Raw genomic sequence first — 115,343 nt, 5'->3', positions numbered from 1 at the left:
TGGTCAGCAGCCTTCTTCCGGTGCTTAATCTTAACGTTACGCTTTTGAATATTAGGGCGGTGTTGGGCAACGCCGGCGTTACGCTGGCGGGAGAGGCCGATCTGACAGCCGGAGACGTCATCGGATTATATTACGCGGCCAACGGCTTGACGCTTACGCTGAGTATCGGCTTGGGAGCCGTTAACGGAGTGATGTGGGTCGTTCAGCGATTGACGTAGTCATTCTTTTGAGAGCGGCTGCAAGGACATGATTGGCGGTAGATGGTGTAAAAAAAACGAAAGCTTGTCGTTAGACAAACCTTCGGCTTTAAAGGAATATATAGGTTAGGCTCCAGCGGCAAGCTCCGACTTTGCTTTCTCCAGCATGGATGGCCAGTCCGCGAACTTCGTCTCGCGCGCCACATGGCGATTAAGCAGCTCCTCGGGGATCAACGACATATCTTCCGTCGACCAAGCCTGAAAGTTGCCTTTCTCCAGAAACTCTTGTATCGTTTTGCAATTCGAATATTGACTCATGAATGCTTCATTGAACAGCTTCCCCAGCGAGGCTTGTTCCTCCGGGTTTGCACGCTGGTCTTGCAGTTCCTTCAGCAGATCGTCGAACGACATAGGGGCTTTTCTTCTCAAATATGACCACTCCAATCTTCAATTATTTTCCGTCCGTATTGTCGGTTTTTTTTGTGCCTTTACTCTTGTAAGGCTTGGGGGCGCCTGCGGCTCTACGCTCGCCTGCCTGCCACCTGTTCCAGCCCTTCTTGCCGGTGCCTCGTCCGGTACCGCCTTTTCCCTTAGCTTTGCTCAGACCAATCACTCCGTATTCTGGCTGCCTTGACCAATCATTCGCTTCATTATATGTTATTGCTTCGAAATTAGCTATGTATACGTTGAGATCCTTCCTATCGGCGCCTAATATCAAAAAACTCGCAGCCTGCCCGTTCATGATACATAAGATCGCTGACGCTGGATTGCGTTACGACGGTTGTATCGTCAAACCGGACAATGACAGAGCTTCCGTCGACGATAAGATTGTCGCGGAAGACGCGAATGCGAGTGCCCTTCTCCAGTGCCTCCTCGAAGTCGGCATCGGTCAACAATTTGCGGTTTAGCGACATGTTATCTACTCCTCCAATCACCGTCAATGTTCCGTTGTCCGCCGTGATCCGTTACACAGCTCCGTTCTGCCTCTAGTTTAATAGTGTACATGATCCGGCTTGATGGAACAACCTGTTTGTCATCATAGGTTCTGTCATTGCTTCTTTTCGTTTCGCTGGTGTTGGGATGAGACGCCATAAGGGCGGGTAAGGGACAATCCGTTTCTTTTTTGGGTGGGTTTTGCATAAGCTTGGGTATGGAGAAGGACAGGACGGGGGGATGGCGATGGCAAGATGGGGAAGACGGAGTTGGTGGCGGCGATTCGGTGACGGGCTGTCAGGGCTTGGTTCGGGCAGTTCATTCCGGCGCACGAAGACGGTAAGCTGGGGAAACGGGAAGGGCAGGATCGGGACGACCAAGTCGGGCCCAGGGAGCGGCGGCATCAAGTGGGGAGCAAGACCCGCAGCAGGGAAGCCGGCTGCAAGCTGGAAGCGGCGGAGACCAATCTTTACATTCAGCTTGGGCGGTGCTGCAGGATCCAAGCGCCCCTCGCAGCCAACCGTATGGGGGACAAGGCCAAAAGAACCGCGGAGTCGCCCGCGTCTTCGCAAACGGATGATTCTGTTATGGCTCCTTCTGTTCATGATCGTCTTCTCGATACCCTCGTTCGTGTTCATAGAACGCAATCTGCGGCCTCCGCTTATGAACATTGCGAAGGTCAGGGTGAAGCAGGTAGCCACACAGGCGATTAACAAAGCAATCACGGACCAGGTGGCGCACAAGTCAGAGGCCGATAAACTTATCGATTGGAAGATGAACGCGGACGGCAAAGTATCCGGCTTCATGCTGAATTATGCGGAGCATATCAGCATTACGTCGGAGACGGTGAAGACGGTCCAGGCGGCGCTCAGCGAGATCAAGCATATTCCGGAGCATATCCCGATCGGCCATGCCCTCGGCAGTGCGATCATCTCGTCGTTCGGTCCTACGGTCCCCGTTAAATTCGAGCCGGTCGGAGCGACGAAGGTGGAGCTAAATACCCGCGAACGGGGCGCCGGCATCAATATGGTTTTGGTGGAAGTGTATATTAGAGTCGTCGCTGAGGTATCCATTATTATTCCGTTCGATACGGAACCCGAGGTGGTCGAAACCGAAATTCCGATCTCGTATCTGCTCGTCGTTGGCGATGTGCCGATGTATTATTACGACGGTACGGGCAAGCCGGTTGGCGATTCCGCCGCCCAAGCGCCCAACATATCTGTCCCTCTGCAGCAAGGAGCGGGGGGCGTTACAGCCAAGCCGGGTGAAAGTGAAGGCGGTGCGGCAGACGAAGGAGCATTGCCAGGAGAACCTTCGGCTCCGGGAGGCCATAGCAACGGCGACTCTTCCCAAGGAAGTTCGTCGATTCAGCTGCAGTCGGAATAAGGGCGCTACCCGAAGGCATTGAACGCGAAAAGGCTTCCCGTCAAATCATTATTGACTTTGATGGGAAGCCTGTTTTGTGTGTGAAATATGAGCGACGTGAAGCCACTGTTGCTGCTTTTTGAGGTTTAAGACGGTATCACCGCTCTAAAAGCTGCGAGAAGCTCGCTTTGTTGGAGTTAGGTCGACGAGACCGACCTAAATGCCGCATCACTGTTTCGGCAATCCGGCTTATAAACATTATCGTCAATCTGTAATGCCAGCGAGCAGTTACTTCCCGCTCCGACGCCGTTGCCATTCCGCTTGTTCCCAGCGCTTAAGCATGGGATAAGGGTCGAAAGCCCATTCCAGAAGGCCGCGATCGCTGTAGACGCCGTAATGGAGATGGGGCGGGAACTTGCCGGATGTGCCTGGCTTGCCATAGCCGGAGCTGCCGACCCAGCCAACCACTTGACCGGCTTCGACGATGTCGCCGACGTTAAGCTTTTTATCGAAGCCGGAGAGATGCGCGTAATAATGGTAATGGTTGTTCAGATCACGAATGCCGATTCGCCAGCCGCCGTACTTGTTCCAGCCCTTGATCTCGATAATGCCGTAGCAGGTGCTTCGCACCGGGGTGCCGTGGCCCGCGAACAAGTCTGTTCCTTCATGGCTCCGTCTGCCGCCCCAGCCTCTGCGATCGCCCCATGTATCCCTGTAAGAATACGAAGTTCCGAGCGGAAGAGGGAAGGCGTGCTCGAATAGATCAAGCTTGCCGTAATGCTTGTAGATGGCAGCGAATTGCTCCACCCGTTGAACGGCGCGGTTATTATGGTAATAATCCCATACGCCAGCCGGAAATCGCATATCGACCGTGCCTTTTGCTCCCATAAAGGTAATGAGCGAATACAGCAGGTCGATGTCGCTCGTCCGTTCCGCGAGACCGTTGCCGTCTCCGTCCTTGCCGATCCCTTCGAAGAAACGAATGGAAGCAGGGGAGCTGTCATCGGAGTCAGGATTAAGCGGTCCTGCCCATCGCTCGGGCTCCACAAAAACTCCGGCTATTTGTCCTAACAGGGGGCGTGCCTTTGGCTTCGCTTTGGACATGGAGCGTTCGTATTGATCAACCGCAGCAATCCAATACCATTCGACGCCGGTAACGTTGCTTAGTTGATCGTAGAGCTCCCTGCGCTGGTCGAAGAGATTGGCAGCGAGTTGTCCTTCCTCCGCCGCGCCTGCTGCCTGAGATTGGATGACAGCAGTGCCGGAGGGTTGTGTTTGTTTTACTGGGGCTGCCGCCGCGGCTCCCGTCGCGGGCACAGCCTGCAGCAATGCGGCCGCAATCAGCGCTGAGAGCGGGATGATGGCTTTCAATTGCGTCTCACCCTTTCGATAAGCATGAGGTCATAACGATAGTTTTTGCAGAACTGCCGTTTTTATCCCCAACCCCCAGCCTTCCGCATGGTTTGTTGCTGGAAATTACGAACATATGTGTGGTATAATGGCGGAAAATGACTTGGGAGGCTGATGGATCATGTATGGCGAGCCGAAGGATAAACCGCTGCTCTGGAAGGAATCCGGCTGGACGGTCGAGGATTATTACAAGCTGCCGGAGGACGGCAATCAGTACGAAATCGTCGGGGGCATTTTAGAGCTTAAGCCTTCCCCAACAACGACCCATCAGCGGATCAGTCATCAATTAGAGCGTGTCATAACAGACTCTTGCGAACTAGAGTATATCATATTGGACTCCCCTATCGACGTTATTTTATCGGAGAGCGAGACCAGACAGCCGGATATTCTTATGATTCACAGAAGCAGGGAACATATTATTGAAGAACACGCCATTGTAGGTCCGCCAGACCTTGTGGTCGAGATTCTGTCGCCGAACAGCGCGAAGCGCGACCGGACGATGAAGAAGGAATCCTACGCAAGATTCGGCGTCCCGGAATACTGGATTGCCGATCCAGCCAATTTGACGATCGAGCAATACGTACTGAAAGAGCCGGGCAAGCCTTACGTTCTGCTGCAAGTATTCGGACACGATGATACCGTGACTTCGGAGCGGATCCCATGCGTGTCGTTTTCTGTAGATCATGTGCTGAAGCTGGACAAGGGCAGACCTTAACGATATACAAAGCGGAAGGAATCGCCGCCGACTTATATCGTTTTGCGATGGATCGCATTCGTATTAACTATGGATCAACGATCAATCTTGGAGAGCTTGTCATTACTTTTTGCCAGCAGAGCGTGTTATAATAATGGCAATGCCGTAAACTTATAACGTAACGTGAAAGCAGGGAATGGATATGAGCGAACGCAACAAACGCGAGAAATTGCCAAAGCCGGACTGGCTTCGCATAAAATTAACGACCGATGGCAACTATGCCGAAATTAAAAATATGATGCGGAACAAGACGCTGCATACCGTTTGCGAAGAAGCGCGTTGCCCGAATATTTACGAGTGCTGGTCGAACAGGACCGCTACGTTTATGATTCTTGGCGATATTTGCACGCGTGCATGCCGATTCTGCGCGGTCAAGACGGGGATGCCGACTGAGCTGGATCTGCAAGAGCCTGAGCGCGTTGCGGAAGCGGCGGAGCAGATGGGGCTAATGCACTGTGTCGTAACATCCGTAGCACGCGACGATCTAGCCGATGGCGGCGCGTCCATCTTTGCGGCCACAATTTCGGCTATCCGCAAGCGGCTGCCGTTCTGCCGGGTTGAAGTGCTTATTCCGGATTTTATGGGCAATTGGGATGCTCTGCAAGTTGTTATGGATGCCAATCCGGATATCTTGAATCATAATATCGAAACCGTAGCAAGGCTGTCGGATCGCGTCCGCGCGAAGGCGAAGTACAAACGTTCTCTGGAGTTGCTGCGCCGGGCCAAAGAGATGAAGCCGAAGATTCCGACGAAGTCCAGCATCATGCTGGGCGTTGGAGAGCAGTATGACGAGATTATTCAGGCGATGGACGATCTCCGCGCCGTGGATTGCAATATTCTGACGCTGGGCCAATACCTGCAGCCTACGCCTAAGCATATGCCAATCGAACGTTATGTTCATCCAGACGAATTCGCCCAGCTTAAGATCGAGGGCAAAAATCGCGGTTTCCGCCATGTCGAATCGGGACCGCTCGTACGCAGCTCGTATCATGCGCACGAACAGACGGATTCCGCTCATGCGGCAATCGCCGCAGAAGAGAAGGGCCAGGCTTTGGAAGACAATAGGGGACTGGGTCTGGAGTCCTCATCGGGTTCCTGCGCAAGCGCCGCTTCGGGAGCGCTGGCCTGAGCCAATTAATCGTTAATCGACGCTGAAGCGGGGGGTAACAATGGCATTGATTCATATCGGGGGCAAATCGTACGAGCTCATGCACGAAAATCGCAATGGGTGGAATCCCGAAGCGTTCCGTAACAGGTATAGCGAAGTATTAGAGCGTTACGATTATATTATCGGCGACTGGGGTTACAACCAGCTCCGATTAAAGGGTTTCTTCCGCGATGGCCATCAGAAGGCGGCCAAGGAGAGCAGCTTTTCGGGCGTATCCGATTACATTAATGAATATTGCAATTTCGGCTGCGCGTATTTCGTTCTGGAGAAGAAGCAAGGGGGTAATCACGAGCCGGATGCGGATGATCTGGATCTTAACGTGGATCCCGAGGCTCCAAGGCTGGCGGGCTACGATCTTCGTGCAGCGGTGGAATCCGCAGCTGCTTCTTCTACTTCGGAGGCCGATCAGAGTCATGAGATGGACAGACAGGTCCCTGCGAGAAAGGATCAGCATGGCGGAGCCCGGCATCGGAGTCATAATGGCCACAACAATCACCATGGCCACGGCGGCAAGGGACAGCCTTCATCCCGTGGAGGACAAGGGCAGGAGAAGGATTCTACTACCGAGCCGGGAGAGAACAAGCGCCGTGACCGCGATCAGTCCTTTAGGAAAAACAATCGCAATCGGCCTAACGATCACCGCGGCAAGAAGCCGGTTAAGGTTGCAGGGAGCGAATCAGCCGTTATATCGGAAGGCCAGAACCACAAGCCGCAGCAGCCATAGAATAAAAAGATAAAAAGACGCCGGGTATCTCCTCGAAGGAGAGTACGCGGCGTCTTTTTAAGTCATGTCTATAAACGCTTCGCGTACGCGGTTCCAGAAGGTGAAGGCGCGGTATCGCGGGAACGTCACCTTGCGAGTCGATACGCTGCAGCGGATGGAGCGAATGTCGCTGTGCATCATGTTGACGTGGTCCACGCTGAGTTGAATTCGCTGCTCCTTCTTGGATATGATGTCGCAATGGTGGTGCTTGGGCAGCATGACGGAGGAGCCGAGCGTCCGGAATACCCGATTATTGATGGAAGCAATCTCCGCAATCTGAAGCGATTCGATGGACGGATGGACGATGGCGCCGCCCAAGCTCTTGTTATAAGCAGTGCTGCCGGATGGGGTTGAGATGACGATGCCATCGCCCCGGAACATCTCGAACAGCTCGTCGTTAATATTGATTTGCGCGACGAGGGTGCCGTCTACGCCCTTCAAGGTAAATTCGTTAAGCGCTACGTAATGAAGCGTCTCGGTGTTTGTTTCCACCTCGATCTGAGCAAGGGGATAACGAACGAGCCTGGGAGTCTCCTCCGCCATTAATCTTACGAGCTCCTCGATTTCGTCCGCGTTCCAGTCTGCGTAGAAGCCGAGGTGCCCTGTATGTATGCCGATGAAGGCGACGTCCGCGATATGATCCACGTGCTTGTGGAAAGCCTGGAGCAGAGTGCCGTCTCCGCCGATGGAGATGACGAATTCGGGTCTCTCTTCATCCAGGACGAACCCTCTTGCGGCGGCAAGTGCATGGAATTGTTGGACCAGCGATTTGGATAAAGGGTCCCCTCTGTCGATTACGGCGTATTTCAAGTCGCGTTCTCCTTCCGAACTGTCAGTACTTTGATGATAGCGGAAATCGCCCTTTATTTCAACGATATGACAGGTTATTCGAGATGATTCGCCGCGTTAAAGCGAGGGGCCGAGGAAACCCCAAAGCAGATAGACCATAATGGCCGCCAGGAATGCATGGAGCAATCGCGCTATAAGGAACGGCCGGTACCTCATCGTTGTCCGGCTGACGAGGCTGGCAACCTGTGCATGAACCGATAGTCCCGCCCAGGATAACACCCAGGCCGCGATCGCGACCTGATGCAGCAGACCGGTTCCGGCCATGCCTGCCGCACGCGCGCCGAGCGTCACTTCGAATAAACCGTAGACGACTGCGTCTGCGAGGGCGGGAGGCAGACCTGCCAGTCCCAGGACAAGTCGGAGCCCTTCGGACAGCGCGGAGACAAGTCCCGCATGCGTAAGCATCTCCATCACAACCGAAAAAAACACGACGAGTCCGCCTACGACGATCATCAGCTTGAGCGCGGATTGCACGGCATCCTGCAGCAGTCTGCCCATGTCGCGGCCGTCGAGCAGACGAGCCTCATGCATAGCGTGAAGGGCAGAATAGAATCGGCTTCTTTGCCTTGTCTTCCCTCCCGCGACAGGAACAGAGGGCGTCGGATCTGAATCTCCCCTTGCGGATGAAGAGGACGTAGAAGCGGAGACGATGGGTTTCTCGGCGGAGGGCTCGGATGCCCCATGGCGCTTGCTGCCGATCTCCTCGCTCCTGCCGTGAAGGCGCATGAGCAAGCCGACCGCGAAGCCGCTGCCGTAATGCGCGGCCGCAAGCACCGGCGCCAAGGCGACATTATGGAAGAAGCCGACCGATACGGCCCCTATGAGGAAGATGGGATCCGAGGTCGTCGTGAATGCGACAAGACGCTCGCCTTCGATGCGCGTAATAAGTCTCTGTTCCCAAAGCTGGGAGGTTAATCTTGCGCCGACCGGGTAACCTGACATATACCCCATCGCAACGACGAATCCCCCAATGCCGGGAAGTCGGAACAAAGGGCGCATCAGCGGATCCAGCAGCTTGCCAAGAAAGTGAACGATACCCAGTCCAAGCAGCACCTCGGAAATCACGAAGAAGGGGAAAAGGGCAGGGAACAGCACTTGCCACCAAATCGACAAGCCACGCAGGGAGGCATATATGGTTTCGTTGGGAAAGACGGCCATGAGCAACGTGACGAACAAGGCTGACATCGCGGTCAAGGACAGCGGGTGGATCATTGAGCGCAGCATCGTGTGTCTCCTTCCGACGGGAGGGCCTGTACGGACTCCATACCTACATATATGTTAGGAGTGGGACATCCATAACTATTGCAGAATGTTACAGGAATATTACAGTTTGTAAACGCTTGCGATTTTGGTTTTAAACAGCGTTTTTTATGGTACAATAGAATCATCCTGACACGCTTGGAGTGATGATCATGAGTATTATCGCCGGCATTCTCGTCTGCGCTTTTGTCTACGTCATCAGGGAGTCCATTGCGGCACCGGCAGAAGAAGAGTACGAATCGTATCAATGAGATGCTGACCCACATAAGTCTTAAGTCCCGCGGACGCGGGCTTTTTTTTGTCCTTTTTTATTTTCGATGTGTTATAATACTAATTACCTACAGTTTGGAGATGGTTTTGACGATGAAAAGGAATATTAGCCTCTATGAGGCGGTAGGCGAAGCAGAAGGTATTAGGACTATAGTCGAGTTATTTTACCCCAAGGTGCAGGCCCATCCATTGATAGGACCGCTATTTCCGGAGGATATTAATCCCGTCATAGACAAGCAGTATATGTTTTTATCCCAATTTCTCGGGGGGCCAAGCCTGTATTCCGATGAGCACGGCCATCCCATGATGCGAGCAAGGCATATGCCATTTCCCATTACACGTCGCCATGCGGAAGCGTGGCTGAGCTGCATGCGCAGCGCGCTGGAAGAAGCCGGACATACGCCAGAGCTGCGGGATTTATTGATCGAGAGACTGTCGGGACCCGCGTATCATTTTGTAAACACATCAGAAGAGGAGACGTGAATTCTCATGGAACCGCTATATGAATCCAAGGTAACTTGCATTTGCTGTGAAACGACTTATACAACATCCAGAGTTCGACCGAGTTTCAAGAGGGCATCTCGCATGGATTCAGATTTCTGCGGTTATTACGAGAAGGGCGTCAACCCGGACTTTTATGTCGTAAAAGTATGTCCGGGCTGTGGTTATGCATCGACGGATAATGGCTTTGAGCGTCTAAGCGACAAGCAGAAGAAAAGCTATTACGATGTAATCGGATCGAACTGGAAGGGACTTCAATACAGCGGTGAACGGACCGCCAGACAAGCGATGGAGACGTACAAGCTGGCTTTGCTGGCTGCGCAGGCTACAGGAGCTCCTGACCGTATTCTGTCGGGCTTGCTGCATCACATCGCGTGGTTATACCGTTACGAGGGGAACGTCGCGCAGGAGAAGAGGTTCCTCGCATTCGCGCTGGAATCCTACATCAAGGTGTACGAGCTGGAAGGCAACAGCTTGAACAATGCCAGACTGATGTTTCTAATCGGCGAGCTGAACCGGAGAATCGGGGAGTGGAACGAAGCGGTTAAGTGGTTCTCGCGCGTCGTCAGCGACAAACGAATTATGGACGCTGCCATGATTCGGGCATGCCGGGAGCAATGGCAGCTTATTCGCGAGGAGATGGGGCAGCATGACGGCATCAAATCCGAGGCGGTTGTATAGACAAGCACGGCTGCGGCTTCATCGCCTTAGCTGCGGAGACAGCCTTGCGCCGTCAGGAGCCTGATCGGCGCAAGGGACTGTCCGCGAGCAAGTAGTCTCTGTCCGCGTCAATAATGGTCATTCTGCCATGGCAGCAAGGAAGGATCATCAGCCTTTTTTTGCCGTCGCGTATGAGCGGCAGCTCGCTTGGCTTAAGCAGCAGCAGCACGTTCTCGGCGTCGCAGAACGGACATTCGGCAACATACAGGTCGCCCATCATGTTCTCGTACGGCCATGTGTTCTCAAACGGAATCATCACTGCGGCTTGCTCTCTCCTTTGTCCGCTTCGGACTTGGCCAGCTCGGCAAGCTTCTGCAGCAAGATATGCCTTGGCATATGCATCAGATTCTCGATCGGGACATTTAGCTCCTTGGATAGCTTTATCGCCGTGTCAGGTGATATTTGCAATGGTTTAGACATAGGTTATCCTCCAATTTAAAAACCGAACTTTTTGAACTCGCACTATTACTGTTATACACCGACGGGCATGCTTCTAGCAAATGAATTGCAGAGGCCGCCCGTTTTTTTTGTGTTCAATAGGATGATCCTGCGAACGGGGTGTCATCGTTTTTGTCATACCTGTCATGGAATGTTGGAATCCTCTATACGATTTCCCATGTGTTTGCTACACTTTTGAGAAAAGCATTGAACAAGGAAACGATAAGAGGTGACTGAGCCCGTGATATCCATTATGATCGTCGACGACCAGCGTTTGCTGAGAGAAGGGCTGCAGACGATACTTCAATCGGAAGAGGATTTGGACATCGTCGGCTTATGCGAGAACGGATTGCAAGCAGTGGAGCTGGCGTCGCGGCAGCAGCCGGATGTTGTGCTTATGGATATTAAGATGCCCGTCATGGACGGCATCGAAGCAATGAAAAGATTGAAGCGCGAACATCCTTCCATAGTGGTGCTTATGCTGACCACCTTCGCCGAAGACCGCTTCATCATCGACGCGATGGCCGGCGGAGCGGATGGCTTTCTCCTCAAGGACATGCCGTCCAAAAAAATCGTGCAGACGATACACGAGGCAATGAGCGGCGCTGTTATGCTTCCGGCGCCTATCGCCTCGAAGCTGGCCGCCAAGCTGTCCGTCTTGTCAGACAGCAGAGCGGATTCATTCGACGAAGACAAGCTCAAAGCGAGCGGATATTCGTTCACGGAGCGAGAACGCAAGATCATTATGCTTATGATCGACGGGTACAGCAATAAGCAGATATCCTCCGGCTTGTTCATGAGCGAAGGAACCGTAAGAAACTATATTAGCGTCATCTACAACAAACTCGGTACAAGCGATCGCCAGGCAGCCGTTGCGCTGCTGAGGAAAATGCTGCTCGAGGATTCGTACTGAATGTTGACGCAAAGCGACAACCGACCCGTTATTGCGGCTGCGCGCCCAATCGCAACTTGCTCAGGTCAAGACGGCGGCGGAAAACGCCGCATAAGGAGCTAACCATGCATGCGAATACTAAGGCAACGTCTATCCTTTCTGCCATGGCTGCTTGTATGCGCCGTTGTCATAGGCACATTCCTGCCCATGGTGCTATTGAGCCAGTCGAGCCGGATTGATGGAGAAAGAGAACCTTTCACTGTACTGTCTCTGCACTGGGAGGTCGCTTTCGGGGCGTCATCGCCGGAGAAGGCTGAGTGGGTGCCATTTGATGAAGCCGCCAAAGCCAAGCTCGACAATTATGAAGGCACGGTGCTGTTGCAGCGGCCCTTGCCCGATCTGCATTGGAACAATCCCTATCTGTACTTCTCGATGATGAATAGATTCGAAGCGTTTCTGGATGGCGAATCTATCTACCGGTTCAATATGGATGACAAACTTCGTTATATGAGTCCAACGCGAATGATACATGCGGCAAGCATACCATCCGATACTGCCGGCAGGCATCTGCTTATTCGGGCGGAATGGGAAAAGGCAGGGTTGCTGGGACACGACCTCGTCATGATGGGCGAGCTGGATCAAATTTTATTTATCTCCATTGTGTCGGAGCTAGCATTCATCGTATATTCCACACTGGGAACTGCGGCCGGAGTCACGGGACTCGTGCTGTTTCTCAGAAGGAGGGAGCGTATCTACGGGTGGTTCTCGCTCTTCTGCCTGGCTTCCAGCTGGGGGCTGCTGCTAACTTGCCGTACTCTGCAATGGTTCATTCCGATGAGCAGTGCCTACCATTGGGGGCTGCTGCTCACTCCATTTGCGATTTGGGCGTGCATGGGTTTTTATGCGAATGCGCTTAACGCTGGAAGCTTCCGTTATGTTAAGTTCGCGCATTATGCGATGGGCTTTTATTCGGCTGCGGCCATTTTGTTTGCGGCTGTTGCACCAAGCATCTTCCACCAATGGGTCGGGATGGGCGAACTCTTTATTGCGCTCGTCGGCTTCAGCACGGTGACTTATGCACTGGCGCGTCATGCTTACGGATCGCGAGGGGAAACGACACGGCTGGAGAAACGTTGGCTGCTGCGCGGGTATTGGACGTTTACGATGGGGTCGATCGTCAGTATTATTGCGTTTATCTTCCCCCTGCCGCTAACGAGACTTATGATGGAGATCCCCTATCTGTACCGGGTGGTGGAGGGCATGCTGCCCAATGTATTCTTTTTGTTCCTGATCTGTACGGTCATGGTCATCGTGGTCCGCGTTCGTCAGGTGCATTTGGAGTCGGAGCGCAACGCGGCCGAGCTGCTGGTGAAGAACAGGGAGTTGGAGCAATTCCATCGTAATCTGGAGAAGCTGGTGGATACCCGAACCTCCGAGCTGGAGCGGGCGAACCGGACGCTTGCCGTTACATTGCGGGAGAAGGCGGAGACGCTCGCGGAGATCTCGGTGCTTGAGGAGCGCAATCGTATCGCTTATGAAATGCACGACGTCGTCGGTCATACGTTAACCGCTGCAATCGTTCAGTTGGAGGCGACCCGCAAGCTGACCGATCGGCAAGGCGGAGTTCCGCAAGAAAAGCTGGATTTGCTTGATGAGTTGGTGCGCAAAGGGTTAAACGATATCCGCAAGACGGTTCGGCTGATGAAATCGGACGAAGAACAGCCGCTGTCGCTGGAGGCATCTCTTCGCGAACTCATTCAGTATGCGGAGGACACGATGGAGGTTAAGGTAGAGAGCGATATTTTGCTTCCTCGCGAGCTGTCATTGGGCACAGTGACGGAAGGAGTCTTATGCCATGCGCTGCAAGAGGGGCTGACGAACGGCATTCGCCATGGCCGAAGCTATCGCTTCCGTTTCCGTATCGCTTGCGAGGAGAACGAGCTTCGGTTCAGCCTATCCAACGATGGCGAGCCTTACGAACAGAGCGCCCCGGGCTTCGGGCTCAGCTCCATGATGGAACGGGTGGAACTGCTCGGGGGCAGCGTGTCTGTGCGAGCATCCGCTGGTGCGGACCGCTTGCCTGCAGGGTGCGAACTCGTCATTACCATTCCTCTGAGCTGATTTTGGGCTGGTTGGAGCATGTTAAATAATGCTTGATGTTGACGACAGCCGCTGGCTGGCTTCCCGGGACGGGATGCCGACCGGCGGCTGTTGCGCGTTTAGGAGAGTGATCGAGACTCGGCATAGCAAGCCACTTCGTGACACGTATGACAAAAACGATGACGGATTGTAACTACTGGGATTCTGGCGATTCTTTTACACTGTGATTGATCAATCCAAGACTTGCCAGTGAAAAGGAGAATGAACATGGAAAGAGGCATAAGAACCAGAGGGATCAGGGCCATCGCGCTTGCGTTAATGGCGGCGCTGCTGCTGGCGCAGATGGCTATACCGGGAAGTCGAACCTTCGGCTCGGGTACGGCGTTGACCGTATTTGACGATCGTTTGGGAGAGGGATTTAGCAATAACAGCTGGTCTGGCGTCAATCTGGAAGAGACGGGAACGGTACGGGAAGGGTCTAGATCGATCCGGTTTTCGGCTGGCCATGGAGAGGCGGTCTACCTTTACAAGGATCGAATCATGAACGCCAGCGAATTCGAGGAATTTAGTTTCTGGGTGCATGGCGGCGGAAGCGAGGGTGCGGCGTTCAAGCTCGTATTTACTCTGGGCGGCGGAAGCATCGCCGAGATGGATTCCGCCAATTTGCTGCCGGAAGGTGTGCCAGGGAACGAATGGGCCAAGGTTACTGTGCCGCTCGCGGCTTCGGGCGTAACAGGCTGGATGGACGGCATTTTGATCTGGGGCGGGGGAGCGCAGAGCCCGATTTACTTGGACAGCATGGCTTTCACCGGCATGGGCACTGGCGGCGGAGGACAACAGTCGGGTCAAGAGCCCGGCGGCGGAACTGGAGGAGGAGAACCTGGCGGGGAAGAGCCGGGAGGCGGGGAGCCGGGGCCGGTGGAGCCTGTCGAGCCCATCCAGGGGGTCTATCTCTATGATGATAGGCTGGCCGGCTTCATGGTGAACTACAGCTGGGGCGAGGTTGTATTGGAGCAGCAGAAGGTCAGACGCACGGGAGAAAACGCAATTCGATATGTCCCGGACGGAGATCGGGCGCTGTACCTGTACAGCGGCAATTTGCTGACGGTCAACGAATATGAGAAGCTGCGATTCTATGTTAACGGCGGCGCGGAGGGCGGCCAGTCCGTTAAGCTGGCGCTAACGGCAGGAGGAGTGGCGGCGGCCGAATATCCGCTGGAACGCTGGATTCCGGAGGGCATTCCGGCGAATGCCTGGACAGCGGTGGAGATTGATCTGGCGGAATTGCAGCTGGAGCACCGCCTGTTCGACGGCTTCCGCCTGACAGGAGGAATTGCAGGGGGACAACCGGCCGTGTACATCGACGACATTGGCGTCACGTCAAGGCAAGCGGCGCAGGCCGTTGTGGCCGAACTGCGGCTGAGTCATCCTCAAGTCGTGATGATGCCTGGCGAAGAACGCCAAATCCATGCCGAGACCTTCTCCATTTCCGGCGACACGTCGATCGTGACGGATGACGCGGAATGGTCCGTTGATCGACCGGATCTCATGACAATCGACAATGGCAAGCTAACGGCGCTGGGTGAAGGCATTGTAAAGGTGAGCGCAAACTATCGGACTTTTACGGCCGAAGGTTATGTGCAGATTACCGAAGTCGAGTCTCAGCCCCTGTATACGGATGGATTGGCAGAGGGATACCGCAACTACAGCTGGCATGAAAAGGACTTCGCCAATACGGAGCAAACGCATAGCGGCAGCCGTTCGATCAAGTTCGAGCCGGACGGCTGGGACGGCGTCTGGATCAATCGCGAGCAGAAGCTGAACTTGGAACAGTATTACGGCTTCGAATTTTGGCTGCATGGCGGCGAAGAAGGCGGACAGGCGCTTATGTTCCATGTATACGACGGCGGACAGTCGCGAGGCGTCGTACATCTGGGAGAATTGCTGCCGGACGGCGTTCTGACAGCGGGGCAATGGACGAAGGTGACGGTGAACCTGGCAGATCTGGGACTGGATTCCGGCACGTTCGACGGTCTTATCCTGCAAGCGGCCACCGAAGCCAACCAAGGAACGGTTTATATCGATGATATCGCGCTGCTGGCCAATCCGAATCCGGGACAATTGCCGGAGCCGGAATTGCCGCGCATCTCGGTGGACATCGACCAGTCCTCGGAGCGCAAGCCGATCAGCAACGATATCTACGGCATTAATTTTGATGATAATTATCCAACGGACTCGGCGCTGTCCTTCCCGATCGAACGGTGGGGCGGCAACCAAACGACGCGATACAACTGGCAGCTTGATACGGCTAACCGCGCGGACGACTGGTTCTATATCAACTACCCTTATGACAACGACGAACCCGAACTGCTGCCTCATGGCTCGACCTCGGACAAATTTATCGATCGGGTGCTGGGACGAGGCGATAATGTGCTCATTACCGTACCTACCATCGGCTGGACGCCGAAGGACAGGACGGTGAGCTATGGGTTCTCGCAGCATCTGTACGGCAATCAGATTCGCTGGTCTCCCGATCTGCGGGATGCGGGCAATGGCGTGCTGGCAAGCGGAGAGCATGTCACGGGCAACGATCCCGGCGATACGTCCGTTCAGGTAGGACCGGAATTCGCGACAGGCTGGATTAACCACATCGCGGGCCGCACGGATGACAAAGTGCGCATGTATGCCCTCGACAACGAACCGGAAATTTGGCATGTGACGCATCGCGACGTGCATCCCGAGGCTCCGACCTATGACGAGCTGTGGGACAAAACGGTGCAATACGGCTCGGCGATCAAGGCAGCCGATCCCGATTCGTTGTTGTTCGGCCCGGTAGCATGGGGCTGGTGCGGCTACTTCTATTCCTCCGCGGATATGTGCGCGGACGGTCCGGACCGCCAGGCTCACGGCGGCAAGCCGTTCCTGGAGTGGTATCTCGATCAGGTTAAGCAGCACGAAACGGATACAGGGACAAGATTGATCGATTATCTCGACATTCACTACTATTCGCAGGAGCAGGCCGTGCCTTCCGAGGACGAAAGCCCTCTTGCGGCCAAACGGCGCTTCCAGGCGCTAAAGACGCTGTACGACGATAATTTCGTGGATCAATCCTGGATCCAGCAGCCCGTTCGCCTTATACCGCGGATGAAGGAGATTATTGCGGGAAGCATGCCGGACTTGAAGCTGGCGATTACGGAATACAACTTCGGCAATGGAGTGGGCATCACGGCCGGTCTCGCACAGGCAGAGGCGCTTGCCATCTTCGGCAGGGAAGGCGTTGATCTGGCTACGCGATTTGGCAACTTCCGCGCAGGCACGCCGATCGAAGATGCGTTCAAGCTGTATTTGGACTACGACGGCAAAGGCTCCTCCATTCAAGGCAGCAGCGTAAAGACAGGCTCTTCTTTGTACGATGCCGTAGGCGCGTACACGATTGAAGGGGAGGAAGGCAAAACCTATATGCTGCTGTTTAACAAAGACACCTTGTCGAGAGATATCGAGCTGAATACCGGCATCAGCACAGGAGCTCAGGGCGAAATCTATTCCTTCAGCGCTTCTCGGCGGCTCGGCAAAACGGGAGATATTGTGATCGGCGGAGAAGGCATGCTGTCTCTGAAGCTGCCAAAGCGGTCCGCCACGCTGATTGTCATTGATCCATCCTGATCAGAAGGAGAGCGATATCATGCAAGCATACGATGTCATTATTGCGGGGGCCCGGGTAGCGGGCTCCACGCTCGCTTACGAGCTGTCCAAGTCAGGTTATAGCGTCCTGTTGCTCGACAAGGCGACGTTTCCGAGCGATACGTTGTCCACGCATAATTTTCTGACGCACGGCATGGCGATGCTGGAGGAGATGGGGGTGCTGGATTCGTTGCTCGCATCGGGCACGCCGACCTACAGCCGAGCTGTCATTCAGTTCGATGATGCCGTTATCGACGGCCAGTTCCCGGAGGTGAAGGGACGTCACGACTGTCTTTGCATCAGGAGGACGGTACTGGACGGTGTGTTGTTCCGCCATGCTTCGAACAGGCCGCGAGTATCCACGCTGGAGGGTTTCCGAGTGACGGGGCTTCTGTGGGAAGGCGGCGCGGTTGCCGGCGTGGAAGGAGTTACTCGCGCAGGAGAGCGCATGAAGTTTCCCGCCAAGCTGGTGGTCGGAGCCGACGGCCGCAACTCCGCGGTAAGAAAGCTGGCAGGAGCCGAGACGCTGATCTCCGTGCCCACCGATTTCGCTTCATACATCGGCTATTACGAGAACTATCGGCAGGAAGGCGAAATACACACCGAGCTGTACAAGGTCGGCGACAAGCTGGGGATCGTGTTCCCGACCGGCGACGGTCTGCATGTGGTGGGGATCATGTTCCCGCTTGCCGACGAATACTGGATGTCACGATTTAGGCAAGCGCCCGGGGAAGCGATGAGCGAAATCGTTCTCGACAGCTTCCAGGGCACCGCGATAGGGGGCAGGCTTCCTAAAGCATCGCTTCACGGACACGTGAAGGGGCTGCTGGGTTATGACAATGACTGGCATCGAGGCATGGGAGAAGGATGGGCGCTTGTCGGAGATGCGCTCTCCTTTAAGGATCCCGCCGTTGGGCAAGGGATGCCGGATGCCATGCTCAGCGCGCGCTTTTTGGCTGGTGTGCTAAATAGGTATGAGGGCCGCTGGGAAGGTCATTGGGACGTTATGTCGGAAGCTTACCAGAAGCAGACGGAGGAGGCCATGATGTCCCGCTTCCGTATGGCGTGCCAATTCACCAAAAACGTGCCGTTTACGCCGGAGGAGCATTATGTGAACGGACTGATCGCTGCCAATCCCGATGCGACCGCGGCATTCCTCGGCATATATAATCATGCGGTGGAGCCGGAACAGTTCCAGGGACATGTGATGCGGTTAATAGAACAGAATCGATGAAACGCAAGTGGCGTTATATATTGAAGATAAGCTTAGACATTACGTTAGTTGAATTTGCATAAGGCTGGACGTTTACGCCTCTGGAGCTGCTCGATCGAGAGCGGAGCCGGGGGCGTTTTTTGTGTTTCAACCATAGGAAAGCAATCTCCATACTTGACCTGTCATTCTCCGATTGAAATGAGTTTATATGGATCGTTTGGCGTGATATTAAAATCTAAACGGAACTCTGCGACGTTATTCGTGATAAATCCAGGCAAATCGCGAGCTTTTGCCCTTCATAAGGGCTGTCAGTTCCATTAGATTTGCGAAGTGCCGCTTTTTGCCGAAATAACGTCTTTCATTTCCGTTGCAGTTGCTCCCGTTCATTTCTTTCCGGACGCTTGCCGCAATTTCACCTTTGCACATTTAATAGATAGCCTCTCTATGTCCTTTAGATTTTCGAAAACCTAAAAAATCGAAGAATAACGTCATTTATGTCCATTGAGCGGCGAGTGATCGGACGTTTTTGGGGTTTTTGAATCACCTTCAGGTGATTTTGTTCCTCGTATTGTGCGGTAAAAGAATATATGATATATTAATCCAAGTTAATTAAGACACAAATATAGTTAATATGACTCATAATAAGGAAGAAGGGGAGAACGATTCAGCTTACTTCCAGACAGTTGGAGCTTCTGGATCTCGTCAAAAAACATTCGCCCGTTACAGGCGAGCAGCTTGCGGAATATTTGGGCGTGAGCCGGCCGACGCTTAGATCGGACTTGTCGCTGCTTGTCATGCTGGGCATGCTGGACGCGAAGCCCAAGGTTGGTTATTTCCTCGGAAATACATTAAGGACGGCCGGGGAACCGCTGCCGAGATTTAACTCGATGAAGGTGAAGGACGTGCAAGGGGTGCCGGTAAACATTCCGGATACGTTATCCGTTCACGATGCCGTCATTATGTTGTTCACGGAGAATGCGGACACGCTTCTCGTTGTTACGGAGAACAAGCGGTTTGCGGGCATAATTACCCCCAAGGATCTGCTAAAGATCACGCTCGGCAATGCCGGTGCGGCCTCTATTCCCGTCAGCATGGTCATGACGCGTTATCCTAATATCGTGACGCTGTCACCGGACGATTCTGTGCTCGACGCCATTCGCAAAATGTCGCTTCATCAAGTGGACTGCCTGCCTGTTACCGTCGAATCGGATGATGGCGCAGGGCAGCCCGTCGTTACGGGCTGGGTGTCCAAATCGAATATTATTCGCTTGATGGCGGAACACGCGACATCTCAGGAATTGGGGGAGCCTGGTTTATGAAGCAACCATACATCTATGTCTGCTCGGACGCGGTGGGGGAGACGGCGGAAGCCGTCGCCAAGGCGACGCTTAGACAATTCTCGACCGACCAAGTCAAAATAAAACGTTACGGACATATTCGCACGGAAGACGAAATATTGCGTATTATTGCGGAAGCATCGCTGACGGGCGGCTTTATCAGCTACACGCTCGTGCAGCCGGAGCTGCGGGAGCTGATGCGGGAGGAAGCGGGTAAGCTGGGCATCCGCGCGGTCGATGTCATGGGCCCTATGATGCAGGCGTATGTCGACACGTTCAACGATCTTCCGCGCAGGCAGCCTGGGCTGCTCCACTCGATCGACGCAGAATATCATAAGCGGATGGAAGCCATTGAATTTGCAGTCAAATACGATGACGGCAAGGACGTATTCGGTCTTACGCAAGCGCAGGTTATTCTCATCGGAGTGTCTCGTACCTCGAAGACGCCGCTCAGCGTATTTCTGTCGCACAAAGGCATTAAAGTGGCAAACCTGCCCCTCATGCCTGAAGTGACGCCGCCGGAAGAGCTGAGACAGGGGCCGGGGAGAATCATTGTGGGGCTTACCATGCAGCCGGATCATCTGCTGCATATTCGCTCAGAGCGGCTTAAGGCGCTGGGCTTGCCGTCCACGGCGCAATATGCCTCGCAGGATCGGATTCGGGAGGAACTGGATTATGCGGCAGGCGTTATGGAGTCGCTGGATTGCCCGATCATCGATGTGACGAACAGAGCCATCGAAGAGACGGCCGGCATTATTTATGAATGGCTTGCGAAATAAATGTCAATACCTATGAATAAAGATGGAGGGGTAGCAATGGATCGAACATTTGTGATGGTAAAGCCGGATGGAGTTGCCCGTGGATTGACGGGTCATATTGTTTCGAGATTCGAGGAGAAAGGGTTCAAGTTGGCCGCCGCGAAGCTGATGCAACTGGATCGTATGGTGGCCGAGGAGCATTACGATCATCTGCGCTCAAAAGTATTTTTTGATGAGCTGGTAGATTTCATTACATCCGGTCCCGTATTCGCGATGGTGCTCGAAGGGAAGGACGCGGTTAAAAACGCGCGGTCGCTTATCGGCGCAACTAATCCTTCCGATGCGCTGCCAGGCACGATCCGCGGAGATTACGCTATTGATGTGGCCAGCAATATTGTCCATGGCTCCGATAGCGAGGATAACGCGGAAAGAGAGATCAACCTCTATTTTCATTAAAGTGGTTGTTCGAAAATTGAAAATAGTTGACGAATCACACTAGTATATGGTAGATTTTTAATCAAAGTTCAATACCACCAGCGGAAGCACCGCAATGTTGCAGCAATAGGCTGCATGCATTGCGGTGTTTTTTGTGTTGCAGCGGAGTTTTGGCGGTGATAGCGCTGGAGAAGAGGAGAGGATGGGATGAACAAGCTGCAATTGGCCGTTGCGGTCAAGGAGAAGGAGTATCTCAGAAGGCTCGCTGACTACATTAGAGGGAGCGTCTATGCGGCGAGATGGCAGATAACGGCATTCACGAGCGTTAACTCGTGCAAGCAGTATATGAAGCAGGGCTTCAGTATCGACATTATCGTCGCGGAGCGGGAGTTCGCGGATGAGTTGCGTCGTGCAGCGCAAGGCGTGCCGGTTGTTTTGCTGAGCGATCGACCGGCTTCTGGCGAAGGAGAACTGGAACTGTATCGTTACCAAGCGCTTCCGCAATTTATGAATGCACTGGAGAGAATATGTATCGACGGTGCGGGAATAGAGCGTTCAGTTAGTCTGGCAGCTAATGGCTTGAGGGGCTTGGCGGGAACGGAGCGAACGCTTGTCGCAGCCGTGCATTCGGCAGCAGGCGGCGTTGGCAAGACGACGGTTGCGCTCCATCTTGCGGCTGCGGCCGGAGCGGCTGGCATGCGTGCCTGTTATGTTAATCTGGAATGCTGGGACACCACACGGGTCTGGTTTGGAGACGGCAGACGGGAGGAAGCTGGCGCGGGTCTGTCTGATCTTCTTTATCTTGTAAAGTCGGGCAATGCCGTGACTCGCGAACAGTTGGAGAGCTCTCGCAGGTACAACGCCGTGCTGAAGTGCGATTATATGCCTGGTTTCGGGAACCCGGAGGACAGGTTGACGCTTGGCGGCGAGGATTATGTCGGGCTTGCTGCGGCAATATCATCGAGCGGAGGCTATGATTTGCTTGTTCTGGATATGGATGCCGGATGGTCGGAAGCGCAAGTTTCGTTGTTGCGGAAGGTCGATCTCGTCTACGAAGTCGTAAGGAATGATCGTTCTGTCATCGACAAGCAGCGGCAGGCCATGTCCTACATCCGGCAAGATTCAGAGGGACGTTGCGGAGACCTGTGGAAGAGATGTCTTCTCGTATGCAATGGGGGCTCGCGAGCAGTAGAAGCCGGCGAGTTCGGGGGGATGACAGGACTGCCTAAGGAATCTACCGCATGGCTGCCAGAGGTGCCGGAATGGCGCTCACAGGGCTGCTCGCCTCTTGCATCCTCGTCTTATCTGGCCGCAGCCAGTCTGTTGGTAAAACGATTGATGTCAGAGGGAGATCGCAGACGTGCCGCCGGATGAAAGTATTGCGGAGCTGCGCAGCCGTATTAGAGCATCGATCGACTTCACCGCTTCCATTACGGATGAAGAATTGCTTCGCAAAACCGAATGCGTCGTATTTGAGTGGCCTGAGAGCCGATTCCTTTCCGCGGCTGACAAGGTCAAGCTGGTCAAGCGGCTCTACCATTCCTTTCGCGGACTTGATCTGCTGCAGCCGCTGATGGAGGATCCGCTCGTCAACGAAATCATGATCAATGGCCATAAGGATATTTTCGTAGAGCGGCAAGGGGAGATGACGAAGCTGCGGGAGAGCTTCGAAAGCGAGGAGAGGCTGCAGGATCTCATTCAGCGTATCGTGGCAGGGGTCAATCGGATCGTAAACGAATCCTCGCCCATAGTAGACGCAAGGCTGCCCGACGGCTCGCGTGTTCATGTCGTGCTGCCGCCAGTCTCGCTCAGCGGTCCATGTGTGACGATCCGAAAGTTCCCGGAACGCCCCATGAGCATGAAGGAGCTGGTTGAAAAGGAGTCTCTTACGACGGAAGCGGCTTTTTTCCTGCAAGAGCTGGTAGAGGCCAAATACAACATCTTTATTAGCGGAGGCACCGGCACGGGCAAGACCACATTCCTTAACGCCTTGTCGCAACATATTCCTAGCGAGGAGCGGATCATCACGATCGAGGATTCCGCCGAACTGCAGATCGCTTCCGTGCCTAATCTGGTTTCGCTGGAGACAAAAAATTCGAATACGGAAGGGAAAGGAAGCGTCACGATTAGGGAGCTTATACGCGCATCGCTGCGCATGAGGCCGAACCGAATCATTGTAGGCGAGGTTCGCGGCGAGGAGGCCATCGATATGCTGCAGGCACTCAATACCGGGCATGAGGGTTCTATCTCCACCGGTCACGGTAACAGCGCGCTGGATATGATGGGCCGCTTGGAGACGATGGTGCTTGGCGCCGCCGAGCTGCCTCTTCCCGTCATTCGGGGACAAATCGCTTCCGCGATTGACATCGTCATTCATCTAAGCCGCGGCAGAGACCGCAGACGCCGCGTGATGGAAATTTGCGAGATGGGTGGCGTCGAGGAGGGCAGAATTACATTAAATCCTCTATTCGTAAGAGGGGAACCTGAGGAAGGCGCATCTGCCGGACATTTGTTGCGAACGGAAGTGCCGCTTGCGAGGACGAATAAGCTTAGGGCCGCAGGGAAGGAGGCGGGTCTGATCTGAAGATATCGGCGAGAAGCAAACCGTGGGATCTAGTTAATAAGATCATGAGCTGGTGCGGATGGAGGGATGACAGCTCGCGCGAGCGAGAACGGAATCAACACGGTGGAAGGACGATTATGACGGATTATGCGGAATACGAGATGAACAGAAGGGAGGTAGTTACGTCCGTCCTTGGAGGTTCGGCGATGCTGTTCGTCGCTTTATATTTGTTCTATCATTCCGTACTTGTATCCCTGATAGGAGCTTTGGCTGGAGCTGCGGCTCCAAAATGGCGGCGCGGCGTCTTGCTACGAAGGCGAAGAGAACGGCTGAAGATGCAATTCAAGGAGCTGCTGTTTTCCTTAACGTCATCGCTCGCCGCGGGACGTTCGGCAGAGAATGCGTTTCGTGCTGCACGGGAGGATTTAAGTCTGCTATATTCCGAGCCGAACGCGGATATTTTGAGAGAGCTGCGAGTAATCGGCCATCTGTTGGATCAATCGATTCCGCTTGACGAAGCTGTCCGAGACTTCGCGAGGCGTGCCGGCATCGACGAAATAACGATGTTCGGCGATACGCTGACCGCATGCAAACGATCTGGCGGCGATCTGCTGGAGGTTATGAGACGAACGTCGTCGATGATTGGCGAGAAGATGAGCGTCGACGGAGATATTGCCGTGCTGCTGGCTCAGAAGCGTTTCGAGGCGCGGATCATGATGGCGGTTCCTTTTGTTTTTCTCGGTTTTCTGGGATGGGCTGCTCCAGACTATATGGCCCCGCTGTACAGCGGCTTCGGGTATGTTCTCCTAACGATTGCGTTGCTGCTATTAGGCGGATGTTTCTGGCTTATACATCGTATTATGTCTATCGAAATGTAAGGAGTGGATGGCATGCTGGCAGCATCAGCGACAGGTATGGTCGCGATATGGTTATATCTGATCGGTGCGGCGGCGATAAAGGAACTTTTGAGAGCGATCCGAATGAGAAGAAATCCCTCCGGGGGGTGGCAGGAGGTCCTGCTGGCAAGACCCTTCCTTCGTGTTCTTGCAGAGGCGGAGCGTCTCGAGGTGGCGAGTCTCCGCGTAGAGACGCTCCATCGCCAGCTGATCGTGCTGAAGGGCGCATCGTGGTCGGTAGAGCAGACAAGATCAGCGGCGGCGCAGTCGCTTGGACAGGCATATGGAGCTTTGATGGCAAGTTTGATTCTGGCAGGGTTCACGGGCGAACCGGTTATGTCCATGATGGGAGCTGTCGTGGCTATTGTACTGGTGCTGCGTCGATTTGTGGAAGCGGATCGCGAAGTAGAGCGCAGGAGACGCGCCATCATAGCGGCGCTTCCGGATATGCTGGCCAAGCTGACGCTGCTCGTCGGCGCGGGGGAGACTGTGCAGGGCGCATTCGCGAAATGCCTGGATGGCAGGCCTGTATACGGGGACAGTCCGCTGCATAAGGAATGGCGGCATGCCGTCCTCTCGCTCCAGAACGGGCAGTCGTTCGGCATAGCGATCGAAAGGCTGGGCAGAAGCTGCGGCGTTCAGGAGGTTGCCATATTTACGACGGTTATCCTGCTGAATTACCGCAGAGGAGGCGATCGCTTCGTGCTGGCGCTGAAAGAATTCTCGTATTCGTTATGGGAGAAACGTAAGGCTGCGGCGCGTACAAGCGGCGAGGAGGCTTCGTCGAAGCTGGTATTTCCCCTGGTCGGCATCCTGTTCATTATGATGGTGGTGGTCGCTGCGCCTGCGTTTCTACTCATGTCCTGAGATCGAAATAGGCGTTGTTCAAAAAGTCCGCTTTTGATCACGAAGTATGCCACGAAGTGTACTCGACATCGAATATTGAATTCAGGCGAAACTTCCGGTGCTCACGTAGCTTCCACTACGCTCCGCTCCTCAGTTTCTACCTTCTTTCAATCTTCTCGGTGCTGAAAACCGAACTTTTTGAACTCGGTCTAAGGGGTTTTACATTTAATCAAGATAAGAGAGGGATGAGATCAAATGAAAAAGCTGACAGCGGGATGGAGATCGTTCTGGAGGAATGATCAGGGGCTGGGTACGCTCGAGATCATATTGATTATAGCCGTTGTCATTATTATCGCACTGTTGTTCAAGGACTGGATTATCGAGCTGATCGAGAACCTGATGGGCAAAGCGGACGATGAAGCCAATCGCATCTTCGAGAATTAACAGGCTATGGCGAACTGAGGAGGGAAGCTTCAGCTTGGAGTCGGCGATGGTGTTTCCCATGCTGTTCATTCTGATTTTCCTATTCCTCTTTATGAGCATGTTCGTCTACCAGAATGTCATTGTGAGTTATACGGCCGCGGTTACGTCTGAACGGGCTGCCTTCGCTTGGGACAACAGTCATCGGGATCCGAGATCGGGGATATTGACGGAGGCAGCCTATGACGGATTATATACCGAGCTTGGAAGCGATGGCGTAACGGGAAGCCTGTTCGGATTGATCGGTCATTCGGAGACGGCATCCGTGTCGTTGCCATCCGGGCGAACGGAGGGAGCAGGGAGTTCCCTGGCCGTAACCAAGCTGGACCTGGCTTCGGATTGGATTGCCGCTGCAGGGCTTTCGTATTCGGGCGAGGTGACGCGGGCCGACGACGGACTGTTCAGGCTGGTGCGTACGAAGTTGGAGAAGCCGATCGGTTCCGACGTATTTCGTTCATGGGGCAAAGGCGAATTTGTTGATCCGACGGGACAATCGAAAGCTCTGATTACGGCTCCTGTCGATTTCGTGCGTCATGTCGATTTGGCGCGTTATTATGCGAAAAAGTTTTCTGGCTCGTCAGCAGGCAAGGCGACTTCGAAGAAACAGGCAGGGAAGGTGCTGTCATCCTATGGGGGAGGCAGCCAGCCTTAAGAGAATAGAAAGCGGTTGGAGGATGGAAGCGGGTATGCGGCATACGATATGGCGATATTTAATTGATAGGGAAAATGGCACGATCACGATATTTGCCGTTATTGTCCTATCATCGCTGTTGTTGTTCTTCGGCACTTTGATCGATTATGCGCGAATTGCGGCAATGGGGCTTATGTCCGAGAACGCGGCCAGAACAGGCGTCCGTTCCGTTTTGTCGGCATACGATTCCTGGTTATACGAACGATATGGACTGTTCGGACGTGGCGGCAGCGAAGGCGAGGAAATATTCCGGGAGGTTCTCGAAGGCAGTCGCGGAGAGGAGGCGGCTGCTGGAGGTTTCGGCCTGGTCCGTACTCGGCTCGAGGATGCCAAGCTTCATACGTCGCATGTGCTGGGAGATCATGACGTATTCGCAAGACAAGTGCTGGAAGAGATGAAATATAAGGCGCCAGTCGATATGACGCTGGAAGTTGTGGCCAAGCTTGTTCCGCTGGGAGATTCGCTGCGGCAGAGCGGCGAGACGTTCCATAAGCTCGACGAGCTGCGCAAGCTGTACGAGAAGCGAGAAAAACTGCTGGAAGATGCACTGCTGCTGCAGGAGCAGGCGGCGGACATCGTAGCGGGAAGCGAGGCTCTACCGCTTGTGCCTGCCGGAAAGGCTGCTTTGAAGCTAGGCGGCAACTCCGCCCATAACGGAACGGTCCAGTCGCTGCTGAAGCGATTTGCCGCTTACGCCGGGCAGGTTGGACAGGATGACGGAGCTGATGAGCCGGAGAATGGGGACGGGATCGCCTCATTCGAGGAAGAGGCTGCTTCGTTGGCTGGGCGGCTTCGCTCGGCAAGCACGGCATTGGAGCAAAAGCACGCGGAGCTGTTATCCCGGGCGCGACGACAGCTGGAGCAGGCGGAGGCCGTCAACGACGAGATGATCCGCATAAATAGCCGTACTGATTCTTCAAGCGGGTATGACGGGGTTCGCGGGAAGGATGTGCCCGGTGCAGAGCCATACCCAGACGCAGGGACGGCCGCTTCCGAGCTGGAGGAGGTGCGCAGCAGCGGCGATAAGCTCATACGGAATGAAGGCTGGTGGAGTTCGTACCGGCAGGAGCTGGGTGATCAAGAGACGAGCGGCAAGGGAATCGTAAGCGAGGTCGAGCAGCTGCTGTCCAGGCTGTCCAGTGCGATGGCTTCGCCGGGATCTGCCGCAGCGACAAGGCTGCTGAATGAAGGCGTGACGGAGATACAGTTGGCCGTTAAGCACTATGAATCGGTCTATGCCGGACAAGCTTCGTTATTGGCAAAACGGAAGACGGAGCTTGCGGATGCGGATATGAAAAAGCAACTGAAGGAAACGGAAGCCAAAACCGCTGCAGCTTGGCAGAATGCAGGCAGGCTGTTGAACGGTCTGGCCGGCATGCGGGATTTGCCGGAGCATCGGGAGCTGTTCCAATCGGTGAAGTCGCGTTACGAGGACAGTCTGCTCTTTAATCAGAAGCAGCAAGAGGACGGGAATAACGCCGGAACCGGATGGTCGCAAGCCAAGGATGCCAATCAAGCGGTGGAGCGCTCGACAGGGCAAATGGAAGGATTGTTTGCAGGGATGTCTGACATGCTGGCAAAGAGCCGCGATATGTTCTACTACGGGGAATACGCTTCGGACAGATTCAGCCACTTTGCCCCTCAACTGCTGCTGGATCTAATGGAGAATGGGGACATCGAAGGGATCGCGGAAGCAGCCTCCTTCCATAATCAAGAAATGGAATATTGGCTGTATGGATTCCATGATCCTATAGGCAATCTGATTGCCGCATATGGAGAGCTGTTCGGCGTCAGACTGGCTGTTCGTACGATGGAAGGCTTGATCGTCAGCAAAAATCTGGGGCACCCGCTGTTAATATTGTCCGGGGCTATACTCTATGGGCTGGAGAAGACGGCGGAGGATATGCTGAGCTTCGCCCGCAAAGGAAGCGCGCCATTATCGAAATATGCGAAGGTAGAGCTCGGCTATCTGGATTATTTGCGATTGTTTGCTCTTCTGCATGGAGGCAAGGAGGAGGAGAGGCTGTCCCGAATGATCGCCGTCATCGAGCAAAACAGCGATCTGGTGCTGGCGCAGGTACCGTCAGGCGTTACAGGCGAAGCGTCGATCTCTATAAAGCTTTGGTTTCTCCCCGGAGCAACGAAGCTGATTGGCAGGCTTGGTTTGTTGAGGGGGAGGGTGAACGATGGTCGCTTCGAAAGCTCCGAGACGGTGGGTTGGTCGTACTGAACAGGCGAAGATATTGAAGCTGCTTCTCGAATTGAGAGGCAAAACTCATGGCTCCATCGTTGTCGAAGCGGCGATCGTGCTGCCGCTTCTGATCTTTTTATTGATGGCTTTCGTGCTGCCCATCATGCTTTGCACGGCACAGATGGCGTTACATGAGACGGCTTCGCAGACAGCCCGCAGTTTGGCTTCGCATATATATCCGGCTGAGCTTGCCGTAGATGGAATCGCCGGCAGCGTAAAGGGAGCGGAACCGTCGCAGCCGGCGCCGGCTGCTTCTAAAGATGAGCTGCCGAAGTGGAGCGAAGTCGCGGCCGAGGCGGCGGAATGGCTGCCTCGGCCGGCTGGCGAGCTGGCAAGCTCGGCGCTTCGCGGCGATTGGGGACCGCTTGTAGATCTTGCTGCGACAGAGCTGGGACGCAGCACCATCGAGCCGCTTGCCCGAAGGTTTGCGGCGGAGACGGTCCTTCGTCCGGAACGACTGAGATTGGCCAAGCTTATGCTTCCCGATCTGGTTAACAAGAATGACGCTTATCTAACCGTCGTTATTCAATATGAATTCCCTGTCAGGATGCCATTGCTGGGGAAGAAAATCGTAATAAAGGAACAAGTTCGCGAGCGGGTTTGGATTAGCGATGCGGTGGCGGCTGCCTATGGCTCGAAGATCGGTGGAGACGGTAATGAAAGCCCACATCTGCAAATCGTCTCCATTACGCCGACTCCGCTTCGCCCCGGTCAGAAGGCGACCGTGACCGTACTGACGAATCCCGGCCAACCGGTGTCATTAGGCGTTATGTACAAAAGCGGCGCCAGCAAGGCGAAGCATCTTGGAGATGCCACCGCGGATGGAGAAGGTTTTGTGTCCTGGACTTGGCATGTGTCGGGCAATACAACGCCGGGCATTTGGAAATTGACCGTGACTGCGGAAGGGGAGCATGCGGCATCCAATGTGTCGAAACATTTTCTGGTCGAGAAACGAAACCGGGGCGATTAGTTTCATTTCCATCGTTGTACGAGAAAGGAGGGCCGACATGAGCACAAGCTTTGCCTTAGCAGCCTTTTTGTTGCTGCTGCTTGCGGCGTTTATAACCGACATGAGGTGGAGAAGGATTCCGAATTGGCTCACGTTTGCCTTCTTCGTTGCAGGCTTGTTGTATCATGTTTCGATAAACGGTGTTGCAGGGCTCGCTGCCGCGAGTTGGGGGGCAACGGCGGGATTTTTGCCTTTGCTGCTGCTATATGCACTTGGAGGCATAGGAGCGGGAGACGTCAAGCTGTTCGGCGCGGCGGGCGCTTGGATTGGCGTGGGGACCGTTCTGCAGCTTATGATGGCCTCCATAGTGTGCGCAGGGATCATCGGTCTTCTGTTGCTCGCAGGACGAATGCTCCCTTCGGTTGCGATAAAAAAAGCGATCCGTTATTTGACCGAGTCGGATGCTGAATCGGCCATTGCCTTGAGTCATGAGAAGGGCTCCAGGAAAGTCCGCTCACGCCTGCGGATGCCCTTCATGCTTGCCGTTGTGCCAGCTGTTGCGCTGGTCTGGCCTTCGCTTACGTAACATCATGTTATTGAAGAAAGGGGGGATCGTGTTGAAGCCGTATCGCATTGATTTCGTCAACGGGCGAGGCCACGAGATGACGCTCGACAAGGATGGTGGCATCCGCAGATCCGAGCTGGACGAGCTGGAAATCAACATGCTGAGATCGCAAAACGTGCCGTGTCTGCTGCCAATGGAATGGATGGAGATGGACGGGAACGTCACGTTCCGTTATGCGCTGAACGGCAAGAAAATGCTGATCCATAGGCTGCAGCAGCAGCCCCTTGCGATGGATCAATTCTATGGTTTGCTGCACAAAGTCGTTTCCGGATTGTTGGAATGCAGAGATTATATGCTTCGGCCTGAAGGTTGCATGCTTGGCGATACCTTTCTATTTGTCGGGGAGAATATTGAAGACGTTTCGTTTGTTTATGTACCGCTGCATGCCCGCGAGGAAGAGAGTGCGGCTGGTGATGATTTATTAGCGATGGTAGCCAGATGGTCTGCTTACATCGAGCATGTGGACGGTGAAGGCTTGCAGGAAGTGCTGAGGATGTTCGGCGGCAATCGATGGCCGCTCGAAGAGCTTAGGGAGCTGATGATGGAGAAGCTCGGCAGCAAGCATCTGTTGCCAGAGGCGGCGTCCGGCAATGATGGGATAACAAGAGGACATGAATTTAAACAAAACTTGGATGATATGGGCGGCAGCACCCGTAACCGAATGCAAGCCTCTCGCATATTCGAGCGGAGCGCTCTTGAACGGGAGGATTCAATGCACGGGCGGGGACGCGGCTATTCATCCATTACAACTAATGAATCTATTGAATCTTGCGATCAAGGCGATGAGAGTTTTATTGAAAGCGGCGAAGCAGCCGCCAAGAAATCAGGAAGCCAGCGCTGGCTGATTGCATCGGGAGGGGTACTGGGCACGGCATGTATTTGGCGCTTCGTTTATCTTGGTTATAGCACGACGCAGACGATGCTCGTAAGCCTTGGTCTGACCGTCCTGCTATTGGCCGCCGTGCTATGGATGTGGAGAAGGGGAGCCGGCATGCTGCTGGAACCGTCTGCACCTGTGCCGGAAGGGGAGAACATGGCAGCCTCGTTTGAGCTGCATTCTGGTCCTTTGCGTACGGGAGAACGTTGGCGGACAGGCGACTCGCATAGCGAGTCATGGAGCATGCAAGACGAAAACGATCGCAAGGACGGCGTGACGACCAGCTCGCTGGGAAGCTATGCATTGCCTCCTCAAGTAAAAGAAGCGGAGGACGAACAGCGGAAAATGGACGATCTGCTTGCCCCGACGACTGTCCTGGGCGGAAAGGATGCTGACCAAGCGAATGATGGCGGTGGCCACGTTTCGGCAGATGTGCTGCTAAGGCGGCGGTGGAATGGCAAGGAAGAGTTGATTCCGATCTCGTCGGAAGTGTTTCGAATCGGGCGAGGCAGCGGAGGCGATGGCTACGAAGAGAAGGCGGACGGGGTATCGCGCTTGCATCTGGAGATTGTGAAAGAGCAAGGCTGTCATGTCGCCAAGGATTTGGGGTCAAGGAATGGGAGCCTGCTTAATGGGACGATGATGGTGCCTTACAAATCCTATCCGCTAGCTGTCGGCGATACGATACAGTTAACGGGAAACAAAGGACCTGCCTATCAATTCGGCAAGGGCTAGAAAAAACCAGCCCTGGGGAGGGCTGGCTTATTGGGATACGAGAAGCTGCGTGAGCGCCTGTTCCAGCTTGGGATACCGAAAGCGGAAGCCCAGCTTGGTCGACTTGACGGGAAGCGCGCGTTGTCCGTCAAGCAGAAGCGTAGACATCTCCCCGAGCCCGACTCGCATCAGTCCTGCCGGAAGCGGGAACCAATGCGGCCGTCCGATCGTTTTTCCGACTGCCCTGCCGAATTCGTCGTTGCTGACGGGTTCGGGAGCAGAGGCATTGACAGGACCTTTTATGTCGTCATTATCCAGGCAGAACAGGATGAGCCCGATCATGTCGTCGATATGAATCCAGGAGAGACCTTGTTTGCCTGAACCGACGCGGCCTCCAACGAACAATCGGTAAGGAAGAAGCATCAACGGGAAGGCGCCCCCCTTGCGGGCGAGAACCAACCCTATTCGCAGCTTTACGAGACGTTTCGCGGGAATGGCGTCTGCGGCCTCTTCCCAACTGCGCACGACTTCCGATAAGTAGTCGGTCACGGCCGTTGGGCTGTCTTCCTCGAAAACTAACGTTTCCGAGCTGCCGTAGGCGGATATCCCGGAAGCATTAACGACGACGGAGGGGCCATCTTGGAGCGAACGGACGAGACGTCCGACTCGGGCCGCAGCCCATTTTCGGGAATCCATGATACGGGCTTTGGCCGACTTCGTCCAACGTTGGTTAATACTCTCTCCTGCCAGGTTAACGATGGCGTCTATTCCTTCCAGGATGGAAGGATCCCGCTCCAGCATGTCCCAGGTTACGTAACTCGGTCCGGAGCCGGCGGGTTGCTTCGCGGCAGCACGCCGTGTAATAATCCAAACCGTATCGCCACGCCCAATCAGAGCATCGGTCAAACCTTGTCCGATAAACCCCGTCCCGCCCGTTATTGCAACCTTCATCCCCCGTCACTCCCCCGGCCGTTATTTGGCTTCGATCTTCGTCAGCCACAGCTGCTTGATGCCTTGTTCGCTGTCAATGACCTTCTCCGTATATTCGAATGCGACGGGCGCTTCTGTTTGGAGCGCCTCGATCGTGGATGCGAGCTCCTCCGTTATTTGGTACGTCTCGGCGCCTTCATCTGTCTTGATTTCAATGGAATTGGAATCGTTCTGGCCGGTATAAATTCCCTCGTTGCTAATAATGATATCGGCCGGAGCGTCCGGATCCGTGCCGCCCCCTGTAGTAGGAGCGGACTCTTCGGGCTGCTTCGTCTCTTCGTCGTCGCCGATAGAACCTGGATCCTGAATGCCGCTCTCCTCAGGCAATTGGTCATTAATACCGGGCTCGGGCGAGCCGTTCACGTTTTGACCTGCGTTGTTATTGTTGGCGCCGCAAGCCGATGCAGTAAGCATGACGGCCATCAATATTGCGGCTGCTCCAGCGGTCTTTGTTCTGCGTTTGTTCTTCATGGTTGAACCACCTCCTACGATAGTAAGACGAACGAGCGGGTGGCGGGGTTGCATAAATATGTCTAACCGGACATGACGGCACTGAAACAATACATCTATTGGCGGGTAGTCGCCAAGTGCGTCAGCACTATTTGTTAATCAAATGTTCGTAAGGTCTGTAGTCGATGCCTTTGCGTTCCATGAACGACATGAGGATCCGATAATCGCGCTTGGGCGTTGCGCGTATGTAGCCCTCAATACAATGCTCGCGCGTAACGGTCTTCGCTCCGTGTTCGATTGCGACTTGACCGATCTTGGCCGCGATGGAATGTTTGGCAATGTCGCGGAAGGCATTAGGCACCGGCGATACCAGCTCATCGAGGAACTGCTTCGACTCTTCGCCCCACATGCTGCGGCTGCGCTCGACCCAATAATTCTGCCAATCCAGCTTGGATTTTCCGTCCCTCATCGGGAGCACCTTCAGGAACTTCCGGAACATGAAGAAGCCGCCAACGGACATGGCTATAACCATCACGATCGCCCAGAAAACGATAAAATACATAAACCAGCTTGGCGTTCCGTTCATACCTTATGTCACCTCAATAATGAATTATAGCGTATTCTTAGATTTATTTCGACATTAGTCGAAGATACCTTGATTTATCAAGGGTTCTTGAGGGCTGATAAATAATTAGCACCTGCCTTAGCACCACTTACACCACTTACACTTTCCATGAATACGGTAACAGCTATTCGATGCACACTTGTATTTTGTTATGCAACTAATTAATAATTGCTAAAAGCATGTTCCTGACATCTGCGTCGCTGGACCTCTTTGTTGAGACTTTCTATCCTTCTAGGTTATCCTCGTCAAACCTGCTCTCAGCTGAATCTTAATACATTGTGAACCTCTTCGTCTATATAACAAATCGCCGCTCATCTTCCGAAATGGAAGAGAGCGGCGATAGTACGCAATAAATTTATGAGGATTATTCGAGAATTTCACTTGCTTCAATCATTAAATGGGGGTATTAAAAATGAGACTGTTATTTAATCTACTGAACAGAATTCAAGAAGGTATAACGCCAAATTCAAAGTACTATAAAATGGATAGTAATGAATACAATAACTTTTTAAAACTGCTTGTTAAGCAAGGGTTTATCCAATCTTCAAAAGAAATTCGACTTGGTTATATTGTTGAGTATAAAATTACCGCAAAAGGCATTGAGTTTTTAGAGGAGAACAAACATTTTAAATTTGAAATGCCGAAAGATGAATTGGAAATCCCGCACTGGGTACGTTTTGAAGGTAAAGAATATAAGCCAAGAGTAAAAGAAGTGATATCTACCTCAAATAGTAATAATTTTTATGGGAATATAGATTATTCTCATTGGACGGAAAGCATGGAAATAGCTATAGATGCTTCAATCCAGCGGAATGGAAGCGGCAATGTACAAATCGCTGGTAAATCGACGGAAGAGGAAGTTTCGAAGATTGAAGAGGAGTTGGGCATAACCATTCCTGATTCATTTAAGCGTGTATTATTGTCATATTCTAAAAGGGTTTACTTCTTTTGGTATGTTCCTGAATCAAATGCATACTTACTGAATTACGAATCGTGCATGTTAAACAATGAAGAATACTATGCTACGAGTGAATTAGAATCGGAATTGAAAATACAGGGAGGCGGATTCTTAGATGATGGCCTCTGGGATCTGGACAAATTAGTGGATTACAATAGTATGAGAGAAGACTTAGATTATTTGGACGATGAATATAAGCAACAATGGGCTTATTCACTTGTTTTTGCGCGAGATGGAATGGGAAGTTATTATGCAATTGATTTAAAATACAATGTCGGGGAAGTCATTTTTCTATCTAATGAAGGTCAGTATCACGGGTGGAGATTAGGGAAAGATTTTGAATCTTTTTTTGCTAATTGGATTAAGATTGGTTGTGCAGGATCATATGTAAAAGATTTAATTGCTTTTTCCACCTTAGAATCCCCATATGTTTCTATTGACTCTGCAAGTTCCAAAACGCTTAAAATATGGATGTCAACAAAGAGTTAAGATATTGCAGATTCCTTTAAACAGAGTTGGGAATAATCAAGGAAGTTGGAAATTTATTGAGTAGACTCTGTCTAAGGCAGAGGTTTTCATGCAACTAAACTGATAGGGGTGGAGCTATTGAACGCTATGGAGTGTCGGGTTCAAAACGCCCTCCAAATAAGTTCAGGTTTTCCGATCGTGAAAAGTGGAGGATAGAACAGCGGTCTCAGAATTATGTGAAAATAGTTAACAATGATTACAGCAAGGGTCACAGTGCTATCCACTTGTGACTCTTTTACTTATCCATTAGTATCTACCCTAGATTTTTTTTGAAAAATAGTCAGCCCCAACTCAGACCCAAGTCCTTGCTTTTGATACCAATATCTTGCGATTCACAAAAAAGCACGGTTTCCAACTTTCCGTGTAATTAAAGGGAAGTTGAATGTTAAAGTCTTTAGTTTCGCTCAAAGGTCGTTACTAGATTTATTTCGACATTCCTTGTAAAATAAGGTTTGATCAACCGAAAGGGGCGTTCAAGCCAATGTTGAAAATAGGTTCTCACGTTTCATTCTCGGACAAGGGTCTGTTGACTGCAGCCGAAGAGGCAATCTCGTATGGTTCCAGCACGTTCATGATTTACACGGGGGCGCCGCAGAATACGCGCCGCAAACCCATCGACACATTATACATCGAAGAAGGCAAGGCAAGGATGGAATCAGCCGGGATCGGCGAGATCGTCGTGCACGCGCCGTATATTATTAATCTGGGCTCCTACAAGGATGATACGTTCGAGCTCGCCGTAAACTTCCTGCAAGAAGAGATTCGCCGTACGGACGCGATCGGCGTCCGCAATATCGTCCTTCATCCAGGTGCTTATACAGACAAGGATGCGGAGTTTGGCATCAACAGGATTGCCGAGGGATTAAACGAAGTACTCGCGGGAACAAGCGGCACGGCTGTCAATATCGCGCTCGAGACCATGGCCGGCAAAGGAACGGAGATCGGCAGAAGCTTCGAGGAGATTGCCGCCATTATCGAGAAGGTAAAGGACAACCATCGTCTGACCGTCTGCATGGATACTTGCCATATGCACGACGCAGGCTACGACCTCGTCCATGATCTGGACGGCGTTCTGGAGACGTTCGATCGAATCGTGGGACTGGATCGCGTCGCAGTCGTACACGTTAACGACAGCAAAAATCCGCGGGGAGCGTCCAAAGACCGCCATGCTCCCATCGGCGCAGGCTGGCTGGGGCACGAAGCGATCTCGAACATTATCCGCCACGACGCTCTGAAGGGACGGCCGTTTATACTGGAGACGCCGTGGATTGGCAAAGTCGACAAGAAGGAACGGCCAATGTACGAAGCCGAGATTGCGCTTTTGCGCGGTGATGTGAAGGCGCGCTTTGGCGAAGGTTTTCTTGAAGACGTCGAGAAGCTTCATCATTATTTCGGCAAGCACGAGATCGATCCCAGATCGTTTATCATCGATACGTGGACGCTGCTCAAAAATGACGCAAAGGCGAAAAAAGCCGATCCGCGCGAGCCGATGGAGCGCTTGTACGACATGCTGGAAGTAGACGGTCCGTTATCTTCCGAGCTGTCGGAGGAGCAAGTGAACCAGCGCTTGACGGCATGGTTTGCAGGGAAAGATCTGCTCGTAAAGGCTTAAAGAGGTTGTTCAAAAAGTCCGATTTTTGGAACAAAATTCATTGTAGAAAAGGAAGATTTATCCGATGTCATCTCAAGTAACCAAACTATCGAAAGGACAAGGAGGACGAGCCCGGATGCTGATCTCCTGTCCGGACCGTCCGGGCATCGTCGCGGCGGTGTCTCATTTTCTCTATGAGCATGGCGCGAATATCGTCTCCTCGGACCAATATACGATGGACCCCGAAGGCGGCATGTTCTTTATCCGTTTCGAATTCGACTTAAACGACATGGACCGGGAGCTTCCCGTTCTTGTAGAAGATTTCGCGCGGGTCGCCGACCGCTTTCAGATGAAGTGGCACACGTTCCGGGCCAGTCGCAAGAAGCGGATGGCGGTTTTCGTATCCAAGGAAGATCATTGTTTGATGGAGCTGCTGTGGCAGTGGCGCGCAGGAGAGCTGGATGCCGAGATCGCCATGGTTATCAGCAACCATCCCGATTTGCGGGAGCTTGTGGAATCGTTCGGCATCCCGTACCATCATGTCCCGGTTACCGCGGAGACGAAGGCGGAAGCGGAGCGCAAGCAGATGGAGATCGTCGCGGACAAAGCGGATATTATCGTGCTTGCCCGCTATATGCAGATTATTTCGCCGAAGTTTATCGAGCAGTTCCCGAACCGCATCATAAACATCCACCACTCGTTCCTTCCTGCTTTCGTAGGGGGCAAGCCGTATGCGCAAGCCTACAACCGTGGCGTCAAAATCATCGGAGCAACGGGGCATTACGTTACGGAAGAACTGGATGGCGGTCCTATCATCGAGCAGGACGTTCAGCGCGTCACACATCGCGATAACGTCGAGGATTTAAAGCGAATCGGCCGGACGATCGAACGCGTCGTGCTTGCGCGCGCCGTGAAGTGGCATATCGAGGACAGGGTTATCGTACACGGGAACAAGACGGTTGTATTCAATTAATGCCGGGTGATACAATATTCAAAGCTTTTAACCTGGCTTTGGATAGGTACAGAGAATGACAAATTAGGAGGAACACAAATGTCTGTCACGCAAAAATCTATCGATCAGCTGTCGATCGACACGATCCGTACGCTGGCGATCGACGCCATCGAAAAAGCAAAATCCGGTCATCCGGGCATGCCTATGGGCGCGGCTCCGATGGGGTACCAATTATTCGCCAAGGACATGGTCCATAACCCATCCAATCCGGAGTGGGTCAACCGCGACCGCTTCGTATTATCCGCAGGCCACGGTTCCATGCTGCTGTACAGCTTGCTTCATCTGTCGGGTTACGCGCTTCCGCTGGAAGAGCTGCAAAACTTCCGCCAGTGGGGCTCGCTGACGCCGGGTCACCCTGAGTTCGGACATACGGCTGGCGTAGACGCGACAACGGGTCCGCTTGGCCAAGGCATCGCGATGGCGGTTGGCATGGCAATGGCAGAAGCGCATCTGGGAGCCGTTTACAATAAAGAAGGTTTCAACGTCATCGATCACTATACGTATTCCATCTGCGGCGACGGCGACCTCATGGAGGGCATCTCGCATGAAGCGGCTTCCCTGGCCGGTCACCTGCAGCTGGGCAAGCTGGTCGTGCTGTACGATTCCAACGATATTTCCCTGGACGGCGAGCTTAGCTTGTCTTACTCCGAGACGGTTCAAAAACGTTTCGAAGGTTATGGCTGGCAAGTGCTTCGCGTTTCCGACGGCAACGATCTCGGCGCACTGACGAAAGCGATCGAGGAAGCCAAAGCGGACGCCTCCAAACCAACCTTGATTGAAGTGAAAACGGTCATCGGCTTCGGCAGCCCGAACAAAGGCGGCAAAGGCGGTCATGCCGGTCCTCACGGATCGCCGCTTGGCGCAGACGAGACGAAGCTCACGAAGCAAGTATACGGCTGGGATGAGAACCATCAGTTCCACGTGCCGGACGAAGTGCGCGCGCATTTCGCAGAGGCAAAAGCCAAAGGCGAACAAGCCAACGCGGCTTGGAATGATCTGTTCGCTGCTTACAAGGACGCCTATCCGGAGCTTGCCAATCAATTCGAGCTGGCAACGGCTGGCGACCTGCCCGAGGGCTGGGACGCGGAGCTTCCAGCGTACACGACCGAGGACAAGCCTTTGTCGACGCGCGTTGCTTCCGGCAACGCCCTGAACGGTCTAGCGAATCGCGTGCCGAACCTGGCCGGCGGCTCCGCCGACCTGGAAAGTTCCACGATGACCCACCTGAAAGGCCTGACGCAATTCAAACCGGGCAGCTACGACGGACGCAACATCTACTTCGGCGTTCGCGAGTTCGGCATGGCGGCGGCGATGAACGGAATCGCGCTGCATACGGGCATCAAAGTTTTCGGCGGCACGTTCTTCGTCTTTACGGATTATCTGCGTCCGGCAATCCGTCTGGCCGCGCTGATGAATCTGCCTGTCGTCTACGTCTTGACGCATGATTCCATCGCGGTAGGCGAAGACGGTCCAACGCATGAGCCGATCGAGCAACTGGCTTCCATCCGCATTATCCCGGGCTTGACGGTTATCCGTCCTGCAGACGGCAACGAAACTTCCGCCGCATGGGCTTACGCGGCAGAGAACAAGGGCAATCCGATCGCGCTTGTGCTGACTCGCCAGAACCTGCCGATTCTCGAAGGCACCGTAACGGGCGCCCGCGAGAACTTGGGCAAAGGAGCCTACGTAGTCTCCGACGCTGCCGGCGAGCCGCAAGCGCAGCTGATTGCAACGGGCTCCGAGGTGCAGCTGGCGGTAGCCGCTCAGAAAGCGCTGGCGGAAGAAGGCATCCAGGTTCGGGTCATCAGCATGCCGAGCATGGATCTGTTCGAGCGCCAGCCTAAGGCTTACAAAGACTCCGTCATTCTGCCAGGCGTAAAAGCTCGTCTCGCGATCGAGATGGCGCATCCGTTCGGCTGGGAGCGTTACACAGGCGATCAAGGCGACATTTTGGGCATCGACCGCTTCGGCGCATCCGCTCCCGGCGACCGCGTGATCAAGGAATACGGCTTCACGGTCGAGAATGTTGTAAGCAAGGTAAAAGCGTTACTGTAATAGCCATATGAGAGGCTGGGAAGGGCTTCGTTCGTTGGAACGAATTTCTCCCCGGCCTACTTGGATTGTATGAAACGCGCTGCATCTAAGGAGAACGGCGCCGACCGCTTCGCTCTGCCATTATTCAAATACTACGCCTGCTGAGGACTAAAGGAGATTGGATCAATTATGTCGCAATTCGAGAACGTAACCGTAATCAAAAAAGCAAACGTCTATTTCGACGGCAAAGTAACAAGCCGCGCGGTTGTATTCGCAGACGGCACAAAGAAAACGCTTGGCGTCATGCTGCCCGGCGACTATGAATTCGGCACGGACTGCCTTGAAATTATGGAAATTCTGGGCGGCGATCTTAAGGTGCTCCTGCCAGGCGAAACGGAATGGATCCATATCCAAGGCGAAGGCGAATTCAAAGTTCCCGCCAACACGAAGTTCAAGCTTCAGGTTGCCGAAGTGACGGACTACTGTTGTTCGTACATTTACGAGTAATCGCGTCAGCCGATGAGGCCGCATCGTTATAGCGATGCGGCCTTTTGCCGCAATTTCACATAAACGTCAACACTCCGACATTGTATTCCCTTATGAAAATGGGCTAAAGTTAAAACAATCACTACCAACTTGCAATAGGGGGATTCCAATCCATGAAGGAAAGAAATTACACGCCGCTGGTGACGGTATTAACGGTCGTCATCGTGGCGTTGGTCGCGATCCTGTTCTTTTTGCCGGCCTACGACGGCGAAGTCGGATTCGACGTTAAAATGCTGCCGCTGCTGAACGCGATTTTCAACTGCTTCACGTTTCTGACGCTGGTCGTAGCGCTGGTAGCCATCAAGCGCAAAAATATTAAAATGCACAGGGCGTTTATCGGTCTGGCCTTCTTGTCCACAACGCTGTTCCTCGTCTCTTACGTAACCTATCACTACTTGACGGAGTCGACCAAATACGGCGGCGAAGGCATACTTCGGGGGATTTATTTCTTCGTGCTGCTTACTCATATCGTGCTTGCGGTAGTCGTTGTGCCGCTTGCGCTGATGTCGGCCGTTCGCGGCATGACGAATCAAGTGGATAAGCACCGCAGAATCGCGAAATGGACGATGCCGATCTGGCTTTATGTCAGCTTCACTGGCGTCGTCGTTTACCTCATGATTTCTCCCTACTATTAAGTCGAGAAGCGGATGGCAGGCCCCCTCCAAACAGGGGGTTATGCTTGTATTCGGGGCTTTAATCCGATATTCTAAAGGAATAGTTACATAGAGGAGGAATTAGCAAACATGAGCAAAACCGTTCAATTCGATTATAGCAAGGCACTGGCTTTTATCGGTCAACACGAGATCGACAACCTGACAGAGCAGGTCAAAGCGGCACATGGCCAATTACATAACGGCACGGGAGCCGGCTCGGACTATCTGGGCTGGATCGATCTGCCAACGAATTACGATAAGGAAGAGTTCGCTAGAATCAAAGAGGCCGCTTCCAAAATTCAATCCGATTCCGAAGTGCTGATCGTCATCGGCATCGGCGGTTCTTATCTGGGCGCGCGCGCCGCGATCGAGATGCTGTCGAATTCGTTCTACAACATCCAGTCGAAGGAACAGCGCAAGACCCCTCAAGTGTTGTTCGCGGGCAACAACATCAGCTCGACTTACGTGACTCATCTGCTGGGGCTGCTGGAAGGCAGAGACTGGTCCATCAACGTTATCTCGAAGTCCGGCACGACGACGGAACCGGCAATTGCTTTCCGTTTCTTCCGTGCGGAGCTGGAGAAAAAATACGGCAAGGAAGAAGCTCGCAAACGTATCTATGCAACGACTGATCAGGAGAAGGGCGCTCTCAAAAAGCTGTCTAACGAAGAAGGCTACGAGTCGTTTGTCATTCCGGATGATGTAGGCGGCCGATATTCCGTACTGACGGCAGTAGGCTTGCTGCCGATCGCGGTAGCGGGTATCGACATCGATGCCATGATGCAAGGCGCGGCTGACGCATCCAAGGAATATGGCAACCCGAACCTGGCGGAGAATGAGGCGTACCAATATGCTGCGGCGCGCAACGCTTTGTACCGCAAAGGTAAAGTGACGGAAATTCTCGTCAACTATGAGCCTAACCTGCACTTCGTTTCGGAATGGTGGAAGCAGCTGTTCGGCGAGAGCGAAGGCAAGGATTACAAAGGCATCTACCCGGCATCCGTCGACTTCTCGACCGATCTGCACTCCATGGGCCAATTTATCCAAGAAGGCAACCGGAACATCTTCGAGACGGTTATTCAAGTGAAGGAAGTCGCGGAGCACATCACGATCGGCCATGACGACGATAACCTCGACGGACTGAATTTCCTGACGGGCAAAACGATGGACTTCGTCAACAAAAAGGCATTCGAAGGTACGCTTCTCGCGCATACGGACGGCCAAGTGCCGAACCTGATCGTAAACATCGCGGACATGACGCCGTACACGTTCGGCTACCTGGTGTATTTCTTCGAGAAGGCTTGCGGCATCAGCGGTTACTTGCTGGGCGTGAATCCGTTTGATCAGCCGGGCGTTGAAGCCTACAAACGCAATATGTTCGCGCTGCTCGGCAAACCGGGCTTCGAGAAGGAAAAGGCCGAGCTGGAAGCGCGTCTGTAGTTCCCGGGGACGGGAGGCGAAACAAATGAACTTAACCAGCTATAAAACGGTCAGGCAAGAAGCCAGCAAAGAAATCGTCATCAAAAAATCGCGGTTCATCGGCTACGCGAAACCTGTGGAAACCGAAGAGGAAGCCGTCGCTTTCATCGATGAGATCAAGCGGCTGCATCGTCAGGCTACGCACAATTGCTCCGCCTATGTGGTCGGAGAGCGCGATCAGCACCAGAAGGCGTCCGATGACGGAGAGCCAAGCGGCACGGCAGGCAAACCAATTCTCGAGGTGATCAAAAACAAAGGCCTTAAAAACGTCGTTGTAGTGGTCACCCGCTATTTTGGCGGCATTATGCTGGGCGCTGGCGGACTCGTGCGGGCTTATACGGACGGTGCGGTAGCGGGTATCGAGGCTGCTGAGGAGATCCAACTGGCGCTACATCGGGAGGTGTTCGTTGACGTGGACTACACGTGGTACGGCAAGCTGGAGAACGAGCTGCACGGCCGCGGTACGCGAGTGGGCGGTACGGAGTTCACCGACCGCGTGACGGTGCTCTGTCTGCCGGAGGAGCCTGCGAAGGACACGTTCATCGCGTGGATGACGGATTTGACGCAAGGCCAGTCGGTCATCACGGAAGGCGAGAGCCGCTATTATATTGAAGGCGAATAGACTTGAAGCCGGCGCGTTGAGCGCCGGCTTTTTCGTCGTTTTTAGGCGTCAGTAAGTAAATCGTCCGCTTTTCGAATGTGTAAGTCGCTCACGCCGACTTAAGTCCGCTAACTACCGCTTTTCGAGCGATTATGTGCAGTGGTATCAGGGGCCGTGTCCGCCGCCGACACGCGAGAGTAATTGTTCGAGTTATCGGGTCTACGGATGAGTCGACGTACTTATATATAAGAATAGGCTATTAAACCGATCAGTTTTTCGTAATTAACCATTGACTTCCTTTAGTGGTGGATGCTAAATTTATAATACCTAGTAAGCTAATAGGAATTGTGTAATTATGAAATGGTTAACACACCTGCGGCTCGAGCCGATGGTTTGGAGGGTTATGTCACAGTGAACGAAATATTCCGGGGGAAAGCCTGGAGCTTCGGATTCAGAAGCGCCATCATGATCTACTTTTTATGTCTTATTGTACTGCCGATTGTCGGGATATATACCCAATCCTTCTCGCTCGGCTGGACGCCATTTTGGGAAAGCGTCTCGGATCCGCTGGCCTGGAAGGCCGTACTGTTGACCCTCAAGCTGGCTCTGATTGCCACAGTGCTCAATATGTTGATCGGTACGATGATAGGCTGGGTCCTGATCCGTTACCGCTTCCCGGGCCGGAGCATACTGAACAGTCTCGTCGATCTGCCTTTTGCACTGCCTACCGCGGTAGGAGGTTTACTTATCCTTCTGTTGCTGGGGCCTAACAGCCTGATTGGCATGCTGGCCGGAAAGATTGGAATCGAGATCGTGTTCCACGAGCCGGCTATCGTCATCGCGATGCTGTTCGTTACGTTCCCCTTTGTCATTCGGGCCATTCAGCCGCTGCTGGAGGAGCTGGACCGTTCGGAGGAAGAAGCGGCTTACACGCTCGGCGCCTCCAAGGCGAAGACGTTCTTTAGCGTCATCTTCCCGACGATGCTGCCCGGTATTTTGAGCGGCGCAATGCTTGCCTTCTCCCGAGGGCTGGCGGAATTCGGGGCCGTCGTGCTGGTTGCGGGCAATATTCCCGGCAAGACGCTTGTTGCTTCCGTCTTTATATTCGGAGAGATTGAGAGCAATAACCCGCAAGGCGCTGCAGCCGTATCCGTTATGTTATTGACGTTGTCCTTCCTGATTCTGTGGCTCGTGAACCAGCTGCAAGCAAGGAGGTCGACACCGTGAGAAGACTGTGGATCATCCTGACTTATGTCATATTTACGCTTCTGCTGATCGTGCCGCTGGTTAAAATTTTTACGGGTGCATGGGAGGAAGGAATTGATGGCTTCTGGGATGCGCTGTCGCGTCCGCAATCCATCCATGCATTGATGATGACGGGTATTATCGTCGTTCTCGTTACGATCATCAACACGCTGTTCGGCGTCATGCTGGCGTTGTACCTTGTAAGAGCACAATGGCTGGGACCACGGCTTAAGCGACTGCTTAATAGCATCGTAGATCTTCCGTTTGCGGTATCGCCCGTAATCGGCGGTCTCATGATCGTCCTTATACTGGGACCAAGCACCGTCATTGGAGCATTGTTCGCCGACATGGGCGTCAATATCGTCTACGCGCTGCCGGGCATGATTCTGGCGACGCTGTTTGTCACATTTCCGATTATGGTCCGCGAGGTCATGCCGGTGCTGCAGGAAATCGGAGCTCAGCAGGAAGAGGCGGCATCTACCCTGGGGGCGTACTCCTGGTACACCTTCTGGAAGGTTACCTGGCCGTCCATCCGCTGGGGCGTCATCTATGGCGTCGTACTAACGGTGGCGCGCTCCATGGGCGAATTCGGAGCGGTGCTGGTCGTCTCGGGCAACATTATGAACAAAACGCAGACAGCAACGACCCTGGTCTACCAGGACGTCGAAAACTTTAACGTTGTGGCAGCGAACGGCATCGCGCTGGTGCTGGCCGCGGTATCCGTCGGATTGCTGCTGCTGATGGAATGGTCGAAGAAAAGAAGGGAAGTGCATTAGCCATGCATATTGAGGTTCGCGGCTTAAACAAAAGCTTCGGCGATTTCAACGCCGTCAAAGACGTCAGCTTCGACATCGAGAAGGGCAAGCTGATTGGGCTCTTGGGACCGAGCGGCGGCGGCAAAACGTCCATTTTGCGCATGCTGGCGGGACTCGAGACGCCGACCAGCGGCGATATTGTGTTCCATGGCCAACGCGTTAACGATCTGCCTCCGCAAGAGCGGGGCATCGGCTTTGTCTTTCAGAACTACGCGCTGTTTAAGCATATGACGGTATACGATAACGTTGCTTTCGGTCTTAAGGTCAAGAAGCTTTCCAAAGAGAAGATCCGCGAGCGCGTCATGTATCTCATCGAGCTTACTGGGCTCAAGGGCTTCGAGCATCGTTACCCGCATCAGTTGTCAGGCGGTCAGCGTCAGAGGGTCGCGTTCGCGAGGGCGCTGGCGCCCGAGCCGCAACTGCTGCTGCTTGACGAACCGTTCGCGGCGATCGACGCCAAAATCCGGACGGAGCTGCGGACTTGGCTAAAGGAAATGATCGAGCGCGTCGGCATTACATCGATCTTCGTTACGCATGACCAAGAGGAAGCCATCGAGGTAGCCGACGAAATCATGATCATCAGCAAGGGACGTCTGGAGCAGAAGGGAAGCCCTTGGGACATCTACAAAAATCCGGAGACGCCGTTCGTTGCTAGCTTTATCGGAGAGTCCACGATCGTTGAGGATATATCCATTTTGAAGGGCTTCGAGTCATTATCCGATCAACCCGGCACCAAAGCACTCATTCGTCCTGAATATATCGAGCACGGCAAGCCGGGCGAGATCAAGCTCGCATCGGCGGCAACGACGGCAACCGTCCGTCAGTTGCACTTTCGCGGAAGCGAATGGATGGTAGAGCTTGCGATCGGCGATACGAAGCTAATTACCTACCGATCCCTGGAACGAGAGGTGCTCCAAGTGGGAGGGCAAGTACAGGTACTCGTGCATCGCGCCTATATGTTCAACGACGACGACAGCTGGATTATGGAGAATCCGCTAAAGGTTGATCCGATGCCAATTCATATCTAGCTATAAGCCGACCTAACGACTTTCACGAGAAAGAGTTGTTGCATGGATGAAACGCAAATCATCATTATACAGAAAGCTTCTGGCATCTCTTCTGATTGCCACGGCATTGCTGACCGCGGCGGGTTGCGGGGAGCAAGAGGCTGAGCCGGGCTCTCCGCAAGGCGACGTGACGCTTGTTATCGGCGCGTATTCCGTCGTGAAGGACGCTTTCGCGGAGCTGCTGCCGGCCTTCAAGGAGAAGTGGCGACAGGAAACGGGCCAGAGCCTCGTGTTCCAAGAGTCCTATGAAGCCTCGGGCACGCAGGCAAGGGCTATCGCGGGCGGCTTCGAAGCCGATGTCGCCGTACTGGCGATGGAAGGTGATCTGGACAAAATCGAAGACGCCGGCTTCATCAGTCATGATTGGCGCGGCGGCAGCGATGGCGGCATGATTACGGAATCCATCGTCGTTTTGGGAACGCGCGAAGGCAATCCGCTGGGCATTCAGGACTGGGATGATCTCGCGAAGGATGGCGTTAAGGTGCTGTATCCGAACCCCAAGACGTCCGGCGGCGCGCAGTGGGATATCAACGCGATCTACGGCGCAGGTTTGAAGCGCTCCGAAGAACTTGAAGGAGAAAAGTCGGAGACGTATGCCAAGTCATTCCTGAAATCCATTCACTCCAACGTGGAATCGCTCGACAAGAGCGGACGGGCGTCGATGGCCGCCTTCGAATACGGCGTGGGCGACGTCATCGTAACGTACGAGAACGAGCTCAAGGCGCGTATCCAGCAAGGGGTGCCGTACGAGATCGTTGTGCCGAAGGATACCATTCTCATTCAGAATCCGGCGGCTGTAGTCGATCGCAACGTCGACAAACACGGCACCAGAGAAGTGGCGGAAGCGTTTATCGCCTTTCTGCATGCCGAGGAAGCGCAGCGCGTGTTCGTGAAGCACGGCTTCCGGCCGGCTCGGGAAAACGTCAAGCAGGAGCTGAGCGGACAATTTGTCGTTCCGGAAGGATTGTTCGATATCTCTTATCTGGGCGGCTGGGATGAGGTGCGGTCCAAGCTTTATTCCAAACGAGGCATCTGGTACCAGGTGTTAGCCGATATTTGAGGAAACAATCGATGACTTCTATAATTGATTCGAAGAAAGCCGGCCGAGAGGTCGGCTTTTTGGTGTAGCAGAAACAACGTATCCTATTACAAACATTTTGTTTGAGTCGGAGACGTTAATGCTATAAAATAAATAGACGCGCGGTCCATATATGTCATATTGATGAATATGGCGACAATGTTCGCAACTTGAGATTGCATTATTAGCGAAAATCGACTACCATTAGTTTAGAATAATTCTAAATAATTGGACTGCCAGGTTAGGATTCCTCATACACACAAGGAAAGCCCATAATAACCTCTAAATAGATAACGAGCTGGAAGGGAGCAGGGCGGAATGAACGTTTCGGCTGAGATCGACAAAATTAAACGAGCATTAATGGAGAATGGCTCCAAGCTAACCACGCAGCGCGAGATCATCGTGCGCGTATTGCTTGAAAACGAGCAGGATCACTTGAGCGCGGAGGACGTGTACATGCTCGTCAAGGAGAAATTCCCGGAGATCGGTCTTGCGACTGTTTACCGGACGCTTGAGCTGCTAGCCGACCTGCAGGTTGTCGCCAAGATGAACTTCGGCGACGGGGTTGCGAGGTACGATCTTCGCGGCGAAGGCCAGGAGCATATGCATCACCATCTTATCTGCCAGAGATGCGGCGCTTTGGATGAGATCAAGGAGGATTGGCTGACGGATCTGGAGGAGCGGCTGGAGCGGGAATACGGCTTCAAGGTGCTGGATCATCGACTGGACTTTATTGGTAATTACCACGAGTGCAAGAACACGGACTGCAAACGGAATAATAAAGCCGTTTCTTGATCTCGCTCATACCAAGGGAGATATGGAACCTGACGGAAGATCGAGAGACTTCCTTCGGGTTCTTTTGCGTTCGGACGTTAGGAGAGGGTGGAAGTTCTAAAAAAAGTGCTGAAATCCCTTAAAAAAAGCCCATGCGGCCCCTGTTAACCTGTGCTAAACTACCCTTGCATCCCATCGATAGCTTAGTTCGAAGGAGTATCTTGAATTCCGCTTGGTATACTAGCTTGTATAGATGATTGAACGAGGAAGGAGTGTCGCCGAATGGCAATATCCGTAGTGCTGGCCGACGATGAACCGATCATATTGAAAGGGCTCACCAAGCTGATTCCATGGGATCAACACGGCATGGAAATTGCGGGTTATGCTTACGACGGCAAAGAGCTGTTCGAGGCCATCGAGACCTATAAGCCCGATGTGGTCATCAGCGACATTAATATGCCTTATTTCAGCGGCATTGACATCATTAAAGAAATCAAGCGACGGCAGCTGCCGATCAAAGTTGTATTTATCAGCGCGTATCAGGAATTCGCTTATGCCAGAGACGCCGTCGCATACGGCGCGGTCGATTATTTGGTCAAGCCCGTTAAAAAAACGGAATTGGAGGCCGTCATCAAGAAGACGCTGGGCCAAATTTCGGAGGAAAACGAGGAAGGGCGGATCCGGGACAAGCTGAACTTGCTGGAGCGCAAAAACAGAGACGACGAAGTGGGCGGATGGCTGGCCCAGCTTGCCGAAGGAACGTTTTCCGAGCAGTCGGAGGGTTACCCGTATTTGCTCGAGAAGCTGGATGATTCGTTATATACGATCGGTATTCTCGGCATCGACCCTTCGGGCAACGACAGCGAGCGCTGGCCGGCGCAAACGCAGAAGCTGGTGGAGTTCGCCATTCATAACATTGTGCAAGAAAGTCTAGGCTTATACGGGAAAGGATACTCCTTCATTCAGAACGGAGCCCATATTTTCGTGCTTAACCATACCTCGGAGGATGTGCCGCTTCGGTTGGCCGATGCCATCCGCCGCAATATAGCGGACTATTTGAAACTCAAGGTTTCCGTCGGCGTGGGCGAACCGGCAAGAAACCTGTTTGGGCTCAAGCAATCCGGCGATCAGGCAAAAAGAGCGTTGGAGATGACCTATTACGAAGGTCTGAACCGTGTCATCCCGTACCGCAAGCTGGAGCAACGCAAGGACAGCGAAAACGAATGGTTTACGCTCCAGTCCGGCATAATCAAGTCGCTGACCGGGGGCGACTGGTCCGGTGCGAAAGCTTCGATGCAAACGCTGCTGCGATTAATCGAAAGCGCGACGATCGGCAACCGGCAGCTTGCCGTATCCACTTGTTTTTCGTCAATGCTCTTTATCGTGCAAGAGGTCAAGAAAGCGGATGTCCCCATGTCGGACCTCGGCTTCGACATCCAGCATTTGCAGGGACGGCTGGAAACCTATGTCACTTACAAGGATTTATGCGACGGGATATACGATATGCTGCTGGAGCTGTACAATCGGATCGGCGACAAGCCGGGGATCAAGGAACAAACGTTAATAGCCCGTATAGCGGCCTATATCGATGAGCATTATAGAGAAGATATTTCCCTGGAGTCGGTGGCGGGCATCGCGTTTATGAACCCGTATTACTTCAGCAGCTTTTTCAAGAAACATATGAAACGCAATTTCAAGCAATACGTTACGGATCTGCGAATGAAGCAGGCAATGGAGCTGCTGACGCATACAGATATGATGATCTACGAAATCGCGGAGCAGGTGGGTTACAATAACGCCCGCCACTTCAGCGATATGTTCAAGAAACAGACAGGCAAGCTGCCGCAAGAGTACAAACAAGCATTAAGGCAATAAAAGGATAGGAACGTTGGATGGAAGCATGCTTCGCTTTGCGCATATGGAACATGCGCGGATGGCGGGACATGCTTTCTTGCTTATTAATCGGGGAGTGGGAGGCGTTGGCTATCTTGCGGAAGTGGTGGAACAGTATTTTTGTAAAGTTTTCGGCTGCGTTTTTGCTGGTCGGCTTGATACCGCTAATTGCGCTTAGCATCTTTTCGCTGCAGGCATTCAGCGGTCATGTTCAGCAGTTTACGATCAACAATTTAAAGCAGATGTCCTTATATTTGAGCTATAATATCAACAACTTTTTTTCGGATTACGACGAAATAACGAGACTTATGTACACAGGCAGATACGAGGGTTATTCGCCTACGTTGTCCGTAGACCAGACGGCTAACGTAAACCAGTTCGAGCAGATCAACAGCGTTCCTATCGGCGCGTTTTTAAGAACAGTGTTATACAGCGACAAGCATATTCGAAGCGTCTATTTCGTAAGAGCGCTGGATCAAAAGATTTATTATCAGACGAAGCAAAGCAAACCTCTTCTCGCGGATAAACTGCCCATCGATCAATGGCTGAAGCCGCTGGAGGAGCGTCCCAACTACTTGTCGATCTATCCGACCCATGGCGAATATTATTACAACGCGCCGAATCAGAAGGTGATTACGTTCGCGCGCAACCTGATCGATATTTCCGGCACGCTGACTCCGGACCCTAAAGTAGTAGGAAGTCTTTTTATCGACGTAGACGCGGGGGTGCTGGATAGTCTGCTGCAGGAAACGAACTTGTCCGGAGATGATGAGCTCTACGTCCTCGACAGCGACAATCAAGTCTACTACAGCAGCAAGGAAGCGGCAGACGGAGAAGCGATCTCCGTATTGGATCGTTCCGACGACAGCGGTTATCTGACGTTTAGCGATGAGGTTCCCTATCTAAAGGGACAGGTTTTTATGCGGGTATCCAAAAATGGGCTGTTCGAGCAATTGACATCCACTCAATCGACCGTCTATATCGCCATTATCGTCTGTTCGATCGTGCTGCTGGCAATGGGAACCTGGTTCTCCAAGCGGCTCGCGGCCCCTATTCGCAATGTGCTGCTGCATATGAATAAGGTCGAAATGGGGAATCTGGACACGCACATCGAGAGATACGGCAAGGACGAGCTTGGCAGGCTGGCCTTTGGCTTTAATCGAATGGTGGATCGGCTCAAAATATTTATCAATGATGCGTACGTCGCGGAAATCAAGCAAAAGCAAGCCGAGCTCAGCGCGTTGAAAAGCCAGATACGTCCCCATTACTTGTACAATACGCTGGAAGTCATTCGGATGAATGCCGTCTACAACGATGACGAAGAAGTCGCCGATATGATTTTGGCATTGTCCAATCAGTTGAAATACGTGATCGACTACGGAGAGGATTGGGTATCCGTTCAGGAAGAATTGAACCATCTGGAGGACTATTTTTATATTATTCGCGTTCGTTACGAAAACCGAATCGAGCTCCGGCTGCAAATCGCCGAAGAGGTGAGAAGAGACTACCCCATTCTAAAGCTGTCGCTGCAGCCCATCGTCGAAAACGCGATCCAGCATGGCATTCGCCCCAAGGGCGGGAAGGGCAGCGTGCTTGTATCGCTGGAGGTTGCCGGCAGCAAGCTGGTCGTAACGATCTACGACGACGGTGCGGGCATCGGAGAGGACAGGCTGCTGGAACTGCAGCAGTTGCTTGCGGAATCCAAGGCGCCAAGCAAAAACATCGGCATGAAAAATGTCCACGACCGCATCAAAACGATATGCGGAGAGGATTACGGCTTAACGATCAACAGTATGGAGCATGTGGGAACCTCGGTGCAATTATTATTGCCGATCCTCCCCAAACATCTTAAATAAGCCGCATATGCGGCTTAAAAAACTTCATTCATAACGACTTTGGCGGATGATACTCTTAGATCAAGGAAAACAACATCCTTACAACCTGGTACTCAATAAAGGGAGGCTTACAGAAAGATGGCCAAAAAAACATTATTTCAGTTATTTTCCATTGTTACGGCTGCTTCGTTAGTACTGACCGCTTGCGGCGGGAACAACAACAATTCCGGTGCGAATAACGGTTCGCCAAGCGCTTCGCCGGCAGGAACGGATGCTGCCGAAAGCAATAAGCCAGTGACGATTTCCGTAGCGTACGCAACGGGCGATCCGGCTACGAAACAAGCGATTGAAACAACGATTGACGCTTTTACGACGGCTAACCCGCACATTACGGTTAAAAACATCAGCGAAACGACAAGCGACTCCTATCTGGACTGGCTGAAAACAAAAGACGCGGTCGGAGAATTCCCGGACCTGGTGGAAATGCGCGATACGAAAGTTTTCGCGGATGCGGGCAAGCTGGCCGAGCTGCCGGAAGGGCTGCACAGCCTGTTTACCTTCCTGCCGGAATATGATGGCAAAAAATATAATGCTCCGCTTACAGGCAATGCGCCCAACGGCATTATTTACAGTAAAAAAGCATACGCCGATGCCGGAATTACAGAGCTTCCGAAGACATACGACGAGTTTATCGCGATACAGGATAAGCTGCTCGACAGCGGAATTTCCCCAATTGTAGCGGGCGGCAAAGATATTTTCCATATGGGCTTCTGGGTCAATTACTTCCTGATCAACAACGTGTACAAGGAAGATCCGGATTGGAACTCCAAACGCACAGCCAAGACGGCGAGCTTTACCGATGCCCCTATGGTACAAGCGATTAGCGACTATAAGGAGCTGTTCACGAAATATGTGGACAAAGGCTGGCTGAGCACGGGCGACAACCAGACGGCTTCCATGCTCGTAACGGGCAAGGCTGCGCAGCTATATTCGGGTCCCTGGATGTTCGGACAAATTACGGAGGCTGATCCCGGCTTCGAATACGGCTTCTACGCGTTGCCGGGCAAAGACGGCTCCGTAATCGTCAACGGCTTGCCTACCCTTGCCGGATGGTCCCTTTCCGCAGAAGCGGCCAAGGATGCTGACAAAGTAGAAGCGATTTCGGCGTTTATCAAATTTTTCTTTGATCCGGCGCAATACAGCCCGTATCTGGCGACCGTCAACGGCATTCCAACGACGGCTGCCGAAGTAACCTACGAGACGAACGAACATATGCAAGAAGTGCTTCGGCTTATGGCGGACTCTTCGGTTGAGAAGTCCATGATGATCAACCAGTGGTTCGGCGAGAACGCAATTCCGCCGCAATTCCGCAACTGGTTCTACAAGCTGTTGCAAGACCTCGTCGTAAACGACGCCGATGTTCTGCAATATATGCAGCAATCCGATACGGAATACGACAACAACGTGAAAGCAAACCAACAATAAAGCCAACAGCTTAGGCGATCAACATGCGGGATAACCTCTGCCGGGCGGCAGAGGTTATCTTTCAGAAGAGGCAGGAGGAGAGCGTTATGAATGCCACGGCAGTAATCAGAAAAAAGAAAAGATGGTGGCAGAGCTACGCGATATGGTTTATATTGCCGGCGTTTGTACTATATACCTTGTTTGTCATGATTCCCACATTCAACAGTATCTATCTTAGTTTTACGTCCTGGGACGGCATTAGCGAAAACGTTCGTTACATCGGCTTCGACAACTTTAAGGAAATATGGGAAAGTCCGAGGGTTCATAACGCGCTGACCAATACGATTATCGTTGCTGTCGCGCTTGTTCTGCTGGAAAATGTGGTGGCGCTTGTTCTGGCTATCCTTGTGGATCAAGTACGCTGGTTCCGCAATTTGTTCCGCAGCATCTTTTATTTCCCGGTACTGATGAGCGGTATTATTATGGGCTTTATCTGGATGATTATTTTGAATTACAATTTCGGTGTTGTAAACCAACTGCTGGATATGACGGGCCTAAGCGCTATAAAGACAGACTGGCTGGGCAACCCGGATTTTGCGCTGCTATCGATTATTTTGTCAACGGTTTGGAAAGCATCGGGCTACTACATGATTATTTATCTGGCGGGCCTGCAGGGCATTCCGCAAGAGCTTCTGGAGGCGGCAAGCATCGATGGAGCGGGCAAGTGGAAGCAATTCCGGCATGTTACGTTCCCTCTTCTGGCAGGGGCAACGACCGTATGCGTCATGTTGTCGATGATCAACTCCCTGAAGCTGTTCGATCAAATTGCGGTTATGACCAACGGCGGGCCGGGCTTTGCCACGGAAACGTTGACTTACATTATATACAAGGTTGCGTTCGGCGAAGGACGACAGGGTTTCGGCACCGCGCTTGCAATCGTATTGTTTATTCTGATTCTTATTATTTCACTTATCCAGATTCGATTGCTTCGCAAACGGGAGGTGGAGATGTAAGATGGGCCAAAAAGCGAAAAAGCCGATTACATCCGGCCAAATCATTTTGTTCGTGGTTACGCTGCTCATTGCGATCCTATTCGCGTTTCCTATCTTCTTTAATATCATGTCGGCGTTTAAATCCAACTCCGAAATTCTTCGTGACGCCATTGCGTTCCCGGAAGGTTTTTATACCGAGAGCTTTAAATATTTGCTTACCAAAACGGAATATCCGAAAGCGATGCTAAACAGCGCGGTCCTCACGCTTGGCTCGATCGCCGCAATGATTGTCATCATCCCGATGGCGGCGTATGCGATCGAACGGACGAACCGCAAGTGGACGAATGCCGTCTACATCTTTTTCCTGTTCGGCATGATGATTCCGTTCCAGGTATACATGATTCCGCTGTTCAAGCAGCTCAAGACGATGGGGCTGTTCGGCAATCTGGGCGGACCGATACTGATCTACATCGCGGGGTCAGTAGGTTTCGGCGTCCTGCTGTATACGAGCTTTCTCAAGGGCGTTCCGAGAGAAATAGAGGAATCCGCAGAGATCGATGGCTGTACGCGGATCGGCATATTTTGGCGAATCGTCTTCCCTTTGCTTGGTCCGGTTACGGCCAGCATGGTCGTGCTGCAAGGACTTGGAATCTGGAACGACTTCCTGATGCCGATGCTTGTTCTGCCATCCGGCCAGACAAAGACGATGATCGTGGAGCTGTTCTATTATGTCGGAGAATTTTCATCTCGCTGGGATATGATTTTTGCTGGCACGACGATGTCGCTGGTGCCGGTATTGATCGCCTTTTTGTCCTTGCAGAAGTACTTCGTAAAAGGCGTTTCGTCGGGAGCGGTTAAAGGCTAGCACCCAGGCGGGCAACCCAATAGCAATGAATCAGGGACCGGAAATTCCAACAGGATTTTCGGTTTTTGGTTTTGGATCGCTTTATAAGCCATGATCTTAAAAAACACCGGTTTCCTGTTAAAAAAGCTGCATTGTGATCGTAGGCTTGCCGTGGTAAATTTTTGTAAAACTATGAAAGGATGTTGTACAGATGAAACGCAAGCTGATGATTTGGCTCGTGGCGCTGTTGTTGTGTGTAACGATGCCCGGCATGGCGGGAGCGGCGGACAAGCCTCAATTCCGGATGTCGGTAACGACGGAAGGAGATGAAGTTATTGCGATTATTTCCGCTTCGGGTCTGACGGATCTGTACGGATTTGAGCTGCAGGTGTCGTACGATCCGCTGCGGATGAAATTTTTGAAATCGGAAAGCTCTTTCACGGGGTTTTCGGTGCCCCCGCTGGTTAAGGGAGGCAATTTGACACTGGCTCATACAAAAGTAGGTCCAGTGACCGGAGTAAGCGGCGAAGCGGAGCTTGCGACACTGAGGTTCGATAGGGTCGGCGGCGGTGAGGCCGTATTCCGGTTGGAGGAGGCTTCGCTTGTCGATTCGCAGGTGCAGATGCTGAGTTATAAGCCGGGGATTGCCGAGATTGCGAAGGGAGGCGAGCGGGAGGTCAAGCTTGTCGACATTGGAGGCCATTGGGGAGAAAACGATATTGCCGAAGCGGTGGAGCTAGGCTGGGTGACCGGTTACAGCGATGGAACATTTCGACCGGATAAGTCGATTAATCGCGCGGAGTATGCAGTCATGCTTGCCCGGGCGCTGGGGCTGGCTTCCTCAGAAGAACAAGTTTTCTCCGATTCGGTACAATTGCCGTCATGGTCCAGACCGTATATATCCGGGGTTGCCGCGGCCGGAATTGTAAACGGATACAGCGATGGTTTGTTCCGGCCGGAGCGCCTCGTTACCCGGGAGGAGATGACGGCCATGATCGTGCGCGCCGCCGCGCCAAAAGTCGAAGCCGGAGGCGAGCCGACATTTGCCGATTCCGCCGAAATTGCCGCTTGGGCAAAACCTTATGTCCAAGCCGCTGCCGACGCGGGATTGGTCAAAGGCAAGGGCGGCAACCGTTTTATGCCGGCCGACTCCGCAACACGTGCCGAAGCGGCAACGATGATTCTGAATTTGCTGCGGCTGTTGCGCGTTTGATTATCTTTCATTGGGTGGTTGAGAACTGGTCGACAGGAAGGAGACATAAGAAACAATGCGATATTGGTCAAGATTGCTTATCACATGTCTAATTGCCGCTTTGATTGCACCTATGCTTCCGGCTGCGAAGCAGGCGGCGGAAGCGGCGCCCGCGGCGCCGCAGAGCAGCTTGCTGGATCGGATCATTTTCGGAAATGACGAATCGGAGGGGGAGCATCGCTTCCAAGGAACCTCAACCCGCGCTATTGTTGGCGGACTGGGTCAGACGGCTCGGGTGGCGGATCCGCTTAACCCCGCGCTGGCACGCGGCGGCGAACTTATTTTTACGATGAAGGTCGACCCGTACAAGCAAAACTATTTTACGATGAAGTTTTGGGGCGACGATGTTTCGTCCTACAAAAGCATCGTATATATCAACGGCGAGCAAATCGGCTATCGCCGCGAGGGCGATTACGAAGCGATCAACATCGGCAATCAGAATTACAGGGCGGGCGGAAGCACGGGCGTTACGGCAAAAGTGCTGCCCAACCGGTTCTATTACAATACGATCATGCTGCCGCTGGAGTTGACGTACGGTCAAGAAGCGGCGGAAATTACCGTTCGTACATACAGTCAGGATTTCCTGGCGAACGTGACGGAGCCGTCGCGCGGGTATTACAGCGGTTATACGCATACCCAGGCGTTTCTGGACGTATCGGGCGAGACGCAAGGCAGTCTGTTCGGCGGTCCCGTCGACACTGCCGATATCGTGGCGGAGGATACAAGAACGGCTGCGGACAAGCAAGCGTTGATCGACGGGTATACGGCCGGCCAACGCGCGTTGTTCAACAATTTGTCGGCCAAGGTCGACGCAAGCGGCACCGCCAAGCTGTCCATCGTCAGATATGAGGACGAACTGAAGTTTTACGCGGGTTGCTTGAGCTACGACTGGTGTCCGGCCGCCGCGTCGCCCGCTTTGAAAAAAGCAGCCGTCGAGCGGATTTTCAAAACGATCGACAATCATGTCAAAGATTATTATGCCAATACAAGAAACGTGCAGCGCGGAGGACATCAAGGCGACTGGGGCGGCTACTACGGAGCGCTCGGCGAAGCGTTGTATTTGATCGAAAACGTCATCGCCGACGATGCCGTCTACGGTCGGGAGGCGTTCGAGACATTTCTGGAGCAGCCGTTCGCGACCGGCACGACGGAAGGGCGTTATTCGCTGGCCGGCGTTGATTGGGACGGCGGAGCGTTAAGCCGCAAGGAAGCGTGGGAGCGGGCGCTGAAGGCCAATTTCGATTTTGCGAGAGCAAGGCTGTCCTACATTTACAATCAGGTGTTCTACACGTACGAAGGTGCGTGGGAGGCGCACGAGGGGCTGCGGATGATCGGCTCCGAATTTTTCGAAGGCAAGGAGCGCAGCCATCAGATTTTGCTGGAGGCGATCGGCGTAAGGCCGTTCCTGGGCGAGGAGGTGCTGGTCGGGCCGAGCGGGGTAGAGCTGGATCTGTACCACTCGTTGTTCCTGCACGATGCCACGGCGGTGTTTACGGAAGATTTCGAGCAAATCGTCGCCAAAGGACTGGCCCGAAGCAAGCTGGACGATAACGGAAGGCTGGTCAGACGGCTGCCGTTCGGCGAGCATTTTACGACGATTACCGAAGCGGGTTTGACGAGGGAAAACGGCTATGTCGCCAATTACGGCGAAGCGACCAACTATTTGCCGGAATACTTCTACAAGACGCTGGGCAAAGCGGGCGACGAAGCGCTGAATGATGAAATTTTGAAAATGGCGCTGAAAAATCTGCATGCTCGCGGCTACACCCGAAATACGACGCTTGACGACAACGGCTACCGCATGATGCGGATGAATCAGGTGCTCGACGAGCGCAATCCGGCGTATCCCGGCAATTACGGCTACGCTACCCGCATTACCGAAGGCAAGCAGCTTCATTACGCTTCGCTGGAGATGGCGATGGCGCGCGACGAGGAGCGCTACAGCGGGCCGGAGTGGGATGAATATTGGGCGTACGCGGCCGAAGCCGTCGGTTATGCCCAGCAACAAATCGCGGACAACCAATATTTTAATTACTTCAACAGCGTTATGGGCAAAAGCAAATACGACTATCATCTGGCCGAAACCTATCATTACATTTCCGAAGGCAGAGCCGAGTTTGAACGGTTCGACGGCGCGCAGGCGGGCGTCGTGCATCCGCTGACCGATTTTGCTTATTATTCGGAGCAGGAGCTTGACGAAATGGGCGTTGACCCCGCCGATTACGAGCAGTTTGCCTGGACCGACGTGGATAATTTCTTCTTCTCGATGCGCGACGGAGACACGCGGATACTGGGGCAGCTCAATATGCGCAACCGCGGCTTCGCGGGCAACGGGCGGCTGCATGTGATGACGCCGGAATACGATTCCATCGTGCAGATTGCAACAAACGGCATATTTAGATACGACGACTATTATTTGCGCATGGACAATATTCAGGCCGACTTTTTTGAGGATCAACACCGCAATGACGGGGACCGGCCGCAAGCTTTGGCCGGCGAGATCGCGCCTATCACGTATCAGCCGGGCGTCGGCACGGTGACGCGCGACAACTTCGAAGCGGATCACGCTTACGCCGCGCATCCCGATCTGCTGACCGCCAGATACGGCGAATACTTCCTGTTGTTTAACTCCACTCGCGAAGCATACGGCAACAAACAATCCTTCGAGGTGGAGCTGCCTGCGGATTACGGCGGCAATGACGTATTGGATCTGGCATCCGGAGCTAGGGTGCAGGCGACAAACGGCAAGGTAACGGTACCGGCCCAAAGCGTCATGATTTTGAAGTTGAACGAAACGTTCGATCCCGCGCCGAAGCCGGGCCATGTCGACTTCGTGCAGGCGCTGGCCGGCAACAATGAAGCGGGCCTGACATGGAAAACAGCCGCCGGCGCGGAAAGCTATACGATCAAACGCGCCTCAAACGAAAACGGTCCGTATACCGTCGTCGCGTCGGGCGTAACCGGCAACGACTACAGGGACTCCGGCGTTCTGAACGGCAATGTTTATTATTACAAAGTGGCGGCGGTAAACGGCAACGGCATGGGCCGCGATTCGTGGCGGGCCGAGCTGGAACTTTCCGTTCCGGCAAGCGCGGGGCTTGCGGCGCCGTGGCGGGCCGACGCCATCGGAGACATCTCCGCGGGGCAGTCCCAAACGGCGGACGGCGTCGTGGCCATCTCGGGCGGCAACGGCTCCGGGTTTGGCGAAGGAGACGACTACAATATCTATGACCGGGACATTCACGATTCGCTCCATTACGTGCACCAGTTGCTGGCGGGCAATGGTTCGGTGGAAGCCCGGATCGACAACCATTCGGGAGCGGCTTCGGGCATCATGCTGCGCGACAAGCTGGACGCTAGCGCGCGATATATTTATTTCGGGGCGGATGAAGAGGGCAATCTCGTATTGCAGAACCGCACACGCGACTCCAGGCATATGTGGACGAACGTGAAAGCAAGTCCGTTCGATGCGGGGTTGCGGGGCTTGCGCGCCGAGGAATACCCGTATATCCGACTAGTGAGAGAATACGACTCACATTACGTCGACGCTTACGTTTCGCGCGACGGCAATAGCTGGATTGCGGTTTTCAAGCTGTTTACGCCGTTCCCTTATGCGATATATGGGGGCGTGACGGCTGCGGAGGCGGCGCAGTTCGGCGATGTCCGAGTAGAGGAGAGCGAGCGGGGCAACCTCTATCCGGCAGCGAAGCTGGAGGGCGGAAGCCTAACAATAAGCTGGAACAAACCGAAGCAGGCTGTCGGCTTCAGCCTTTACCGTACTTACGATGCGGCGGCGAGCGATACGAATCCGGAGCTGCGGCCGGGTACATCCGAACCGGCAGCGGACTCCCCATGGACGAGAATAGCGGCGGACGCGATGATCTTGTCCTACACCGATACGGCGACTCCATCGCAGGGCACGCCTTATTACAAGGTAGCTCCGATTGCGCTGGACGGCGCGGTAGGTCCGTTTTCGGACACCGTCTCGCCACCGGCCTTGTCAAACGCTCCGGAGCCGGGGGACATTGCGGTATCCAACCGCCCGGAAGGCATTGACGATGTCGTTACGGTGGAGGGGCTTGCGGACGGCAGCGTGGCGAAGGTTTACCGGACGGCAACGGCTCTGCAGCCGCTTGGCATGGCGATTGCGGAGGGCGGCTCGGCATCGGTGCGGATTGCGCAAATCGGCTCGTTATCGGGATCGCTGTATGTGTCGGCGGCCGAACCCGGCAAGCTGGAGAGCGCACGAACGCTCAAGAGCTATGTGGGCGAAGACGGCATCATTCAATTGAAGGTGGAAAAGGATACGACCTTGCGATTTAGCAACGATAACGCCTCCGGCATTGGCCCGGAGCTGACGATTTTAAACAGCGGGGCCAATGTCGAAACGCAGCGCCGATACGGACTCCTTACGTTTAACGGCGTTCCCGACCTGAGCGACTCCGCTATCGAATCGGTGAACCTGACCATGTTCCGGGGCAATCAGCGGTCGGCCGTCATCCAGGCGCGTTTGCTCGAGTGGGATGACTGGGCGGAGCCGGGCGCTTCGGGCCGACTGGGTCTTGAGCTCAAAAACGATTATTTCGGGGGCAGCGCGGATCAAATTGTTGCATTTTTGAACAGTCCTTCGGCATCCGCTCCCGTAGCCGCGAACAGCGATTATCCGGATCACGGCATTTCCGGAGTCTGGAGCATGGATGTTATGGATACGGTGCAAGCCAATACGGGCGACAAGCTGACATTGTTCCTGGCGTCTGCCGGCGCCGAAGGCAACCCGCTGACGAAGGAATATACATCCGGCGGCAGCGCCCCGGGCCAATTCGCGCCCACGCTCACCATTGTTTATAAGCTGGACAGAAGCTTTCTGTTCGAGCTGATCGGCGATGCGGAGGCTTTGGATGAAGCGGCGTATACGCAAGCCAGTTGGATGGCGCTGCAAACGAAGCTGGAGGCGGCGCGGTCGGTTGCCGCAAATGAGTCTGCCGATCGCGCGGCGGTGTACGAGGCCGCGCTGCAATTACAGGCGGCGATGGATGAGCTCGCCGGGCTGCCGAAAGCATGGCTTGACGGACCGGCATCGCTAAGCGTTAAGAGCGATTTCAGCGTATCTGCAGGTTTGTCCGATCATGCGGAAAGCTTTACGGCGCTTGATCTTGTTATGCGCTACAATCCTCAGCAAGTGGAATTTGCCGCAACGGCCGACCAATCGGGCAACAACTGGCTAGATGCGGGAGCGATCGTTTCGACGCATGAAGGCTTGCGGATCGCCGGGGCGGCGCTTAAGCCCGAGCAAGGCGAAATCCGGATTATTCTTGTCGCCGCTCAAGGCGGAGAAGCCGTTGCTGCGAGCGGACCATTGCTGACGTTGCACGGCAAAGTAAAAGATACGGTGCTGCCAGGGGCGGTCGGGATGGAAATTGCCGAATTTACGGGGGCGTTATCAGGCAGCTCCATGTCGTTTGATGTTGCGGACGCGAGCTGGGAGGCTGTGCTAAACGAGACGGATAAAGCGGCATTGAACACGCTGCTTGCCGAAGCTCGGGAGCTCCAAAGGGGGGCGCAAGTCGGAAGCTTGCCGGGCCAATATCCGCAAGCGGCCATAGATGCCCTCGGAGCGGCTATCGATGCCGCGGAAGCGGTGCAGGCCGACATATTGGCGGGCGCAGATGCCGTAGCCCAGGCGATAAACACGTTGGCGCAAGCGATGGAAACCTTTCGCGAGGCGGTCATGAAGCCGACGGTTCCCGTTACGCCGGGCGGTCCGAACAAGCAGGCGCTGCAGCAAGCGATCGCGGCAGCGGAGCTTCTCTACGATCGGGCCGTGGAAGGCGTTAAAATCGGCCAATACAAGAGCGGCGCGAAGGCGGGGCTTGCGGCGGCAATTGCCGATGCGAAGGGGATTTACGGCAGCGGCTCCTCTACTCAGCAACAGGTGAACGAGGCCGCTCAGAACCTGAATCGGAAGGCGGACGAGTTCCGCAAGCAACTGGTATCGCTTGCGGGCGACGCAACCCGGTTGACAGTCGCAGATTTGTCCGTGCTTGCCCGTTATTACGGCATTGCATTAGGGCAGGCAGGATGGAGCGAGGTAGCGGCAGCAGACTTGTACGAGGAAGGCAAAGTTACGATCCGGACGCTTGTCGCCTTGGCAAGAATGGTGCTGGAGGAGTGGAACAACGAATAACGCAAGGCAGGGCTGTTCCCGGAGCCGATTCTGGCTCAGGGACAGCCCTGTTACATCACAACTTATCTCTTGCTAACCATTTTCGGAGAGGAGATCGACAATGAGCAAACATGTAAGACAGGTACTGGCATTGCTGTTGTGCGTGCCCATCCTCATGATGCCGATGTTTGGGCTTGCCCCGGATGCGGCGGCAAACGCTGCGGCGGCGGCCGAGGCGGCGCCGGAGGTTCGGGTAGTCAGCTTCGCTGCAACGGATGAGGGCAGCGCGTATGTGGACAAGTCGTCGCCGGATTCCGTAAGAAAAACGGCCAGCACCACCGACAACAATATTCAGTTCAAGATGATGGTCGGCAAAGGACGACACGGTTATCTCCGGTTCGATTTATCTTCCTTTGACACTAGCTTGTACAACATTGATGAAATGACGATGGAGCTGGCGTTTCGAAAATCGCATGATCCCAATACCCTTACATTTGTCGAAAGCGAATCCGTTTGGTCGACCGACAGCGGCGTCAAGTGGACCTCCGGCAATATTACCTATAACAACCGCCCGAACGATATAGCGGGTTCGCCGACGGCGCAGATTACGTTTGCGTCAGCCGGAGAAGGCAACGTACCAGCCGGTCAGCCAAACGCAACAGTGGATGTGACCGACTTGTTCCGGAACGCGCTGAAGGCGGGCAGAACAGAGATCAATCTTCATATTTACACCGATTCTTCGGAAAATACGGCTGCCGGGAGCGTGACGCAGCTGTATATCGACAGACCGCATCCATCGGGACAAATCCCGGTTGTGGTAAACGTAACGACGGGGGAGCCTGTCGTGCCGCTCGATCCCGAAGGTTTCGCCGCACGGGTTGAAGCGGAGGATTACTATCGATCGGCAGGCAACGTCTATGTCAGGGATAACGGAGACACCGTACCGGGTTCGATGCCCGGCGACGAGGTTGTCCTGACGGGAGCCTCGGGCAACAAATTTGTAGATTTCAGCAACCCGGTCGCCGACTATAAAACGGGCAGCGGCGCGAGTAACAACTCCATTCCGTCAGGACAGGACCAAGCCAGTTGGAAGGTCGTTGTACCGGCGGCGGGGTTTTACCAATTGGCGTTCAGCTACAACAACCCGGCAACCAAGACGGACGGTTACCGCAATGTCCGCGACGAACGAAATACCCGCATCGTGATCAACGACGATGAGCCGGATTTTACGAATACGATGGACCCGCATTGGGCGGGCTGGATGATTTTCAATATTTCCGGATACAACGACAGCTATAATCCTGCGGCCAACACATCCTTGACGCCGCAATCGGATAATGGTTACGCCAACGTAAGAGGCAATACGGCCTGGAATACCAACTTTATGAACGTCTGGCTGGAGAAAGGGGAGAATACGGTCACTCTGGGCATGGAGGCGCCTCCGGGACAAGGCGTTTACGACGGCCCCAACCTCGATTATTTCGACGTGGTTTATATCGGAGATCAAATGGTCGGAGAAGATGAAATTCCTTATCTGAACGACGATTTCGTTTTCCAGCATCCGGGCATCGCGTTTACGCTGGAGGATCTGGATCATATCAAGGCTAATAAAGACAATGCGGATACCGTTTACGGCAAAGGTTATCAGGAGCTGGCAAGCGCTGCGGCCTGGTTCGACAGCAATGCCGTCAATCCGGAGCCGGTGCTTGACGTGGGGCCTTACAACAGCCCCAATATCGGCGGCACGGCATATACGCGAGGCGGCAGCAAGGCGCTTTATTATGCTTTGCGATATTACCTGGACGGTGACGCCGCTTACGGGCGCAAAGCGAAAGAGGTGCTGAACGAGTGGGCCGCCACGCTTAAGACGCTGGGCTCCGGAAACGATGTCAAACTCCGAATAGCCATTGTAGCGACGGATTTCGTAAACGCTGCCGAAATCATCAAGCATGTCTATAATGGCGATCCGGATGTTGCGGCAGCGGACCTGTGGCAGGAGGCGGACATGGCCGAATTCGACAGCTTCCTGCGCCTGCTGCTGACCAAGACATACGACTTCTATCCACAGGCCAACGGCAACTGGGACGCGATTCTCGGCGGCTTCAACATGGCTGCGGCGGTTTATCTGGAGGATATCGATTTATTTAACGACGCGTTGAAGCAGCGGTATCTCGGAACTTACAGAGAAGGCAACGCCGTGTCCATGGGTAGTCTGCCGAGCTATATTTACCCGAGCGGCGAGCAACAGGAAAGCAGCCGCGATCAGCCGCATGCCAGAATGGGCATTACGGGGCTTGCGACGCAAGCGGATATTGCCTGGAATCAGGGGGTTGATATTTACGGAGCCTATGACAATCGTTTACTCTCGGGCACGGTGTACAATGCCAAATATGCCATCGGCGAGGAAGTGGCATCGGAAACATTTATTTCCGACAGAAACAGAACGCAAAGCGGCATCTGGGCTGTCGGATACGAGATCGTCGGCAACCATTATCTAAACGAGGCGGCTGGCGTGTCCAAGGGCGGAGAAACGGATGTTATCGATGAAGCGGCGGAGAAGCGCTTGCGCGCAGGCACGGTCAATAACGAAGCCGGGCGGAAGGCGAACTACTACGGCGCCATGATGTTTACGGACAAACCTTATGATGTTTCCATGTCGCTGAGCGCCGGGAAATCCGCGTTAAGCTCTGTCGGCGATGAAATCGTATTGACGGCCAATGTGCAGACGGATTCCGTCATCAAGCGCGTAAACTGGCATATTCCGCAGGCGCTTAAGCCGTATGTCGATGTTGAGCATCTCGGCGATACGTCGCTGAAGCTGAAGCTGAGGGAGATGCCGGAGGTAAGCGGGATAACTGGCGTCGTCAGGGCCACTTCCGTCAAAAAGGCCACCGTCAGCGATACCGCATCCATCTCCATCGTCAACGACGGCATCGACAAGACGGCGCTCGGCGCGCTAATCGCCGAAGCGGATGGGCTCATCGAGTCGGAATATACGACGGATAGTTGGGCCGCATTGGCGGCTGCGCTCGAGCAAGCCAAAGCGGCAAGCGGAGACAACACAACGCAAGCGGCGGTCGATCAGGCACAGGCAGCGCTGCAGGCGGCGATGAACGGCCTGGCGGAAGCGCCGATCCGGATTCCGGGACCGGACATGGGCAATTATTATGACAACAGCAAAACCGCGTCCATGATTTTCAAAATGAAAAACGAAGCGGGCGAATACGTTAAGGTGGACCCCGTCACGGAAAAGCTGTCGCTTACGGGAAGCGCCGCCGAAGCTTCGGCATTTGCGTTGTACGTCCTCGACTACTTCGCCACTGTGGATCACGCAGAGCCGGAGGCGGGTGCCACGAGAACGGCGTATTCCATCCGATCTCTGGTCAATAACAAATACTTGACGATCCAGCATTATTTTACGGCCGAAGAGTTTCTGAGCAACACCCATCGTTACTTCAACATCCTGAGCGGCGATCCGAGCGGCACAAGCACGGACAGGACGTTCGAGGTCAAAGCGTCGGCGAACCTCCCGAATTGGAACGAACGATTTTATATCGACCGCTACGCCAAATCGGGCTATTACCGGATCTGGTCGCATTTGTCCACGATGAGGGACGATTCGAACTTCAAACGTTTTAATGTAACAATGACGGATGACGCCATGCAAAGCAGCGGTGCGGCCGCTCAAAATACCGAATACCGTTTTTATTTGGAAGAGGTGACGGGCAGCGATTTGCTGGAAGTTAGCCAGCGGGTATCCGGAGATGACGCCGAGCTGCTCTGGCTTCCCATTAACGGCGATACAAACCCGGCACATTACAATGTCGCAGGAACGGACGCGGCTGTCGTGCTGGCTGGCGGCCGGATGAGCGCGACGTTGTCGGACCTGAGCATCGGCGTTCACGAGTACACTGTCGAATACAACGGCGGCGGGTATGAAACTTCGGCGGATGTAAAGGTTCGAATCTTTAGCCATCCCGGTATTTTGCAGACGGCGGAGGACCTGGAGAGAATGAAGCAACGCGTTCAGGAGAAGGCCGAGCCTTGGTACTCCGATTATCAGCGGCTGCTGCATAGCGTTCCTTACGATCTGTCCAGCCTTGATTTCGAAACGACCGTTTTTGCCAATGTCGGACGCGGGGGAGCGCCGTCGGATTCCGCCAACATCGGCCATTTCGAGAAAGCCGGCAATGCGGCCTATTTCAACGCCCTGCAATGGGTCATTACGGGGGAAGACAAGTATGCGGCCAATGCCGCCGACATCCTGGGCAAATGGGCGCATGCCTTAAAAGTGATCGACGGTCGGGACCGGATCCTGGGAGCCGGCATCAACGCTTACAAATATGCCAGCGCGGCGGAAATTATCCGATACTACAATGGAGGTTATAGCGGATACGGCGACGCCGACTTCAAGGCGCTGCAGGATATGATGATCAATGTCGTATATCCCGTCATTCAGGATGCGGCTGCTCCGATGCTTGCAAACGGAAATTGGGATGCCGCGGCTATTGTCAGCATGATGGCGATCGGCGTACTCTGCGACAATACGGAAATATTCGACCGGGCGATGGCCTTGTATCAGGATATTCACGTAAACGGCTCTATCTTCGCTTATATACACGAATCGGGCCAAAATATGGAGACGGGCCGCGACCAGGCTCATGCCTTGCTGGCGATCGGCTATATGGCCGAAATCAGTCTGATCGCGTTCCATCAGCAAGAGGATCTGTATTCGCTTTATGACAACAGGCTGGCCAAAGCCTTCGAATATACGGCGAAATATAACTTGTTTTCGAAGGAGCTTTACGAGGAGGACATCCCTTTTGTTGCGATGCCGAACGTTTTTGGCGATACAAGCCGAGGGTATTACGGCACCGGATTCGACAGGGAAAACAACGGGTTGAACAGAGGCGAGCTGAGACCGGTGTTCGAACAAGTTCTTGCCCTCTACGGCAAGGCGAACAGCGGCGTTGATCTGGCATGGACGGAAAAGGCGGCTGCGGCCGCGCGCCCGCAGGGGATGGTTCATTTTGACAATCTGAACTTCGGCACCTTGGCGTACTACAACGACGAGCCGTTAAACGCGATCGGGCCATACTTTCAGATGCGCACAAGGTGGGAGCCGCTGTATCAGAGAAACTGGAGCGTCGTGGACGGCGAGAGAGTCGCCGAAACGCTCAACTCTTATTATGATATGGATGCGAGCGGCGAGCTCGTAACGAAGGGCATGAAGAAGGATGCGCCATTTTACCAATTAATCGCTAACGACGACGGCACTTATTCGATCCGTCTGGTTCGGAACAATACTTATTTGTCGGTAAAAGATGATCGGGCAGGCGATTACAATCTAATAAAAGCCGATGCCGCGACCATAGGAGAAAACGAAAAGTTCGTGCTGCAGTCCAGCGGGGTAGGACCGTTTTTTCTGGTTTCTCCCAAATACGACAATCGAATCGTCTATCAGCATGCGGCCGGATCGGGCAGTAACGCCGTCCTGACGCTTCGGCTCGGAACCAAAAAGCTGTCGGACATAACGGACATCCCGGATATTACAACAAACGAAAGATTGATATTTATGTACAATGCCGAAGATGTTGCGCTTAGCGGAACCGATGCCCCTGAAGGCGGCGAGACCGGCGGGGCGGTGAACAAAGAGGAACTGGCAGCGGCCATTGCCAAGACGCAATCGTTGCTGGGCCGTGCCAAAGAAGGCGGAAAGGTCGGTCAATACCCGCCGGCGGCGATTACGGCTCTGAGAGACGCCGTCCTTGCGGCGGAAGCGGTCAGAGGCGGCGCGGGCTCTACGCAGGCGCAGGTGAATGAGGCTGTGGAAGCATTAAATGAAGCGACGGCAAGCTTTGGAGCACAGCTCATTACTCTGGTTCCGGGAGCGGGCCGGGTAACGATTGCCGATCTGTCTCTAATGGCAAGTTACTACGGCGTCGGGAGCGGAGACGACGGCTGGGAAGCAATTGAGAAAGCGGATTTGACGGGCGAAGGAGCCATCACGATTGCCAATCTTGCGGCGGTAGCCCGATTGATATTGGAAAACTGGTTAGCCGAAGCCGAATAACGGTTCACGGTTGAGAGGGGCTGTCCCTTAAGTCATCATTGACTTAAGGGGTGGCCTCTTATTGTCTGGCACGCTGACCTGCAAAAGGACGGCGAAGTCGTATCTCCCTGGCGCCGGCATGCTTAACAGCGTTACACCCGGTACAAATGCCGCCAATAGGAGGACGGGGCTTCGCCCGTCACCTTCTTGAACACTCTGCTGAAGTAATAGGGACTGTTGAAGCCTAGCCGTTCGCTAATTTCAGAAACGTTAAGCGAGGTGTTGCGCATGAGATCGATCGCTTTGTCGATCCGCAGCTTCGTATGCATCTCGATCACCGTCCGTCCGGTATGTTTGCGAAATGCGGTCGATATATAGTTGTAATTCAAATCGAGCCGACGCGCCAGTTCCTCCGCCTGAAATTCTTTGCTCGCATGATCGACGAGATAAGCCATCACTTTGCCTGTCAGCGCCGACATTTTGCCTGTCGGAACCTGGGCATCCTCGTCGGATAAGGTTGCCTCGTGCATATCGAGAAACAGCCCGTACGCCCGGACGCTCGCTCTTGTCATGCCGTGCAGCCGGGGCTGCCTGTATTCGTCGAGCATCGCCATCAGCCTGTCGCCGAGCGAAGGTTGAAGGGGCAATCCGCCATGCTTGGGCAGCTCGAACCGGTATTCGTAATGGCCTGGCGCATAGTAGCCCGTCTCGGGCATCGGCAAGCGGCCGCTATAGCCGTCCTGCTCTTCCGCCGCAGCATCGAAGTGAATCCAATACCATGCGGTGCCCGCTTCGCTTTCGGGCAGGCCCCAGTGACGAAGCCCCTTTTTCAAAAACAAATGCTCGCCTTGCCGCACCCGATATTCCGTTCCTTCCTCGATCACATGCATGCAGCCTTTCGTCACAAACAAAAATACATCGTAGTCCAGCACCCGGTCGGGATGGGTATAGACGGCAGCCGTCTGATTCCATCCCATGTCTCGCACCAGCGGCATCCGGTCCGCGGTTAACCGTACTGCAGCTAACATAGCCGGTCTCCTCCTTGAACTTAAAGCTCTATAACTCCATTATAAAGATGAAAAAAGTATATGTAATTTTATTTTCCGTCTATTCTTTGCTTTAATTATAAATATTAAAATAATAATATGATATGAAAAAAGTGAGGGGGTTGCCATGATGGCGCAGTTTTATAACTTAGAGCCGGGGCGGGCAAAGCTTGGCGAGGGTCCTCTGACCGCACGTTTCCGGTTAAACAAGGATTATGTCATGAGTTTGACCAATGCCAACCTCCTCCGCGGCTTCTATATGGAAGCGGGCTTGTGGAGCTATAGCGGCAACGGGGGCACGACGACGGCCTCCACAACCAGTATGGAGGGACCCGAACAGTGGCATTGGGGCTGGGAGGCCGTCACTTGCGAGCTGCGGGGACATTTCATGGGGCATTGGCTGTCGGCGGCGGCTCGTATTTACGCGCAGACTAACGATGTCATGGTCAAGGCGAAGGCCGATACGATCGTGTCGGAGCTGGCGCGTTGCCAGGAAGCGAACGGAGGCGGGTGGCTCGCCGCGTTCCCGGAAACCTTTATGCATCGGCTCTTAAACGGCAAGTGGGTATGGGCGCCGCATTATACCGTGCACAAGCTGCTGATGGGGCTCCTCGAAATGTATCAGCTGGCGGGCAACAGGCAGGCGCTGTCCATCGCGAAGGGCATGGCGGACTGGTTTTACCGCTGGACGTCGGCGTTGTCGCAGGAGCAGCTGGACGAGCTGCTGGATATGGAGACGGGCGGCATGCTGGAAACCTGGGCCGAGTTGTACGGCATTACGAGGGCGGATGAACACAGGAAGCTGATGGAGCGTTATGTTCGCAACCGTTTCTTTGATCTGCTGCTGCGGGGCGAGGATGTCCTGACGAACAAACATGCCAATACGCAAATTCCGGAAATATTAGGAGCCGCAAGGGTGTACGAAGTGACCGGGGACGAGCGTTTTCGCCGCATTGCGGAATCGTTTTGGACATGCGCCGTCACAAAGCGGGGGTATTTATGCACGGGCGCCGGCGACGACGGAGAGCTCTGGATGCCGCATCAAGATATGGAAGCGAGACTAGGCGTCGGACAGGAGCATTGCGTCAACTACAATATGATGAGGCTTTCGCATACGCTGCTGCGCTGGACGGGAAATCCCGCTTACGCCGATTATTGGGAGAGGCGGTTCGTCAACGGCGTATTGGCGCATCAGCATGCAGATACGGGCAAGATCTCCTATTTCCTCGGGGTTGCCCCGGGCAGCCGCAAGACATGGGGATCGGAGACGGGACATTTCTGGTGCTGTCACGGAACGCTGATACAAGCCAACGCGGCCTACGAATCCCAAATCTATCTGAGAGATGGCGATGGCGTCGCGATTGCGCAATGGATTCCGTCCGTCGCTGCGATTGAGCTGGAAGGAGTGCGGATCGGCTTCGCCATCGAGCAGGATAGCCAGCAGGGGCTGTATCCGATGAACAAGTGGAACGTGACTGGCATGAAGGCGATTACCGAGGTGCATCGACCTGCCATACCCGTTACTAGGCCCGACCGGTTTCTGTTCAGCGTAAAGGTGAGCTGCGACCGGGCAGCGCAGTTCGCGCTTAAGCTGAGGATACCATGGTGGGTTAAGGAGAGAGCCTCGATCACGGTTAATGGCATTCTACAGCAGGACGTTCCGGAAGGCGCGGGTTTCTATAAGCTGAACCGAATGTGGAGCGATGGAGATCTCGTTAAGGTCGAGCTGCCCAAGGCGCTGGCGGCCGAGCCGCTGCCAGGCTCGCCGGATCGGTACGCGTTTGTAGACGGTCCCGTCGTGCTGGCCGGCTTGACGGACGAGGATCGTCTCCTCGTTGGCGACGCCGAACGCCCGGAAAGTTTGTTGACGCCGGATCGGGAGCGCAACCATAGCTGGTGGAATGCCGGCTATTACAAAACCAAAGGTCAAAGCGCTAACATCCGTTTGATCCCGCTGCACGAGATTAAAGACGAAAGCTATACGGTTTATTTTCAGGTGAAGGCAGCGGAGCAAACAGCGCAATAAATCAACATTTTCGGACGAATGGCGGCAACTTTGCCCCTAGCGCGCAAGCTATAATTGGCTTATGACACCAACAGAAAGAAGGGTTAAGAGGATGCTGCAGGATAAGGACAAGGCGTGGCTGGATGAGGTTATCGGCAAAATAACGGAGAAGATGGACTGGGTAAGCGAAAAAACGCGGAATAAAATTCCGTACACGACCATCGACGGCACTTTTGACGACCGCTCCATCGACAATCCCACCGGCGACGAGGCGGACGGCATCTGCTGGTGGACCAACGGTTTCTGGGGCGGCATGATGTGGCTGATGCACCACGAGACGGGGCTGGACAAATATAAAGAAATCGCGCAAATTTCCGAGGATAAGCTGGATCTCTGCTTCGAGCAGTTCTACGGCTTGCATCACGATGTCGGTTTTATGTGGCTGCCGACGAGCGTGGCGAATTATAGAGTAACGGGCAACCCGGAGTCGCGCAAACGCGCGCTGCATGCCGCCAATCTGCTGGCGGGCAGGTTTAATCTGGCCGGCGGCTTCATCCGTGCATGGAACGATCTGGAGGAAGGCGATACGCGCGGCTGGGCGATCATCGACTGCATGCTCAACATTCCGCTGTTGTACTGGGCATCCCAAGAGACCGGAGATCCGCGCTTCAAGCAGATCGCGATGAAGCATGCCGACACGGCGATGGATGCTTTCGTCAGGCCGGACGGCTCCGTCCATCATATCGTGGAATTCGATCCCTTCGAGGGCGGCGTCGTAAAAACGTATGGCGGTCAAGGTTATGAGCAAGGCTCCTCCTGGACGCGGGGACAGACATGGGGGCTGTACGGCTTTATGATGAGTTACATCCATACCGGCAAAGATGAATATTTGCAGACGGCAAAGCGGATCGCGCATTACTTCATGGCCAACGTCCCGGACAGCGGGATCATCCCCGTGGACTTCCGCCAGCCGGCCGAGCCGCGGCGCGAGGACGACACGGCTGCTGCGATCGCGGCCTGCGGATTGCTGGAGATCGCCAAGGCCGTCGGTCCGTACGAGAAGGACGTTTACGTCAAGGCGGCGCTCCGGATGCTGAAAGCGCTGGACGCTTCGCGCAGCGACTGGTCGCGCGGGACGGATGCGATATTGCAGAACGGGACGGGCGCTTACCATTCCAAGACGCATCACCATGCCATAATTTACGGCGATTATTATTTCATGGAAGCCATTTTCAAGCTGAAGGGCAACGACTTGTACCTTTGGTAGACGCATGAAGAAGCGGGGCGGTTAAAGCGCGGCAAGGAAATATGCGCCCTTTTACTGCCCCGCTTTCCGTGCCGCGGCCCGATATTGAAGCGGCGTCGTGCCCAATGCGGTTTTAAAGCTGCGGATAAAATAAGATACATTGGGGTAACCGACCTCAGCGGATATATGCTCGACAGAGTACGGGGTCGTGTGGAGCAGCCTGCACGCCTGCTTGATTCTTCGCGCGATCAGATAATCGGACAGGCTGCCGCCAGTCTCGCGCCGGAACAACCGGGACAGATAAAATTTGGACAGATGCAGCGCCTCCGCGATATGCTCCAGCCCGATATCTTCGGCATAATGCTCTTCGATCCATTGCATGGCCTGCTCGGAATAGGTAAAGGGACGGTATTCGGCCGTTTCCGCCACGGATCCCCGAAGGGAGATCGCCTCCAGATAATGGAGGAGCAGCATCGTCATGTCCTCTTCTTCGGCAACCGGATTCGATGCGAAGGGACGATTGTTGTATCGGTCGATGGTATGCTCCAAATAACTTAGCTCCCCATGCAAGTCGATGGCCGATTCTCCCTCCCCTTTCCGCCATAAGCGATCCAGCAGAGCATATCGGGACGGGAATGGACGCAGCGCCTGCTCGAACATATGCGGCTGGAAGAACATAATCGTTCGCACATAAGGCGTTTCCTCGCTTACGCTTGCGAATACTTTGTGCAACTGATAGGGCTGAAAGATAAACAGCCGGCCCGGCCTCATCTCATAGGTTTTCTGACCGACGATGACGCTGCCCGTGCCTTCGTGGACGAGCAGCAGCTCGCAGCAGGGATGCCAATGGTAGAAGCCGGCGAAGACATCGGTCGTCCGGGTGGGAGAACCGAGCAGCAAAGGTTTGCCATGAAACGCGACGTGTTCGAATAAGTAGTTCATGCCTTCTATTGTAATCCAAATTCCGACGAATAACAGACGCCGCTGGCAAACGATGAAAAAGTCTGACTTTTATATAAAAAAAGTTCATTTCACGCGATGCCTCCCCATGATACGTTGTAATCGTACAAGACAGAGGAGGAGTGGAACGATGACTTTGATAACGAATCCCGTGCTAAGGGGCTTTAATCCCGATGCGTCCATGCTGCGCGTGGGCGACGACTATTATATCGCGACATCAACCTTCGAGTGGTTTCCCGGCGTGCAGATCCATCATTCGCGCGATCTGGTGAACTGGCAGGTGATCGCTCGCCCGCTTTGCGATGCCTCCTTGCTCGACCTGCGGGGCGTTCCGAGCTCCGGCGGCATCTGGGCGCCGGCGCTGACGTACGACAACGGCATGTTTTATCTCATGATTACGAACGTGATGGCGCGTCGCGGCGTCTTCAAGGATTTGCATAATTATTTGCTTACGGCGACCGATATTAACGGTCCGTGGTCGGCGCCGCTTCACTTGAACAGCAGCGGCTTCGATCCTTTTCTGTTCCACGACGACGACGGAACCAAATGGCTGCTCAATATGCGCTGGGACTTCCGAAAGGGGAGGGATCGTTTTGCGGGAGTAGTCATGCAGCAATTTTCGCCGGAGGAGAGAAAGCTTGTCGGACCGGTAAAGACGATTGCGACAGGCACCTCGATCGGCGTGACGGAAGGGCCGTTTATGTTCAAACGGGACGGATGGTATTACTTGCTGCTCGCCGAGGGCGGCACGGGCTGGAACCACGCCGCGACATTGGCCCGTTCGCGCCGGATCGAAGGTCCGTACGAATACGATCCGGAGTCCCCGCTCATCACGACGATCGACGCGCCCGAGCATCCGCTTCAGAAAGCGGGACACGGGGCGGTCGTGGAGACGCAGAACGGCGAGTGGTACCTGTCCTTTATATGCGCGCGTGCGCTGCCCGGCAGACGGCTGTCTCCGCTGGGCAGGGAGACGGGGCTTGCGCGCGTCGTATGGACGGAAGACGGCTGGCTGCGGCTGGAAGGCGGCGGCAGGGCTCCCGGGCTCCGGTTTGCTGCGCCGGATCTTGCGCCCCATCCGATCCCGAAGCTTCCGGATCAAGATGACTTCGACGGCGATGCGCTCGGGAATTCGTATTTCACGCTGCGAGTGCCGGCGGACGACGAGTGGCTCAGCTTGTCGGAGCGCAAGGGCTTCTTGCGGCTGCGCGGCCGCGAGTCGTTATACTCCTGGTTCCGCCAGAGCATGGTGGCGAGAAGGCTGGCGCATTTCCGCTGCGTTGCCGAGACCTGCGTGGAATTCGAGCCGGAGCACTTTAATCAGATGGCGGGATTGACGCTGTATTATGACGAGAGCGACCACTTTTATTTGCTGGTAACCCGCGACGAGGAACGGGGCAAGCATATCCGGCTGATGACCACGAAGCAAGGGCAATACGACGAGCCGGATGACGCTTTCGTCTCCGCCGAGGGCTGGGAACGTTGCTATCTAAAGGTAATCGTCGATGGCGAGCGCGTGCAATTCCACTGCTCGCCGGACGGCACGGAGTGGCAAGCGGTGGGTCCCGCGCTGGATCTTGGGCAACTGTCCGACGAATACGAAGGCAAGCTTGGATTTACCGGCACGTTCGTCGGCTTATGCGCGCAGGACTTGTCGGGCACGATGAAACACGCGGACTTCGATTATTTCAAGTACTTGGGGGAAGACATCGAATAAGCGAAAGAAACATTTAAAGCGGGAAATGAGGTCAGCCGAAGGGCTGGCCTTTTTGCTTCGAATTCGGGTATAACAATAGTCCGCTAAAGCTGGCGGGCATAATATGGCGAAGCAGGCTTGCGCGATAATGATGAGAACGATTATCATAAGGAGACATGCCACAATGGAGATGGGGGAAGTCCAAAGAGATGAAACGGATATTGTTAATCGAGGACGAGGCGCATTTTGCGGCGTTTATGGAGCCGGAACTGAAGCATGAGGGTTTCTCAGTGACGGTTGCGCGCGACGGCAGATCCGGTCTGGAGCTCGCGCTGGGCGAAGCCTGGGATCTCGTGCTGCTGGATCTGATGCTCCCGGAAATTGACGGCGCCGATGTGTGCCGGGAAATACTTAAATACAAAAAAACGCCGATTATTATGATTACGGCGAGAGATAGCGTGTCGGACCGCGTATCCGGTTTGGATAGCGGGGCCGACGACTACATCCCGAAGCCGTTCGCCATTGAGGAGCTGCTCGCTCGCATTCGGGTTGTATTTCGGAGGCAAGGGGAGTCGGCGGATCCCGGATCCCTTCTTGCCGGCGGCAATCTGTCGTTGGAGCCTGAATCGCGAATCGTCAAGAAAGCCGGCACGGTCATTGCGCTAACGAAACGGGAGTTCGCGCTGCTGGAAGCGCTGATGAAAAATGTTAATCGCGTGATGTCGAGGGAAACGCTGCTGAATACGGTATGGGGCTACGAGGCGGTTGTGGACGCCAACGTCGTCGATGTGTACATTCGCTACCTGCGGAACAAAATCGACGAGCCCGGGTCGCCCAGCGTTATTGAAGCCGTCCGAGGAATCGGCTACGTGATGCGCAGATGACGGCGGTATTCGGCAAGCGACGCAAGCCGTCACTTAGGAAGTCTTCCGGCAAGCTGCCGTTTCATTGGCGAATGACCCTGCTTGCAGCCATTCTGCTGAGCGTGCTCGTGACGGTCAGCAATTTGACGCAATACTTCTTTGTAGAGCGATGGATGGTGCGTCAGGAGGAAGCCAAAATGAGGCAGGACATGCGGGAGCTGCTTAACGAACTTCTGGCCAAGGAAATTCAAATAACGCCGGGCAACGAAACGTTGCTTCGGCTTTATTTGGAGCGGGCCAACGTGCATGGAGGCATGATTCGGCTGCTTGATTCCAATGGAGATACGGCGATTATGGCGGGGAGTACGATCTCGGCCGAAAGAATTCCATGGCGCTCGTCGACCGATCCAAGCCTTGGAGCGGTGCATTATGAGGACGGCGTGCTAGCGATGCGCAGTCCTATAACGATTTTCAACTTCCAAGGCACAATTGAAATGGTGCGCGGCATGGAGGAATTGGAACGATTGATCGCCCGATTTTTTCGGATTATGATCATTTGCTGCGGAGCAGCCCTTTTGCTCAGCATCGCGGGCGGCAGACTGCTGGCTGTCGGTCTCATCCGGCCGTTGCGTGCCATGAATGCGACGATGAAGAAGGTGAGGCAAAATGGCTTGCAGGAACGCATGCCGATTACGGGAGCCAAGGACGAAATTACGGCGCTGCAGACGATGTTTAACGGGATGATGGATGAAGTGGAGGCGTCGTTCGGCAGGCAGCGGCGGTTCGTGGAGGATGCGTCACATGAACTGCGAACGCCAATCGCCATTATGGACGGGCATCTCCGAATGCTAAGCCGATGGGGCAAACACGATCCGGACGTAACGGAAAATTCGCTGCGAATAGCGACGGAGGAGCTTGAGCGGCTGAAAGGGCTTGTCGATAATCTGCTTCTGTTATCGCGTGCGGAACGTACGGAAGAGCTGGAGCCTCGCGGCATCTGCGAGCAGCCGTTAACTGTCCTTAAGGATGCGGCGGATAAACAAATGATGATGACCCCCGAGTTTGTCGTAAACGTAGAAGCTGGCATGCTGGAGGATGTATCCATAGCGATCGGCGAACATGAGCTGGCCCAATTGCTCCGCATCCTTTTGGATAACGCCGTCAAATATTCCGGAGAGGGCAGAGTCATCGCTATTATCGCCGAATTGGACGTCGATCAGGTGCGGCTGTCGGTAGAAGATCGGGGAGTAGGCATATCGAAAGAAGATATTCCCCACGTATGGGATCGGTTCTACAGGGCGGACAAGGCGAGAAGCGGCGGGCAAGGAGGATACGGGCTGGGACTGCCCATTGCAAAATCGCTCGTTCGCCATCACGGGGGCGACATCGTATTGACCAGCGAGCTCGGCGTAGGGACAAAAGTGACGGTTTCTCTGCCCCTGGCTTAGAGAAATTCTCCCGCTCCCGCATAAGGTTGCAATAGTCCCCGTATAAATTCGTTCAATAAAATTATCGTTTTCACAGCGTTTTCTCATTATTATTCGCTACAATTGGCGGTAATGATATTCATTATCACGAATAAACGATATGGACATGAGAGGGACGAATGAAATGAATAAAAAGTACGTAACAGGCATGGCTGCGATTATTTTGGGAGCATCGATGATGCTGGCGGCCTGCGGGGGCAACAACGAATCGAATGCAAATGGCAAGCAAGAAGGAGCGGGAGCCGTTAAAACGGAGAGCGACTCTGGCGTCGTAAACGTGTTTACGGCCCGCCATTACGATATCGACTTCGCGATGTTCGACGAATTCGAGAAGGCGACAGGCATTACGGTCAACGAAATCAAAGGAACGGCAGAAGAATTGGTGGAGCGTATGAAGCGGGAAGGCGAAAGCACGGAAGCCGACCTGTTCATCACGGTCGACGGCGGCATCCTGAATTACGCAAAGGAGAATGGCGTGCTGCAGCCGATCGACTCGGACGCTATTTTGGCCAACGTGCCGGAAAGTCTCCGGGACACGGATAACCAGTGGGTGGGCCTGGCTACTCGTGCCAGGGTCATCGTATACGACAAAGAGCTCGTGAAGCCCGAGCAGCTGTCTACATACGAAGATCTGGCGGGCGAGCAATGGAAAGGCAAAGTGCTCGTACGGTCCTCCAGCAACCTTTACAACCAGTCTCTCGTCGCGTCCATGATTGATTTAAATGGCGAAGCGGAAACGGAGAAGTGGGCGCAAGGGCTGGTCGGCAATTTCGCGCGCGACCCGGAGGGCGGAGACCGCGACCAAGCCAAGGGCATTGCGGCCGGCGTCGGAGAAGTGGCGATTATGAATACGTACTACATCGGACAGATGCTGAACTCCAAGGAAGCCGAGGAAGTGAAGGTCGCAGAGAGCGTCGGCGTGTTCTTCCCGAACCAGGAGACGACAGGCACGCATCTTAACATTAGCGGCATCGGCCTCGCGGCTCACGCAAAAAACAAGGACAACGCGCTTAAGCTGGTGGAATATATGACAAGCAAGGAAGGCCAGGAAATGCTGACGAACGGCAGCTTCGAATTCCCGGTCAACAAGGATGCCGAGCTTCCGGCGCTGCTCAAAGAATGGGGCGAATTCAAGACGCAAACCATCGACTTCGCGAAGCTGGGCGAGAACAACAAAGCGGCAACGGCTCTTATGACCAAGGTTGGCTGGAAATAAGATGTTCCTATCCTTGCTGCAGGGGTTTAGACAGAGATGGAACGGATGGATCGCGATCAGCGGAATAGGGGCTCTTGCAGCTCTTCTTCCGTCTCTTTATATTTTGGCGGGATTATGGGGAGAGCCAGGGGAAAACTGGGCGCATATCCGGACCTATATTCTCCCTTCCCATTTGATGGAGTCCTTGCAGCTTGTAGCAGGCACAGTAGCGGCTTCAGTTGCGATCGGAGTGTCGCTGGCATGGCTCGTCGCCGCGTATGACTTCCCGCTTCGGAGGATGTTCTCCGCCTTATTGGTGCTCCCGCTGGCGATCCCGCCTTACATAGCGGCCTATACGTACGGCGATATGCTCAGTTATACCGGCACCGTGCAGAAGCTGCTGCGAAATGGGCTTGGCTTGACGCCGAACCAGCGTTATTTCGATATCATGTCGATGCAGGGCGCCGTTTTTATTTTTGCCATGTTCCTGTTCCCGTACGTCTACCTGATGACCAAATCGTTTCTGGAGCGGCACAGCGCTGCCTACATCGAAAATGCCAGGCTGCTGGGGCATAGGCCGCTTTCCGTTTTCCTTCGGGTCGTCCTGCCGCTGTCGCAGGGGGCCATTGTGGGCGGAGCGAGTCTTGTCGCGTTCGAGGTGCTGGGCGATTACGGGGTGGCCAAACATTTCGGCATCCAGACCTTTACGGTCGCGATCTTTAAAACGTGGTTCGGCATGTATGATCTGGAATCGGCGATACGGCTGGCTGGGGCGCTAATGAGCGTATTAATCGGAATCTTCGTCATAGAGAGGCTGCTGAGGAGCCGCAAGCGGTTCAACGCCTCGGTAAGCGGAGGTGCGGTGCTAAAGCGAAAAAGGCTGCGGGGGATTCCGGCTGCGCTAACGGTTGGGTTTTGTTCCATCGTGGTTTTGTTGTCCTTTATTATTCCGGTCGCGCAATTGGCGGTATGGGCAACATGGACGTACGACGACATCTGGAACGACAGGTTCCCGGCGATGATTCGAAACACGGTGTCGGTTTCTGCAGCCGCGGTGTGCATCATCATGCTGATGTCCGTCATTGCGGCCAATTCGCTGAGAATGTGGCGGAGCGGCTTCACGCTGGCAGGGAGCAAGCTGCTATTGATGGGATATTCCATCCCGGGAGCCGTTATGGCGATCGGAGTGCTGGCCTTGTTTCTGTCGCTGGATCAGGCGCTTTCCGGCTTGTACGGCATGATGGGCTTGGGAGAAGGGAAGCTGGTGCTTAGCATGTCGTTAGCCATGCTCGTATTCGCCTTCGTCGCCCGTTTTTTGTCGGTCGGCTTTAATGCCGTCGACGCCGGTTACGACCGAATCGGGACCAAATACGCGGAGGCTTCCAGGCTTCTTGGCTACGGAGCGACGAGTACCTTCTTCCGTATTGATTGGCCGCTCCTAAAGGGCTCCATTTTGACAGGAGCCATTATGACCTTCATGGAGGTTGTAAAGGAGCTTCCGCTTACGTTGCTGCTTCGGCCATTCAACTTCGATACGCTGGCGACCAAGGCTTACCAGTATGCGAGCGACGAGCAGATTCATCAAGCTTCGTTGCCCTCGCTCCTTATCATTGCGCTTGGCGTTGCGTCGGTCTGCTTGTACCATTTTATCGGTAGGGGGGAGAAGGCATGACATATGTCAGCCTTAAGGAAATTGCTTACGCTTATGCTGGAGCCGGGAGCGATGTTCTGTCGGAATTTTCATTAACGCTTGCGCGGGGAGAGACGGTTGGTCTGCTCGGAGGCAGCGGAAGCGGCAAGAGTACGCTGCTTCGTCTGATCGCCGGCCTTGAGAATCCGAAAAGCGGCGAGATAACCATAGACGGCATCGTCATGGCAGGGGGAGGGCGCTTCGTTCAACCCGAGCATCGAGGCGTAGGCATGGTGTTCCAGGATTACGCCTTGTTCCCGCATATGACCGTCGCCAGAAATATCGCTTTCGGATTGCGGGGTTTGTCGCGTTCGGAACAGGCGGCGCGCACGGAGAACATGCTGGAGCTCATCCAGCTGCAAAGCTTTGGCGGACGATACCCCCACGAACTGAGCGGGGGGCAGCAGCAGCGTGTCGCGTTCGCCCGCGCGCTGGCGCCGCAGCCGAAGCTTCTGCTCATGGACGAACCGTTTAGCAATCTCGATGCGGCGCTTAAGGGAGAGATTCGTCTGGAGCTGAAGGAGCTGCTGAAGAAGTCCGGCATGACCTCTATTCTTGTGACGCATGATCTGGCGGATGCGGAAGCGATCTGCGACCGGATCGTGAATATGCCAGAGCAGGTCTTAAGTCTCGTTTGAGCCTTTAAGGTCAGGGGCTTCCTGGAATTGTTCCACGCAGTGACGGCAGATGCAACTGACGCCAAGGAAAGGCTCGGGAACGTGCTTAAGAAGCTCCGCCGGAATGGAGGCGCGGAAGCACCAGCAATCCAGGTCTGCCTCTGCTCGCTCCGCCGCACAGCCGTTTTCTCTTCCGCAGAGAGGACAGATATGTTTCATCGAAAAATACAGCTCCTTTCGAAGAGCAGCCCTGCAGCGTTAGTCGCCGCAGGGCTGCATTTGTTTAAAGGCTAAAGGTCAATGCTGCTTCGCCGGCTCCAAAATAAACTTTTCGATCACATGGCGAACGCCTTCTTCGTTATTGGAGAGCGTGACGTAGTCGGCAATCTCCTTGAGGGCATCAATCGCATTGGCCATGGCGACGCCAAGACCGGCAGCCTGAATCATCTCGCGATCGTTCCATGCGTCGCCCATCGCGATCGTTTGCTCCATCGAGCAGCCGAGATGCTCCGCCATAAATCGGAGCGCATGTCCTTTTGTCCCTTCCTTGTGCATAAACTCCAAGTAATGAGCCTTGGACTTCGTAATATGGACCCGATCCCCGATCAGCGGAGCCAGTTCCAGCGCGATGGCGTCGAGACGGGCGGGATCGTCGATAATGAGCATTTTGTTAAGGGGCTTCGTAATGAGCTTGTCAAAGTCGGGTTCGATCCTGTAAGGGATGTTCGACAGCCTGGAATAGGCTTTGATTCGGTCGTTATCTTCTGTGCCGTACAGCTCGTCGTCTACGTAAAGCTGTAGATGAAGGCCATGCTTTACGCAATATTCGTGCAACGCCAGGGCGGCGTCCGTCGGCACATTGCGCTCGTAGAGCACTTGGCCGTCCAGCAGTGTTTTGACTAGCGCTCCCTGATACGTAATAATAGGTACATTAAGTTCAATCTGGCGGGCAATCTGCTGTGCCGAAGCGAACATGCGGCCGGTGGCAAGCGTCACTGTCACTCCGGCTTCGATCGCGGCCTCCATCGCCCTGCGGGTTCCATCCGTCACAGTCAGTTCATCTGTCAGAAGCGTGTCGTCCACATCAATGGCAATCAGCTTATACATAATTACGGTAAGGCTCCTCTCGGCGTCCAATCTGTATCGTGTAGCGTCATAATAAGGTTGATTGTAGCGAAAATCGAGCCTACATACAAGGAGATCCTCACATGCACAACTATGAATCAAGGCCGGCGAAGCAGCGCTCCGGCGCCATCTATGCGATAGGAGCGGTGCTGCTTCTTGTTGCCGGCTTCGCGCTCGGCATGTTTTTCATGAGTACCCGGTACCCCATGATCAAGGAGCCGTTGTTCAAGCAAGTTAATGACTCGTACGTTCACGTTCTTAACGATTATCTTAATGACACGACGCCAGAGCAGCTCATTCAGGGAGCGGCGGTCGGCATGGTGGACTCGCTCAAAGACCCTTATTCGCATTACTTGCCCGGAGAAAAGGGGAAGGCGTATACGGACTCCTATGAAGGGCAATTCTACGGCATCGGCGCCGAGATGAGGCAGGAGGACGGCAAGGTTATGGTCAGTCATGTCATCAAGGAGACGCCTGCCGAAAGGTCGGGAATGCAGCCAGGCGACGTTATAATCGCAGTAGACGACGTTGACGTAACCGGCAAGTCGCTGCAGGATCTGCTGGGCATTGTAAGAGGCGAAGAAGGCACGACGATCAAGATCCGGGTCCAGCGAGCCTCGGAAAAGGAACCCCTTGACTTTACGATGAAACGGGCGGCTATTCCCGTGCATACCGTTACCTCGGAGAGACTGGAGGATGGCATCGGCCTTATCACGATCAGCCGTTTCGCCGAGGAAACCGGGAAGGAATTCAAGGCGGAGCTGGATAAACTTAAGGCGGAGGGCGAGCTGAAGGGGCTGCTGCTGGATCTGCGTTCCAATCCCGGCGGGCTGCTGCAATCCACGACCGAGATTGCCAATATTCTGATTCCAAAGGACAAAAAAATTCTCGACATCGTCTACAAGGACGAACGAAAAATCGTATCGCTTACGTCGAAGCAGAAGGAGAAGTGGACGGTGCCGATCGTCGCGCTTGTCAACGGACGTTCCGCCAGCGCGAGCGAGGTGCTTGCCTCGGCGCTCAAGGAATCGGCAGGCGCGACGCTTGTCGGCGAGAAAACGTACGGCAAAGGCGTCGTTCAGGGCTACAAGCAATACAAGGACGGCTCCGTTATCAGCTTGACGGAAGCGCAGTGGAAGACGCCTGGCGGCACATGGATCAACAAGCAAGGCGTGACCCCGGACCACGTTGTGGAGCTGCCGGAATATGCTTCCCTGCATCAGCCGCCGCTGGGTACCGAGTTAGCCAAGGGCAGCTATGGAGACGAAGTGAAGCTGCTGCAGGGGATGCTGAATACGCTGGGTTACGGGCCTTCGGGTCAAGACGGCTTGTTTGACGCACAGACGGAGACAGCGCTCCGCAAGTTCCAGAGCGAAAACGGTTTGACGTCGAACGGGAAGTTCGCCGACGCGACCAGCCATAAGCTGGTCGAAATGCTGCGCGAGAAGCTGGGCCGGGAGGATACCCAGGAGCAGAAGGCGATCGAGCTGTTGAAGCAGGCGCAGCAGTAAGTCGTTCATCAGTAATCCCATAGACGCCGGTGGGTGTCAAATGATAAAAAACAGGAAGAGACGCCCGATCGCATCGGGCGTCTCTTCCTGTTTCATTCCTAATAATAGATGAGTTCGCGTTCCCTGCTCAGCCCTTCGGAGTCAGATCAATCTGGACGTCGTCCAGGTACCACGTTGTTAGCCCTTCAAAACCGGAGTCGCTGCCGATGATGACGAAAAGCTCGCCCTTGTCGTTCGACTTCAGCGTGGCTTGATGACTCATCGGCTTCGCCTGAAAGCCTTCGACGGAGTCGTCCGGCACGACCATATTGCCGACGTTTTTGAGATCGGCACCGTCCTGCGCTTGGTTGCCCTTGTCCGCGTTCAGGATGAAGTAAGGTTCTTCCCCGTGCACATGATCGAGGCGGAGCGCTTCGGGCTTCGTTGCGACGAAACCGGCTTTGATATAGACCGACTCGCCGGGGGAACCGCCTGCGCCAATCATGCCGCCAGGCACGTCTGTATAAAGCTTAAAGGCAACGGATGCATCGTAAGTCTTTTTCGGCTCAAGGCCGCTGATCTTTTTCGTTACGAACATAAAGAGATCATCGCTGCGGTTCATGCCGACCATCTTTAGACCGTAGTTGCTTTTGTTATCCGACAAATCGATCAGCCCGCGCCTGAACTCCAGGTTGTAGATGTTGGGATTGTAGGCTACAGGCAGATCGGCGAAGCCGCCTTCCCAGCCGTCCTGGCCTTGGTCGAACGAAAATTGATGCGATACCGTCTCGGCCTTTGCCTGGATGAAAACTTTGCGGCCGGTGTTTTCCCAGGTCGTGTTTGCGGCGAGCAGGTCGGCTACGCCCTTCGCCGGAATGAAAGCTTGTCCTTGCTTAATGACGACTTTGGCCGGGAGCTTGATGCCCTTGACGTACGTTCCCGTCACGCTATCCTGGCCAACCGTCAACAGAACGGTCAGACCGGCTCTCTCCATCTGGATGGTCCGATCCGTGTCGTTCCAAGTGAGCTTGGCGTCCAGACCTTCCGCGAAAGCGCGGGCGGGAACCATGGCTACGCCTTTCTCGATGTATGGAGCTTGCATTAACTCAAACGTCCCGTTGTTGTCAACGGCGTTTAGACTTCCTATTTGGAATTGTACGGACGGAGCAGCATTGCCGGCACCAAATGCGATCGTTGCATGCAACGATGCCGTCATTGTAAGCGCGGCGAGCATCGCCACAGCTTTTTTGCGTTTGTTCTGCCTCATGAGGTGCACCTGCCTTTAAAGGGTTTAGTTGTTAGCTTTCGCGTACCCATAGACGGGGGCGGTCCCATAAAGGTTGCTACATGAAGTCGAAAAAATAGCGAATGACATGAAAAAAGACCGGCGAAGCGTAAGTCAGACTATCGACTCGGCTCAAAAAGCTTTTATTCGAAATCTTGAATTTGTTGTCGTCGCCAAGCAATAAATCCCGCTTTAAAACGGACACGGTCAAGCTGCCGAAAAAGCCGCTTAAACTGATGAGCATGCCCGATAACACGCCAAACAGCGGGTCGAGCGGCGTCAAATACGGATAAATGAACGTCGAGACGGCGGTCGTCACGACGAATCCGCAAGCAAAGCCCTCCCAGGTGATATAGGGGTTTGCGGTCGGAATCACCTTTCGCTTGCCTCCGTAGATCGATACGAGATAATTTACGACATCGTTGATTTGCGTCAGCAGCACCAGAAACAGGACGATTCCCGCGCCATACTCCGGCGTCGCGAATTGGAAATAAGCAAGATGGCTGAGCCCGAACACCATCAGCATAAGTCCCCATTGCGTCGAACTTACGCTGCGCAGAAAGCCTGCGGTTCCTTTGTTAATGAGCCTGGGCATGGGAAGAAGCAGGAACACGTAGACGGGAATAAACACGATAAACATCCCGTACCACTCGATGTAGATCCAGTAGAACTGCACGGGAATGGACAAGTACGCCCAGAGAAACAATCTGCGGTCGGCCTTTCTCGTCTTGATCATGGAGAAATATTCCTTCAGCGAGAAAAACGACAGCACCATTAGAGAGAGGAGGGAAACGACCGGATTGATGATCGTGGCCAGGCATAAGACAAAGAACATGCCCCACCACGTCTTGATGCGGAAAGCGATGACTTCATGATCCTTGCGGGACAACATGCGATCGGCCGCCAAGTAAATGAAATTCACAATTAATAACCCTGCAAATACGACGACCAGCGCCGTTATGGAATCGTTCATACGGAATCACCATCTTGCTCCAGGATAGATTACTATAAAATGAGAGTTCAGAAAGTCCGGTTATCAGTACCGAGAAGATTGGATGAAGCTAGGACCTGAGGAGCGGAGCGTAGTGGAAGCTACGTGAGCACCGGAAGGTCCGGCTGAATTCAATCTTCGACGTCGAGTAAGCTACTTGGATGACTTCGTAATGGGAAGCGGACTTTATGAATATCCTCTATAAAGTGACACTATGTTATTATGTAGGAATATCGATGATTTGATAAGGGGATAACGTAAAAAATGGAACGCGACGTATCGGTTTTTATTTTGCTTACGAATACCGGGACGCTTTTTACGAAGGTTATACAAAGTTATACGAAAGCACCCTATAACCACGCTTCCATCTCGTTCGACCGGGAGCTGTCGGAGCTGTACAGCTTCGGGCGCAAACATCCCAGCAACCCGTTCGACGGCGGCTTCGTCAAGGAAGACATCAAGACGGGGACGTTCAGCAAATATCCCGGTACGACCTGCGTCCTCTACGAGCTCGCTATAACGCGGCGTGAGGAAGAGAAAATGAAACGGGTGCTGCGTTTTTTTATCCGGAGCCGCGGTAAATTTCTGTACAACCTGCTCGGCGTAATCGGCGTCGCCTTAAAGGAGCCAGTCGAGTTCAGCAATTCCTACTTCTGCTCGCAGTTCGTCGCCGAGATTTTGTCCCGTTCGGGAATCAAGCTGTGGAACAAGCTGCCCGCGTTGGTCACGCCGGACGACTTTCGCCAGAATGATCGACTGGAGCTGATCTACGAAGGAAAGCTGAGTCAATACGATCCGCATGCCATCCATCGTTTTCGTTAAGCGAATTGGAGCTTGTCGCTTGACAACGGGAATGATAATTACTATCATCTTAAATGAGAGGAATTATCATAGTTTGTTTACTTGACGACGAGGTGGAACATGAAGAAGGTCAAATATTGCAAACGCAACTTGAAGCTAGGCTCCAAGTCGGTCTATAAGGCGATGAAGGAGAAGTACCCCGAGATCAAGGGGAAAAAAAGCGACTGTTTGGGCAATTGCAGAACCTGCAAGATGGAATGTTTTGTCGTCGTCAAATCGAAGGCAGTCACCGCGCCAACGCCGGAACAACTCTACAAACGATTGAAAAAAATGATTGGTTAACTCTATAATTGGGAAATATAGGAGGGGCGTCCATTTGCCGCCTCTCATTTTTATGTTAGAATAAATACAAATAAGAAGGCGAGGTGCACATTATTATGAAAGACTCTTTGGCTCAAGCGTTAAACGAACAAATGAACTTCGAGTTCTACTCCGCACACGTGTATCTTGCGATGGCTGCATACTGCTCCGGCGACAGCCTGGACGGTTTCGCTAATTTCTTCATCGTACAGGCGGAAGAAGAACGATTTCACGCCATGAAAATTTATAAGTTCCTGAACGACCGCGGCCGCCGAGCGACTCTTGATGCGCTGCCGGAACCGAACAATGACTACGACTCCGTGCTGCATGCCTTCGAGCAAGGCTACAAACATGAGCAGCAAAATACGGAACGCTTCTACAAGCTGTCCGACCTCGCGATGAACGATCGCGAGCACGCGACGATCAACTTCCTGAAGTGGTTCATCGATGAACAGGTCGAAGAAGAAGCGTTGTTCGACAGCATCATCAACAAGCTGAAGCGGATCGACAAGGACAGCAACGCGTTCTACATGCTGGACAACGAGTTCGCCGGACGTTCCTTCACTCCGCCAGCCGGAGAGTAACGAAAGCTTGACGGCAGGGACATCACCTATAATAGAGCTTCTCCTATGCATGAATGGACATGCTCGGGAGGGCTCTATTTTTGTAAAAATACGGCTATTCAGTGGAGGAGAGGTATATTATGATAGATTCAGCTACGGTCAAAGACGGGGATGCATTGCTGCCGCTATTGTTATCCGCGATCGGCCCTATTGCGCATACGCTGTCGGGCACGACCGACGATGGAGAGACATGGGATGTGCTGCGCGATTTCCTGTCTTCGGAGCATAACCGTCTCAGCTTCCGCAATATTATAGTGGAACGAAGAGACGGTGCGGTCGCAGGGATGTTGATCGCTTATTCCGGAGATGCGGCAGAGGAACTGGATCGTCCCATCCGAGAAAGGCTTGAGTCTCTGCACGGGGAGGAAGCGGCAAGCGCGGTCGTGACGGAATGCAAACCGGGCGACTATTACCTGGACTCTATTGCGGTAGATGAGCGGTTTCAGGGACAGGGCATCGCCAAAAGCCTTATCGCCGCATTTGAGGAACGGGGACGATCGCAAGGTTACGATACGTTATCTCTTATTGTAGAGCCGTACAATGAAGGCGCGTACGCGCTTTACCGCAAGCTGGGATACAGGGATGACGGCTTGTGGCAGGTGAGCGACGGCGCGTACAAACGAATGATTAAACAGTTGTAGCCCTTCGCGTGCGGGATGGCTGCCATCGGGGGAATCTGGGTGAAGGTTGTCCGAAACAAAACATGGCTGTGGATACGGAGCAATCCGCTCCTTATTTTGATCTTTGCGGCAGGAGCTTTCATACGCTTGTGGTACGGGGGGGCGCTGCCGCCCGGGCTTAATCAGGACGAAGCGTCAATCGGGTATGACGCGTACGCTATCCTGCATCATGGCGTCGATCGTAACGGGGTGTCGCTGCCCGTGCACTTGATCGCTTGGGGAAGCGGTCAGAATGCGCTGTATGCTTACCTGTCCATGCCGTTTATTTATGTATTCGGGTTAAACGAATGGTCCGTTCGCGCCGTCAGCATGCTGATGGGTCTTATTGGTATGGGGACGATGTACGGCATAGGGCGCAAGCTGTTCGACTCCCGCCGAGGCGCGTTGATCGTGCTGTTCCTCACAGCGATATGCCCATGGCATGTCATGATGTCCAGATGGGCGCTGGAATCGAATTTGTTCCCGACGCTGGCGCTGCTGGCAGTCTACTTCTTGCTGCTCGGCCTGGAGAGGCCGAGGTGGCTGTACGGCTTCACCGTCATGCTGGCGTTGTCGATGTATGCTTACGGAACGGCCTATTTTTTTGTTCCCGTATTCGCGCTTGCCGCTGCGATTTATCTGTGGGTATCGGGGCGGATAAAGCCGCTGCTTCTGCTGGCGCACGGAGCGCTCCTGGCTCTGCTGTCGCTGCCGATTCTATTATTCCTCTATATTAATAGAGCGGATAAGTCAGAGATCGTTACGCCGTTTTTTACGATTCCCAAGTTGACGGTGCCGCGCGTGGAGCAGGTATCCTCCGTGTTCTCGGGTAAGGTTGCCGAAGGAATAGCGGCACGCTTGAGAAGTTTGCTGGAGCTTCTGATCTCGGGGACCGATGGACTGCCCTGGAATGCCATGCCGGACTTCGGCTACCTTTATCCTATCGCGATCCCTTTCCTCGTTATTGGAATCGGCGTTATTGCGGGAAAGGCATTTGTTGCAAAAAGCGCGCCCCATGTCATTGTGGGATTGTGGCTGATAACGGCCATGCTTATGGGGCTGATTATCGATATAAACATGAACCGAATGAATATAGTATTTTATCCTTTGATATTGCTTGCGTCGGCGGGAGTCGTCTGGGGCGGAGAGCAGATCCGCCACTCCCTTAAACTGTCGATCGCCGCGTTTACGATTTTTTTCGCCATGTTCGGCTGGCAGTACTTCACGAAGTATCCGGAGGAGATCGGCCCGTCCTTCTACGAATCGTTCGGAGACGCGATCCGTTACGCATCGGATGCAACCGACGGTCCCATCTACGTGACCGACAAGGTAAACATGCCCTACATATACGTTTTATTCTACGAAAAGATCCATCCCGAGGCGTTCGCAAGCTCCGTCGTGTATGCCAATCCGGGGTCGCCATTCCAGCAGGCGGCCTCCTTCGGCCGATACATCTTCGGCCCTGCCGTTGCCGAGTCTGGCAGTCCCGCCGTATACATTGTGCCTAATTACGAGCTGCCGCCTGCCGCTACTCTGGAGGGCTTTAACGTGCGCTCGTTTAAGAACTTTTCCGTTCTGACGGGAGCCTCTTCCAATTAAAGGTTTATACGGGACGCTAATCCCTGTGCTGCAGCGGGAAATGATAGACATGCCAAAATAAGGATGATAGGATTAATAGAGAAATAGTACTAGTCATACATGGGAGATTGAGAGGAGCCGGAGATGAAACATTACACTTGGTATAAGGCCGCGGTCTGCACGATGCTTGCCGCGGGGCTGCTGTTCGCCCCGCTTGCCGGAACGGGAACTCACGCCCATGCGGCAACGGCGAAGGCGACAGCGGGCGAGTCGCAGCAGCAGTTGTCCATCTGGGTGGACGGGAAGAAGCTGTCTGCTCCCGTGGTGAAAGTAAATGGGGTGGCGCTTGCGCCGATGAAGGAGCTGGCTGAAGCTCTGATGGCCGTGTCGGTGCTCGAGCCGAAGACGGGCGCGATGATCGTGAGAGCGGGCGGTTTGACCGTAACGATGTCGCCTGGCAAGAAGGAAGCTATCGTGAACGGCACGACGGTATTCATGGCGACGCCGGCGTTGCTGAAGGATGGCGTTCCGTATGTTCCCGTACGATTTCTGGCCGAGCTGCTAGAGGCAACCGTAAAGTGGGATGCCGCAGGCAATGCGATTAAGATTGAGACTTGGGACTATTATGGTGAAGAAGAGCCGTTCGAAGAGGAATGGGAGCTCCCCGAACTGCCTAAGCTGTCAGCCAAGGATATCGTGAATCTATATGACGGCAGCGTCGTCATGATTATGACGAATAAGGCGCAAGGCAGCGGCATCGCGGTCGGAGAAGACCTGATTCTGACCAACTATCACGTCATGGAGGACGCTACCTCGGCTACCGTATACGATATTTATTCCGACGAGATGAAGGTTAAGGGAGTCGTGGCCTACAATGAAGCCGCGGATCTTGCCATTATTCGTACGGAGCAGCCGCATGAGCTTCTACCTGTCGAGGTCGGCTATGACTACTATGCGGACAAAGGCGATCGCGTCGTGGCGATCGGAAGCCCGCTTGGCCTTCAGAATACCGTCTCCGACGGATTGATCAGCAATCTGAGCTACCAAGCCGGCGTCAGCTGGATTCAGTTCAACGCGCCGACCGATCATGGCAGCTCCGGAGGAGCGTTGTTTAATGAATACGGTCAATTCATCGGCATTACGTCGGCTGGTTATGATAACAGTCTGGCGGATCTTAACTTCGCCGTCGCTGCCTTCCATGCGGCCATGCTGCTGGACGAGGTGACGGAAGATAAGGTAAAGAAAGCGAAGTTCCTGGATCCGTCTCTGCCTGAGACGCTTGCAGGCGCACCGTTATCCAAGATCCAGAATCTGTTGAAGGAGGAATTTTCCTCGGTTGTCACCTCCGTCGGAGAAGCGGAGTTTACGAAGTGGGAAGCGACGAGGGATGCGGAAGGCTGGCTCGTGCTGACGGCCAATATCGATCCTCTTTTCTACCTCTATTCCGCGAATCAAGTAGAGGACGAGCTTAAGTTGTGGACGATTCTGCTGGGTCAGGAATTCCACCGGATGCTGCCGGACGAGAAAATTCAGGTATTGATCAACTTCGAGCGGGATTACGGCTTCCAGCCGCGAGGCTTCGGGCAGGGAGAAGTGACTTTCCTCGGCGAAGGCAAGTGGCGGGTCAAGCATACCGTCATCGATATGCAGCTTAAGGATCAAATGTACATTCGGACAAGAATGTAGACGGCCCGGCGCCGATCACCGCGGAAAGCGGAGGATCGGCGCCGCTTCTATTTTGCCGGGAAGTCCGGTACAATAGGAGTCAGCTTGTAATGCGAGAGAGGGATTGATTATGAAAGTCGTGTTGTCCACGCTTAATGCCAAATTCATTCATACATCGCTCGCCCTGCGCTGTCTCAAAGCGTTTAGCGGCGACCGGTTCGATATCGATATCGCGGAATATACGATCAAGGATCCGGCGATGAACATCGCCTCGGATTTGTACGGACGGAATCCGGACGTTGTCGGGTTCTCGTGCTACATCTGGAATATCGAAGAGACGATTACGGTTGTTAATATGCTGCGAAAGATCAAACCGGAGCTGAAGATCGTGCTTGGCGGCCCCGAGGTGAGTTATGATACGGAGCAGTGGATGGAACGGCTGCCGGATGTCGACTTCATCGTCGTCGGCGAAGGAGAAGAGACGTTTGACCATCTGCTTACGGAGATACAAGGGGCAGGCAAATATCATATGGTGTTCGGCCTCGCCTATCGCAAAGTCAGAGAGAGCGGCACGGAGATTCTGATTACGCCGCCGCGGCCTAAGCTGAACTTGAACGAATTGCCGTCGCCGCATCGATTCCCCGAGGATATCCCCAACCTGGGGAGCCGCGTCGTATATTTCGAGACGAGCAGGGGTTGTCCGTTCAGCTGCCAGTTCTGCTTGTCCAGCATCGAGGTCGGCGTCCGTTATTTCGATATGGAGCGGACGAAGTCCGATATCCTTTATCTGATCGACAACGGGGCCAAGCTGATCAAGTTCGTCGACCGTACCTTCAATATTAAGCGCGACTACGCGCTCGAGATGTTCCGCTTCCTAATCGAGAATCATCGCGGCACTGTCTTCCAGTTCGAGATTACGGCCGATATTATGCGGCCCGAGGTGCTGGATTATTTGGCCGAGCATGCGCCTCCCGGCATTTTTCGCTTCGAGATCGGCGTCCAGTCGACGAACGATCCTACGAACCTCGCCGTGCAGCGCCGGCAGAACTGGTCGAAGCTCGTCCGTACGGTCACAAAGGTGCGGGATTCCGGCAAAATCGATCAGCATCTGGACTTGATCGCAGGATTGCCGCTTGAGAATTACGACACGTTTAGAGGCACGTTCAACGACGTGTTTGCGCTACGTCCCGAGGAGCTGCAGCTCGGCTTCCTCAAGATGCTTAGGGGCACCGGCCTAAGGCTGGACGCGGAGAAGTGGGGCTACATTTACATGGACCGCGCGCCTTACGAGATGTTGGGCAACGATCTGATGCCGTTCGGCGACATCGTTCGAATCAAGCGCGTGGAGGACGTGCTGGAGAAATATTGGAACGCGCACCGGATGGACCACACTCTGCTCTATCTTGTCGATCGGGTATTCCCTTCGCCGTTCGACTTCTTCCAGCTGTTCGGCGACTATTGGGAGGGGCAGGGCTGGAGCAAAATCGGCCATCAACTGGAGGATTTGTTCTCGCGGCTGTGGAGCTTCCTGACAGATTTGCCGGCGGATACGCCGCTGGGAGAAGGAGAGACGGTTGGCTCGAAGCTGCGGCTGGACGTTGTGCTGGGACTGATGAAGTACGATTATTTCCTCGGCCACAACTATAAGCCGCGCAAGACGTGGTGGGAGCATTCCATGGACAAGTCCGAATGGAGCCGCTGGATGAGGGCGCTGCTGGAGCGTCCGGAAGCCGTTTCCGGCGCATTCGCGGACCTGGGCATGCACGAGCGCGACTTGCATAAGCACGCGATGCTGGAGAAGCTGCCGTTCGATCTGGAGGCATATCTGGCGACCGGCGAAATGTCCGAGAATCAGCATACGCTGCTCATCATGCTGTACGCGCTGGATAAAACGAGCAGCAAGCCGAAGCCGCGCGCGTTCACGCTGCGCGTGGAGCCCGCCGCGGTCGTGTAGGCAAGGCAAGTAAGTCGTCCACGCCGACTAACTGCACGCGAAACGCGGCGCGAGCGGCGAATAAGTCGACCACGCCGACTAACTGCCTCCAATCGCTCGGCCGTAGCAAAACCTATTAAAAAGGTCGGAAGTCGCATCATCGCCGCGACTCCCGACCTTTTTTTTCGCCCCCACATCGTGGGGCAACTTCCGTTGATAAAATTTCTCCTGAGGCTGTCGATTTGTTGTGAGTAACTGAGCTGAAACGTTCTACTTTCGCTAATGGACCTCAGAGCCTCTATTTGCAGCATTTTCGCGATATTGAAAATCTAACGGACTCAGATGACGCTATTTGGTGCATTTCCGCCCATTCTATGCGGTTTTGACGGAAGTAAGGTCGTCTGTGTCCGTTACCATTTGAACAGGCCCCATTTTTGCGAAATAGCGACTGTGATGTCCGTTACGATCAGCCTTTACTTAATTGCGCTGCCGTCCACAATGATTCGACAGCCTCCCCCTGTCCGACAGAAGAAACAGAAGGAAAGAGCAAACTCGTCAACTTGCTAGTTGTTACGTTCGTAACACTTGCGGTCAGCTTGCCGCCCGCCTTAAGCCGGCACGACGCTGCGAAGAACGGTCATGCTGCCCGACAGCTCGTAGTCGCCAAGCGTGGCAGGCAACAGGAAGCACTGGCCGGCCTTTGCGTCCAGCTCGCCGCCGCTGTAACGCACTTGGCCTTCGCCGTCCGCGATTACGAGGATGACGAAGCTCTCCGGCGATGTGGACAGCGCAAGCGGTCCTTCGACGATGCCCTTCTCGACTTGGAAGTAAGGGGAAGTCGCGATCGACAGCCACTCTCCGGCGCTCACGCCGTCCGTCTTCATGCGTTGCGCGCCTGCTCCTTCGTAGGCGATGACGTTAAGAGAGTCCTCAACATGCAGCTCGCGGAGCTTGCCGTCCAGACCAGGACGGTCATAGTCGTACAGACGGTATGTCGTGTCCGAGTTCTGCTGTATTTCGGCGACAACGACGCCGGAGCAGAGCGCGTGAACCGTTCCCGCAGGGATATAGAAGGCGTCGCCAGCCTCGACAGGTACCTCTTGCAGCGTATCCATGATGCGGCCTTCGTTAATGGCCGATTCCATGGCGGAACGATCGATGCCTTCCTTCAGGCCGTAGATGATCTTGGCGCCGGGCTTCGCGCTCAAAATATACCACATCTCCGTTTTGCCAAGCTCGCCTGCAGGCAGGCGGTCATAGACGTCGGTCGGATGCACTTGCACGGACAGATCGTCGTTGCAATCCAGCAGCTTGATGAGCAGCGGGAAACGACCGTTTTTCTCGGAGAAGCCGCGCGTTCCGAACCACTCCCGGCCGTATTGCTCGCGGATTTCGTCCAAGCCGAGCCCGGCAAGCTCGCCGTTAACGACCTTGGTCGTGCCGTTAGGGTGATCGCCGATCATCCAGCCTTCCCCGATCGCGCCATCCGGCAGCTCCAGGCCGAATTGCTCCAGCGCTCTGCCGCCCCAAACTCTCTCTTTCATCTCTGCTTTGAATTGTAGTGGATATGGTTTTACTGCCATTATAAGTTCCTCCATTCTTGTAGTCGCGCTATGATGTAATGTCAGTCAATGTCAGTCTTGCTTGGCAGGCTGGAACAGCTCCACCAGCTCACCGTCTGGTCCGTACAGGAAGAAGTAGCGGGCTCCGTTCGGCAGCGTCGTGATCTCGGTGTCGCGCAGCGGAATGCCAAGAGCCTTTACGCGTTCGAATTCGGCTTCGACGTCGTCAACCGTATAAGCGGTGTGGTGGGTCTTGCCCTCAGCGGGAAATTCGCTTTTATTGCCTTCGATGAGCTCGATCTCGGTATCCTCATGCCCGGGGAAGGACAGAAATGCGAGACGGATGACGCCGTTCGTATGCAGCAACGTATACCGATGCTCAAGACCGAGCACGGACGTGTAAAATTCCAGTGAACGTTCGATACTGTCCACCATTATGCCAATATGTTCGATTTTTCTAACTGCCATTTCAATTTCTCCTCTCAAAATAGGTAGTGCCGGATTAGCCCTTTCGGCGCTCGATCGCGATCAGGTACGGAGCTGTTGTCCGCTGCGGTTGGCGGTACAGGACGGCTTGCGCGACGTTTTGCGGGAGATTTGCCGCCCATGCTTCGACGGCTGCGGCTTCCGCGTCCCCGCCGGGGTGGCCGGGATAGAGCACGCAGGTCATAATGCCGCCCGGACGAATCAGCGAAAGTGCTGCATCAAGAGCGCGAAGCGTCGATTCGGGCTTCGTGATGACGGTGGTGTCCCCGCCTGGCAAATATCCAAGATTAAACATGACGGCGGCGATCCGGCCAGCGTCGCTTGCGTCCACGGAGCTCACCATCTCCGCATGGTCGGCTAATATAAGCTTGAGCCCGGGCAGACGGTCATCCGCTGTTAGCGGCGCGAGCCGCAGACGGGTTCGCTCCAGCGCTTCTTGCTGAATGTCGAACGCATAGACCATCCCCTTGGGACCGACAAGCTCGGCCAGAGCAAATGTGTCGACGCCGCCTCCTGCGGTTGCGTCGACGACGATGTCGCCTGCTCCGGCGCGCTCCGCAATCCACTTGTGGGCCGTGCTGAGCACGGACAGAAATCCCATATTGTCAACCCTCCTTCCGCCAAAGCTTGCCTTGCCAGGAGTCCCGGCGACGAAGCTCGGCGTCGATGCCGTTGAGAACGGGCCATTTGTCCATGCTCCACAGGGGACCGATCAACAAATCGCGGGGCGCATCTCCCGTGAGCCGATGCACGATCATGTCCGGAGGAAGGAATTCCAGCGTATCGACTACAAGCCCGATATATTCGTCCCTTTCGAGGAAACGAAGGAGGCCGGCCTCGTATTGCTTGACCATCGGCGTTTTGCGCATAAGATGCAGCAAATGGATTTTGATGCCCTGCACATCCATTCGAGCAACGGCTCGTCCGGTGTCCAGCATCATCTCATGGCTCTCCTGAGGCAAACCGTAAATAATATGGGCACAGACGCGAATGCCGCGTTCGCGCAAGCGGCGGACGGCATCCAGGTAACATGCGGTATCGTGGGCGCGATTAATAAGAACCGACGTAGATTCATGTACCGTCTGCAGCCCCATCTCCACCCACAGATAAGTTCGCTCGTTCAGTTCGGCAAGGTAATCGACGACATCATCAGGCAGACAGTCGGGACGGGTCGCAATGGACAAGCCGACGACGCCGGGCTGCTGCAGCACGACCTCATAATATTCGCGGAGCTCTTCGACGGGCGCGTATGTATTGGTGTAAGCCTGGAAGTAACCGATATAAGCTGCCTCCGGCCACTTCCTGTGCTGCCTGTCGCGTATCGTGGCAAATTGCGTGACAAGATCGTCGCGCCGGCTGCCGGCGAAGTCGCCGGAGCCTCTCGCGCTGCAGAACGTACAGCCGCCTTTGGCGATGGAGCCGTCCCGGTTTGGACATGTGAATCCGGCATCAAGAGTCACCTTGAACACTTTGCAGCCGAAGCTTTCGCGCATTTCGTAATTCCATGTATGAAATCTTTTTTCCCCCCACATGATTAGCTGCGAGGGCGGAGGTTCGTGCAGATTCATGGAAATCTCCTTTTCTTCTCGTGTACCTCCTATATTTTAACGAAAATACGAACGAAAAGCCATGCCTATTCCATATCGGAGAGCGGAACGTTCGGAATTTGGCAACTGGAAAACCAGCTGGGAATTCAGCAAAACAGGCTTGTGTAACCTGACATGATGTGTTATATTAAAAGTGCGACAAATCAACAAATGTATCTGACATAGCCTAAATGTAACCGTACACATGATAAGTCGATAAATTGGAAATAATGAAGAGAAATAAATCGATGAGGTGATGTGAGATGACAACGGCAAAAATTCCTTACGGCGACAAGAAAGTAACGGTTGAGCTTACGATTAAGGAACTGCAGGCGCTTGCGGGCATTCGCTTCCATGCAAACCATGAAGTTGAAGTCTCGGCACGCAAGAAGCTGAACATGGTCCTCGAAGGCACATACGAGCGCGAGTCCAGAGACAATGCTCCGATCCCGTATCAGCTGCTGAGCTAATAGATAGCCAATAGATAACGCCGTACATCGGCGACGTAACATAAGTTGGAAGCCGCTAGCCGGAAGGCAGCGGCTTTTTTCGCGCAGTCGGAGGGAGAGGGCTTTACAACCGTGGCGCAGTTGGGCACAATAAGGACGGATTGTTTATTTATTTTGATAAGAAGATGAGATCATGGAGTTCAAAAATTCGGTTTTCAGGACCAAGAAGATTGAATGAAACTAGAACCTGAGGAGCGGAGCGTAGCAGCGCTACGTGAGCACCGGAAGGTTCGGTTGAATTCAATATTCGAAGTCGAACGAATGCCTCTTGGCAGTCTTCGTACTGGGAAGCGAACTTTTTGAACAACCATTTGCAGAGGGGATTTGAACAATATGCGTTTGAGAGGCAGAAAAGGCATTCGGGAAAATCTGGAGGGCCAGCCGGAGCTGGTCGTGCTGGATGCGGCGCCGCATCGCGGCAATTGGAAGGCGTTCTTCGGGAACGACAATCCTATTCATGTGGAGCTCGGTATGGGCAAAGGGCGCTTTATTAGCCAAATGAGCGTTCGCAACCCGCATATCAATTACATCGGCGTGGATATGTATGACGAGCTGCTGCGCAGAGCCAGCGAAAAAGCAAGGTCGGCATGGGGGGAGAAGGGCGAAGAGACACCGCCGAACCTGGCGCTGCTGCGAGCGAATATTGAAGGGATCGAGTCCATGTTTGCTCCGGGCGAGCTGGAGCGCATCTACTTGAACTTCAGCGACCCATGGCCAAAGAGCAAGCATGCCCGCCGCAGGCTGACCCACGAACGGTTTGTGGAGAAGTATATCGAGATTCTGAACGAGCGGGGCGAGATCCATTTTAAGACGGATTCCATGACGTTGTTCGAATTCTCGCTTAACAGCTTCGCAAACATGGAGCTTGTGATGCGCAACATCTCGCTGCATCTGCATCGGGACGAGCCTAGAGAGGATCTTGTGTTTACGGAATACGAGATGAAGTTTATGGAGAAAGGCCAGCCGATTCATCGCGTCGAGGTCGTAATCGGCGAGGAAGCGCTGCGCGAGCATCGCTCGGCAAAAAAGGAAGCGGCCAAGCTTGAGCTTGAGTCGGCCGCTTTGCAAGAGGAGTCCGAGAAAGAGTAAATCCTTGCTGCTTATAATTCAGCTGATCGCAGGGACGATCCAGAAATATTGGACGGCGAACGCGGTTGCCGTTCCGATAATGGCTCCGGCCGCCACGTCGGAAGGATAGTGCAGCCCGAGGTGCATCCTAGACCAGCCGACGGAAAAGGCGATTACGAGCATAGCAGGCAGCAATAAGTAGCTAAGCGGCGTGCCCGTCAGCAGCAGGGGTACGCTCCAAGCGAAGACGGCCGTCGTATGCCCGGAAGGGAAAGACGAGTCCTGCAGAGGTTTGGGCACCGTGTAGACGCCCTCTATGGCTTGGTACGGTCGAAGCCGCTTGAACTTTCGCTTAACGATAGCCACGGGGATATGGCTAATGATAACGGCGAGCAGGCTTTGCCAGCCCGCCGTCCCCCAGGGCTGCGGCGCCAGCAGCGCGCACAGCAGGGAGGTAAGCAACGTGAAGGTAGCGCCTCCCATGTGCGTGACCGTACTGAACCAACGATCCATCATGGCATGAAGTCTGGTCTCCGTGCGTCTCCGGTTTGCCCAGATCAGCATTTTTTGTTCGTGGGATCTCATCCAGTCGATCATCCGCTCCATACCCTATCATCCTCTCCGCATACATCATTACTCCCATTGTACCATGAATTCATTGCCGCTCTGTTAACGGAGCATGAAGTCTGTATTAACGAATGCTACACAAGCGGTTAACGCAAGGAAAACAATCGTCTGTTACGATTGCCTCCAAACCATATTCGGCCTGCCGTGCCAACCTGGGAATGCGGCATGCGCAGCTTACCGGATTGACGGAGGCGATAAATGGATGAAAGTAGCGATTTTCACCGACACGTATGCTCCCGAAATTAACGGCGTGGCGCGTACGCTGGGCCGCTGGACGAAGTATCTCGAGCGGCAGGGCGTTCCATGCCGGGTATTCGCTCCCGAGCCGCATGCATCGGCAGTCCCCGACCCGGGAAGCGGCAGCCCCGTCGAACGTTTTGCAAGCCTGCCCTTTTTTCTTTATCCCGAATGCAGGCTGGCCTTTCCCAGCTTGTCTTATGTAAGCAAAGCCATTCGCGACTTCCGGCCGGACCTCGTGCACGTAGCCACCCCCTTTAACCTCGGACTATGCGGCATCCATTACGCCCGAAAATTCGGCATTCCTCTCGTCGCATCCTACCATACCAACTTTGATCATTATTTGTCGTTTTACAATTTGCAATGGATGGAAAAGCTGTTATGGAGGTACATGGAATGGTTCCACCGGGACTGCAGTTCCATATTCGTGCCTTCTCCCTCAACGATGTCGTTTTTGAAAAATCGCGGCTGGGACGACTCGCGGTTGAAGCTTTGGAGCAGGGGCGTTGATCCCGAGGCTTTTCATCCCGAATTAGATCGCGAATTGTTCCTGGCGCGCCATGGGCTTTCCGATTGCGGATTCCTGGCGCTTTATGTCGGAAGATTGGCGCCCGAGAAGGATGTCGAGGTTGCTTTGGAAGCTTTCGAGCGCTTGCAGCAGCAGGAGCCGTCCTCGCGTTTCGTGCTTGCCGGAGACGGTCCGTCCGCTCCGGACTTGAAGGAGATGTGCAGACAGAGGGGCATAAAAGCGTTATTTGTCGGATTCGCGGATCTGCCCATGCTGCAGCAATGGTATGCGGCTGCCGACGTGCTGCTGTTTCCGTCGCCGACGGAAACGTTCGGCAACGTCGTGCTGGAGGCGATGGCCTGCGGCACTGCCGTCATTTGCGCCGATGCAGGCGGAGTTCGGGATACCGTGCGCCAAGGAGAGACGGGAATTCTGTGCGAGCCGGGCAACGTGGAGGCCTTCGCGGAAGCGTTGTCGATCCTGCGAAAAAACTCGGAACTTCGAAGCTCGATGGGACGTAATGCTTACGCGTACAGCTTGACTCAATCCTGGGACGGCATATTCGGCAGGCTGCTTGACGAATACAGATTAATTAAATCTCATAACCGCACCGATAACGGGGACATTTGTGCTAAAAACGCAGGAAATGGTTGAGAATAAGACTGCGGAGCAGGAAATGGAGGGGAAAGGATCGCCGAGTGCTCATGCAAGCGTTTTTCTGACTGAATTAAACGCAATAAAGGCAAATTCCCATTTTGACAAAGAAGGGGTTTCAGTGGAAAATCAGTAAATCAAATAGGACATCCAAATGTTAGAAGAGAGAGCTTGCCTCCTCCAGGAGGACGAAGAAAAGCAAGCCGTAAAGAAAGTGTATGTTCATGAAGTTCTGGCGGACTTGCATGAACGGCACTATTAAAGGGTCAAGGGGGCCTCACGTCATGTTCTTTAGTACCGTGTTTATTGGTTTACAGGTTATTTTGGCTACGATCGCGGTTTATCAGTTCTCGCTGTCGCTGTTCGGCTTCCTTAAGAACAAAAGCCGCAAGCGCCATGCGCCTCGGAAGTCGTTCGCCGTCCTGGTGGCCGCGCATAACGAGGAGCAAGTCGTCGGCGCACTTATCGACAATCTCAAGAAGCTGGATTATCCCAAGGAGCTTTACGACATCTTCGTCATCTGCGACAACTGCTCCGACAATACGGCCGATATCGCCAGGGAGATGGGCGTTCATGCTTGTGTGCGCACGAATACGCATCTTCGCGGCAAGGGTTATGCCATAGAATGGATGCTGAAGGAACTGTGGGCAATGCCGCGCCAGTATGACGCGGTCGTCATGTTTGACGCCGACAATCTCGTAAACCCGGACTTCCTGCAGCTAATGAATGACGATCTATGCGAAGGTCATCAAGTCATCCAGGGATACCTGGATACGAAGAATCCGGCGGATTCGTGGGTCACGGCAGCCTATGCCATTACGTACTGGTATTGCAACCGTTTATGGCAGCTGTCCAGAACCAATCTCAAGATGAGCAATTTCCTCGGAGGCACGGGCATGTGCTTCGAATCGAAGCTGCTGAAGGATATGGGATGGGGCGCGACGAGTCTTGTTGAGGATTTGGAGTTCTCCATGCGCTGCGTAAAGCGCGGCATCTATCCCGTACTGAACTATGACGCCAAGGTGTACGACGAGAAGCCGGTAACGTTCCGGGCATCCGCCCGTCAGCGTCTGCGCTGGATGCAGGGCCACTTCAACGTGGCGCGCAACTACTTCTTCCCGCTGCTCTGGGCGAGCATCAAGGAGAGAAGTCTCGTGAAATTCGATGCGGCGATCTACTCGTTCTCGGTGTACAACACGCTGCTGGGCTTGCTGCTGACCGTCATCCTGTGGATTGACATGGTCATCCCGGCAAACGACGTGATCCACTCGATGTACAGCTACTTTCCTTGGTGGCTGATAGTTATTGTCATTTCGGCTACCGTTCTGCAGTTCCCTGCGGCTATGATGATGGAGAAGGTGCGAAGCTGGAAAATGTACGCTCATCTGCTGACGCTGCCGTTCTTCCTGATCACTTGGTTGCCCATTACGTTCTATGCCTTCTTTACGCAAAATAACAAAACGTGGAGCCATACGCAACATACGCGCGTGGTACGGATCGAAGAGGTGCAAGGAAAGTAGACAAAGGGCTTGCACGGGTTGACGGGGGCATTTGCCTGTGATATAGTAATTCAGTATTATGTTTCACACTGATACGCACAAGAAGAAGCACCCGCTTCTCACCTTCCGGCACTGGCTGACAGGTTCGCGATGATCCCAATGGGCAAGCTGCCATTCATTCTACATATAGAATGGTCTCGGCAATTTCCACGGACATTTATGAGATGCGGGTTCTTATGAACCTGCATTTTTATTTTTTTTAAAAGCAGTATACCATTTTGGAGGTGGCACGTTATTAGCAGAGAACATCAAATCAACGATGAGATCCGGGCCAGGGAAGTACGTTTGGTAGGCGCGGACGGAGAACAGATCGGCATCAAGTCGATTCGCGATGCATTGCAGCTTGCTACGGAAGCAAATCTGGATCTGGTGAACGTTGCGCCGACGGCCAAACCGCCGGTATGCCGCATCATGGATTACGGCAAGTTCCGCTACGAGCAGCAGAAGAAGGAGAAGGAAGCGCGCAAGAACCAAAAGATCGTTGATCTCAAGGAAGTATGGTTCCGTGCCAACATCGAGGAGCATGACTACCAGGTCAAGTTCCGCAATGTGGTGAAATTCCTGAACGAAGGCGACAAGGTGAAGGCATCCGTCCGTTTCCGCGGCCGCGAGATCACGCACGCTTCGATCGGCCAGAAGATTCTGGAACGTCTGTCCAAAGAGGTTGCCGAAATATGCAATGTCGAGCGCGCTCCCAAGCTGGAAGGCCGGAGCATGATTATGATTTTGGCACCAAAAACAAACAGCTAGCAGCTGGAACATCATTAAGGAGGAATAACTGTCATGCCAAAGATGAAAACGCACAGCAGTCTGAAGGACCGCTTCAAAATTACCGGTACTGGTAAAGTGAAACGTTACAAAGCTTACAGAAACCACCTGCTTTCGCACAAATCGGGACGCCAGAAGCGCGTTCTTGCCGGCCAGCCGCTTATGGCTGCAGGCGACGTTCGTCGTCTTCAACAAGGTCTTTCCCAACTGAAATAGTAGTCCTTAAAGCGAAGCGGCTGTCGCCGTCCTTGGCGGCTCGGCGCGCTTCATTCGAAATAAACCAAGCGCAAATCAACTTACAGGAGGTTTCCACTCATGGCAAGAGTTAAAGGCGGCTTCGTCCGCACTCGTCGTCGTAAAAAAATTCTGAAACTGGCTAAAGGCTACTTCGGTTCCAAACACCGTCTGTTTAAAACAGCGAAGGAGCAAGTAAGCAAGTCCCTGACTTACGCTTACCGCGACCGTCGCAACAAAAAACGCGACATCCGCAGACTGTGGATCGTTCGTATCAACGCGGCAGCCCGCATCAACGGCCTGTCCTACAGCAAGTTCATGCACGGCCTGAAACTTGCGGGCGTTGAAGTTAACCGCAAAATCCTGGCTGACCTGGCCGTTAACGACATCGCGTCGTTCAACTCCCTTGCTGGCGTTGCCAAACAAAAAATTAACGCTTAAGATCACATAAGCTGACAAAAGAGGCTTGCTCCGGTATTCACTGGCGCGGGCCTTTTTTTTGGCTGCTTAAGAAATGATAAGTTTTAGGCTTGGCGAAAAACAAAGTCTTATTGGGCGGCCGTTTCGCCTTGATTATTCGTTTAGGTGGAAAGGACAGGGATTGGGGGGAGCCTTTTCGGATACCTATGTCTAAGTGATGATTGTGCATATATACACAAATAATAGAACATCCATGCTGGATAAAGGCCAATTTGTGCATATATACATAAATTTTGTTGCGAAAAGGGCGAAAGCTGGTTTGCAAGGCGGAGATTTGTGTATTTTTGCACAATTCGCTGCTCCTAGGCATATGGAGCATATGAATTTGAGTAAAATTGCACAATTTCAAGAGAGCAACCAACCAAATCAGCCGCATTTCGATTCTCGCGCTAGACGAAGTGCAGCTGCCTGGCCCATTAGAAAAAGCGCAGGAGAGGTTGATCAGCTAGAGTGTTTGGAGATTAGGCGGCGCGTCGCCTCGCCTCGCATAGGCTGTCTAGGCCGGACGGCGGGATCTGCCCATTGTTCACTTTGGGCAGCCATTAACGTTCGGCAGGGAACATCTCCTGCTCCTGCCGAGCGCCGGATATGGGCGCCGATTGCGGAAATGGCTGAATCGGTTTTGCCAGCTCGAAGACATGCCAGTCCGGGATGTACCGGATGCATCCGTAGCCAAGCTTGCCGTAGAAGCGCTGAGCACGAGCGTTGCTCGCGTCGACGTACAGCCGGCTGAAACGGCAGCCGTTCGAGGAACCGTACGCCTCCGCATATGCCATAAGCAAGGTGCCTAATCCTAGGCCGCGATGCCCGGAATGGGTGGCCAGCATGTCGACAAGCAGTTCGTCCCCGGCGGCGAGAAAGTGGACGAAAGCAACGGGCGGGCCTTGTTTCGTTCTTGTGGCTACATAAGTTGTGCCCCAGCGGAAACGGTGGGGCAGCTCGCGGATCATGCGGGCGTCAAGCGGTCTTGCGGTCGCGGATAAGGGAATCAGCTCCGAGCGGATGAGACGGACGAGCTCGGAATCGTCCTGCGGCTTGCGAGCTCTTATCATGGACAGATAACCTCCTTCGGTTAAAGGCCGGAACTTGAGGATAATGATGTTTTTCGATTGCAATCGCCGGCCGCATGGAATTGTAAAACACTGGTTACAATACTATATGTAGAGCGCCCAATATTGGCGAATGGACGTTGCGAAGCCGATGACCGGAACAAACTTTTTGAGCTTCTGCTGGAACGGTTCTTGACGTACTGGTCCAATCGGCATATAATAGTGAAAAGTCATATCAATCGGCAATGATGAGGACGAAGTGATAAGGGCCCTTTTGTTCAGAGAGCGTGCGGATCAGCTGCAACCGACGCCAAAATCCCTTTTCTACGAGCTCACCTCGGAGCTATTCTCCTGAAAAGCGTCAAGCGTATTAGGGAGCATCGCAGGGCAAGCGTTACAGTGCCATGGTAGAACGTCGAAATGTGCACAGCGTTCTAACCAATGAAGGTTATGTTTCGGGAGAAACATAACGAATTTGGGTGGTACCACGGAAGCTAAACCTTTCGTCCCTTTCAGCATAAGTATGCTGGAGGACGAGAGGTTTTTTTGGTTTTTCGAGAGGAGGAGGATGACTGATGGCAACGCCAAGCGCAACGCTGAAGTCGAAGGAAGAATTAATGGAGAAATTCTCTAAGCCCGAGGTGATCTCGGGATCGGAAATATTGCTTCGCAGTCTGCTGCTTGAGGGCGTGGATTGTGTGTTCGGTTATCCCGGCGGCGCCGTCTTGTACATTTATGACGCCATGCACGGCAACCCGGACTTTAACCACGTGCTGACCCGTCACGAGCAAGGGGCGATTCATGCAGCCGACGGTTATGCCCGGGCAAGCGGCAAAGTCGGCGTATGTATCGCTACCTCAGGCCCAGGCGCTACGAATCTGGTGACTGGCATCGCGACGGCTTATATGGACTCCGTGCCGCTCGTCGTAATTACGGGCAACGTCATTTCGTCGCTGATCGGCTCCGATGCGTTCCAGGAAGCGGACATTACGGGCATTACAATGCCAATTACGAAGCACAGCTATCTGGTACGCGAGGTTGAGGATCTGCCGAGAGTCATTCACGAGGCGTTCCACATCGCGAACACGGGGCGCAAAGGCCCGGTGCTGATCGATATTCCGAAGGACGTTTCCGCGGCGAAGACGCTGTTTAAGCCGGTAACGGAGATCAACGTTCGCGGGTATAACCCGACCGTTAATCCGAACAAGCTGCAAGTGGACAAAATGATCAAGGCGATTCAGGAAGCGGAGCGTCCGGTTATTTTGGCCGGCGGCGGGGTTGTCTACTCCGGAGCGCACGAGGAGCTTCTGGAATTCGTGACGAAGACTGACATTCCGATCACGACAACGCTGCTCGGACTTGGCGGCTTCCCTAGCGGGAACGAGCTGTGGATGGGGATGCCGGGCATGCATGGCACCTATACGGCAAATACGTCCATCCAGAGCGCGGATCTGCTCATTAATATCGGAGCCCGCTTTGACGACCGGGTAACCGGCAAGCTGTCCGGCTTTGCGCCGAAAGCGAAGATCGTCCATATCGATATCGATCCGGCGGAGATCGGCAAAAACGTTCCGACGGACATTCCGATCGTAGGGGACGTCAAGACGGTACTGACCGTGGCGAACCGGACGGCGGTACGCGCCGAGAAGGCGGATGCGTGGAGAGCCCAAATCCAGGCGTCCAAAAAACAATATCCGTTCAGCTACAAAGATTCGGACACCGAGCTTAAGCCGCAATGGGTCGTTGAGATGATCCATCAGACGACAAACGGCGATGCGATCGTAACGACTGACGTTGGCCAGCACCAGATGTGGGCGGCGCAATATTACAATTTCAACAAACCGCGTTCCTGGGTAACGTCCGGCGGTCTCGGTACGATGGGCTTCGGCTTCCCATCGGCGATCGGCGCCCAGATGGCGAGCCCGGATCGTGTAGTCGTATCGATCAATGGCGACGGCGGCATGCAGATGTGCGCGCAAGAGCTTGCGATCTGCGCTATCAACAATATTCCGGTCAAAGTCGTTATTCTGAATAACCAAGTGCTTGGCATGGTACGCCAATGGCAAGAGCTCATCCACGAGAATCGCTTTAGCCATATCGATTTGGCCGGCAGCCCCGACTTCGTCAAGCTGGCCGAAGCTTACGGCGTAAAGGGATTGCGCGCATCTAACAAAGAGGAAGCCCGCGCCGCTTGGGAAGAAGCGCTCCGCCATCCTGGACCGGCTGTCGTGGAGTTCGTCGTCCGCAGAGACGAGAACGTCTATCCGATGGTTGCGCAAGGCAGCACCATTGACCAAATGATCATGGGGGATGCGGAATGAAGAAACATACCATCGCAGTTATCGTGAATGACCAGCCCGGCGTTCTGCAGCGCGTATCCGGCTTGTTCGGACGCCGCGGCTTCAATATCGAGAGCATAACAGTAGGCACCAGCGAAGAAGTCGGCTTGTCCCGCATGGTCATCGTCACGACGGGCGATGACCATACGCTGGAGCAGATTACGAAGCAATTGTATAAGCTGATCGATGTTATCAAAGTCATTGATCTCAGCGCCAACGCGATGGTCGGACGCGAGCTGGCCTTGATCAAGGTCCATGCGGAGCCGGCCAGCAGACCGGAAATCATGGGCGTCGTCGAGACGTTCCGGGCAGCGGTCGTTGATATTGGCACGCACTCATTGATGGTACAAGTTGTGGGCGACACCGAGAAGATCGACGCTATGATCGAGCTGATGAAGCCTTATGGCATCCGCGAACTTTCGCGCACTGGTGTCACTGCGCTTAACCGCGGTAACGTAAAGCAATAAGAAACCTTTCTATCAACTCATACAAAATCATGATTCAAATCCCGCTTTGAGCGGGAGTTTAAGAGAGGAACCGGCCTGAGGGAAGACCGTGTTTCTTCGCTTAAACACCCGCTCAAAAGGGTTAAATTAAAGGAGGCAATTATTAACATGGCAGTTACATTGTATTATGAGAAAGACGCCGATCAAGGCGTTCTGCAAGGCAAAACAATCGCAGTTATCGGTTACGGAAGCCAAGGCCACGCGCAAGCGCAAAATCTTCGCGACAGCGGCTTGAAGGTTGTTATCGGTCTTCGCCCAGGCAAATCCGCAGACGTTGCCAAAAAAGACGGCTTCGAAGTACTTACAGTAGCAGAAGCTACTAAAATAGCCGACGTTGTTCAAATCCTTCTGCCGGACGAAACGCAAGCTCGCGTCTACCAAGAAGAAATCGAACCGAACCTGAAGCAGGGCGCGGCTCTGATGTTCTCCCACGGCTTCAATATTCACTACGGCCAAATCGTGCCAAGCGCAGATAAGGACGTATTCCTGGTCGCTCCGAAGTCGCCGGGCCACATGGTTCGCCGTACTTACCAAGAAGGCTTCGGCGTTCCTGGTCTGATCGCAATCCATCAAGACGCTTCTGGCAACGCGAAGAACATCGGTCTTGCTTATGCCAAGGGCATTGGCTGTACGCGTGCCGGCGTAATCGAAACTTCCTTTAAGGAAGAGACGGAAACGGATCTGTTCGGCGAGCAAGCGGTACTTTGCGGCGGCGCTTCCGCGCTGGTTAAAGCAGGTTTCGAGACGCTGGTTGAAGCCGGCTACGCTCCCGAGATGGCTTACTTCGAGTGCTTGCACGAGCTGAAGCTGATCGTTGATCTGATGTATGAAGGCGGCCTCGCGACAATGCGCGACTCCATCTCCAACACAGCGGAATACGGCGACTACGTTACGGGTCCTCGTATCGTAACAGAAGAGACTAAGAAGGAAATGAAACGCGTACTGGAAGATATCCAATCCGGACGTTTCGCGCGCGACTTCATTCTTGAGAACCAATCCGGACGCGCTATGCTGACGGCTACTCGCCGCAACGAAGCCGCTCATCCGATCGAGCAAACAGGCGCACAGCTTCGCGAACTGATGCATTGGATCAAGAAGTAAGTTGGTTTTTAATCTACATTAAGACTTTTTAGTCCCGGTTCACCGGCGATCCGGTCGACGTGCACATGCTCGTCGACCGGAAATGCGGCCGCGTGCGATCGGGATCATTCTGTTCACGGAGGTGCAAGTGCAGATATGCGGAAAATTTATATTTTCGATACAACGCTTCGTGACGGCGAGCAATCTCCAGGCGTAAACCTGAATACGAAGGAGAAGGTCGAGATCGCGCTGCAACTGGAGAAGCTGGGCGTGGACCGGATCGAAGCCGGTTTCCCTGCGGCGTCCCCAGGCGACCTGGCGGCGGTCAATGCCGTCGCTCGCGCGGTCAAGAACGCGACGATCATTGGACTGTCACGTTCCCGTGAGCAGGACATCGATGCGGTCCGCGAAGCGTTGAAGGGCGCGCAGGATCCTTGCATTCACCTATTCCTAGCAACGAGTCCGATCCACCGCAAGCACAAGCTTCGGATGGAGAAGGAACAGGTTCTGGAGGCTGCCGAACGTGCGATCCGCTACGCCAAACAATATTTTGACAAAATCGAGTTCTCGCCGGAGGATGCGGGCCGCACGGAGCTGGACTTTCTCTGCCAGGTTACGGACATGGCGATCAAAGCGGGAGCGACCGTGGTTAACATTCCGGATACGGTCGGCTACATGAATCCTCAGGAGTTCGGCAACATCTTCAAGACGCTTAAGGAGAATGTCCCGAATATCGAGACCATTCAACTCAGCGCCCACTGTCACGACGATCTCGGCATGGCGACGGCAAATGCGCTGGCAGCCATCCTTAACGGCGCCGACCAAGTGGAAGGCACGATTAACGGCATTGGCGAACGCGCCGGCAATACGGCAATCGAAGAGGTTGCCATGGCGCTTGCCACGCGTCCGGACTTCTTCGGCGCACAGACGACTCTGAACCTGAAGGAAATCGCCAAGACGAGCCGCCTGGTCAGCAAGCTGACGGGCATGGTCGTTCCTGGCAACAAAGCTATCGTAGGCGCCAACGCCTTCGCGCACGAGTCCGGCATTCACCAGGACGGCATGCTGAAGGAAAAGACGACTTACGAAATTATCTCGCCTGACACGATCGGTCTGCGTGAATCCAAGCTGGTTCTCGGCAAACATTCCGGACGTCACGCGTTCCGCGAGAAGCTGATCGATCTCGGTTATGAGCTGGACGACGATGCGGTTAACGCGGCGTTTGCGAAGTTCAAGGATCTTGCCGATAAGAAAAAGAATGTCATGGACGAAGACATCCGCGCCATGCTGGAGGAGAAGCTGACCGATACGCCGGAAGTGTTTACGCTGGAGACGATCCAGGTGAGCTATGGCAACGAGTCGACGCCTAACGCGACGGTGAAGGTGAAGCTGGCCGAAGGCGAGACGCGGGTAGAGACAGCCGAGGGCAATGGCTCCGTCGATGCCATCTACAACGCAATCGACAAAGCGACAGCCGAGGTTGTCGAGCTTGAGGATTATTCCATCAAGTCTGTCTCGCAAGGGAAGGACGCGCTTGGCGAGGTGCACGTTGTGCTTAAGCAAGAGGATGTTTCGGCTCAAGGCCGAGGCCTTAGTACGGATATTCTCGAAGCGAGCGCACGGGCGTATATCGATGCGGTTAATCGCCTGATCGAGAAACGAAAGTCGCCGGGCCGTCGCGACAAGATGAGCTTGATCTAATATCGATTGACCACGACAAAGCGCGTAACGGATACGATCATCCGTTACGCGCTTTTTTGCCGTTAAGGAGAGGATGCAAAACATGAGGAGCGAAATCTCAGACGTATTATACGGCTGCAGGATGCCCATACATCGTCTCATCCAACTGGGAGGTCTTGATGAAAGCGATGAAAGGCTCGACGAGCGATGGATCGAATTGCGTTCCGCTGCCTCTGCGAAGCTCGTTTACGGAATCATCCAAAGATAATCTACTGCGGTAACAGCGATTGGACATCATGCTGTCGAAGGTATCGATGATGGCGCATATTCTTGCCAAGTAAGGAATGTCATGGCGGGAACGGCCTTCCGGATAGCCGCCGCCATCCCAGCGTTCGTGATGATATCTTACAATTTCGACGATTCGGGAAGATATGCCGGGATACAGCTCGGCGGCAGAGCCGCCACAGGAGGGATGTTGCCTCATGATCCTCCACTCCCGGTCAGACAGCTTTCCTTTCCGATTGAGGATGTTGTTCGGGATAAACAGCTTGCCGAGGTCATGCAGATAACAGCCGCTCACGAGAAATTCCTTCTCCGCTCCGCCGATTCCCAATACGTTGGCAAATTGCTGCGCGATCGCGGACACGCGCAGACAATGCCGGTACGAAGAAGGGCTCTTCCGCTTCAATTGCTTCATGCCTGCGTTAGCCGATAACTTATACATCTTGATTCCTCCTGAAATTAAGCGACTATCACAATTAAGCCTGTGACGCGGCATGAAGCACTGTAATCGTGCTGCTGCGGGATAGATCGAGCTCATAGGGCGTCCCGACCGACTGACCGCTGGCCTCCGTAATAATCCGCACGACGGGACGGTGCGCGATGGACGAACGATAGGACGTGACGATGCCGGTCTGGCCGCTGCTCAGCGTCAATACGCTGGATAGGGGGAAGGCCTTTAGCCGCTGAAGGAAAAGTTTGACGAGGCTGGCGTCAAAATAATAATTGCCCGCCCCGTACAAAAACTCAACGACGTCGTCGGCCCGGTAGGAGCTGCGGTATCTGCGCGGCGATGTCAGCGCATCGTAACTGTCGGCCAGCGCGACGATGCGCGCGTATTCCGGGATGTCGTTGCCTTTGGTCCCGAAGGGATAACCGGAACCGTCGAATCGTTCGTGATGCGCCAGAGAGACAACCGCGGACTGCCAAGGCATCCCTTTGATGTCCGCAAGCAGCCGATAACCGAGCTCGGCATGCTGATTCAGCAGGTGACGGTCGGAGTCGGACAACGTGCAATGACCCGTTACGAGTTCCCGGGGCATAATCGTCATGCCGACGTCGAACAATAGCGAACCCAGCAACAGCTCCAACAACTGGGCTTCCGTATATCCGTATTCGTCCCCGATCATCGTAGACAAGATGGAGACGTTGACGGCATGTCCGAAGATCAACTCGTCGAACTGCTCCAGCTTGTTCATCCAATCCGCGACGGAGGGATGGGCAAGCGCGTCCGCAAGAGCTCTTCTATATCTGCGCTTGAATCTTCTGTCCTTGACGGAATCTCCGTGTTCCGAGCAGAAGACATGGCGGTTCAGTCTATTCACGAGTTCTCCGTACAGGTCATTCCTCTGTTTGGCCGTGGTAGGCGGAAGAACGACGGAAGGAGCAGGCTGAGTTTGGACGTTGAACGGACAGTGCTTCACAAGCACGCGATTTACGCCCATCTCCTTCAAACGCTTGATATAGAACGTGGTCAACTCCGTGCCTTCGCAGAGGATAATCATCCCGTTTTTGCCTATTACCGCTTTGGCGAGCCGGTCGCCTTCCTTGAGTTTATCGATTTGACATTCCAACATCTTGAACTTGCTCCTTCCGAACAGAGTCATTGCCGGTGACTCGTGCTGCTATCAAAGAATTTTATGCTTATGGAATAAGATTATCATCATGCCATCCGGTCAACTATTATCCTAGTGGATCCATTAGGGTATCCTTTGGGTTACTTTTTTGGCAAAATAGGCATGGCATCTAGGTTTATAGTTCTCACCTATAGAGTCCATAGATTTTATATCTTGGAATGGAAGAGCTAAATGTGGTTAAATGATAATAGATTGAGAATGATAAAGAGGAGTGTATTTACATTATGTCAGAAGTGAAAAAAATCGCCGTCCTCGGCGGAGACGGTATCGGCCCCGAGGTTGTTGGAGAAGCATTAAAAATACTCAAAAGAACCGAAGAACTGTACGGTTATCAATTCGAGACGGAACACGGCTTGTTCGGCGGTATCGCCATCGACGAGAAGGGCACGCCGCTTCCGCAAGAAACGCTTGAGCTGTGTCAGGGCGCCGACGCTGTTTTGCTGGGCGCGGTTGGCGGGCCCAAATGGGACAACAACTCCAAGGAGCTTCGTCCGGAGACTGGTCTGCTCGGTATTCGCAAAGCGTTGGGACTGTTCTCGAACATCCGTCCGGCTAACGTATTCGATTGCTTGAAAGAAGCTTCCACGCTGAAGCCGGAAGTGCTGGAAGGCACAGACCTTATCGTCGTGCGCGAGCTGACAGGCGGCATCTACTTCGGCGAGAAGTTCCGCCGGGAAGGCGCGAACGGCGAAGAAGCCGTTGATACATGCGTATATAATGTGCAAGAGATCGAGCGTATCGTTCGTCAGGCGTTCGATATCGCGATGACGCGGAGCAAACGTCTTGCTTCCGTCGACAAAGCGAACGTGCTTGAGACATCCCGCTTGTGGCGCGAAGTCGTTAACCGCATAGCCGTGGAGTACCCTGAGGTTGAACTGGAGCATGTGCTCGTCGATAACTGCGCGATGCAATTGCTTCGCCGTCCTTCCAGCTTCGACGTAATCGTAACCGAGAACATGTTCGGCGACATTTTGAGCGACGAAGCAGCCATGTTGACAGGTTCTATCGGCATGTTGTCCTCCGCTTCGCTGGGCGAAGGCAGCTTCGGCCTCTACGAGCCGGTACACGGTTCTGCTCCTGACATCGCGGGCCAAGGCATCTCCAATCCAATCGCGACCATTCTTTCCGTTGCGCTGATGTTCCGCCTGACGTTCGGCTACCACGATGCGGCGAAGTCCATCGAGGACGCGGTTAAGGACGTGCTGGATGCTGGTCACCGCACAGGAGACATCGCGGTTGACAAGAGCTTGGCGATTGGAACTACGGCAATGGGCGATTTGATTGCAGCTGCAATGAAGTAGTTCGAGATTGTTGATAATTCTTCACAGTTTATAATTATTATAAAGAAATACTTTCTATAATATTGACTTTATTATTGTGTGATGATACTATTTTTAAAGAAGAGACACGCACCAATGAAGAGGCTAGCACTTATTGTGCGTGAAATACCTCTAAATAAATTATGGATAGGTCAAGGAGGAGTTTTCATCATGGCAGAACGTTTGGTAGGACGCCCGGCACCGGATTTCGTAATGGAGACAGCAACAGGCAATGGACAAGATTTCGGTACTGCTTCCCTCGCCGATTACAAAGGCAAGTGGCTGGTACTGTTCTTCTACCCACTGGACTTCACGTTCGTGTGCCCGACAGAAATTACGGCGCTTAGCTCGGCAGCCGAAGAGTTCAAAAAGCTTGACACTGAAATTCTTGGCGTCAGCGTAGACAGCAAGCACAGCCACCGCGCTTGGATTAACACTCCGGTTAACGATAATGGCCTTGGCCAATTGAACTTCCCACTCGCGGCTGATATCACGAAGAGCGTTGCTCGTGACTACGGCGTACTGATCGAAGAAGAAGGCATAGCGCTTCGCGGCCTGTTCATCATCGATCCGGAAGGCGAGATCAAATATCAAGTGGTTAACCACAACAATGTTGGCCGCAGCGTAGAAGAGACGCTTCGCGTATTGCAAGCTCTGCAATCCGGCGGACTTTGCCCAATCAACTGGAAACCAGGCCAAAGCCACCTGGTAGCGAAGTAATATTCGCTGAAATCTTGGCAATGACAAGGACAGGCCCTTATCCGTTACGGATAAGGGCCTGTCCTTTGTGCGCTTGGCATTATATCCTTCTCGCCCATATCCCAGGGAGCTACCCGATTGGTGGTTACTATCAAACGTCAAGTATCCGCTTTCTTTGCCGTTTCCTAAGGGGATATTTATCACAATAACCGAGAATACCCCTGCCTCTATGCCACCTTACTCACGAAGTGAGAGCGAAGGCGGGGGATGAATCGGGAATTTTGC

General features: G+C 53.9%; 100 protein-coding genes (1 of these 100 running past the window's edge). 75 read left to right on the top strand and 25 right to left on the bottom strand.

Translation table 11 applies throughout. From position 1 onward, the window contains the following. Positions 1-218, top strand: the 3' portion of a protein-coding gene (locus B1748_RS26010; RefSeq protein WP_087570861.1) for a hypothetical protein. The gene continues 292 nt to the left of window position 1, outside the view; the window shows 218 of its 510 coding nt (coding positions 293-510); the start codon falls outside the window, past its left edge; its stop codon occupies positions 216-218. Positions 219-323: 105 nt separating this feature from the next. On the opposite strand, the gene B1748_RS26005 is transcribed toward B1748_RS26010, so the two are convergent. The 3 genes from B1748_RS26005 to B1748_RS25995 all read right to left on the bottom strand — a co-directional run bounded on the left by B1748_RS26005 (position 324) and on the right by B1748_RS25995 (position 1,111). Continuing rightward, positions 324-626, bottom strand: coding sequence for a hypothetical protein (locus tag B1748_RS26005; RefSeq protein WP_373271302.1), 303 nt, complete (start codon positions 624-626; stop codon positions 324-326). A gap of 22 nt (positions 627-648) precedes the next feature. After that, complete coding sequence (locus tag B1748_RS26000; protein WP_087570874.1) at positions 649-801, bottom strand: DUF3934 family protein; 153 nt, start codon at positions 799-801, stop codon at positions 649-651. A gap of 94 nt (positions 802-895) precedes the next feature. Beyond that, complete coding sequence (locus tag B1748_RS25995; RefSeq protein ID WP_087570859.1) at positions 896-1,111, bottom strand: hypothetical protein; 216 nt, start codon at positions 1,109-1,111, stop codon at positions 896-898. A gap of 265 nt (positions 1,112-1,376) precedes the next feature. Between B1748_RS25995 and yunB the strand changes: the two genes are divergently transcribed. Continuing rightward, entirely contained in the window at positions 1,377-2,516 is a 1,140-nt protein-coding gene (yunB, locus tag B1748_RS25990; RefSeq protein ID WP_087570873.1) for a sporulation protein YunB, read from the top strand. Positions 2,517-2,783: 267 nt separating this feature from the next. Here yunB and B1748_RS25985 read toward each other — a convergent pair whose 3' ends face one another. Further along, complete coding sequence (locus B1748_RS25985) at positions 2,784-3,866, bottom strand: M23 family metallopeptidase (protein ID WP_256975932.1); 1,083 nt, start codon at positions 3,864-3,866, stop codon at positions 2,784-2,786. Positions 3,867-4,026: 160 nt separating this feature from the next. Here B1748_RS25985 and B1748_RS25980 point away from each other — a divergent pair, with 160 nt between their 5' ends. The 3 genes from B1748_RS25980 (at position 4,027) to B1748_RS25970 (ending at position 6,551) form a co-directional block, all read left to right on the top strand. Next, positions 4,027-4,620, top strand: a complete 594-nt coding sequence (locus B1748_RS25980; RefSeq protein WP_087570858.1) for a Uma2 family endonuclease — start codon at positions 4,027-4,029, stop codon at positions 4,618-4,620. Positions 4,621-4,801: 181 nt separating this feature from the next. Continuing rightward, complete coding sequence (gene lipA / locus B1748_RS25975) at positions 4,802-5,788, top strand: lipoyl synthase (protein ID WP_087570857.1); 987 nt, start codon at positions 4,802-4,804, stop codon at positions 5,786-5,788. Positions 5,789-5,828: 40 nt separating this feature from the next. Further along, positions 5,829-6,551 carry a YutD family protein gene (locus B1748_RS25970; RefSeq protein ID WP_256975931.1) on the top strand — a complete coding sequence of 241 codons (723 nt, stop codon included), beginning with the start codon at positions 5,829-5,831 and terminating at the stop codon, positions 6,549-6,551. Positions 6,552-6,608: 57 nt separating this feature from the next. Here the strand turns inward: B1748_RS25970 and B1748_RS25965 are convergent, their stop codons facing one another. Further along, entirely contained in the window at positions 6,609-7,400 is a 792-nt protein-coding gene (locus B1748_RS25965; protein ID WP_087570856.1) for an NAD kinase, read from the bottom strand. Positions 7,401-7,496: 96 nt separating this feature from the next. Continuing rightward, positions 7,497-8,663, bottom strand: coding sequence for a nucleoside recognition domain-containing protein (locus B1748_RS25960; protein WP_087570855.1), 1,167 nt, complete (start codon positions 8,661-8,663; stop codon positions 7,497-7,499). A gap of 399 nt (positions 8,664-9,062) precedes the next feature. Between B1748_RS25960 and B1748_RS25955 the strand changes: the two genes are divergently transcribed. Beyond that, positions 9,063-9,452 (top strand): globin domain-containing protein, encoded by a 390-nt coding sequence (locus B1748_RS25955; protein ID WP_087570854.1) that lies wholly within the window; start codon positions 9,063-9,065, stop codon positions 9,450-9,452. A 6-nt stretch (positions 9,453-9,458) separates the two neighbouring features. Next, a complete protein-coding gene (locus B1748_RS25950; RefSeq protein WP_087570853.1) occupies positions 9,459-10,151 on the top strand; it encodes a DUF2225 domain-containing protein in 693 nt (230 codons plus the stop codon). 52 nt (positions 10,152-10,203) lie between these two features. Here the strand turns inward: B1748_RS25950 and B1748_RS25945 are convergent, their stop codons facing one another. Beyond that, positions 10,204-10,446, bottom strand: coding sequence for a hypothetical protein (locus tag B1748_RS25945; RefSeq protein WP_087570852.1), 243 nt, complete (start codon positions 10,444-10,446; stop codon positions 10,204-10,206). After that, positions 10,446-10,610: a YycC family protein gene (locus tag B1748_RS25940; RefSeq protein ID WP_087570851.1), complete on the bottom strand. Its 165-nt coding sequence runs from the start codon at positions 10,608-10,610 to the stop codon at positions 10,446-10,448. Before B1748_RS25940 ends, B1748_RS25945 begins: the two co-directional genes overlap by 1 nt. Before the next feature lie 247 nt (positions 10,611-10,857). Here B1748_RS25940 and B1748_RS25935 point away from each other — a divergent pair, with 247 nt between their 5' ends. The 18 genes from B1748_RS25935 to B1748_RS25855 all read left to right on the top strand — a co-directional run bounded on the left by B1748_RS25935 (position 10,858) and on the right by B1748_RS25855 (position 31,957). Beyond that, positions 10,858-11,541, top strand: a complete 684-nt coding sequence (locus B1748_RS25935) for a response regulator transcription factor (protein WP_256975930.1) — start codon at positions 10,858-10,860, stop codon at positions 11,539-11,541. Between the two features lie 108 nt (positions 11,542-11,649). Continuing rightward, complete coding sequence (locus tag B1748_RS25930) at positions 11,650-13,641, top strand: sensor histidine kinase (protein ID WP_087570850.1); 1,992 nt, start codon at positions 11,650-11,652, stop codon at positions 13,639-13,641. 28 nt (positions 13,642-13,669) lie between these two features. After that, positions 13,670-13,813: a hypothetical protein gene (locus tag B1748_RS37030; protein ID WP_179215834.1), complete on the top strand. Its 144-nt coding sequence runs from the start codon at positions 13,670-13,672 to the stop codon at positions 13,811-13,813. Positions 13,814-13,887: 74 nt separating this feature from the next. Next, positions 13,888-17,283: a glycoside hydrolase family 44 protein gene (locus B1748_RS25925; protein WP_143810387.1), complete on the top strand. Its 3,396-nt coding sequence runs from the start codon at positions 13,888-13,890 to the stop codon at positions 17,281-17,283. Positions 17,284-17,302: 19 nt separating this feature from the next. Next, entirely contained in the window at positions 17,303-18,535 is a 1,233-nt protein-coding gene (locus B1748_RS25920; protein ID WP_087570848.1) for an NAD(P)/FAD-dependent oxidoreductase, read from the top strand. Between the two features lie 662 nt (positions 18,536-19,197). Further along, positions 19,198-19,833, top strand: a complete 636-nt coding sequence (locus tag B1748_RS25915) for a helix-turn-helix transcriptional regulator (RefSeq protein ID WP_087570847.1) — start codon at positions 19,198-19,200, stop codon at positions 19,831-19,833. Continuing rightward, the gene (locus tag B1748_RS25910; RefSeq protein WP_087570846.1) at positions 19,830-20,630 is read left to right on the top strand and encodes a pyruvate, water dikinase regulatory protein; all 801 of its coding nucleotides are present in this window, start codon (positions 19,830-19,832) and stop codon (positions 20,628-20,630) included. The genes B1748_RS25915 and B1748_RS25910 overlap by 4 nt, the downstream gene beginning before the upstream one ends. Positions 20,631-20,666: 36 nt before the next feature. Beyond that, positions 20,667-21,065 (top strand): nucleoside-diphosphate kinase, encoded by a 399-nt coding sequence (ndk, locus tag B1748_RS25905; protein WP_087570845.1) that lies wholly within the window; start codon positions 20,667-20,669, stop codon positions 21,063-21,065. 186 nt (positions 21,066-21,251) lie between these two features. Next, positions 21,252-22,418: a P-loop NTPase family protein gene (locus tag B1748_RS25900; RefSeq protein ID WP_087570844.1), complete on the top strand. Its 1,167-nt coding sequence runs from the start codon at positions 21,252-21,254 to the stop codon at positions 22,416-22,418. Next, positions 22,405-23,628 (top strand): TadA family conjugal transfer-associated ATPase, encoded by a 1,224-nt coding sequence (locus tag B1748_RS25895; protein ID WP_179215833.1) that lies wholly within the window; start codon positions 22,405-22,407, stop codon positions 23,626-23,628. Before B1748_RS25900 ends, B1748_RS25895 begins: the two co-directional genes overlap by 14 nt. A gap of 116 nt (positions 23,629-23,744) precedes the next feature. Further along, on the top strand, positions 23,745-24,485 hold the full coding sequence (locus B1748_RS25890) for a type II secretion system F family protein (protein ID WP_087570843.1): 741 nt from the start codon (positions 23,745-23,747) through the stop codon (positions 24,483-24,485). Between the two features lie 12 nt (positions 24,486-24,497). Then, positions 24,498-25,370, top strand: coding sequence for a hypothetical protein (locus tag B1748_RS25885; RefSeq protein ID WP_087570842.1), 873 nt, complete (start codon positions 24,498-24,500; stop codon positions 25,368-25,370). A 234-nt stretch (positions 25,371-25,604) separates the two neighbouring features. Further along, positions 25,605-25,793 (top strand): Flp1 family type IVb pilin, encoded by a 189-nt coding sequence (locus tag B1748_RS25880; protein ID WP_087570841.1) that lies wholly within the window; start codon positions 25,605-25,607, stop codon positions 25,791-25,793. 34 nt (positions 25,794-25,827) lie between these two features. Then, positions 25,828-26,481, top strand: coding sequence for a hypothetical protein (locus B1748_RS25875; protein WP_087570840.1), 654 nt, complete (start codon positions 25,828-25,830; stop codon positions 26,479-26,481). Between the two features lie 34 nt (positions 26,482-26,515). Continuing rightward, positions 26,516-28,750: a TadE/TadG family type IV pilus assembly protein gene (locus B1748_RS25870; RefSeq protein WP_087570839.1), complete on the top strand. Its 2,235-nt coding sequence runs from the start codon at positions 26,516-26,518 to the stop codon at positions 28,748-28,750. Beyond that, a complete protein-coding gene (locus B1748_RS25865) occupies positions 28,707-29,741 on the top strand; it encodes a TadE family protein (protein ID WP_087570838.1) in 1,035 nt (344 codons plus the stop codon). The genes B1748_RS25870 and B1748_RS25865 overlap by 44 nt, the downstream gene beginning before the upstream one ends. Positions 29,742-29,778: 37 nt before the next feature. Beyond that, a complete protein-coding gene (locus B1748_RS25860; protein ID WP_179215832.1) occupies positions 29,779-30,306 on the top strand; it encodes an A24 family peptidase in 528 nt (175 codons plus the stop codon). 31 nt (positions 30,307-30,337) lie between these two features. Further along, the gene (locus tag B1748_RS25855; RefSeq protein ID WP_179215831.1) at positions 30,338-31,957 is read left to right on the top strand and encodes a DUF6382 and FHA domain-containing protein; all 1,620 of its coding nucleotides are present in this window, start codon (positions 30,338-30,340) and stop codon (positions 31,955-31,957) included. Positions 31,958-31,984: 27 nt separating this feature from the next. Here B1748_RS25855 and B1748_RS25850 read toward each other — a convergent pair whose 3' ends face one another. The 3 genes from B1748_RS25850 to B1748_RS25840 form a co-directional block, all read right to left on the bottom strand. Beyond that, on the bottom strand, positions 31,985-32,887 hold the full coding sequence (locus tag B1748_RS25850) for a TIGR01777 family oxidoreductase (RefSeq protein ID WP_087570835.1): 903 nt from the start codon (positions 32,885-32,887) through the stop codon (positions 31,985-31,987). Positions 32,888-32,908: 21 nt separating this feature from the next. After that, a complete protein-coding gene (locus tag B1748_RS25845; protein WP_087570834.1) occupies positions 32,909-33,397 on the bottom strand; it encodes a hypothetical protein in 489 nt (162 codons plus the stop codon). A gap of 127 nt (positions 33,398-33,524) precedes the next feature. After that, a complete protein-coding gene (locus B1748_RS25840) occupies positions 33,525-33,962 on the bottom strand; it encodes a DUF2621 domain-containing protein (RefSeq protein WP_087570833.1) in 438 nt (145 codons plus the stop codon). 451 nt (positions 33,963-34,413) lie between these two features. On the opposite strand from B1748_RS25840, the gene B1748_RS25835 reads away from it, so the two are divergent. From B1748_RS25835 to B1748_RS25735, 21 genes are all read left to right on the top strand, one after another. Beyond that, positions 34,414-35,448, top strand: coding sequence for an SMI1/KNR4 family protein (locus tag B1748_RS25835; RefSeq protein WP_179215830.1), 1,035 nt, complete (start codon positions 34,414-34,416; stop codon positions 35,446-35,448). Positions 35,449-35,968: 520 nt separating this feature from the next. Further along, the gene (locus tag B1748_RS25830; RefSeq protein WP_087570831.1) at positions 35,969-37,099 is read left to right on the top strand and encodes a deoxyribonuclease IV; all 1,131 of its coding nucleotides are present in this window, start codon (positions 35,969-35,971) and stop codon (positions 37,097-37,099) included. A gap of 64 nt (positions 37,100-37,163) precedes the next feature. Next, on the top strand, positions 37,164-38,051 hold the full coding sequence (gene purU / locus B1748_RS25825; protein ID WP_087570830.1) for a formyltetrahydrofolate deformylase: 888 nt from the start codon (positions 37,164-37,166) through the stop codon (positions 38,049-38,051). A gap of 78 nt (positions 38,052-38,129) precedes the next feature. After that, a complete protein-coding gene (gene tkt, locus B1748_RS25820; RefSeq protein WP_087570829.1) occupies positions 38,130-40,145 on the top strand; it encodes a transketolase in 2,016 nt (671 codons plus the stop codon). A gap of 168 nt (positions 40,146-40,313) precedes the next feature. After that, positions 40,314-40,631 (top strand): pyrimidine/purine nucleoside phosphorylase, encoded by a 318-nt coding sequence (gene ppnP, locus B1748_RS25815; protein WP_087570828.1) that lies wholly within the window; start codon positions 40,314-40,316, stop codon positions 40,629-40,631. A 152-nt stretch (positions 40,632-40,783) separates the two neighbouring features. Then, positions 40,784-41,305 (top strand): DUF420 domain-containing protein, encoded by a 522-nt coding sequence (locus B1748_RS25810; protein WP_087570827.1) that lies wholly within the window; start codon positions 40,784-40,786, stop codon positions 41,303-41,305. 108 nt (positions 41,306-41,413) lie between these two features. After that, entirely contained in the window at positions 41,414-42,763 is a 1,350-nt protein-coding gene (locus B1748_RS25805; RefSeq protein WP_087570826.1) for a glucose-6-phosphate isomerase, read from the top strand. Between the two features lie 25 nt (positions 42,764-42,788). After that, positions 42,789-43,424: a YigZ family protein gene (locus B1748_RS25800; protein ID WP_087570825.1), complete on the top strand. Its 636-nt coding sequence runs from the start codon at positions 42,789-42,791 to the stop codon at positions 43,422-43,424. A 390-nt stretch (positions 43,425-43,814) separates the two neighbouring features. Beyond that, the gene (cysT, locus tag B1748_RS25795; protein ID WP_256975929.1) at positions 43,815-44,630 is read left to right on the top strand and encodes a sulfate ABC transporter permease subunit CysT; all 816 of its coding nucleotides are present in this window, start codon (positions 43,815-43,817) and stop codon (positions 44,628-44,630) included. Then, a complete protein-coding gene (locus B1748_RS25790; RefSeq protein WP_087570823.1) occupies positions 44,627-45,424 on the top strand; it encodes a sulfate ABC transporter permease subunit in 798 nt (265 codons plus the stop codon). The genes cysT and B1748_RS25790 overlap by 4 nt, the downstream gene beginning before the upstream one ends. A 2-nt stretch (positions 45,425-45,426) precedes the next feature. Beyond that, a complete protein-coding gene (locus B1748_RS25785) occupies positions 45,427-46,491 on the top strand; it encodes a sulfate/molybdate ABC transporter ATP-binding protein (RefSeq protein WP_087570822.1) in 1,065 nt (354 codons plus the stop codon). A 46-nt stretch (positions 46,492-46,537) separates the two neighbouring features. Then, entirely contained in the window at positions 46,538-47,590 is a 1,053-nt protein-coding gene (locus tag B1748_RS25780; RefSeq protein WP_087570821.1) for a sulfate ABC transporter substrate-binding protein, read from the top strand. Between the two features lie 336 nt (positions 47,591-47,926). Next, a complete protein-coding gene (gene fur, locus B1748_RS25775; RefSeq protein WP_087570820.1) occupies positions 47,927-48,403 on the top strand; it encodes a ferric iron uptake transcriptional regulator in 477 nt (158 codons plus the stop codon). Positions 48,404-48,664: 261 nt separating this feature from the next. Continuing rightward, a complete protein-coding gene (locus B1748_RS25770; RefSeq protein ID WP_087570819.1) occupies positions 48,665-50,257 on the top strand; it encodes a response regulator in 1,593 nt (530 codons plus the stop codon). Positions 50,258-50,361: 104 nt separating this feature from the next. Continuing rightward, a complete protein-coding gene (locus B1748_RS25765; RefSeq protein ID WP_087570868.1) occupies positions 50,362-52,131 on the top strand; it encodes a cache domain-containing sensor histidine kinase in 1,770 nt (589 codons plus the stop codon). Positions 52,132-52,248: 117 nt separating this feature from the next. Further along, a complete protein-coding gene (locus tag B1748_RS25760) occupies positions 52,249-53,595 on the top strand; it encodes an ABC transporter substrate-binding protein (protein ID WP_087570818.1) in 1,347 nt (448 codons plus the stop codon). Between the two features lie 86 nt (positions 53,596-53,681). Then, positions 53,682-54,587: a carbohydrate ABC transporter permease gene (locus B1748_RS25755; protein ID WP_087570817.1), complete on the top strand. Its 906-nt coding sequence runs from the start codon at positions 53,682-53,684 to the stop codon at positions 54,585-54,587. A 1-nt stretch (position 54,588) separates the two neighbouring features. After that, entirely contained in the window at positions 54,589-55,431 is an 843-nt protein-coding gene (locus tag B1748_RS25750) for a carbohydrate ABC transporter permease (protein ID WP_087570816.1), read from the top strand. A gap of 190 nt (positions 55,432-55,621) precedes the next feature. Continuing rightward, positions 55,622-56,623: an S-layer homology domain-containing protein gene (locus B1748_RS25745; RefSeq protein WP_087570815.1), complete on the top strand. Its 1,002-nt coding sequence runs from the start codon at positions 55,622-55,624 to the stop codon at positions 56,621-56,623. Between the two features lie 55 nt (positions 56,624-56,678). Continuing rightward, positions 56,679-62,846 (top strand): FIVAR domain-containing protein, encoded by a 6,168-nt coding sequence (locus B1748_RS25740; protein WP_087570814.1) that lies wholly within the window; start codon positions 56,679-56,681, stop codon positions 62,844-62,846. A 100-nt stretch (positions 62,847-62,946) separates the two neighbouring features. Further along, positions 62,947-68,898 (top strand): alginate lyase family protein, encoded by a 5,952-nt coding sequence (locus B1748_RS25735; RefSeq protein ID WP_087570813.1) that lies wholly within the window; start codon positions 62,947-62,949, stop codon positions 68,896-68,898. Between the two features lie 131 nt (positions 68,899-69,029). Here the strand turns inward: B1748_RS25735 and B1748_RS25730 are convergent, their stop codons facing one another. After that, positions 69,030-69,905 (bottom strand): AraC family transcriptional regulator, encoded by an 876-nt coding sequence (locus tag B1748_RS25730; RefSeq protein WP_087570812.1) that lies wholly within the window; start codon positions 69,903-69,905, stop codon positions 69,030-69,032. A gap of 148 nt (positions 69,906-70,053) precedes the next feature. On the opposite strand from B1748_RS25730, the gene B1748_RS25725 reads away from it, so the two are divergent. Together B1748_RS25725 and B1748_RS25720 are read left to right on the top strand one after the other, a co-directional pair. Then, on the top strand, positions 70,054-71,949 hold the full coding sequence (locus B1748_RS25725; RefSeq protein ID WP_087570811.1) for a beta-L-arabinofuranosidase domain-containing protein: 1,896 nt from the start codon (positions 70,054-70,056) through the stop codon (positions 71,947-71,949). 91 nt (positions 71,950-72,040) lie between these two features. Further along, positions 72,041-73,195, top strand: coding sequence for an AGE family epimerase/isomerase (locus tag B1748_RS25720; RefSeq protein ID WP_087570810.1), 1,155 nt, complete (start codon positions 72,041-72,043; stop codon positions 73,193-73,195). Positions 73,196-73,246: 51 nt separating this feature from the next. Here the strand turns inward: B1748_RS25720 and B1748_RS25715 are convergent, their stop codons facing one another. Beyond that, a complete protein-coding gene (locus tag B1748_RS25715) occupies positions 73,247-74,116 on the bottom strand; it encodes an AraC family transcriptional regulator (protein WP_087570809.1) in 870 nt (289 codons plus the stop codon). Positions 74,117-74,264: 148 nt separating this feature from the next. Here B1748_RS25715 and B1748_RS25710 point away from each other — a divergent pair, with 148 nt between their 5' ends. The 6 genes from B1748_RS25710 (at position 74,265) to B1748_RS25685 (ending at position 81,703) form a co-directional block, all read left to right on the top strand. Further along, complete coding sequence (locus B1748_RS25710) at positions 74,265-75,851, top strand: glycoside hydrolase family 43 protein (RefSeq protein ID WP_087570808.1); 1,587 nt, start codon at positions 74,265-74,267, stop codon at positions 75,849-75,851. A gap of 188 nt (positions 75,852-76,039) precedes the next feature. Next, complete coding sequence (locus B1748_RS25705) at positions 76,040-76,714, top strand: response regulator transcription factor (RefSeq protein ID WP_087570807.1); 675 nt, start codon at positions 76,040-76,042, stop codon at positions 76,712-76,714. Beyond that, the gene (locus tag B1748_RS25700; protein WP_087570806.1) at positions 76,711-78,141 is read left to right on the top strand and encodes a sensor histidine kinase; all 1,431 of its coding nucleotides are present in this window, start codon (positions 76,711-76,713) and stop codon (positions 78,139-78,141) included. The genes B1748_RS25705 and B1748_RS25700 overlap by 4 nt, the downstream gene beginning before the upstream one ends. 163 nt (positions 78,142-78,304) lie before the next feature. Next, entirely contained in the window at positions 78,305-79,396 is a 1,092-nt protein-coding gene (locus tag B1748_RS25695; RefSeq protein ID WP_087570805.1) for a Fe(3+) ABC transporter substrate-binding protein, read from the top strand. Position 79,397: 1 nt separating this feature from the next. Then, positions 79,398-81,047: an ABC transporter permease gene (locus tag B1748_RS25690; protein WP_087570804.1), complete on the top strand. Its 1,650-nt coding sequence runs from the start codon at positions 79,398-79,400 to the stop codon at positions 81,045-81,047. Beyond that, a complete protein-coding gene (locus tag B1748_RS25685) occupies positions 81,044-81,703 on the top strand; it encodes an ABC transporter ATP-binding protein (RefSeq protein ID WP_087570803.1) in 660 nt (219 codons plus the stop codon). Before B1748_RS25690 ends, B1748_RS25685 begins: the two co-directional genes overlap by 4 nt. Here the strand turns inward: B1748_RS25685 and B1748_RS38135 are convergent. Both B1748_RS38135 and B1748_RS25675 read right to left on the bottom strand, forming a co-directional pair. Then, on the bottom strand, positions 81,689-81,901 hold the full coding sequence (locus B1748_RS38135) for a cysteine-rich CWC family protein (RefSeq protein ID WP_087570802.1): 213 nt from the start codon (positions 81,899-81,901) through the stop codon (positions 81,689-81,691). The genes B1748_RS25685 and B1748_RS38135 overlap by 15 nt on opposite strands. Positions 81,902-81,979: 78 nt before the next feature. After that, positions 81,980-82,789 carry a Cof-type HAD-IIB family hydrolase gene (locus tag B1748_RS25675; protein WP_087570801.1) on the bottom strand — a complete coding sequence of 270 codons (810 nt, stop codon included), beginning with the start codon at positions 82,787-82,789 and terminating at the stop codon, positions 81,980-81,982. Positions 82,790-82,890: 101 nt separating this feature from the next. On the opposite strand from B1748_RS25675, the gene B1748_RS25670 reads away from it, so the two are divergent. After that, positions 82,891-84,318 (top strand): S41 family peptidase, encoded by a 1,428-nt coding sequence (locus B1748_RS25670; protein WP_087570800.1) that lies wholly within the window; start codon positions 82,891-82,893, stop codon positions 84,316-84,318. 127 nt (positions 84,319-84,445) lie between these two features. Here B1748_RS25670 and B1748_RS25665 read toward each other — a convergent pair whose 3' ends face one another. Beyond that, on the bottom strand, positions 84,446-85,564 hold the full coding sequence (locus B1748_RS25665) for a copper amine oxidase N-terminal domain-containing protein (RefSeq protein WP_087570799.1): 1,119 nt from the start codon (positions 85,562-85,564) through the stop codon (positions 84,446-84,448). 76 nt (positions 85,565-85,640) lie between these two features. After that, on the bottom strand, positions 85,641-86,474 hold the full coding sequence (locus B1748_RS25660; protein WP_373271303.1) for a phosphatidate cytidylyltransferase: 834 nt from the start codon (positions 86,472-86,474) through the stop codon (positions 85,641-85,643). A gap of 363 nt (positions 86,475-86,837) precedes the next feature. Here B1748_RS25660 and B1748_RS25655 point away from each other — a divergent pair, with 363 nt between their 5' ends. The 7 genes from B1748_RS25655 (at position 86,838) to B1748_RS25625 (ending at position 94,213) form a co-directional block, all read left to right on the top strand. Further along, the gene (locus B1748_RS25655) at positions 86,838-87,395 is read left to right on the top strand and encodes a hypothetical protein (protein ID WP_087570797.1); all 558 of its coding nucleotides are present in this window, start codon (positions 86,838-86,840) and stop codon (positions 87,393-87,395) included. A gap of 99 nt (positions 87,396-87,494) precedes the next feature. Beyond that, positions 87,495-87,716 (top strand): DUF1450 domain-containing protein, encoded by a 222-nt coding sequence (locus tag B1748_RS25650; RefSeq protein WP_087570796.1) that lies wholly within the window; start codon positions 87,495-87,497, stop codon positions 87,714-87,716. Between the two features lie 95 nt (positions 87,717-87,811). Continuing rightward, positions 87,812-88,318, top strand: a complete 507-nt coding sequence (locus tag B1748_RS25645; RefSeq protein ID WP_087570795.1) for a ferritin — start codon at positions 87,812-87,814, stop codon at positions 88,316-88,318. 119 nt (positions 88,319-88,437) lie between these two features. After that, positions 88,438-88,998: a GNAT family N-acetyltransferase gene (locus tag B1748_RS25640; RefSeq protein WP_087570794.1), complete on the top strand. Its 561-nt coding sequence runs from the start codon at positions 88,438-88,440 to the stop codon at positions 88,996-88,998. Positions 88,999-89,037: 39 nt separating this feature from the next. Continuing rightward, the gene (locus tag B1748_RS25635) at positions 89,038-90,615 is read left to right on the top strand and encodes an ArnT family glycosyltransferase (protein ID WP_179215829.1); all 1,578 of its coding nucleotides are present in this window, start codon (positions 89,038-89,040) and stop codon (positions 90,613-90,615) included. 123 nt (positions 90,616-90,738) lie between these two features. Beyond that, a complete protein-coding gene (locus tag B1748_RS25630; protein WP_087570792.1) occupies positions 90,739-92,280 on the top strand; it encodes a trypsin-like peptidase domain-containing protein in 1,542 nt (513 codons plus the stop codon). A 109-nt stretch (positions 92,281-92,389) separates the two neighbouring features. Further along, a complete protein-coding gene (locus B1748_RS25625; protein WP_087570791.1) occupies positions 92,390-94,213 on the top strand; it encodes a B12-binding domain-containing radical SAM protein in 1,824 nt (607 codons plus the stop codon). 587 nt (positions 94,214-94,800) lie between these two features. Here B1748_RS25625 and B1748_RS25620 read toward each other — a convergent pair. From B1748_RS25620 to mnmL, 4 genes are read right to left on the bottom strand one after another with little or no spacing between them, the layout of a single operon-like run. Then, positions 94,801-95,775: a type I phosphomannose isomerase catalytic subunit gene (locus B1748_RS25620; RefSeq protein ID WP_087570790.1), complete on the bottom strand. Its 975-nt coding sequence runs from the start codon at positions 95,773-95,775 to the stop codon at positions 94,801-94,803. A gap of 51 nt (positions 95,776-95,826) precedes the next feature. Beyond that, on the bottom strand, positions 95,827-96,222 hold the full coding sequence (locus tag B1748_RS25615; protein ID WP_087570789.1) for a VOC family protein: 396 nt from the start codon (positions 96,220-96,222) through the stop codon (positions 95,827-95,829). Positions 96,223-96,256: 34 nt separating this feature from the next. Next, entirely contained in the window at positions 96,257-96,841 is a 585-nt protein-coding gene (gene mnmM / locus B1748_RS25610; protein ID WP_087570788.1) for a tRNA 5-(aminomethyl)-2-thiouridylate-methyltransferase MnmM, read from the bottom strand. A gap of 4 nt (positions 96,842-96,845) precedes the next feature. After that, positions 96,846-97,808 carry a tRNA modification radical SAM protein MnmL/YtqA gene (gene mnmL, locus B1748_RS25605; RefSeq protein ID WP_087570787.1) on the bottom strand — a complete coding sequence of 321 codons (963 nt, stop codon included), beginning with the start codon at positions 97,806-97,808 and terminating at the stop codon, positions 96,846-96,848. Positions 97,809-98,089: 281 nt separating this feature from the next. On the opposite strand from mnmL, the gene B1748_RS25600 reads away from it, so the two are divergent. Together B1748_RS25600 and trmB are read left to right on the top strand one after the other, a co-directional pair. Further along, positions 98,090-98,296 carry a hypothetical protein gene (locus tag B1748_RS25600; protein WP_087570786.1) on the top strand — a complete coding sequence of 69 codons (207 nt, stop codon included), beginning with the start codon at positions 98,090-98,092 and terminating at the stop codon, positions 98,294-98,296. Between the two features lie 372 nt (positions 98,297-98,668). Continuing rightward, positions 98,669-99,424 (top strand): tRNA (guanosine(46)-N7)-methyltransferase TrmB, encoded by a 756-nt coding sequence (trmB, locus tag B1748_RS25595; RefSeq protein ID WP_087570785.1) that lies wholly within the window; start codon positions 98,669-98,671, stop codon positions 99,422-99,424. An 18-nt stretch (positions 99,425-99,442) separates the two neighbouring features. Here trmB and B1748_RS25590 read toward each other — a convergent pair whose 3' ends face one another. Continuing rightward, the gene (locus B1748_RS25590; RefSeq protein ID WP_087570784.1) at positions 99,443-100,009 is read right to left on the bottom strand and encodes a phosphatase PAP2 family protein; all 567 of its coding nucleotides are present in this window, start codon (positions 100,007-100,009) and stop codon (positions 99,443-99,445) included. A gap of 223 nt (positions 100,010-100,232) precedes the next feature. Between B1748_RS25590 and B1748_RS25585 the strand changes: the two genes are divergently transcribed. The 5 genes from B1748_RS25585 to rplT all read left to right on the top strand — a co-directional run bounded on the left by B1748_RS25585 (position 100,233) and on the right by rplT (position 104,431). After that, the gene (locus tag B1748_RS25585; RefSeq protein WP_087570783.1) at positions 100,233-101,429 is read left to right on the top strand and encodes a glycosyltransferase family 4 protein; all 1,197 of its coding nucleotides are present in this window, start codon (positions 100,233-100,235) and stop codon (positions 101,427-101,429) included. 284 nt (positions 101,430-101,713) lie between these two features. Continuing rightward, positions 101,714-102,949 (top strand): glycosyltransferase family 2 protein, encoded by a 1,236-nt coding sequence (locus B1748_RS25580; protein WP_087570782.1) that lies wholly within the window; start codon positions 101,714-101,716, stop codon positions 102,947-102,949. 291 nt (positions 102,950-103,240) lie between these two features. After that, complete coding sequence (gene infC, locus B1748_RS25575; protein ID WP_108991960.1) at positions 103,241-103,738, top strand: translation initiation factor IF-3; 498 nt, start codon at positions 103,241-103,243, stop codon at positions 103,736-103,738. 33 nt (positions 103,739-103,771) lie between these two features. Further along, on the top strand, positions 103,772-103,972 hold the full coding sequence (rpmI, locus tag B1748_RS25570) for a 50S ribosomal protein L35 (RefSeq protein ID WP_087570780.1): 201 nt from the start codon (positions 103,772-103,774) through the stop codon (positions 103,970-103,972). Between the two features lie 99 nt (positions 103,973-104,071). Beyond that, on the top strand, positions 104,072-104,431 hold the full coding sequence (gene rplT, locus B1748_RS25565) for a 50S ribosomal protein L20 (protein ID WP_087570779.1): 360 nt from the start codon (positions 104,072-104,074) through the stop codon (positions 104,429-104,431). A gap of 581 nt (positions 104,432-105,012) precedes the next feature. Here rplT and B1748_RS25560 read toward each other — a convergent pair. Then, positions 105,013-105,522 carry a GNAT family N-acetyltransferase gene (locus tag B1748_RS25560; protein WP_087570778.1) on the bottom strand — a complete coding sequence of 170 codons (510 nt, stop codon included), beginning with the start codon at positions 105,520-105,522 and terminating at the stop codon, positions 105,013-105,015. Between the two features lie 572 nt (positions 105,523-106,094). On the opposite strand from B1748_RS25560, the gene ilvB reads away from it, so the two are divergent. From ilvB to B1748_RS25540, 4 genes are all read left to right on the top strand, one after another. Next, positions 106,095-107,840, top strand: coding sequence for a biosynthetic-type acetolactate synthase large subunit (ilvB, locus tag B1748_RS25555; RefSeq protein WP_087570777.1), 1,746 nt, complete (start codon positions 106,095-106,097; stop codon positions 107,838-107,840). Continuing rightward, on the top strand, positions 107,837-108,325 hold the full coding sequence (ilvN, locus tag B1748_RS25550) for an acetolactate synthase small subunit (protein ID WP_087570776.1): 489 nt from the start codon (positions 107,837-107,839) through the stop codon (positions 108,323-108,325). The genes ilvB and ilvN overlap by 4 nt, the downstream gene beginning before the upstream one ends. Before the next feature lie 147 nt (positions 108,326-108,472). Beyond that, positions 108,473-109,465: a ketol-acid reductoisomerase gene (ilvC, locus tag B1748_RS25545; protein ID WP_087570775.1), complete on the top strand. Its 993-nt coding sequence runs from the start codon at positions 108,473-108,475 to the stop codon at positions 109,463-109,465. A gap of 135 nt (positions 109,466-109,600) precedes the next feature. Next, positions 109,601-111,145 carry a 2-isopropylmalate synthase gene (locus B1748_RS25540; protein WP_087570774.1) on the top strand — a complete coding sequence of 515 codons (1,545 nt, stop codon included), beginning with the start codon at positions 109,601-109,603 and terminating at the stop codon, positions 111,143-111,145. 106 nt (positions 111,146-111,251) lie between these two features. Here the strand turns inward: B1748_RS25540 and B1748_RS25535 are convergent, their stop codons facing one another. Both B1748_RS25535 and B1748_RS25530 read right to left on the bottom strand, forming a co-directional pair. Next, entirely contained in the window at positions 111,252-111,848 is a 597-nt protein-coding gene (locus B1748_RS25535; RefSeq protein WP_179215828.1) for an HD-GYP domain-containing protein, read from the bottom strand. 34 nt (positions 111,849-111,882) lie between these two features. Beyond that, positions 111,883-112,980, bottom strand: coding sequence for an HD-GYP domain-containing protein (locus B1748_RS25530; protein ID WP_179215827.1), 1,098 nt, complete (start codon positions 112,978-112,980; stop codon positions 111,883-111,885). 284 nt (positions 112,981-113,264) lie between these two features. Between B1748_RS25530 and leuB the strand changes: the two genes are divergently transcribed. Both leuB and B1748_RS25520 read left to right on the top strand, forming a co-directional pair. Beyond that, positions 113,265-114,341 (top strand): 3-isopropylmalate dehydrogenase, encoded by a 1,077-nt coding sequence (gene leuB / locus B1748_RS25525; RefSeq protein ID WP_087570771.1) that lies wholly within the window; start codon positions 113,265-113,267, stop codon positions 114,339-114,341. A 189-nt stretch (positions 114,342-114,530) separates the two neighbouring features. Continuing rightward, a complete protein-coding gene (locus tag B1748_RS25520) occupies positions 114,531-115,079 on the top strand; it encodes a peroxiredoxin (RefSeq protein ID WP_087570770.1) in 549 nt (182 codons plus the stop codon). Positions 115,080-115,343 lie beyond the last annotated feature (264 nt).

Origin of the sequence: Paenibacillus sp. MY03, assembly GCF_002165585.1 — a bacterium.
Taxonomy (GTDB): Bacteria; Bacillota; Bacilli; order Paenibacillales; family Paenibacillaceae; genus Pristimantibacillus; species Pristimantibacillus agaridevorans.
The sequence above is the reverse complement of the archived record's forward strand: the minus strand, read 5'-3'. Positions and strand labels throughout refer to the sequence as shown.

Coding starts and splice junctions, on each gene's coding strand:
- B1748_RS25980 (WP_087570858.1), top strand. CDS start 4,027: ATGTATGGCGAGCCGAAGGATAAACCGCTGCTCTGGAAGGAATCCGGC.
- B1748_RS25625 (WP_087570791.1), top strand. CDS start 92,390: ATGAAAGTCGTGTTGTCCACGCTTAATGCCAAATTCATTCATACATCG.
- ppnP (WP_087570828.1), top strand. CDS start 40,314: ATGTCGCAATTCGAGAACGTAACCGTAATCAAAAAAGCAAACGTCTAT.
- B1748_RS25780 (WP_087570821.1), top strand. CDS start 46,538: ATGAAACGCAAATCATCATTATACAGAAAGCTTCTGGCATCTCTTCTG.
- B1748_RS25640 (WP_087570794.1), top strand. CDS start 88,438: ATGATAGATTCAGCTACGGTCAAAGACGGGGATGCATTGCTGCCGCTA.
- B1748_RS25995 (WP_087570859.1), bottom strand. CDS start 1,111: ATGTCGCTAAACCGCAAATTGTTGACCGATGCCGACTTCGAGGAGGCA.
- B1748_RS25620 (WP_087570790.1), bottom strand. CDS start 95,775: ATGGCAGTAAAACCATATCCACTACAATTCAAAGCAGAGATGAAAGAG.
- B1748_RS25700 (WP_087570806.1), top strand. CDS start 76,711: ATGACGGCGGTATTCGGCAAGCGACGCAAGCCGTCACTTAGGAAGTCT.
- B1748_RS25970 (WP_256975931.1), top strand. CDS start 5,829: ATGGCATTGATTCATATCGGGGGCAAATCGTACGAGCTCATGCACGAA.
- B1748_RS25560 (WP_087570778.1), bottom strand. CDS start 105,522: ATGATAAGAGCTCGCAAGCCGCAGGACGATTCCGAGCTCGTCCGTCTC.
- B1748_RS25835 (WP_179215830.1), top strand. CDS start 34,414: ATGAGACTGTTATTTAATCTACTGAACAGAATTCAAGAAGGTATAACG.
- B1748_RS25530 (WP_179215827.1), bottom strand. CDS start 112,980: ATGTTGGAATGTCAAATCGATAAACTCAAGGAAGGCGACCGGCTCGCC.
- trmB (WP_087570785.1), top strand. CDS start 98,669: ATGCGTTTGAGAGGCAGAAAAGGCATTCGGGAAAATCTGGAGGGCCAG.
- B1748_RS25660 (WP_373271303.1), bottom strand. CDS start 86,474: ATGTTGTCCCGCAAGGATCATGAAGTCATCGCTTTCCGCATCAAGACG.
- B1748_RS25725 (WP_087570811.1), top strand. CDS start 70,054: ATGGCGCAGTTTTATAACTTAGAGCCGGGGCGGGCAAAGCTTGGCGAG.
- B1748_RS25805 (WP_087570826.1), top strand. CDS start 41,414: ATGAGCAAAACCGTTCAATTCGATTATAGCAAGGCACTGGCTTTTATC.
- B1748_RS25675 (WP_087570801.1), bottom strand. CDS start 82,789: ATGTATAAGCTGATTGCCATTGATGTGGACGACACGCTTCTGACAGAT.
- tkt (WP_087570829.1), top strand. CDS start 38,130: ATGTCTGTCACGCAAAAATCTATCGATCAGCTGTCGATCGACACGATC.
- B1748_RS25705 (WP_087570807.1), top strand. CDS start 76,040: ATGAAACGGATATTGTTAATCGAGGACGAGGCGCATTTTGCGGCGTTT.
- B1748_RS38135 (WP_087570802.1), bottom strand. CDS start 81,901: ATGAAACATATCTGTCCTCTCTGCGGAAGAGAAAACGGCTGTGCGGCG.
- B1748_RS25785 (WP_087570822.1), top strand. CDS start 45,427: ATGCATATTGAGGTTCGCGGCTTAAACAAAAGCTTCGGCGATTTCAAC.
- B1748_RS25615 (WP_087570789.1), bottom strand. CDS start 96,222: ATGGCAGTTAGAAAAATCGAACATATTGGCATAATGGTGGACAGTATC.
- B1748_RS25695 (WP_087570805.1), top strand. CDS start 78,305: ATGAATAAAAAGTACGTAACAGGCATGGCTGCGATTATTTTGGGAGCA.
- B1748_RS25730 (WP_087570812.1), bottom strand. CDS start 69,905: ATGTTAGCTGCAGTACGGTTAACCGCGGACCGGATGCCGCTGGTGCGA.
- B1748_RS25885 (WP_087570842.1), top strand. CDS start 24,498: ATGCTGGCAGCATCAGCGACAGGTATGGTCGCGATATGGTTATATCTG.
- B1748_RS25745 (WP_087570815.1), top strand. CDS start 55,622: ATGAAACGCAAGCTGATGATTTGGCTCGTGGCGCTGTTGTTGTGTGTA.
- B1748_RS25735 (WP_087570813.1), top strand. CDS start 62,947: ATGAGCAAACATGTAAGACAGGTACTGGCATTGCTGTTGTGCGTGCCC.
- B1748_RS25645 (WP_087570795.1), top strand. CDS start 87,812: ATGAAAGACTCTTTGGCTCAAGCGTTAAACGAACAAATGAACTTCGAG.
- B1748_RS25960 (WP_087570855.1), bottom strand. CDS start 8,663: ATGCTGCGCTCAATGATCCACCCGCTGTCCTTGACCGCGATGTCAGCC.
- B1748_RS25520 (WP_087570770.1), top strand. CDS start 114,531: ATGGCAGAACGTTTGGTAGGACGCCCGGCACCGGATTTCGTAATGGAG.
- B1748_RS25800 (WP_087570825.1), top strand. CDS start 42,789: ATGAACTTAACCAGCTATAAAACGGTCAGGCAAGAAGCCAGCAAAGAA.
- B1748_RS25890 (WP_087570843.1), top strand. CDS start 23,745: ATGACGGATTATGCGGAATACGAGATGAACAGAAGGGAGGTAGTTACG.
- B1748_RS25760 (WP_087570818.1), top strand. CDS start 52,249: ATGGCCAAAAAAACATTATTTCAGTTATTTTCCATTGTTACGGCTGCT.
- rplT (WP_087570779.1), top strand. CDS start 104,072: ATGGCAAGAGTTAAAGGCGGCTTCGTCCGCACTCGTCGTCGTAAAAAA.
- B1748_RS25590 (WP_087570784.1), bottom strand. CDS start 100,009: ATGGAGCGGATGATCGACTGGATGAGATCCCACGAACAAAAAATGCTG.
- B1748_RS25750 (WP_087570816.1), top strand. CDS start 54,589: ATGGGCCAAAAAGCGAAAAAGCCGATTACATCCGGCCAAATCATTTTG.
- leuB (WP_087570771.1), top strand. CDS start 113,265: ATGTCAGAAGTGAAAAAAATCGCCGTCCTCGGCGGAGACGGTATCGGC.
- B1748_RS25540 (WP_087570774.1), top strand. CDS start 109,601: ATGCGGAAAATTTATATTTTCGATACAACGCTTCGTGACGGCGAGCAA.
- B1748_RS25755 (WP_087570817.1), top strand. CDS start 53,682: ATGAATGCCACGGCAGTAATCAGAAAAAAGAAAAGATGGTGGCAGAGC.
- ilvC (WP_087570775.1), top strand. CDS start 108,473: ATGGCAGTTACATTGTATTATGAGAAAGACGCCGATCAAGGCGTTCTG.
- B1748_RS25580 (WP_087570782.1), top strand. CDS start 101,714: ATGTTCTTTAGTACCGTGTTTATTGGTTTACAGGTTATTTTGGCTACG.
- B1748_RS25880 (WP_087570841.1), top strand. CDS start 25,605: ATGAAAAAGCTGACAGCGGGATGGAGATCGTTCTGGAGGAATGATCAG.
- B1748_RS25650 (WP_087570796.1), top strand. CDS start 87,495: ATGAAGAAGGTCAAATATTGCAAACGCAACTTGAAGCTAGGCTCCAAG.
- ndk (WP_087570845.1), top strand. CDS start 20,667: ATGGATCGAACATTTGTGATGGTAAAGCCGGATGGAGTTGCCCGTGGA.
- B1748_RS25950 (WP_087570853.1), top strand. CDS start 9,459: ATGGAACCGCTATATGAATCCAAGGTAACTTGCATTTGCTGTGAAACG.
- ilvB (WP_087570777.1), top strand. CDS start 106,095: ATGGCAACGCCAAGCGCAACGCTGAAGTCGAAGGAAGAATTAATGGAG.
- B1748_RS25715 (WP_087570809.1), bottom strand. CDS start 74,116: ATGAACTACTTATTCGAACACGTCGCGTTTCATGGCAAACCTTTGCTG.
- B1748_RS25585 (WP_087570783.1), top strand. CDS start 100,233: ATGAAAGTAGCGATTTTCACCGACACGTATGCTCCCGAAATTAACGGC.
- mnmL (WP_087570787.1), bottom strand. CDS start 97,808: ATGAATCTGCACGAACCTCCGCCCTCGCAGCTAATCATGTGGGGGGAA.
- B1748_RS25770 (WP_087570819.1), top strand. CDS start 48,665: ATGGCAATATCCGTAGTGCTGGCCGACGATGAACCGATCATATTGAAA.
- B1748_RS25810 (WP_087570827.1), top strand. CDS start 40,784: ATGAAGGAAAGAAATTACACGCCGCTGGTGACGGTATTAACGGTCGTC.
- B1748_RS25900 (WP_087570844.1), top strand. CDS start 21,252: ATGAACAAGCTGCAATTGGCCGTTGCGGTCAAGGAGAAGGAGTATCTC.
- B1748_RS25670 (WP_087570800.1), top strand. CDS start 82,891: ATGCACAACTATGAATCAAGGCCGGCGAAGCAGCGCTCCGGCGCCATC.
- ilvN (WP_087570776.1), top strand. CDS start 107,837: ATGAAGAAACATACCATCGCAGTTATCGTGAATGACCAGCCCGGCGTT.
- B1748_RS37030 (WP_179215834.1), top strand. CDS start 13,670: ATGCTTGATGTTGACGACAGCCGCTGGCTGGCTTCCCGGGACGGGATG.
- rpmI (WP_087570780.1), top strand. CDS start 103,772: ATGCCAAAGATGAAAACGCACAGCAGTCTGAAGGACCGCTTCAAAATT.
- B1748_RS25830 (WP_087570831.1), top strand. CDS start 35,969: ATGTTGAAAATAGGTTCTCACGTTTCATTCTCGGACAAGGGTCTGTTG.
- B1748_RS25845 (WP_087570834.1), bottom strand. CDS start 33,397: ATGAAGAACAAACGCAGAACAAAGACCGCTGGAGCAGCCGCAATATTG.
- B1748_RS25535 (WP_179215828.1), bottom strand. CDS start 111,848: ATGTATAAGTTATCGGCTAACGCAGGCATGAAGCAATTGAAGCGGAAG.
- B1748_RS25955 (WP_087570854.1), top strand. CDS start 9,063: ATGAAAAGGAATATTAGCCTCTATGAGGCGGTAGGCGAAGCAGAAGGT.
- B1748_RS25720 (WP_087570810.1), top strand. CDS start 72,041: ATGCTGCAGGATAAGGACAAGGCGTGGCTGGATGAGGTTATCGGCAAA.
- B1748_RS25910 (WP_087570846.1), top strand. CDS start 19,830: ATGAAGCAACCATACATCTATGTCTGCTCGGACGCGGTGGGGGAGACG.
- purU (WP_087570830.1), top strand. CDS start 37,164: ATGTCATCTCAAGTAACCAAACTATCGAAAGGACAAGGAGGACGAGCC.
- B1748_RS25840 (WP_087570833.1), bottom strand. CDS start 33,962: ATGAACGGAACGCCAAGCTGGTTTATGTATTTTATCGTTTTCTGGGCG.
- fur (WP_087570820.1), top strand. CDS start 47,927: ATGAACGTTTCGGCTGAGATCGACAAAATTAAACGAGCATTAATGGAG.
- B1748_RS25685 (WP_087570803.1), top strand. CDS start 81,044: ATGACATATGTCAGCCTTAAGGAAATTGCTTACGCTTATGCTGGAGCC.
- mnmM (WP_087570788.1), bottom strand. CDS start 96,841: ATGGGATTTCTGTCCGTGCTCAGCACGGCCCACAAGTGGATTGCGGAG.
- B1748_RS25945 (WP_087570852.1), bottom strand. CDS start 10,446: ATGATTCCGTTTGAGAACACATGGCCGTACGAGAACATGATGGGCGAC.
- B1748_RS25665 (WP_087570799.1), bottom strand. CDS start 85,564: ATGAGGCAGAACAAACGCAAAAAAGCTGTGGCGATGCTCGCCGCGCTT.
- B1748_RS25655 (WP_087570797.1), top strand. CDS start 86,838: ATGGAACGCGACGTATCGGTTTTTATTTTGCTTACGAATACCGGGACG.
- B1748_RS25690 (WP_087570804.1), top strand. CDS start 79,398: ATGTTCCTATCCTTGCTGCAGGGGTTTAGACAGAGATGGAACGGATGG.
- B1748_RS25925 (WP_143810387.1), top strand. CDS start 13,888: ATGGAAAGAGGCATAAGAACCAGAGGGATCAGGGCCATCGCGCTTGCG.
- B1748_RS25860 (WP_179215832.1), top strand. CDS start 29,779: ATGAGCACAAGCTTTGCCTTAGCAGCCTTTTTGTTGCTGCTGCTTGCG.
- B1748_RS25940 (WP_087570851.1), bottom strand. CDS start 10,610: ATGTCTAAACCATTGCAAATATCACCTGACACGGCGATAAAGCTATCC.
- B1748_RS25600 (WP_087570786.1), top strand. CDS start 98,090: ATGACAACGGCAAAAATTCCTTACGGCGACAAGAAAGTAACGGTTGAG.
- B1748_RS25850 (WP_087570835.1), bottom strand. CDS start 32,887: ATGAAGGTTGCAATAACGGGCGGGACGGGGTTTATCGGACAAGGTTTG.
- lipA (WP_087570857.1), top strand. CDS start 4,802: ATGAGCGAACGCAACAAACGCGAGAAATTGCCAAAGCCGGACTGGCTT.
- B1748_RS25865 (WP_087570838.1), top strand. CDS start 28,707: ATGGTCGCTTCGAAAGCTCCGAGACGGTGGGTTGGTCGTACTGAACAG.
- B1748_RS25740 (WP_087570814.1), top strand. CDS start 56,679: ATGCGATATTGGTCAAGATTGCTTATCACATGTCTAATTGCCGCTTTG.
- B1748_RS25920 (WP_087570848.1), top strand. CDS start 17,303: ATGCAAGCATACGATGTCATTATTGCGGGGGCCCGGGTAGCGGGCTCC.
- B1748_RS25630 (WP_087570792.1), top strand. CDS start 90,739: ATGAAACATTACACTTGGTATAAGGCCGCGGTCTGCACGATGCTTGCC.
- B1748_RS25930 (WP_087570850.1), top strand. CDS start 11,650: ATGCGAATACTAAGGCAACGTCTATCCTTTCTGCCATGGCTGCTTGTA.
- B1748_RS25870 (WP_087570839.1), top strand. CDS start 26,516: ATGCGGCATACGATATGGCGATATTTAATTGATAGGGAAAATGGCACG.
- yunB (WP_087570873.1), top strand. CDS start 1,377: ATGGCAAGATGGGGAAGACGGAGTTGGTGGCGGCGATTCGGTGACGGG.
- B1748_RS25710 (WP_087570808.1), top strand. CDS start 74,265: ATGACTTTGATAACGAATCCCGTGCTAAGGGGCTTTAATCCCGATGCG.